Source organism: Thermogemmatispora argillosa (assembly GCF_059696725.1).
This window is the reverse complement of record NZ_AP019377.1, coordinates 5,357,672-5,473,014: the sequence shown is the minus strand read 5'-3', so window position 1 is coordinate 5,473,014 and position 115,343 is coordinate 5,357,672. Positions and strand designations below refer to the sequence as shown.

Annotated in this window: 76 protein-coding genes (2 of these 76 running past the window's edge); 26 read left to right on the top strand and 50 right to left on the bottom strand. The window is 62.8% G+C overall.

Going from position 1 to position 115,343, the window contains the following annotated elements; translation table 11 throughout:
• A protein-coding gene (gene ftsH, locus AC6H1L_RS21255) for an ATP-dependent zinc metalloprotease FtsH (RefSeq protein WP_497599452.1) crosses the window boundary here: on the bottom strand, positions 1-410 show its start. Its footprint begins 1,678 nt before the window's first position; 410 of the gene's 2,088 nt are visible here — the first part of the coding sequence; it begins with the start codon at positions 408-410; the stop codon falls past the left edge of the window.
• A 685-nt stretch (positions 411-1,095) separates the two neighbouring features.
• Between ftsH and AC6H1L_RS21250 the strand changes: the two genes are divergently transcribed.
• A complete protein-coding gene (locus tag AC6H1L_RS21250) occupies positions 1,096-3,054 on the top strand; it encodes a DUF505 domain-containing protein (RefSeq protein ID WP_497599451.1) in 1,959 nt (652 codons plus the stop codon).
• Positions 3,055-3,265: 211 nt separating this feature from the next.
• On the opposite strand, the gene AC6H1L_RS21245 is transcribed toward AC6H1L_RS21250, so the two are convergent.
• The 8 genes from AC6H1L_RS21245 to AC6H1L_RS21210 all read right to left on the bottom strand — a co-directional run bounded on the left by AC6H1L_RS21245 (position 3,266) and on the right by AC6H1L_RS21210 (position 14,968).
• Entirely contained in the window at positions 3,266-4,729 is a 1,464-nt protein-coding gene (locus AC6H1L_RS21245; RefSeq protein ID WP_497599450.1) for an RtcB family protein, read from the bottom strand.
• A 435-nt stretch (positions 4,730-5,164) separates the two neighbouring features.
• Entirely contained in the window at positions 5,165-5,593 is a 429-nt protein-coding gene (locus AC6H1L_RS21240) for an archease (protein ID WP_497599449.1), read from the bottom strand.
• 339 nt (positions 5,594-5,932) lie between these two features.
• Positions 5,933-7,321 (bottom strand): cystathionine beta-synthase, encoded by a 1,389-nt coding sequence (locus AC6H1L_RS21235; RefSeq protein ID WP_497601582.1) that lies wholly within the window; start codon positions 7,319-7,321, stop codon positions 5,933-5,935.
• A gap of 286 nt (positions 7,322-7,607) precedes the next feature.
• On the bottom strand, positions 7,608-8,837 hold the full coding sequence (locus AC6H1L_RS21230) for a nitrate/nitrite transporter (RefSeq protein WP_497599448.1): 1,230 nt from the start codon (positions 8,835-8,837) through the stop codon (positions 7,608-7,610).
• A gap of 149 nt (positions 8,838-8,986) precedes the next feature.
• Positions 8,987-9,829, bottom strand: coding sequence for a uroporphyrinogen-III synthase (locus tag AC6H1L_RS21225; RefSeq protein ID WP_497599447.1), 843 nt, complete (start codon positions 9,827-9,829; stop codon positions 8,987-8,989).
• Positions 9,830-9,930: 101 nt separating this feature from the next.
• A complete protein-coding gene (locus AC6H1L_RS21220) occupies positions 9,931-10,272 on the bottom strand; it encodes a Rieske (2Fe-2S) protein (RefSeq protein WP_497599446.1) in 342 nt (113 codons plus the stop codon).
• A 39-nt stretch (positions 10,273-10,311) separates the two neighbouring features.
• Positions 10,312-12,789 carry a nitrite reductase large subunit NirB gene (gene nirB, locus AC6H1L_RS21215; protein WP_497599445.1) on the bottom strand — a complete coding sequence of 826 codons (2,478 nt, stop codon included), beginning with the start codon at positions 12,787-12,789 and terminating at the stop codon, positions 10,312-10,314.
• Positions 12,790-12,814: 25 nt separating this feature from the next.
• Complete coding sequence (locus AC6H1L_RS21210) at positions 12,815-14,968, bottom strand: molybdopterin oxidoreductase family protein (protein ID WP_497599444.1); 2,154 nt, start codon at positions 14,966-14,968, stop codon at positions 12,815-12,817.
• 594 nt (positions 14,969-15,562) lie between these two features.
• Here AC6H1L_RS21210 and AC6H1L_RS21205 point away from each other — a divergent pair.
• Positions 15,563-15,976, top strand: coding sequence for a YkvA family protein (locus AC6H1L_RS21205; RefSeq protein ID WP_497599443.1), 414 nt, complete (start codon positions 15,563-15,565; stop codon positions 15,974-15,976).
• A gap of 424 nt (positions 15,977-16,400) precedes the next feature.
• Here AC6H1L_RS21205 and AC6H1L_RS21200 read toward each other — a convergent pair whose 3' ends face one another.
• Together AC6H1L_RS21200 and AC6H1L_RS21195 are read right to left on the bottom strand one after the other, a co-directional pair.
• The gene (locus AC6H1L_RS21200; protein WP_297160929.1) at positions 16,401-16,601 is read right to left on the bottom strand and encodes a helix-turn-helix domain-containing protein; all 201 of its coding nucleotides are present in this window, start codon (positions 16,599-16,601) and stop codon (positions 16,401-16,403) included.
• A gap of 322 nt (positions 16,602-16,923) precedes the next feature.
• Complete coding sequence (locus AC6H1L_RS21195) at positions 16,924-17,346, bottom strand: OsmC family protein (protein ID WP_497599442.1); 423 nt, start codon at positions 17,344-17,346, stop codon at positions 16,924-16,926.
• A 406-nt stretch (positions 17,347-17,752) separates the two neighbouring features.
• Between AC6H1L_RS21195 and AC6H1L_RS21190 the strand changes: the two genes are divergently transcribed.
• Together AC6H1L_RS21190 and AC6H1L_RS21185 are read left to right on the top strand one after the other, a co-directional pair.
• Positions 17,753-19,183, top strand: a complete 1,431-nt coding sequence (locus AC6H1L_RS21190) for a cellulose binding domain-containing protein (RefSeq protein WP_497599441.1) — start codon at positions 17,753-17,755, stop codon at positions 19,181-19,183.
• Positions 19,184-19,388: 205 nt separating this feature from the next.
• Positions 19,389-19,910 (top strand): OsmC family protein, encoded by a 522-nt coding sequence (locus tag AC6H1L_RS21185; protein ID WP_497599440.1) that lies wholly within the window; start codon positions 19,389-19,391, stop codon positions 19,908-19,910.
• 28 nt (positions 19,911-19,938) lie between these two features.
• Here the strand turns inward: AC6H1L_RS21185 and AC6H1L_RS21180 are convergent, their stop codons facing one another.
• Positions 19,939-22,173, bottom strand: a complete 2,235-nt coding sequence (locus tag AC6H1L_RS21180; protein ID WP_497599439.1) for an RNB domain-containing ribonuclease — start codon at positions 22,171-22,173, stop codon at positions 19,939-19,941.
• A 387-nt stretch (positions 22,174-22,560) separates the two neighbouring features.
• On the opposite strand from AC6H1L_RS21180, the gene AC6H1L_RS21175 reads away from it, so the two are divergent.
• The 4 genes from AC6H1L_RS21175 to AC6H1L_RS21160 all read left to right on the top strand — a co-directional run bounded on the left by AC6H1L_RS21175 (position 22,561) and on the right by AC6H1L_RS21160 (position 26,835).
• Positions 22,561-22,821, top strand: coding sequence for a glutaredoxin family protein (locus AC6H1L_RS21175; RefSeq protein WP_497599438.1), 261 nt, complete (start codon positions 22,561-22,563; stop codon positions 22,819-22,821).
• A 57-nt stretch (positions 22,822-22,878) separates the two neighbouring features.
• Positions 22,879-23,631: a DUF2085 domain-containing protein gene (locus AC6H1L_RS21170; RefSeq protein WP_497599437.1), complete on the top strand. Its 753-nt coding sequence runs from the start codon at positions 22,879-22,881 to the stop codon at positions 23,629-23,631.
• A gap of 507 nt (positions 23,632-24,138) precedes the next feature.
• Complete coding sequence (mtaB, locus tag AC6H1L_RS21165) at positions 24,139-25,608, top strand: tRNA (N(6)-L-threonylcarbamoyladenosine(37)-C(2))-methylthiotransferase MtaB (RefSeq protein WP_497599436.1); 1,470 nt, start codon at positions 24,139-24,141, stop codon at positions 25,606-25,608.
• A gap of 207 nt (positions 25,609-25,815) precedes the next feature.
• Entirely contained in the window at positions 25,816-26,835 is a 1,020-nt protein-coding gene (locus AC6H1L_RS21160; protein ID WP_497599435.1) for a Vgb family protein, read from the top strand.
• 312 nt (positions 26,836-27,147) lie between these two features.
• On the opposite strand, the gene AC6H1L_RS21155 is transcribed toward AC6H1L_RS21160, so the two are convergent.
• From AC6H1L_RS21155 to AC6H1L_RS21135, 5 genes are all read right to left on the bottom strand, one after another.
• Positions 27,148-27,660, bottom strand: coding sequence for a CHAP domain-containing protein (locus AC6H1L_RS21155; RefSeq protein WP_497599434.1), 513 nt, complete (start codon positions 27,658-27,660; stop codon positions 27,148-27,150).
• An 850-nt stretch (positions 27,661-28,510) separates the two neighbouring features.
• Complete coding sequence (locus AC6H1L_RS21150; protein WP_497599433.1) at positions 28,511-30,625, bottom strand: S9 family peptidase; 2,115 nt, start codon at positions 30,623-30,625, stop codon at positions 28,511-28,513.
• Between the two features lie 358 nt (positions 30,626-30,983).
• Entirely contained in the window at positions 30,984-31,184 is a 201-nt protein-coding gene (locus tag AC6H1L_RS21145; protein ID WP_497599432.1) for a hypothetical protein, read from the bottom strand.
• On the bottom strand, positions 31,181-32,068 hold the full coding sequence (locus AC6H1L_RS21140; RefSeq protein WP_497599431.1) for a class I SAM-dependent methyltransferase: 888 nt from the start codon (positions 32,066-32,068) through the stop codon (positions 31,181-31,183). The genes AC6H1L_RS21145 and AC6H1L_RS21140 overlap by 4 nt, the downstream gene beginning before the upstream one ends.
• 561 nt (positions 32,069-32,629) lie before the next feature.
• Positions 32,630-33,553: a hypothetical protein gene (locus AC6H1L_RS21135; protein WP_497599430.1), complete on the bottom strand. Its 924-nt coding sequence runs from the start codon at positions 33,551-33,553 to the stop codon at positions 32,630-32,632.
• Between the two features lie 656 nt (positions 33,554-34,209).
• On the opposite strand from AC6H1L_RS21135, the gene AC6H1L_RS21130 reads away from it, so the two are divergent.
• The 3 genes from AC6H1L_RS21130 (at position 34,210) to AC6H1L_RS21120 (ending at position 38,322) form a co-directional block, all read left to right on the top strand.
• On the top strand, positions 34,210-37,017 hold the full coding sequence (locus AC6H1L_RS21130; protein ID WP_497599429.1) for an ATP-binding protein: 2,808 nt from the start codon (positions 34,210-34,212) through the stop codon (positions 37,015-37,017).
• Positions 37,004-37,780: a response regulator gene (locus AC6H1L_RS21125; RefSeq protein WP_497601581.1), complete on the top strand. Its 777-nt coding sequence runs from the start codon at positions 37,004-37,006 to the stop codon at positions 37,778-37,780. The genes AC6H1L_RS21130 and AC6H1L_RS21125 overlap by 14 nt, the downstream gene beginning before the upstream one ends.
• A gap of 260 nt (positions 37,781-38,040) precedes the next feature.
• On the top strand, positions 38,041-38,322 hold the full coding sequence (locus AC6H1L_RS21120; RefSeq protein WP_497599428.1) for a hypothetical protein: 282 nt from the start codon (positions 38,041-38,043) through the stop codon (positions 38,320-38,322).
• A 318-nt stretch (positions 38,323-38,640) separates the two neighbouring features.
• On the opposite strand, the gene AC6H1L_RS21115 is transcribed toward AC6H1L_RS21120, so the two are convergent.
• The 5 genes from AC6H1L_RS21115 to AC6H1L_RS21095 all read right to left on the bottom strand — a co-directional run bounded on the left by AC6H1L_RS21115 (position 38,641) and on the right by AC6H1L_RS21095 (position 43,687).
• A complete protein-coding gene (locus tag AC6H1L_RS21115) occupies positions 38,641-38,928 on the bottom strand; it encodes a hypothetical protein (protein ID WP_497599427.1) in 288 nt (95 codons plus the stop codon).
• A 156-nt stretch (positions 38,929-39,084) separates the two neighbouring features.
• A complete protein-coding gene (locus tag AC6H1L_RS21110) occupies positions 39,085-39,699 on the bottom strand; it encodes an RNA polymerase sigma factor (protein WP_497599426.1) in 615 nt (204 codons plus the stop codon).
• Between the two features lie 215 nt (positions 39,700-39,914).
• The gene (locus AC6H1L_RS21105) at positions 39,915-40,685 is read right to left on the bottom strand and encodes an SDR family NAD(P)-dependent oxidoreductase (protein ID WP_497599425.1); all 771 of its coding nucleotides are present in this window, start codon (positions 40,683-40,685) and stop codon (positions 39,915-39,917) included.
• Positions 40,686-41,001: 316 nt separating this feature from the next.
• Entirely contained in the window at positions 41,002-43,008 is a 2,007-nt protein-coding gene (locus AC6H1L_RS21100) for a GNAT family N-acetyltransferase (RefSeq protein WP_497599424.1), read from the bottom strand.
• Positions 42,995-43,687 carry a CBS domain-containing protein gene (locus AC6H1L_RS21095; protein ID WP_497599423.1) on the bottom strand — a complete coding sequence of 231 codons (693 nt, stop codon included), beginning with the start codon at positions 43,685-43,687 and terminating at the stop codon, positions 42,995-42,997. The genes AC6H1L_RS21100 and AC6H1L_RS21095 overlap by 14 nt, the downstream gene beginning before the upstream one ends.
• A gap of 331 nt (positions 43,688-44,018) precedes the next feature.
• Between AC6H1L_RS21095 and AC6H1L_RS21090 the strand changes: the two genes are divergently transcribed.
• The 5 genes from AC6H1L_RS21090 (at position 44,019) to AC6H1L_RS21070 (ending at position 51,760) form a co-directional block, all read left to right on the top strand.
• Positions 44,019-45,143, top strand: a complete 1,125-nt coding sequence (locus AC6H1L_RS21090) for a hypothetical protein (RefSeq protein WP_497599422.1) — start codon at positions 44,019-44,021, stop codon at positions 45,141-45,143.
• Between the two features lie 426 nt (positions 45,144-45,569).
• On the top strand, positions 45,570-46,136 hold the full coding sequence (locus tag AC6H1L_RS21085) for a COG4315 family predicted lipoprotein (RefSeq protein WP_497599421.1): 567 nt from the start codon (positions 45,570-45,572) through the stop codon (positions 46,134-46,136).
• Between the two features lie 131 nt (positions 46,137-46,267).
• Positions 46,268-47,089 carry a crotonase/enoyl-CoA hydratase family protein gene (locus AC6H1L_RS21080; protein WP_497599420.1) on the top strand — a complete coding sequence of 274 codons (822 nt, stop codon included), beginning with the start codon at positions 46,268-46,270 and terminating at the stop codon, positions 47,087-47,089.
• A 343-nt stretch (positions 47,090-47,432) separates the two neighbouring features.
• On the top strand, positions 47,433-49,331 hold the full coding sequence (locus AC6H1L_RS21075; RefSeq protein ID WP_497599419.1) for a glycoside hydrolase family 6 protein: 1,899 nt from the start codon (positions 47,433-47,435) through the stop codon (positions 49,329-49,331).
• Between the two features lie 263 nt (positions 49,332-49,594).
• Positions 49,595-51,760, top strand: coding sequence for a protein kinase domain-containing protein (locus AC6H1L_RS21070; protein WP_497599418.1), 2,166 nt, complete (start codon positions 49,595-49,597; stop codon positions 51,758-51,760).
• Positions 51,761-51,840: 80 nt separating this feature from the next.
• Here the strand turns inward: AC6H1L_RS21070 and AC6H1L_RS21065 are convergent, their stop codons facing one another.
• The 10 genes from AC6H1L_RS21065 to AC6H1L_RS21020 form a co-directional block, all read right to left on the bottom strand.
• The gene (locus AC6H1L_RS21065) at positions 51,841-52,878 is read right to left on the bottom strand and encodes a hypothetical protein (protein WP_497599417.1); all 1,038 of its coding nucleotides are present in this window, start codon (positions 52,876-52,878) and stop codon (positions 51,841-51,843) included.
• Positions 52,875-59,543, bottom strand: a complete 6,669-nt coding sequence (locus tag AC6H1L_RS21060; protein WP_497599416.1) for a protein kinase domain-containing protein — start codon at positions 59,541-59,543, stop codon at positions 52,875-52,877. The genes AC6H1L_RS21065 and AC6H1L_RS21060 overlap by 4 nt, the downstream gene beginning before the upstream one ends.
• Positions 59,544-60,071: 528 nt before the next feature.
• A complete protein-coding gene (gene metE / locus AC6H1L_RS21055) occupies positions 60,072-62,393 on the bottom strand; it encodes a 5-methyltetrahydropteroyltriglutamate--homocysteine S-methyltransferase (protein WP_497599415.1) in 2,322 nt (773 codons plus the stop codon).
• Between the two features lie 78 nt (positions 62,394-62,471).
• The gene (locus AC6H1L_RS21050; RefSeq protein WP_497599414.1) at positions 62,472-63,503 is read right to left on the bottom strand and encodes a ribonucleotide-diphosphate reductase subunit beta; all 1,032 of its coding nucleotides are present in this window, start codon (positions 63,501-63,503) and stop codon (positions 62,472-62,474) included.
• Between the two features lie 262 nt (positions 63,504-63,765).
• Positions 63,766-66,333 (bottom strand): ribonucleoside-diphosphate reductase subunit alpha, encoded by a 2,568-nt coding sequence (locus tag AC6H1L_RS21045; protein WP_497599413.1) that lies wholly within the window; start codon positions 66,331-66,333, stop codon positions 63,766-63,768.
• Positions 66,334-66,885: 552 nt separating this feature from the next.
• Positions 66,886-67,674 carry an ABC transporter permease gene (locus tag AC6H1L_RS21040; protein WP_497599412.1) on the bottom strand — a complete coding sequence of 263 codons (789 nt, stop codon included), beginning with the start codon at positions 67,672-67,674 and terminating at the stop codon, positions 66,886-66,888.
• A gap of 6 nt (positions 67,675-67,680) precedes the next feature.
• A complete protein-coding gene (locus tag AC6H1L_RS21035) occupies positions 67,681-68,484 on the bottom strand; it encodes an ABC transporter permease (protein ID WP_497599411.1) in 804 nt (267 codons plus the stop codon).
• 4 nt (positions 68,485-68,488) lie between these two features.
• On the bottom strand, positions 68,489-69,472 hold the full coding sequence (locus tag AC6H1L_RS21030) for an ABC transporter ATP-binding protein (protein WP_497599410.1): 984 nt from the start codon (positions 69,470-69,472) through the stop codon (positions 68,489-68,491).
• 104 nt (positions 69,473-69,576) lie between these two features.
• A complete protein-coding gene (locus AC6H1L_RS21025) occupies positions 69,577-71,100 on the bottom strand; it encodes a pyridoxal phosphate-dependent decarboxylase family protein (protein WP_497599409.1) in 1,524 nt (507 codons plus the stop codon).
• A 131-nt stretch (positions 71,101-71,231) separates the two neighbouring features.
• The gene (locus AC6H1L_RS21020) at positions 71,232-72,596 is read right to left on the bottom strand and encodes an MFS transporter (protein ID WP_497599408.1); all 1,365 of its coding nucleotides are present in this window, start codon (positions 72,594-72,596) and stop codon (positions 71,232-71,234) included.
• Positions 72,597-73,046: 450 nt separating this feature from the next.
• On the opposite strand from AC6H1L_RS21020, the gene AC6H1L_RS21015 reads away from it, so the two are divergent.
• Together AC6H1L_RS21015 and AC6H1L_RS21010 are read left to right on the top strand one after the other, a co-directional pair.
• A complete protein-coding gene (locus tag AC6H1L_RS21015; RefSeq protein ID WP_497599407.1) occupies positions 73,047-74,087 on the top strand; it encodes a DNA methyltransferase in 1,041 nt (346 codons plus the stop codon).
• Positions 74,088-74,262: 175 nt separating this feature from the next.
• Complete coding sequence (locus AC6H1L_RS21010) at positions 74,263-74,763, top strand: hypothetical protein (protein ID WP_497599406.1); 501 nt, start codon at positions 74,263-74,265, stop codon at positions 74,761-74,763.
• Positions 74,764-74,787: 24 nt separating this feature from the next.
• Here the strand turns inward: AC6H1L_RS21010 and AC6H1L_RS21005 are convergent, their stop codons facing one another.
• The 7 genes from AC6H1L_RS21005 to AC6H1L_RS20975 form a co-directional block, all read right to left on the bottom strand.
• Positions 74,788-75,216, bottom strand: a complete 429-nt coding sequence (locus AC6H1L_RS21005; protein WP_497599405.1) for a thiol-disulfide oxidoreductase DCC family protein — start codon at positions 75,214-75,216, stop codon at positions 74,788-74,790.
• 325 nt (positions 75,217-75,541) lie between these two features.
• Positions 75,542-76,453 carry a R2-like ligand-binding oxidase gene (locus tag AC6H1L_RS21000; RefSeq protein WP_497599404.1) on the bottom strand — a complete coding sequence of 304 codons (912 nt, stop codon included), beginning with the start codon at positions 76,451-76,453 and terminating at the stop codon, positions 75,542-75,544.
• Between the two features lie 181 nt (positions 76,454-76,634).
• Positions 76,635-79,103 carry a serine/threonine-protein kinase gene (locus tag AC6H1L_RS20995; RefSeq protein WP_497599403.1) on the bottom strand — a complete coding sequence of 823 codons (2,469 nt, stop codon included), beginning with the start codon at positions 79,101-79,103 and terminating at the stop codon, positions 76,635-76,637.
• 264 nt (positions 79,104-79,367) lie between these two features.
• Positions 79,368-81,902, bottom strand: a complete 2,535-nt coding sequence (locus tag AC6H1L_RS20990) for a serine/threonine-protein kinase (protein WP_497599402.1) — start codon at positions 81,900-81,902, stop codon at positions 79,368-79,370.
• A 183-nt stretch (positions 81,903-82,085) separates the two neighbouring features.
• On the bottom strand, positions 82,086-84,599 hold the full coding sequence (locus AC6H1L_RS20985; protein WP_497599401.1) for a baseplate J/gp47 family protein: 2,514 nt from the start codon (positions 84,597-84,599) through the stop codon (positions 82,086-82,088).
• Between the two features lie 206 nt (positions 84,600-84,805).
• Positions 84,806-85,372 (bottom strand): hypothetical protein, encoded by a 567-nt coding sequence (locus AC6H1L_RS20980; RefSeq protein WP_497599400.1) that lies wholly within the window; start codon positions 85,370-85,372, stop codon positions 84,806-84,808.
• 678 nt (positions 85,373-86,050) lie between these two features.
• Positions 86,051-86,773: a hypothetical protein gene (locus tag AC6H1L_RS20975; protein ID WP_497599399.1), complete on the bottom strand. Its 723-nt coding sequence runs from the start codon at positions 86,771-86,773 to the stop codon at positions 86,051-86,053.
• 138 nt (positions 86,774-86,911) lie between these two features.
• On the opposite strand from AC6H1L_RS20975, the gene AC6H1L_RS20970 reads away from it, so the two are divergent.
• The 5 genes from AC6H1L_RS20970 (at position 86,912) to AC6H1L_RS20950 (ending at position 89,382) form a co-directional block, all read left to right on the top strand.
• Positions 86,912-87,136 (top strand): helix-turn-helix domain-containing protein, encoded by a 225-nt coding sequence (locus AC6H1L_RS20970; RefSeq protein ID WP_497599398.1) that lies wholly within the window; start codon positions 86,912-86,914, stop codon positions 87,134-87,136.
• A gap of 279 nt (positions 87,137-87,415) precedes the next feature.
• Positions 87,416-87,661 (top strand): hypothetical protein, encoded by a 246-nt coding sequence (locus tag AC6H1L_RS20965; protein WP_497599397.1) that lies wholly within the window; start codon positions 87,416-87,418, stop codon positions 87,659-87,661.
• Positions 87,630-87,923, top strand: coding sequence for a helix-turn-helix domain-containing protein (locus AC6H1L_RS20960; protein WP_497599396.1), 294 nt, complete (start codon positions 87,630-87,632; stop codon positions 87,921-87,923). The genes AC6H1L_RS20965 and AC6H1L_RS20960 overlap by 32 nt, the downstream gene beginning before the upstream one ends.
• 433 nt (positions 87,924-88,356) lie before the next feature.
• Positions 88,357-88,647, top strand: coding sequence for a helix-turn-helix domain-containing protein (locus AC6H1L_RS20955; protein WP_497599395.1), 291 nt, complete (start codon positions 88,357-88,359; stop codon positions 88,645-88,647).
• Between the two features lie 189 nt (positions 88,648-88,836).
• Positions 88,837-89,382 (top strand): hypothetical protein, encoded by a 546-nt coding sequence (locus AC6H1L_RS20950; protein WP_497599394.1) that lies wholly within the window; start codon positions 88,837-88,839, stop codon positions 89,380-89,382.
• Between the two features lie 291 nt (positions 89,383-89,673).
• Here the strand turns inward: AC6H1L_RS20950 and AC6H1L_RS20945 are convergent, their stop codons facing one another.
• Positions 89,674-92,451 (bottom strand): serine/threonine-protein kinase, encoded by a 2,778-nt coding sequence (locus AC6H1L_RS20945; protein WP_497599393.1) that lies wholly within the window; start codon positions 92,449-92,451, stop codon positions 89,674-89,676.
• A gap of 904 nt (positions 92,452-93,355) precedes the next feature.
• On the opposite strand from AC6H1L_RS20945, the gene AC6H1L_RS20940 reads away from it, so the two are divergent.
• Complete coding sequence (locus AC6H1L_RS20940; protein WP_497599392.1) at positions 93,356-93,676, top strand: bifunctional DNA primase/polymerase; 321 nt, start codon at positions 93,356-93,358, stop codon at positions 93,674-93,676.
• A 433-nt stretch (positions 93,677-94,109) separates the two neighbouring features.
• Positions 94,110-96,029 (top strand): MutS-related protein, encoded by a 1,920-nt coding sequence (locus AC6H1L_RS20935; RefSeq protein WP_497599391.1) that lies wholly within the window; start codon positions 94,110-94,112, stop codon positions 96,027-96,029.
• Positions 96,030-96,157: 128 nt separating this feature from the next.
• Here AC6H1L_RS20935 and AC6H1L_RS20930 read toward each other — a convergent pair whose 3' ends face one another.
• The 10 genes from AC6H1L_RS20930 to AC6H1L_RS20885 all read right to left on the bottom strand — a co-directional run bounded on the left by AC6H1L_RS20930 (position 96,158) and on the right by AC6H1L_RS20885 (position 114,001).
• On the bottom strand, positions 96,158-98,617 hold the full coding sequence (locus AC6H1L_RS20930) for a tetratricopeptide repeat protein (protein ID WP_497599390.1): 2,460 nt from the start codon (positions 98,615-98,617) through the stop codon (positions 96,158-96,160).
• A gap of 111 nt (positions 98,618-98,728) precedes the next feature.
• Positions 98,729-99,544, bottom strand: a complete 816-nt coding sequence (locus tag AC6H1L_RS20925; protein WP_497599389.1) for an endonuclease III domain-containing protein — start codon at positions 99,542-99,544, stop codon at positions 98,729-98,731.
• A 196-nt stretch (positions 99,545-99,740) separates the two neighbouring features.
• Entirely contained in the window at positions 99,741-101,879 is a 2,139-nt protein-coding gene (locus AC6H1L_RS20920) for a UvrD-helicase domain-containing protein (RefSeq protein ID WP_497599388.1), read from the bottom strand.
• Positions 101,880-102,365: 486 nt separating this feature from the next.
• Positions 102,366-103,760, bottom strand: a complete 1,395-nt coding sequence (locus AC6H1L_RS20915) for a GH1 family beta-glucosidase (protein WP_497599387.1) — start codon at positions 103,758-103,760, stop codon at positions 102,366-102,368.
• An 83-nt stretch (positions 103,761-103,843) separates the two neighbouring features.
• Positions 103,844-104,926, bottom strand: coding sequence for an ABC transporter permease (locus AC6H1L_RS20910; protein WP_497599386.1), 1,083 nt, complete (start codon positions 104,924-104,926; stop codon positions 103,844-103,846).
• 88 nt (positions 104,927-105,014) lie between these two features.
• Positions 105,015-105,986, bottom strand: a complete 972-nt coding sequence (locus AC6H1L_RS20905; RefSeq protein WP_497599385.1) for an ABC transporter permease — start codon at positions 105,984-105,986, stop codon at positions 105,015-105,017.
• 473 nt (positions 105,987-106,459) lie between these two features.
• Complete coding sequence (locus AC6H1L_RS20900; protein ID WP_497599384.1) at positions 106,460-108,169, bottom strand: ABC transporter substrate-binding protein; 1,710 nt, start codon at positions 108,167-108,169, stop codon at positions 106,460-106,462.
• 344 nt (positions 108,170-108,513) lie between these two features.
• Positions 108,514-110,121 (bottom strand): glycoside hydrolase family 16 protein, encoded by a 1,608-nt coding sequence (locus AC6H1L_RS20895; RefSeq protein ID WP_497599383.1) that lies wholly within the window; start codon positions 110,119-110,121, stop codon positions 108,514-108,516.
• Between the two features lie 580 nt (positions 110,122-110,701).
• A complete protein-coding gene (locus AC6H1L_RS20890; protein WP_497599382.1) occupies positions 110,702-111,859 on the bottom strand; it encodes a LacI family DNA-binding transcriptional regulator in 1,158 nt (385 codons plus the stop codon).
• Positions 111,860-112,258: 399 nt separating this feature from the next.
• On the bottom strand, positions 112,259-114,001 hold the full coding sequence (locus AC6H1L_RS20885) for a cellulose binding domain-containing protein (RefSeq protein ID WP_497599381.1): 1,743 nt from the start codon (positions 113,999-114,001) through the stop codon (positions 112,259-112,261).
• Between the two features lie 347 nt (positions 114,002-114,348).
• On the opposite strand from AC6H1L_RS20885, the gene AC6H1L_RS20880 reads away from it, so the two are divergent.
• Positions 114,349-115,343: the 5' end (the start) of a xanthine dehydrogenase family protein molybdopterin-binding subunit gene (locus tag AC6H1L_RS20880; RefSeq protein WP_497599380.1), read on the top strand. The gene runs 1,339 nt beyond the window's last position; 995 of the gene's 2,334 nt are visible here — the first part of the coding sequence; its start codon is at positions 114,349-114,351; its stop codon lies off the right edge, out of view.

Genomic DNA, 115,343 nt, shown 5'->3' with positions numbered 1-115,343 from the left:
GTTGAGAAGTGGGTGGCCGAGACAGTCTGGCCCCCTGGCTGTCGCTGCTCGATAGGCGTCTTCAGGGTCCCGGTGACGCTGTTATCGCTCTTGATAGTTACGCTCGCGACGTTGCCCTGCTGGACCTGCTGGATGAAGGCGCTATAGGGCAGATCGATGGTCGTCGTCTGCCCCCAGCCCGTCAGATTGAAGAAGAAGGGGCCGTAGAAGACCAGGTTGATCAGCACCATGATCAGCAGCAGCCGTAGCCAAAAGCCCAGGCGCGGCTGTGGCTGGTTCTGCTGCTGGGGTGACTCGGATCGCTGCTCTCCACTGGGACCGGCGTTGCCTCTATTGCTCTGGCGGCTGCTTCCTGGGCGTTGCGCCGGCGTTTGCCTGTTGGTGGCAGCACTCTGCTGTTGCTCAAGCATCGTCGCCTCCTCTGGCAGGAACGCAGCCACCCCCGAGCGTAGAGATCTCGCACAGGGGACCTTGCCCCCCCTGTTCCTCGATTTGCCCGGCGCTAACCGCTGCAGCGGTCACGAGTAGCTGGCCTGCCCGACACACAAAAAACTCCTCTTCCCCTCCTCTGGCAAGTGAGAGAAGGTAGACTGACGAAACGAACACGCGGACGAACGAACGAGGAGCGGGGGCCGGCAGGACTAGGCCCGATGCTGGTGAAGAAGATGAACGCGCTTGACTGTAAACCTGGTCAGTCAGATCGCGACGGTTGTTGTCTCTCTCCAGAGAATCTATAGACAATCTGGCGCTCATTGTCAAGTACCTCAATTAGCTCATCGGATGAAAAAGTGTCGGTAAAAGGCCCGCCCTTCGGTTGTTGCTACACAATGAGATGAATTGCGACGTGCTAGATGATGCTGACCTTGACGGCAGGCAAGCGAGGCCTTACACTGGAAAGGCCCGTCTCACGCTGGCCTGCCTGGTCTAGGGGACCCACCTGAGAAGAGAGAGGGAGGGTGGGCAAGGCTCGCGTGGTGTGCGTGGTAGTCGGCGATGAAGCAGTTGGCAGATCTGTCTCTTGCCAATGAGGTGCGGTCTGGCTTTCTTGGTGTGGTCACGGAGAAACAACGGAAAGTCAAGAAGGAGGTTGGTTGTATGCTTTTGACTGGGGCCCATGTGACAGCCTTACGAGAGTTGGCAAGAAGTGAGGAGGCGGGTCAGGCTGCCTACGAGCTGGCGGAAGATGATCACCGTGCATTAACCTATCGCGCCTTAGAGTTGCAGGGGCTGGCGGTCTTGGAGCTACCGCGCTCCTATCGTCTGACCTATGCCGGACGAGAAGCGCTCCAACTGCTAGAGGAGATGCACCGTGACTGGCAGGCAGGTGCTCTTGAGCTGGATGAGCGTGGGCAGCGTTTATTGGCCGGGGAACCTGGACGTAAGGAACAGGACTGGCGCTTTCTGGGCTCAGATGTGCTAGCGGCGCTGCAGGCCGCTGAATACGCTGGTGGACGGATTGGACCAGTGACAGAGACGCTGTTACGGGCCCGTGGGTTGGCGGAGGAGGCCACTGATCCGTTGCATAAGACTACCGTACTGCGTCTGAATCGCCACGGCAGGGCCTGGCTTGATTTCGCACGGCGCTATCGGCCCCACCTGGAGATCGATGGCGAGCTGGCCAACGCTATCCAACGTATGATTCCAGGCTACAGCGGGCGCCCGGCCCCAGGGCTATCGGGAGACTTCATCGACCTCCTGGAGGCGATGGAGCTGATCACCTGGTCGCTGCCGGACGGGCAATACTATGCGCTGACAACATTGGGCGAGGCTGTCTATGAGGCCTTGCGCAAGGGAGGCTATGCGCTTGGGGCGGTGGTACTGGATGAAGCCATGCTGAAATTGCTTGCCCTTCTGGTTGATCGGGGCCGGGAGAGTCTGACGGCAGACCAGAGCGAGCAGCTGCAGGGCCTGGGTTTCATGGACCCGGATGGCCGTCTCACGCCAGCGGGCGAAGCGGCACTTCGAGCCTATGCCCTCCTGCAGAGCGAGCGCCCGGTTTCAGTACGTACCTTTGCCCTGACGGAGGCCGAAGTCGAAGTCCTGCTGGTTTTGCAACAGCTTGGGGCGGTGCGGCAGGAGACGGCTGGCTCCCCGCCTCCTGATTTGGAGCGTCTGCGTAGGGAGCTGGTCGAGCGGCTAGCCGAGCGTTACCGGGAGATTGTCGCGCGCTACGGTCGCCGGCTGGAAGAGCGCTCGGCCCTGAAACGGCGCGCTCTGGAGTTACTGGAGGAGCTGCGCAGTCGTGACGAGTGGTTTGATTCGCTGTGGAACCTTGAGGAGTTGGTAGCCAGTCTAGAGGCGCTGGCGCTGGTGCGGGCCGAGCGCGATGGGGAGCGAACGCTCTACCGGCTGACAGCCTATGGCCAACGTGTGGCTGAGGAGCAGCAAGGGCAAGTGCGGGCCATCTCCGCGACGGCAGTGAAAGCCGTGAGTATGGCGTTAACGCGCTGGACGGGGCTGGCGACATCCTGGGTAGAGCGAGCCCGCGAGGAAGGTCTTGTCGGCAGTGGGGGAGGAGTGACGCGGGCTGGACGGCTCTATGCCTGGCTAGCCGAGCACTGTCCGCGCCAGCCGATGCTGACGCGACAAGAGGCCGAGGTCCTGGTCAATCTCCCCGAGACTGAGCCAGGGCCGTTTGTCTCGGAGTATCAGGCCTCCCTGGAGACAGAGCGGCTGGCCTGGGCCCTGGATAAACTAGAGGCCCACGGGCTGATCGAGCGCCTGGCTGATGGGCAGATCGTGCGCACAGAGGCTGGTCGCTTGTTGGCGCGTGCCGTAGCGGGGGCCACGAAGCTGGCGCATCCGATTACGCCGCGCATCGTGCGCCTCCTGGAGGCCATGCGTCAGGTGGGGACGCTCTATGTCAAGGAACGTAAGGTTCGTCTGCAGCCAGAGCAGTGGAAGGAAGTAGAGCGCCTCACCGGCCTGGGGCCGCAGGAGTTTATCGAGACGCGCCATGTAGCACGCATGGGCCATTATATCGGCGAGGTAACCCTCAACGAGGCTGGGCTGGAGGTGCTGGAAGCAGCGGCTTTGCTCCAGCAGCGTTCATGAAGGGATGGGGGAAGTGGAGGCGGAGCGCCGTTTGCCCCCGCTTCTACCTGGTTCAGAGGATGGAGGGAGATGGGGGAATCCGGTAGCCTACCCGGGACGAGCGCAGGGAGGGCAACAGCACCGGTGCTGCTGCCCTCCCTGCTCTGTGGTCAGCCCACGAGCCGGGCGGGCCTGCTGTCTGGCCGAAGAAGAGTGGCGAAGTGGCCAGTAATCAGCCTTTCACCACGATGATCGGGCGTAGACGAACCACCAGTTTCGCCAGGCCGGCGTTATGGACGACACGTACCACCTGTTCGGCGTCCTTATAGGCTAGCGGGGCTTCTTCCGCCAGCAACCCTTTACTGTGCACACGCACCGTGATGCCTTTGGCCTCTAGCTGGGCCATCAACTCTTTGCTCCCAATGGCCTTCTTGGCGGCAGTACGGCTGCGCTGGCGCCCGGCGCCGTGGCAGGTCGTCCCAAAGCTCTGCTCCATCGAGCCGGGGGCGCCGACCAAGACAAACGAATAGCGTCCCATGTCGCCGGGGATCAGCACCGGCTGCCCCACCCCACGATACTTCTCGGGAACGGCGGGGTGTCCTGCTGGGAAAGCGCGTGTGGCCCCTTTGCGGTGAACACAGACGCGCTGCAGCTCACCGTCGATGCGGTACTCCTCGATCTTGGCAATGTTATGGCACACGTCGTAGACCAGCGGCATATCGGCTGGCCGGGCTGAACGCCCGAAGACGCGAGAGAAGGCCTGGCGCACGCCGTGCATCAGTAATTGGCGGTTGGCCCAAGCGAAATTGGCGCCGCAGGCCATCGCGCCCAAGTAGGCCTTGCCCTGTTCCGAGCGCAGTGGCAGGCAGGCTAACTGACGATCGACGAGCTTAAAGCCAAAGTCTTTCTGCCTGGCCTCAGCGATGCCGATATAGTCCTCAGCAATTTGGTGCCCAAATCCACGGGAGCCGCAATGGATGGTCGCGACGACCTGATCTCTCTGATAGAGGCCCAGGGCGTGCGCAGCCTCCTCATCGTAGATATGGTCTACGACCTGGACTTCGCAGAAGTGATTGCCAGCGCCCAGGCTTCCGAGCTGGTGAATCCCGCGTTGGATAGCCGTCGCCGAGACGGCGTCAGGGTTGGCGCCGGCCAGGCACCCGCCTTCCTCGGTGGTCTCTAGATCCTCCGGGAAACCATAGCCTTGCTCCACCGCCCAGGCCGCACCGCGTACCATGACCTCGCGCAGCTCGCTCTGGCTCAGGCTGCGCATGCCCTTGCCTCCCACGCCCGAGGGCAGATGCTGGAAGAGTTCATCGGCGAGACGGTCAGCTTTGCCTTTGACTTCCTGATAGCTGAGATCCGTGGCCAGTAGACGTACACCACAGTTAATGTCGAAGCCGATCCCTCCTGGTGAGATCACGCCATGCTCCAGGTGGGTGGCAGCAACGCCGCCCACTGGGAACCCATAGCCCCAGTGGATATCGGGCATGGCCAGCGAGTAGCCGACAATGCCCGGCAGGGTGGCGACGTTGGCTACTTGCTGCAGAGAATTGTCCTGGCGAATCTGCTCGATAAGAACGTCGTCAGCGTAGACAATCCCTGGGACGCGCATCTCCGGCTGGTAGCTTTGGGGAATGCGCCAGCGGTAGGCGTCGATGCGCTGTAAGGGAATCTTTTCCCCGATGTTGCTCATGCGAAAACCCCCTCCTCGCGCTTCTTGTTCCTTTCCTTCATCGGCTCGTTTCAGATCAGAAGATCAGGCCAGCTTGGGGACCTGAGTGCTCGGATTATTGTACATCACTTAGAGACGGACCAAGTGCAGCCGACAGAGCGGAGGCAGACAGACCCTTAGCCCGGTGGAAAGCCAGCCGGGTCGGATCTCTCAGAGTGTGGGCCTTGGGGGAAGCATCGTCTCCCTGCTGCTCTCCTGGTATCCGGCTCCCAGGGCCTGGCGGAGCCTGGCGGCCAGTGAGAGGGGAAGGCAGAGGGCGGACCGGGGTGCGGAAGCGCTTACGGACAGGTCCGTCTGGTCAGTCGGGTGGACGGTATGCGCTGCAGCAAGGCGCAGGAGTGCAGACGCCCTCTTCGCTGCAGTGGGTCCTCCTTGGCTTGGACGTTTCGATCCTGGCTAGATATCGAAGATGATGCGCGCCCGATAGCCGTCAGGTATGGGGACAACCTCAGCCTGGTGCCTGGTGACCGCCTTGATGGCACTGCTCAACTCGTGGCGCTGCTCGTCGTAGGGTTCGCCGCGGGCGCGGGCCCTCATCTTCAGCTGCGTCTCGGAGAATTCCTCGATCTCAAACTGACAAAAGAGCAGAAACTCAGTATCGAACAGGAAGATCAGACGGCTGAGCCAGGCAATCAGCAGCGAGACCAGGTCATCCCCCTCAACCGTGACCTCCCGACTGACTCTGGGCTCGACCTGCTCAAGAGGCACCATCAAGCTCTCCATCCCCTCTGCGGCGTGGATGAAGAGTTCCGGCAGTGTCCGCCCGTAGATCTGCAACCCAACATCTGCCGTGTGTTCGATGACCTCAAACGGCAGCTCGTCCATAGCTACGCCTGCTTCCCACCGATCGGGGGTCTAGGCCCTGCCTGCGCTCGAGCCGGGACTGACTCCTGTGCGGTGCGCTGCCGCCTTGGGGACACTCCACCGGTTTCATGTTTCATGGCTGCCTCCTTCCTGAATGCCGGCCAGTCCGCTGCCTGCAAGAGCATCACGCTTTCATGGTAGCAGCAGATTTGCGCTTTGTCAAGCTCAGAGAGCGGGATCGGGCCACCCCCTGGCATAGCACTCGCTCATCTGTTCCACGGTGTGGCGGTCGGGCAGGCCGGAGAGGCCCGGGAGGCCGGTGGGGGCTGAGGGGGTCTGGCTGGCCCGGCTGCCAAGCGGTTAACAGGCTCGCTCGCGGCTATCGCGGCTGTGGGCCCAGAACTCCAGCAAGTCGCTGCGGGTCACGATTCCTTCGAGCTGCGAACCATGCATCACAGCGACAGCCGATTGTCCGCTGCGGAAGAGGGTGTACGCCTCCTGGACGGGGGCCTCAGCAGGTAACTCGGGGAAGGGCGGTCCCTGGAGGGAGCCAACCGTCTTCTCACTCAGGGATTCGCCGCTGGCCAGGTGCTGGAGCAGCAGATCTTCCGTGAGGCTGCCCACCATGCGCCCGTTTTCCATCACTGGAGTCTGGCTGATCCCGTAGCGGCGCAACAACTCGACGGCATCGGCAATCGAGTCCTGGGGCGAAACGCTAACGACCAGTGGCATGCTGCCCTCGTGGGTACGCCGATAGGTGAGCACGTCCCGCAGGGTCGGCTCCGCACTCTCAGCCTGCATGAGCAGGTTATTCTCGCGCATCCAGGTATCATTAAATTGTTTGCTCAAGTAGCCGCGCCCCGTATCGGGGAAGAGCACGACGACCACGTCGTCGGGGGTCAGACGGCGGGCGTAGGTGAGGGCTGCCGCCAGGGCTGTCCCCGAGGAACCTCCGGCCAGGATGCCTTCTTCGCGGGCCAGACGCCTGGCCCAGTAGAAGGAGATGCGGTCTTCGACCCGGATGACCTCGTCGACCACAGAGGGATCGTAGTTCTTGGGGAAGACTTCCATGCCGATGCCTTCGACCTTATAGGGGCGCGGAGTATCGCCAGAATAGACGGACCCCGCCGGGTCGGCGCCGATCACCTTGATCGCCGGGTTCTGCTCCTTCAGATAGCGAGCAGTTCCAGTGATCGTGCCACCGGTGCCAATGCCCGCGACGAAGGCGGTGATGCGCCCCGCCGTGTCGCGCCAGATCTCGGGACCAGTTGTCGCATAGTGAGCCGCTGGATTGGCTGGATTCGAGTACTGATCTGGGCAGCAGGCTCCGGGGATCTCCCTGGCCAGGCGATGAGCCACGTTCTTGTAGTGTTCGGGCGAGTCAGGGGGGACGGTGCTAGGGCAGATGACGACCTCGGCCCCATAGGCCCGCAGCAGACTGCGCTTTTCCTCACTGACCTTGTCGGTCATGACAAAGATGCAGTGGTAGCCCTTGATGGCAGCGGCGATGGCGAGGCCGTGGCCGGTGTTGCCACTCGTGGGCTCGACGATGGTTCCCCCTGGGCGCAGCAGCCCCTGACGCTCGCAGTACTCGATCATGGCGGGCCCGATGCGGTCTTTGACGCTGCCGCCGGGATTGAGCATCTCGATCTTGGCCAGGATCAGGGGAGGAACGTCGGCGGCCACCTTCCGCAGGCGTACCAGCGGGGTATTGCCGATGGCCTCAAGGATGGAATCGTAGTAGCGCATCTCTCCTGGCGCGGCCTCAGCCGCATGTTTCTCCTGCATATCTCCACGCTTCCTCTCTGCAGCAGTTGCTAGCGTTCGTTGGTTGCTCGACGGGTACTGGCTTTGCTGATAGATGGTGAGGCCCAGCCCACCTTGTGGGCAGCGCTGCCGGTGGGCCGGGGGCCTCGCTCCCAGCAGCTTCCTCAGTATAGCATGGGCTGTTCAGGCTTGGCCAGGGCCAGAGGAGAGCAGCACACTGTAGAAAGGGCTGACAGCCGCTCGCGGCGCGGAGGGTGCTTCACTCTCGCTATGCTCCGCTGCGGCGTGAGTAGGCTGGAGACTGTCCTGCAGAGGTCGTCGGATGCGGCTCAGGCTGCCAGCTCTGGCGCAGGCTGACCGGCAGGTGCAGGCTGACCAAAGCCACAAGAGCCAGGAGAGCCAGCCCCACCAGGCCCAGAGTGTAGCCGCCGCTCAGCTGCTTTGTTCCTCCCAGGAGAGAGGGCAGGAGGAAGCCGCCAAGGCCGCCACAGGCGCCAACGAGGCCGGTAGCCAGTCCGATCGCTCGGGGGAAGCGCAGCGGTACAAGCTGGAAGACCGCGCCATTGCCCGTGCCCAGGGTAGCCAACAGGAAGAGAATCAGGCCGATGCTCAAGGCCAGTGGCGGGACACAGCCGAGCAGAGCATAGCTGGCGGCCACGAGGCTGAAGACAATCTTGAGCATGAAGGCTCCTCCCAGGCGGTCCGCAAGGTAGCCTCCCAACGGACGCGCCAGGCTGCCAGCCAGGCTGGCGAGCGCGGTGAGAAGGCCGGCGGTGACAGCGCTCAGGCCATATTGATTGTGCAGGAACAGAGGAAGGAAGGTGCTCAGGCCAACAAAGCCCCCGAAGGTGATACTGTAGAAGAAACACAGCCACCAGAGGTCCCCGCTCTTGAGAATGGCCCCGGATGGCTGGGCCTCCGTGCTGGCTGGCTCCTTCTCAGCTTCTCGGCTCAGTAGGATGAAGACTACCAGTACCAGAGCCAGCGGGATCATGGCCAGTCCCATGACCGCGTGCCAGCCGTAGTTGCGGGCGAGCGTGGGGGCGGCGAGGTTGGCGATGACGGTTCCCATGTTGCCAGCCGCGGTGATCCCCATGACCAGCCCCTGCCGCTCCGCTGGATAGCAGCGGCTGGCGAGCGGGAGCGCAACTGCGAAGGAGGAGCCGGCACAGCCCAGGAGCAGGCCGACGGCCAGCAGGGCCGGGAAATTGAGGGGGAGCAGCCACCCGGCCAGGAGCGGCAGGAAGAGGAAGAGGAGCAGCAGGGTGCCCATGCGCTTGTAGCCCAAGCGATCTCCCAGGATGCCCATCGGGAAGCGGGCCAGAGAGCCGCCTAGCGTGGGCACGGCGACGAGGAAGCCCTGTTCGGCAGGACTGAGCTTGAGGCTCTGAGCGATGAAGATGCCCAGGGCGCCTAGCAGTACCCAGAGTGCGAAGCAGGTGTCAAAGTGGAGAAAGGCCGCGATCAGCGTCGTGAGCGGCGTGCGGGAAATCCGCATTTTGTAATGACCTCCTTATGACAGGATGACGTGATGATCGTTGTTCGTAAGCCAGGCCTGATCTCCTGTGGCCTGAGCGTTCGAGACGGAGTGGGATCAGGCCATCCAGGCTGTGACCAGAGTTTGGGCCGCCGGTGGCACCTATTTAGCTAGCTGCTGGGCAGAGCCTGGCTCTGACGCTCCAGATAGGCCGAGAGCGCTTTGACGAGGTGTCCCATGCGGGGATGCTCAGGTACCACGTGCGGGGTGATGCCGTGCTGTTGGAGCGCCTCGCTGCAAGTGGGGCCGATCGAGGCCACGGTAACCCGCTCGCGGAGGGCCTCGGTTAGCTCTCGGGCCTGGCCTTCCTTTTCCGCTAGCTGGAAGAGATGGCGCACCTGCACCTGACTGGTCAGGACCAGGGCGTCGATCCGTCCGGCACAGAGATCGCGAATGAGCTGGCTCAGGGCGCTGGTGTCTTCCGGGAGCTGCCACTCGTAGAGGCAGAACTCGGCAACGCTGGCGCCGCGCTCTTGAAGGTAAGCGACCAGTCTGGTATTGCGCTCGCCGTAGTGTAGTAGTGCGACCCGTTGGTCACGCAGTTCAATCTGATCGAGGGCATCTAGCAGCTCTTCGGTGGTGTGCGGCTCGCGCGCGCTGATGTGGATTGGCAGGCCATATTTTTTGAGCACGGTAGCCGGCTTGGGGCCGCGGCAAATGATGGTCACTCGCTTGAGTTCGTCAAGGAGTTCTGGTAGCTGGCCCTGCTGCTCGATCTCTCGCAGCAGGGCGCTGGCTCCGACGCCCGTCGAGAAGATGACGGCATCGAGCTGCCCGGCGCGTAGCTCGCGCAGGAGCGTGAGGGCCTGTTGGGTAGCATCTGCTGGTGGTACTTCGCGTACGGCCGGGATGCAGCGCGCGTGCCCCCCATGACGCGCGATGAGGTTGGCCAGTTCCCCGCTCATGCGGGCTTCCAGCACGGCAATCGTTGCGTCTGCAAAGCGCTTGGTCATAGTCGATAATCCTCTTTTTGTCCCGCTTCCGCTCGCTTTGCTCCTGTTCCTTTCCCTCCCTTTCCGGCAGCGGGGGGAGGGAAGGGGTCTTCTGCTCTTCCCTATTCGTCTGCCACAGTGACGAGAATGTTGCCTTCGGCATCAAGGCTGACGGGGTAGGTGCGCAGGTTGGGGCAGGTGTTGCCAAGCGGTGCGCCCGTGCGCAAGTCGAATCTAAAGGCGTGTAGTGGGCAGATGACCTTGCCGTCGCCGATGATGCCGTCAGCCAATGGCCCTCCCCGGTGGGGGCAGTGGGCCTGTGTTGCGAACAGTTCTTCGTTGCGGCTGCGGAAGACGGCGATGAGCCGATCTTGCAGTCGGTAGGTGCGGCCTTCGCCGCGTGGAATGCGGCTGATATGCCCTAGATTATAGCACACGGCTCCGGGTGATAGCGGGGCTTTCATGGTACTTGCTCGTCTCCTCCTTTGCGCTCTGCTCCGTGATCAATTGCCCGTTCCCAGAGAGGCAGGGGTAGCTTCCAGGGTCTCGCTGAACTGCGTGGGGGTTACCGGCTGTTCGGCCTCGCGCTGCCAGGGGTCAACATAGGCATCGACGGCGGCCTGGATTTCGCGATCGAGCCGCGCGCAGATGCCCTCAGTGTCCTCGACCAAGACGCGCCGCAGATGCTCGATGCCAACGCGCTCTACAAAGTCGTAGCTGCGTTCCTGGTATTTAGCGTTCTCTCGGTAGTACTGCATGAAGCGTCCCATGTAGAGCAGGACCTCGTCATGTGTATTGACGGTACAGAGCAGGTCGCCTTTGCGGACGCGGGAGCCGGCGGCTCCGCCGACGTAGATTTCCCAGCGGCCTCCCTCGATAGCGACGGCGCCCAGATCTTTGGTGGTGGCCTCTGAGCAGTTGCGGGGGCAGCCGGCGGTAGCCAGCTTGACCTTATGGGGCATTTCGATGCCCTGATAGCGCTTCTCGATTTTGATGCCGAGGGCGGTGCTGTCGCCAAGGCCGTAGCGGCAGAAGTCGCTGCCCAGGCAGGTTTTGCAGGTGCGGAAAGCCTTGGTGTAGGCGTGACCGGAGGGCATGCCGAGATCCCTCCAGATCGCGGGTAGTTGCTCTTTCCGCACGCCGACCAGGTCGATGCGTTGGCCACCAGTGATCTTGACCAGGGGTACGTGGTACTTTTCGGCGACGTCTGCGATGCGTCGCAGCTGCTCGGGCGTGGTAACGCCGCCGTAGATGCGTGGCACCACGCTGAATGTGCCATCTTTCTGAATGTTGGCGTGCACGCGGTCATTAATAAAGCGTGCGTCGCGTTCGTCCTCGTAGTCTTTGCCCCAGATCGTCTTTAGCAGCGAGGCCAATCCGGCTTTACTCGTGGGGTCTTCTTTGCCGTTGGCCAGGGCCTGGAAGACGGCGGAGACGCTGCGCAGGCCGCGCTCTTTGATGACGCGTACCAGCTCGGGCTTGGTCAGCGGAATGGCCGGTACGTAGTAGTGCACCGAGGGATCTTCTACTACTTCGCCCTCGCAGGCTGCGACGAGCAGCTCCTGAACCTGGTTCTTGCAGGAGCCACAGCCGGTGGCGGCACGGGTAGCTTCGCAGAGGGCCTTGAGGCTGCGTTTGCCCGCGCGCACGGCGGCGAGAATGGTGCCTTTGGTGACGCCGTTACAGTTGCAGATCTGCGTGTCGTCGGGAAGGTCTGCCACCGACAGGGTTTGCTGCTTCCCCCCGCTGCATGGGAAGAGCAGTTCGGCGCGGTTAGCGGGGAGCGGGTCACCGCGATGGAAGAGTTGCACCAGGCGAGCGGCGGGGATGCTGCCGGGGAGGTCGCCCAGCAGGATGGCGCCTTGCAGACGCCCCTCGCGCACGATCAATTTCTTGTAGATGCCGCGGGTCGGTTCGGCGTAGGTAATCACTTCATCACGGTAGGTCGCCGGCTCCTTGTCTCCCATGACTGTCAGGTCAAGGCCGCTGACTTTGAGCCGTGTCGAGATGGCTGAGCCGGTGTACTGCTTGTGGCTGGCACTGTCGGTCAGGCGTTCGGCCAGGATACGGGCCTGCTCCCAGAGGGGGGCGACCAGGCCATAGGTCCGTCCGCGGTGTTCGGCACACTCGCCGAGGGCGAAGATGTCAGGGACGCTGCAGGCCAGGTCGTCATCGATGATGATGCCACGCTTGACGGCTAGACCGGCGGCGCGGGCCAGTTCGGTGTTAGGAGTGGTTCCGGTGGCGATGATGCAGAGGTCACAGGCCAGTTCGCTGCCGTCGCTGAAACGCAAGCCGGAGAGCTGATCCTCTCCGAGGATGGCAGTCGTTTCCTTGCCAAGGTGGAGCTGGACCCCTTGTTCGCTGACCAGCCGCGCCAGGATGGCGCTGCCTGCAGGGTCAAGTTGGAGGTTGAGCAGATGCGGGGAGCGATGAATGAGGTGTACTTCCAGGCCCCGTTTGAGGAGGCCGCTGGCGGCTTCTAATCCGAGGAGTCCGCCGCCTATGACGGCGGCGCGCCGGGCGTAGCGGCTGTGGGCCAGGATCGCCTGGCAGTCGTCCAGGCTGCGGAAGGTAAAGGCGCCTGCTATCAGTCGCCCATCTTCCTGGAGAAGGTTCTCCAGGGGTGGGAGAAAGGGACTGCTACCGGTAGCGATGACAAGGCGGTCGTAAGGCTCCCAGTCACCGTCGGCGGTCTGCACGCGGTGGTTCTGCCAGTCGATGCCTGTGGCGGCTCGGCCTGCATGTAGCCTGATCCCATGTTCTTGATACCAGGCTAGGGGGTGGAGAAAGATGTGTTCTGGGCTGTAGTGTCCGGCCAGGACTCCTGAGAGCAGGATGCGGTTGTAGTTACCATAGGGTTCGGCTCCCAGGATGGTGATCTCGTAGTGCTCTCCTCCTGGACGGCTGATCATCTCTTCGACAAGGCGTGCTCCTGCCATGCCGTTGCCAATGACCACTAGTCGCTGTTTCCGCGTCATCTCTCTTACTCCCTCCCTGGGTGGGCTATTCGCCTGGATTCGTGAGGCGCTCAATGCGCGCTGCGCAGACTTTAAACTCTGGCATGCGGCTGGTGGGGTCGAGCGCAGGATTCGTCAAGCGGTTGACTGCCTGGGTATCTCCCCAGTGAAATGGTACAAAGAGCGTGTCTTCGCGAATCATCTCATTGATTCTGATGCGGCCTTGCATGCTGGCCCGGCGCGTTGAGAGCAGAGCGAGGTCCCCTTCTTGAAGGCCGTATGAGCTGGCCGTTGTCGGATGGATCTCGATCAGCGGCTCTGGACTGAGCGCCAGCAGGTGGGCAATGCGCCTTGTTTGACTGCCAGACTGGTAGTGGGTCAGGATGCGCCCCGTGCTGAGGTAGAGGGGGTAGTCATGGTCTGGTTCTTCGCCGGGGCCCCGGTAGTGAGTGACATGGAAGCGGGCGCGTCCGTCAGCTGTGGGGAAGCCATCGCCAAAGAGGCGAGGAGTGCCCGGGTGCTCTTGAGATGGGCATGGCCAGAAGACCCCTTGTTGGGCATCTATCTTTTCGTAGGTGATACCGGCGTAGTCGGCCAGTCCCCCTGCGCTGGCGCGGCGCAGCTCCTCGAAGACCTCGCGTGCGCTGTTGAAGGGGAAGTATTGGCCTTTGCCCAGGCGCCGGGCAAGCTCGCAGAGTACGCTGATCTCGTCCCAGACACCGGAGGGCGGCTGAAAGGCGCGCCGTCGATGGATCACGCGTCCTTCCAGATTGGTGAGCGTGCCTTCCTCTTCGGCCCACTGGGTCACTGGGAGGACGATCGTGGCAAGCCGCGCTGTCTCGGAGAGGAAGAAGTCGCAGACAATGAGGCAGTCGAGGGCTGCCAGCCGTTCTTCGATGTGTAGGGCGTTGGGGGCAGAGACTGCCAGGTTGCTGCCCATGACGAAGAGGCAGCGCACCCCGTTGGGTGTGCCGAGGCTGGTCAGCATCTCGTAGGCGGAGCGACCCGGGCCGGGTAGTTCCTGTTCATCGATGCCCCAGACGCGGGCAATGTGGGCCCTGGCTGCCGGGTCATCGATGCGGCGATACCCCGGCAGCTGATTAGCTTTCTGGCCATGTTCGCGGCCGCCCTGGCCGTTGCCCTGGCCGGTCAGGCTTCCGAAGCCGCTTCCTGGCTTGCCAACCAGGCCGAGGGCCAGGGCCACGTTGATGTAGGCCAGGACGTTCATGACCCCCTGGCGTTGCTGCTCGACGCCGCGCCCGGTGAGAATGATGGCCGAGTCAGCCCGTGCCAGCCGGTGGGCGACCTCTGTCAGATCTCGCTCTGGTACGCCCGTCAGACGTTCAACCCGCTCCGGCCAGTAGGCTGCGGCCATTGCTCGTACTGCAGCAAAGTTGCTGGTGCGCTGGCTAATGTATGCTTCGTCGATGAGGCCATCGCGGATGAGAATGTGAAGCAAGCCGTTGGCCAGCGCCGCATCGCTGCCAGGGGTCAGCCGCAGATGGAGCTGGCCGAAGCGCGCCGTGATGCTGTGGCGAGGATCAATAGTGATGAGGAGGCCGCCCGCCCGCTGCTGCCGGTCCAGGTACTGCATCAGCGGCGGCATGGTCTCGGCGATGTTGCTCCCGGCCAGGACAATAACTTCGGCTTGGGCCAGGTCCTCCAGGGGGAATGGCAGACCTCGGTCGAGGCCGAAGGCGCGATTCATTGCCTCCGCCGCTGAAGACATGCAGAAGCGCCCGTTATAGTCAATTTGGGAGGTGTTCAGGGCAAGACGGGCAAATTTGCCGAGCAGATAGGCCTCCTCGTTCGTCAGGGCCCCGCTACCAAAGACGCCGACGGCGTCCTTTCCGTAGCGCTGCTGGGTCACCTGGACAGAGTGCACAATGCTCTCTAAAGCCTCATCCCAGGAGACTGGAAGCAGGCGCCCGTCAGGCTGGCGCTTGAGCGGTCTCTGCAGGCGTTCAGCGTGGGCCAGGGTCTCAGGAGAGGTCCAGCCCTTGAGGCACAGCCCTCCCCTGTTCACGGGGAAACGTCTATCTCCCTCGATCCAGGGCCGCTGTGGGCTGCCCCCCAGGACAATGCCACACTGAAAGGCGCAATATGGGCAGTGCGTTGCAGTATATCCTTCGCCGCTCTTCCGTGGTGCGGTCGCTTGTTGCGGCTGCGGTTCGGGTTGATAGGGTGACTGCTGCTGCACGGCTCTTTCTCCCTGGCTTGAGACGTGGGAGAGCCATCTCCCGTGGAGAGATGGCTTCGCTACGTTGGTCGGACAGGTGGATATGTCTGAAATAGCTCACTGTTCCTCGGTCTGGCTCGCATGGGCTGGGGAACGGGGAACAGGTGCAGCGGCAGTGCTGTCCGATTGACTCTGCGCGGTGGCCCGGTTGGCCAACCGACCTTCTACAAAACTGGCCCGTCGGCGATGCTGGGCTGCGACTTTGCATGCGTTGACTGGTTAATATGCACAGTTTTCTGTTGTGACTATACATTACCACGTGGTTTTTTGCCTTGCTATCAGCAGAATGTCAGGAGATTCCCACCGGTCTTTTGTGCGATTTATACAATTTCGCTGTCAGGCAGCCGGTATTAGAAATAGCGCCAGGCTATATGAATAATATCGCTTGCCTGTCTACCTGATGCTGTTCCCCTCCTCTAGCCGAGCGCACAGCTAGGGGCCCCGGCTGAGGCGAGCAGCCTGGCGAAAGCCGAGAGGAGGCGACCATTGGAAGGCGGCGTATACTAGCCAGAGGAAGATGACAGAGGGAAGAGAAAGGAGGAGAAAACTACAGCAGTGAAACGAGGACTGAGAGAGCGCTGGCAAACGTGGGCCCATCGGATGCGCCAGGACCTCTATGCCCTGATCCTAGCCTATCGCGACCCACGGCTTCCCTGGTACCATCGTCTACTGCTTCTTGGCTTGCTCAGTTATGCCTTCAGTCCCATTGACCTGATTCCTGACTGCCTTCCTGTCATTGGCTACCTTGACGATCTGGTTATTTTGCCGCTAGGCATTCTCTTAGCCATCAAGCTGCTGCCGCCAGCCATCCTTGAAGAAAGCCGGGCCCGAGCCTCGACCGCTCTGGCCCAGAAGGAGAGGCAACCCTTTCGAGGAGGCATGCTACTTGTCCTGGTCGTATGGGGGGGATTAGCCCTTCTTCTGGCGCTCTGGGTTCTCAACAAGCCTCACCTCTTTCCCAGCCATTAGACTCAGAGACCAGCGGGCCCGCCTCACAGAAGAGAAGCTACCCGGCGACATCGCCAGGTAGCATTGTCAAAAAACGTCTTGGCCCGAGAATAGCGAGAGCAATCAGAACAACAGCGGTATCGAGTCCAGGGCGTGTTCCCTGCTTCGCTTCACGACGGTCGCTCTTGCCTCCCTCTCATTCACTGGCAAAACGACTCGATGCCACAGCAATCAGGAGACACGCCCCCCAATCAGACAACCTGTTCCTCAACCGAGGAGAGAAATAAGAGACACAGACTACAGAGACCAGAGTCCCTCTGACCACGCCTGCAGGCCGCGCCTCAGTTGCCGAGGGGCAGCCACCACACCCACAGTGATCGCCAGCTATGTCCACAGCCAGCTCTCAGCTCAGCGGCCACCAGCCGATGAGCGATGCGACGCTACTTCACTTCTGCCCCTCTCCCAGGAGCCGTTCCAGAGTCGAGCGCTTAATGCGGTAACTCTGGCGTTGACTGGCCCGAGGCAGGCGTACCCCCTCTAGCAAACCCTCCTTGACCCAGCGCCTGACCGTGGTAGCATCGACTCGCAAGAGCTGTGCGACTTCGCTGATAGTGAGCAGTTCTTCCACATCCAGATGTCGATCCATAACCTTCTCTCCTTCGCAGACAACCGGTCCGACACAGCCGCTCTCAGGGGAAGAGAGGAAGAAAGAACATGGGGAACGAATCCCCAGAGCCGCCCCCGCCTGGTGCCCTCCCTTGGGCCTGTGCCGCGCTGTCACCAGCGCCTTGCCGGGTCGGCCCCTCTCCCGCCCCGGAACTGCCACGACGGTTTTCTGTGTCTGCAGCATTGGCATCGAGATGCGTCTATCATACCGTTTCCGAGAGCCTCTGACAAGCCTCTTTCCAGCCCCTTCTTGGCCCCCTGAACACGCTCGTCGCGCTGCTGCCTGGAGCACAGCGTCCGCTTCATAGGAGCGTGACGCTGTGAGTGATCGAGGCCGCAGCTCGCAGCATGGCACTGACAGGGCAATATTTGGTTTCGCTGAGTTCAATAGCGCGTTCAATCACCCCCCGGTCAAGCGCAATGCCGGCAATACGATGCTCCAGATGAAAGGCAGTAAAGACACGTGGGTGGTGCTCCGCCCGCTCACTTTGGACAACGACCTCATAAGCGGTAATTCGCAGGCGCTTTTTGCGTAGAATGGATAGCACGGTGATGCCCGTGCAGGCCGCCAAAGCCACAGGTAGCAACTCCATCGGGCGCAGCTCGCCCTCCCCTCCTCCCTGCTCGGCAGCCGCTGTCAGTTGCAGCAGTTTGCCACTGTTCGTCTCGGCGAGAAAAGTCATGTCCTCCTGCAGGCGCAGTCGCGCCGCCACAGCCAGTGTCATGGCATTACCTCCGCAGTTTTCTCTCCTTCTGCGATCGCTATGATGAGCCTGGCTTTCCCCAGGCGCAACCCCCTGGTCCCTCTGGTCAGGTCGGAGAGGGAGCGCGGGCTAGCCGCTGCTCTGGCTGGCCCACGTGTCTTGTATTGTACCATGCCCAGCCGTAGCGCCTGCCCCTCACGGAGCAGGCTGCTAGCCGATCCGATCTTGAGCAGCCGGGGCTACCTCCCCTCGCTGATCCCTTCACTGTCTTGCAGATGACTGCTACCTGCTCTGGCTGTGACGGCTCCCTTTCCTCTATACTGAGGCAGAAGCACTGGAGCCGGGTCGGCAGGTCGGCCTCCATCATACATAACCCTTCGCCCGCCAGCCTGGCTCACGACTGGCTCACTGTGCAAGGAGAAGCGGAATGAGGAGTATTGGACGCTCGCGCTTCCTATTGATCGGCCTGACCGTGGTGGTGATCTGTGCCCTGGTAGCCGGTCTGCTCGGCCGGGCCCGGGTCAGTTACGCCGCCTCCTATTGTCAGGTCACCTATACCATTACCAGCCAGTGGCCTGGTGGCTTCGGAGCCAACATCGTGATTCAGAATACGAGTGGCTCCGCCTGGAGCAGTTGGACGCTGACCTTTACTTTCCCAGCAAGTGGGCAGAGCGTCACTCAGGGCTGGAATGGCGTGTTCAGCCAATCGGGGCAGAATGTCACCGTCACGAATGCGAGCTGGAACGGCAATGTTCCGGCGAACGGCACTGTTAATCCTGGCTTCAATGGCACCTGGACTACGAGCAACCCGGTGCCGACCAACTTTGCGGTGAATGGCAATGCCTGCAACAGCGGCAGCAGCGCTACAGCTACGCCAGGTACGACGCCGACGCCAACTGTCGCCGCGACCCCCTCGCCTACCCCGACGCCTACTCCAGCGCTGACGCCAACAGCGACGGCTAGCGCTACATCGACCCCCACGCCAGGCATCCCTGTGGTTGCCAGTACGACCTTGCCGCTGGATGGCGTCCACACAGGTAACGCTACCTGGTTCTCCGGTGTGGGAGGGCCTTACGGCGGCTGCGGTGTTCCCGAGGGTTATATCGATTCGCCCTACTATGTGGCCCTGAATGTACAGAATACGCCGGGCGACTACAGCACCTATCTGCCGCGTCCCATCCCAGCTCAGGAGGCCAATCTGATCGGCGCCTTTGACAATGGTCTCAATTGCGGGCGCTGGGTGCGCGTGACCATCGGGGCCTATTGTACTGGCATTAACGACGGGGCCCCGAACCAGCCCTTCTGCCGCAATGGGACCTGGGTCAATGATCAGTATACTGGCGCTACGCTCGATCTGGTGGTGGCCGATAGCTGCCAGGATGGCAATGCCTGGTGCCGCGATGATCCCTATCATCTGGATATCGTCCAGCGCGCGCTGAACCAGTTCCAGATCAATGGTCAGCCGGTGGGCAATATGTACCCCAACGCCTGGAACAATCGCCAGATTAGCTGGCAGTTCATTCCGGCGCCGAACTATACGGGCGATATCCGCATTGCTTTCCTGCAAGGGGCGAATCCCTACTGGTCGGCCATCTCGATCACGCATCTGCCTAACGGCATCCACGGGGTCGACTACTATCAAAATGGCACCTGGGTCCATGCTCAGATGGATGCCGATATGGGCAATGACTACGTGATTCTGCCCACTACGCCAGGAGGCAATCAGTACGCGATCCGCGTCTATGATGTTAATAACCAGCTCATCAACAATGGCCGCATCTACTACTTTAGCTATCCCAGTAGCTGCGGTTCCTCCTGCCCGAACGCCTATACACCTGTGACTTATACAACGAGCTAGCTGTCTCGCCTGGCCTTGCTTGGCCAGAAAGCCGCTGGCTTGCTGCTCGCAGCCCGCTTCCCCACCGCACGTTCACGAGTGCAGTGGGGAAGCTCCTTTTTCCTCGCCCTTGCTCCCGCTTCCCTCTTGACAGCCAGCCCTCCTTGCCGTATACTTACCCAAAAGTTGATTTTCTTGATCTAGTTAGTCAATTTTGGAGGATCAAGTGAGCACACCTGCGACGGTGAACGGCGTCGATACCGCGGCCATCGCGGCCTTGCGTACGAAGCTGCAGGACGAGCCGGCGGCTGGTGACACGCTCTGGAAGGCCGAGGTGACTTGGCGAGGTGGCTTTTTGAATGAGATTCGTATCCGCGATCTCCCTCCCAGCTATGCGGACGAGCCCAAGGCGCTTGGGGGCAGCGATACCGCGCCTAATCCGGTGGAGCAGCTGCTTGGCGCGCTGGGAAGCTGCCTGGCCATCGGCTACACCGCCAATGCTGCTCTGCGCGGTATTCAGATTCAGGAGCTGCGCGTTGAGCTAGAGGGCCATATCGACTTGCCCGTATTTCTTGGTTTGCGAGAGGGACACGCCGGCTACTCTGGCATCGACGTGCGCGTGCATCTGAAAGCCGATGCCCCACAGGAGGTACTTGAGGAACTCCATCAGCACGTGCTGCGTACTTCGCCCGTGGGGCAGACAATCGAGAAAGCTATTCCCTTACACGCCACGCTTCTCTCCGACTGAGTCTCTGTGCCCTGCTCTCTCGACACGCTCAGTGGTTCTCAAAGCCTTGCTCATCCGCCAGGGTGCGCAAGGCTTTGAGCATTTCCAGAGCTGCTGCTCTGGCGGCGGCCCGTTTGGTTCTGCCCTGAGCGCTCGTGTTGACCAGGCGCCCGGAGCGCAGGGTCACGATGCAGGTGGCGGTGAATGCGGGTTCTTGGGGTGTTCCACTCTGTGTATAGGCATACTCGACGCGCTCAATGCGCTGCCTTTGAAGCATTTCATTTAGCAGACGCATAGCAGAACATTCAGCGATGCTCGGCAGATCCTGGCGTTGCTCGGACGGCAGAGGCAGGTGTAGCAGGAGATTGCGGGCGGCCTCTTGTTCAGCCCGGACCCTGCTCGAGCCCTGACCGCTGGCCCGGTAGCACTGCCCGGCGATGATCAGCTCGCATTCTGCGGTAAAGTGGGGCGCGTGGGCCGGTCCACTGCGGGCGAGCAGGCGATAGCGCGGTGTGCCCCAGCGCTGCTGATGGGCCAGCTCCTGCAGTGTTCCCTTGTAGTTGCTGATCTCATCAGCCACCGGCTCTGGACCGCCCGCTCTTTCCGGTTGCTCCTGTACTCCCCAGGCGGCACTTGCCTCCTGATCAGACCCGCGCACTAAGGCGTTCAGACAGTGCTGGCTGGGAGGAACCTGAAGGAGAGCAGAGATCTCTTCCTCTTTCAGTTCAAGGCCGCTGATTCTGACGAGCAGATCGGCACAGGCAAGCTGCCGCGCCCGATCTTTGCGTTGGGCCCGATAGGCTGCTGAGCGGTAGCGCTGGCCCTCCAGGCACAAGCTGGCACAGGCGGTAAACGTGGGCGGCTCTCCCTTCTCAGAGAGGGTTTCTTCTTCATAGGTGGGGGCCTCCCAGCTCAGTATTTGCTGTCCCATCGCTAGCAGGCTAACGGCGTGCTGCGGCTGACGACACAGGGAATGGAGGGCCGCCCGTTTAATCCGCTCCCAGGTCTGGCCTGCCGTGGGGAAGCGAAAGAGGAGCGTGAAAAGGTCATGCGGACCGAGAGCGTCGGCTTGCAGCCGGGCGAGAATCTCCTCTTCGATGATCGGTGGCAGGAGCTGCGACTGCGCCGCGATCCGTATCAGGCTATGAAAGCGACGCGCGTCCAGTCCGGCCAGAGGGCGGGGGCTGTCTCCCTGTTGAGCAAGTGCCTCCTCGACTTGCCGCTGAAGCTGTTGTTCGTAAAGAGATAGAAAGTAGGCCGGTTTCTCCGCCTTGAGGCTGCGCTCAACTTCGTTGAGATGGCTGGCGATCTTCTCCAGCTCCTCGCGCTCGGGAAGCGCACAGGCATCCTGCCCTTGCAGTAGGGAGAGCAGAATGCGCTGATTGACAAGGTCGGCATAGCGCCGGAGCGGCGAGGTCAGATGCAGGTAGGCCGGTAGCTGGAGCCCAAAGTGTCCGCGCAGGGTTGGCGCATAGGTAGCGCGCTCGACAACGAGCTGAATCGTAGCGCTGACCTGCTCCGCTCGTACTTGATCAGGTCGCAGCACAGCTGTCTCCAGCATCTCGCGTAGCACTTCCCCGGTGGGAGCGATCGGTTTGGAACAGTGATTGCGGTAGAGGGCCGGTAGACCGCGCTGGGCCAGAAGCTGTGCGCAGATTTGATTGGCCAGAATCATGCACTCCTGGATCAGGAGATAAGAGCGGTGCCGCTGCTCGCTACTGAGAGGGAGGAGAAAGCCCTCTTCGCTGGTGGCCCAGCCGCGATGCAGGTCATAGAGAGCCAGCGAGCCACGCGCACGCCGTAGCTGGAAGAGTTGCTCAGCAAGACGGTATAAGGCGCGCACCATGCCCGCCAGCGGGTCCTCTGGTTCACTCAGCAAGGCATCAGCTTCGGCGTATGAGAGGCGTCTCACGCTTGTGCAACAGGTCAGAGCGAGGCGCGGCTCACCCGGCTGCCACTCAGCATCAAACGGAAGAGTGAGCGTCAGGGCGGGACGCGGCTGGCCTTCGAGTAGGCTCAGGTGTCCCTCACTCAGGAGTCGTGGCAGAAGCGGCGCCGTATGCTTGGCGTAGTAGCGCGTAAAGGCCCGCTGCCGTGCTTCGCGCTCCAGGGCTGGGGTCAGCTGCGGGGTGACGATGGAGGCTACATCGGCGATACTGATCTGCAGCAGGGCCCCACCCGCAGGCAACGGCTCCAGCCAGAGAGCATCATCGAGATCGCGCGAGGCAGGACCGTCAATGGTGATCCCTCTTACCTGCGGTCGCCCCTCCAGTACAGCGGCCACTCTGCCGACGGCTTCCCTCGCTTCAGCTCGGGCCGCTTCCGAAAAGCGCTTGCTGCTTCTCTCTCTCTCAGCTGCGTCAGTTGCCATCCTACTTCCTCACATTTCACGTTACTCGGCAGGAGAAGATCCCATGAATATATTGTATTGTATCACTAATCAAGATCTATAGACAAAGCCAAAGGCCGTATATAGGGATACAGTCTATCTTGCAGCATATCCACGGCACTTTGTCCAGACGCGCCCATTTCCCGCTTGTCGCCAACCTGGGAGGCGTGGTATCATTTCCGCTGAGAGATGGAAGCTCGCTGGTTAGCCTTGGCCTGGGGGCATCCATCCCCTGCCCTTCGTGAGAAGACTGGCAGGCCCTACGAGGATGGAGTGAAGAGCGTGAGTCGGCACAAGCAGCAGTCTCCGCCACAGGTGACGTTCTATACGAAAGCAGGCTGCCACCTGTGCGATGAGGCCCGCGAGATGCTGGAAGATCTCGCCAGCCAGGTGGACTTCGACCTGACGGAGATCGATATTCGCGGCAACCCAGAACTGTTCGAGCTGTATCGCTATCGTATTCCGGTCATTATCGTCAATGGGCAGATGCTGGAAGGGCGCATTGAGTATGGCGATCTGCTAAAAGCCTTCCAGTTGCCTTGATTCATCAATAGAGGTTGTGTCTCCATCTGTTCAGTTGAGAAGAGGAGGATCAGGCTCATGGCCCTCGATCAGGGAGTCTCTTCACTCCCTCAGCCGCTGGTTCGCCCTACGCCTGCGCCTCGCCGGCGTCGTTCCGCTCGCTTGAACGCGCTTGCTGAAGGCCTGGGCACGCTGTTGCTGCGTTATTGGGCTCATGGAGTAACCGCTCTGCTGGGGAGCATTGTGCTGCTGGCGGTGAGCGTTCCTTTCTTGTTCTACTTCGGGCTAGATTCGGTTGCTCGCCCAATCTACTTTGCCCTTCATCTCATCTGCGCTCAAATACCTTCCCACTCCTTCTACATCTTTGGTCATCCCCTTGGGATGTGCGAGCGCAATTTTTCGATCTATGCGTCGATGTTCGTGGGCTCCCTGGCCTTCGTGTTGAGTAAACGTCGCCTGCCTGGTATCCCCTGGTGGCTATGGGCCGTGACGCTGCTCCCGATCGCCCTGGATGGCTTTACACAGATGTTCGGCTGGCGTGAGAGTACGCCCCTGCTGCGCGTTTTGACAGGCACGATCTTCGGGCTGGGCAACGTGCTTTTTGTGCTGCCCCTGATCGAGCGCAATCTCGTCGTGACCCCCCAGATGACCGCTGCTGTGCAGCTCCGCCAGGCGCTGGCCTCCCAGTCCTGGGCCGCACCGGCCCCCGCTGCCCTGGGCCTCGACAGCGCTCCTTCTCCTGTCAATGCCTCTGCTGCGCCTCCGAGCGGGATGGCCAGCACGGAGGTTTCCAGGCCCACTGTGCCACTGAGCCAGCCAGATGCCCAGTGAGGGAAGCGGCCCGCCTTGCCGGGTTTGTCAGGTTTTTTCCGGCTCTTCGGCTGGCAGGAAAGCGAGACCGGGGCGCTGATAGCCCCCCAGAGCTCCGCCCGGGGAGATGGAGACACTTCCATAGGGATTGGCTGGTGCGACGGAGCTTACGCCGACCAGGAGCGCCACTCTCGCCGCTTGACAGTGGAAGGCTCTCTGTTAGATACTCACTCTGCATGCGGAGGGAAATGCCCTATAGCCTTCCATAGCCTGGCTATCTCCCTCTCCCCTCGCTCGCTTGTGTTCACTCAGAAGAAGGCAGGCGGTAGAGAGCGAGGACACGGGGAAGGTTGCGGGGGAAGGAACAGTCAGTCCTCCAGGGAGGGAGATTCTCCTCCTGAGCAGGAAGAGGCGCGAGAGAGAGCAGGGGGCAAGGGGCCAAGCGGAGGTCAGTTGAGCAGCTCCAGGTGAGCCGACTGGATTGTTCAGCCTGGATGGAGCGAGCTTTTGGAGAGAGTTGGGGATCGTATGAGCCTTTCAGAACGGGCACCGGCCACATTTGCTATTGCTACGTTGGGTTGCAAGGTCAATCAGGCCGATAGCGAAGCAATTAGCGAGCAGATGCATGCTGCCGGCTTCGTGCAACAGGATTTTAACGAGCCGGCGGATGTCTATATTGTCAATACGTGTACCGTTACCCATCTGGGTGACCGCAGCTCGCGCGCGCTGATCCACCAGGTGCATCGCCGCCATCCCCAGGCTCTGCTGGTGGTGACGGGCTGTTATGCAGAGGCCAATCCGCAAGCGGTGGCCTCTCTGCCTGGCGTTGATCTGGTGGTCGGCAACAGCGGCAAAACTTCCCTGGTCGAGGCCATCCGCCAGCGGCTCCAACAAGGGAAGCAGAGTGCCGAGGGCAAGGCCACGACCGTCGTGCCCGGCTATCGGCAGCAGGGACGGGGCTCAGGGCGAGCTTTGCCTATGCTGCCGCTCGATAGCTACCACATTGGCAGCGATGTCCCATTCGATGAGGAGCCCGTCCCCGATAATGCCGATAGTCTCTCGTCTCTGACGCTGCCTGATAACTGGCGCCCTCCTTTCTCACGGACGCGTGCTCAGATCAAGGTTCAGGATGGCTGCGACAATCGCTGCACGTATTGCATTGTCCCGTATGTGCGCGGCGGCTCACGCAGCCGCAGCATCGCCTCCGTTGTAGAGCACGTCAGACGCAAAGCACGTGCGGGCTATAAGGAGGTAGTGCTGACCGGCGTTCATCTGGGCGACTACCACCCTCCCGAGAATCCCCAGCAAGACCTTGGGGATCTGTTGGCCGCTTTGCTTCGCGAGACGTCGATTGCCCGTATCCGGGTCTCTTCACTCGAGCCGGAGGACTTTCGTTTGGAATGGCTGGAGCTGTGGGAAAATTCGCGCCTCTGTCGCCATCTGCATTTGCCTTTGCAAAGCGGCTCGGATGCTATTCTGCGCCGCATGGGACGGCGCTATACGACTGAGCGCTATCGGACGATCGTCACAACGGCCCGCCGTCTGATTCCAGATATCGCCATTAGCACTGATATTATTACGGGCTTCCCAGGCGAGAGCGAGGAGGATTTTGCCCAAACGTACGCGCTGGCGGCAGAGCTAGGCTTTGCTCGCTGCCACGTCTTCCGTTTCTCCCCCCGTCAGGGCACGCCGGCAGCCCGCATGTCCTCTCAGGTCAAGGAGGAGGTCAAGAGGGCCCGCAGCGAACGCATGCTGGCCCTGGCCTCAGAGCTGTCGCGCCAGTTCCGCAGCCGTTTCTTGGGACAGACCGTTCAGGTTCTGCTGGAACAGCGCAAGCAAGGCTATTGGGAGGGACTGACCGACAACTACGTGCGCGTGGAGGTAGAACGGTTACCGGAGGCCGAGACGCGCAATTGGCAAAACACCTTTGTGCTGGTCCGCCTGGAGCACCTGACCGAGGAGGGGGCACGCGGTATCTTTCTGGGGGAGGTCGCATAGCCTCGGACGAGGGTGGAACGCATGCCCGGTAGTATTACCCGCTTGCCTGAGCTGAAACCAGCGCGAGACCGGCACGTGTCGCGTGCGCGCTCGTGGGGCTGTTGTCGCCTCTTCTCACTGCTGCTCCCTCTCCTTCTGGCTCTGACGGCTTGCAGCGGCGCTCAGTCAGCAACTGGCCAGCAACCGGCTCCGAGGAGTGCCACAAGCGTGCCAACTCTGATTAGCCGGCCAGGGACCTTGCCGGCTCTGGTGCAAGCGGCGAGCTTCCGTGAGTATCCGCTGACGCGCCATGCTGAGGGCGATATGCTCATGCGGCCAGTGGTTGATCAGCAGGGCCGGGTTTGGTTCGGGGTCATGGCCAGCAATCTCATCGCGATGTTCGATCCGCAAAGTGCTCGCTGGCATACCGTGGTCCCGCCGCACGGGCGCGGTGGTTTAATGGGAATGGCAGTGGCCTCTGATGGCACGCTCTGGTTCGCAGAGCAGTATGCCAACTATATCGGCCACTACGACCCGCGCGTGGGTCGCTTCCGCCTCTATCCTCTGCCTACGGTGACCGCTCCTGACCCGGCTCATAAGGGGAAGCAGCTGACTCTGCCGGTTGCCCCAAACGAGCTGCTCCTTGATCGGCAGGGCCAGGTCTGGTTTACTGAGATGAATGCCGATGCCCTTGGGTGTCTGAATCCCGCGACCGGCGAGCTGCGTCAGTATCCTCTCTCATCCCGTCATACGGTTCAGCAGCTGAATCCCTACGGCCTGGCCAGCGATGCCCAGGGCAATCTCTGGTTCACGGAGTCCAGCCAGAACCGTATCGGCTATCTCGATCCTCATACAGGGCAGCTCACGACCTTTGTGACGCCCGATGCAGGAGCGATGCCGATGGAGATCGCCGTCGATCGGCAGGGCCAGGTCTGGATCACGACCTTTGCTCATAATCTATTGCTGCGTTTCGATCCTCTCAATCACCAGTTTACGCGCTACTATGCTCCGACACCCGATGGCTCAACGGGCGGCCTCTATGGCCTCTCCCTGGATGCGAATAGTGTCTGGGTAACGGTGGCGGCGGCTAACGCTATCGCTCGCCTGGTGCCAGAACAGCAGCGTTTTCTTTACTACCTGATACCTACTGCGAGCAGCTTTCCTTTCGGGGTGGCCGCTGTCAGTCAGCAGCGAGTCTGGTTCACCGAAGCAGGGGCCAATCAGCTTGGCCTGCTGACGTTGACTTGATCTGGCCGGATCTGCCGACCGTTCCTCTCCCAGGAGCGGTTTGCAGAGCGGTGGTTTTCTTCTCGCTGCTCCGCCAGGGCGTCGTATGGGCTGCTGGGCCAGCAGGATGGATGTCCGTACGTATGGATGGGCAAGCTTCATTCCAACCGGTCATCCTGCTGGCCTGGCCAGAGATCACGGATGGAGAGCGCCAGACGTCCAGGCCGACGGCTGAAGCGGCGGAGCCGCGCAGCCCTATGGCCTGGCATGGCCTGCAATCACCACTCTTCACTGCGTTCGTTAGTCCGGCTCTTGCCTGGTCCTGGCTGGCAACTAGCTGCTGTAGATAAAGGCGACGCCAGGACCAGCGCTGTACACAACGTACTGGACTTTCCAGGGCGTGGCCCCCCAGTTCATGGTGCTGGCCAAGACGCGCCCCTGACCCAGTACCTTTTCCACCACCGCCACGTGTCCCAAGGCATAGGCTCCTTCGACCCCCGGCTGCAGCACAATGATGGCTCCCGGCACAGGATCACGCGAGACGTGCCAGTGAAACTCATAGGCCCGGGCCACCCACTGCCAGGCATCGGCCTGGGTGCGCCAGGGGACGTAGGTCCCGTGCAGTTGGAAATACCGTTGATTGGCCCACCAGGTACATTGCCCGTATGGGAAGACGTTGCCGCTAACGCCTGCCTGACCGCCGCCTTCTGCCGGGCCTGGACTTGGCTCCGGAGCAGCGGTCTGGGACACTGGGGGCGTCGGCGTCGGCGTGGCAACGGGCAGAGGCGACAAGCTTGCCGCCTCCGAGGAGGCATCAGAGATGGCTAACCCAGACTGAGGCTGCATCGAAACCTGAGCCGGCGTCCATTGGCTCTGTCGACGGGGCTGACGGGCTGACGCCGGTTTCTGCGCAGGCCGGGGAGAACGATGCCTATGCGCTCCCCCTGGCTGCGGCTCTTTGCTGGGGAAAAGATGCTGGGATCGTTGCTGCTGCTTACCAGCTTCTACACCGCTCAGGGCAGGCGCCCAGGCCGAGCAGGTCTGGACCGCCCCGCGGGTCAAGGCCGGCTTGAGATGCCAGCAGTCAACCTGAGTTTCTAGCGGCACCTGCGCTGCGCTGGCTGCTGTTCCCGAGAGGAGCAACACCAGGGCCGCCAGGGCCCGCCTGTTCCTCAGAAACTCAGCTCGCTGCTTTTGATGCAGGTAATGCCAGATTCGTTGGTGTACTCGCAATGTCTCGTCCCTTCGCAAGTTGCAACTATCACTAGCCAGTCAGGGCGTGCTCACCCCGCCCGGCTAACATGACTTACCGTCGCAATTGCAGGCCGATGGTGATTCGACATCCGCGATCTGTTACGGTTTTAATATAAAAGTGCTCACCAAATTGATTAGATCAATTTTATAATGTATTTGATTGTTTACTGATCAGTCGCCTACAGAACCGGGCCATCCCAGCCGGCCCAGAGGCCAGCGAGCAGCCCAAGGACGCCCTGCAGGCAGAGGCTTGTAAGGCCCGGGAGGACCAATGGGCCTGTGTAACAGGCATCAGGAGCAGAGAGCGGCGGGGTCCAGTTTCGCCGGGGCTGGTAGAGGGGCCTCGCCCTGCCAGATAAGTGGCAGGGCGAGGAGGCTTCTCTCCTGGTTTCCCTCTCGTGGCTATCAACCTGTGCCCGGGCTGCGGAGAGGAAGAGGGAGGCTAGTTCGACTGCGGCTTTGGCTCGCGCAAGTGGCGCTCAAACCAGTCGACGATGAAGCGGAGGCGCTGCAGACGCAGGTAAGGATGCCCCCCGCGAGAGAGGCCGTGACTCTGACCCTCGAAGCGCACGTAGCGCACCTCACGGCCCAGATACTTGAGAGCAGCGAAGAGCTGGTCGGCCTGCTCGATATTGCAGCGGAGGTCTTGCTCACTGTGCAGGATCAGGAGCGGTGTTTTCATCTGCTGCACGTAGGCCAGAGGGGACATACGCCAGTAGCGTTCCAGATCCTCCCAGGGAGTCGTATCCAGTTCATCATCGGCAAACAGCCAACCAAAATCACTGCTGCCGAAGTCGGAAATCAGATTCGTTACGCTGCGGTCGGCCACGGCAGCGCGGAAGCGATCGCTATGGCCGATCAGCCAGGCGGTCATAAAGCCGCCGTAACTGCCACCGATGACGCCGATGCGCTGCTCATCGATGCCGCCTTGCTGCAGAGCGGCATCAACGCCGGCCAGAATATCTAACGAATCCTTCTCACCCCAGGCTCCACGCACGGCCAGAGCGAATTCACGCCCATAGCCACAACTTCCACGCGGGTTGGTATAGAGCACGACGTAGCCGGCGGCGGCGAGCACCTGCATTTCGTGGAAGAAGCCATAGCCATACTGTGTATTGGGGCCGCCGTGAATCTCAACAATGAGCGGATAGCGCTGGGCGGGATCATACTGTGGAGGGCGCAGCAGCCAGCCATCCATAGGCCAATCATCGCAGCCACGGTAAGGGAGATATTCCGGCGCCGCCAGCTCCAGTTCTTGCAACAGCTCATCATTGCAATGAGAGACCTGGCTGAGCGCTGGCGCGTCAGGACCGGGCACCGCCGGCGCCCCACCGGCCTCACGGGGTCGGGCCAGCGAACAACGATAGACCTCCGGCGGCTGGACAGGGCTGCCCATGAGCAAGGCGACGTTCTGACCTGCCTGATCAAAGGAGAAATCGCGGACGTGCACCTCGCCAGGCGTGAGCGTTGGTGGCTCCTGGCCAGCCCCAGTGCGAGGAATCGCGTAGAGCCTGGTTGCTCCGCGGCGCGAGGCGAGTACATAGAGCGTTTGGCCGTCGGCGGACCAGCCCGGCGGAGGCATCAGGTGCTCATCACCCAGATCGCTATTGGTCCAATCAACACAGCTTCCCTCAAAATCGGTCGTTAGACAAACGGGCTGAACCTGGCCGGGCAAGGCACCGTCGAGTGAGAGCAGATAGAGATCGACGTGGTTCGCCGAGCGATACTTTGGCATGGCCAGGAAAGCGAGATGGCGGCCATCAGGCGACCAAGAAGGCGAAGAGCAGGACAAGGTCCCATCGGTCCAGCGACGCAACTCGCCCGGCTGTCCCGCGACGATCGAGAGGGTATACAGATCAGGACAAGGCATGCGCCAGCGATCTTCTTCACGGCTGGAGACAAAAGCGATCTGCTGGCCATCGGGAGACCAGGCTGCATCACTATCATCCCAGTCGCCATCGGTTAACTGAACAGGCTGACCTCCCTCGACGGGGATCAGAAAGAGGTGGTGTCGCCGCTCGTGGATAAAACCGACGCCGTCGAGCCGATACCAGAGGCGATCGATCACCCGCGCTTTCGGCAGAGGCTTGCCAGCCGGCGTTTTGGCCTCGCTTGGCCCCACCTGCGCCGAGAAGAGCAGGTAGCGCCCGTCAGGCGACCAGACAGGGCGCTCAGCGCCGTGCTCCATCCAGGTCAACTGGCGAGCCTCGCCGCCATCCGCCGGCAGCAGCCAGATCTGCGCTGGCCGCTGACCGTCCTGGGCCGCAGCAGACCCTGCCGTACCAGACGGAGGTGACTCCTCGCTCTCGCGATCAGAGACGAAGGCCAGCCAGCGCCCATCAGGCGACCAGGCAGGACTGTGGGCCCTGCCCCGCCCACTGGTGAACCGCCGGATCTCGCCCCCGGGCAGAGCCACCCAGATCGCCGAGCGATACTCATGTTCCCGCTCATCAATAGTGGTGACCACAAAGGCGATGCGAGAACCATCGGGCGAAAGACGCGGCTGACTGACAAAGCGCAGTCGATAGAGATCTTCGATCGTTATCGTTCTAGTCATAGACAGCTGCTTCTTCTTGTTGACAGGACCGGAAGGAACAGACCAGGCCTGTAAGGCGGCGAGCCGCTCCAACCGGTCGACCTGCACGCACAATGAGGCCCTTCACCATTCGCCATGCCCCGATCCTCTTGAGGCAATCGCTTGCTCATGATCAAGAAAACGGCCAGGGCTTAGCGACTGGCCGAAGCAGGACCATGCATGAGTACACACCGCACACAAGCGCAAGCGGGGGAAGGAAGGATCAGGCCGCTCAGCAGGACCGTAGAGGGTATTCCCCGTCTACGAGCGAACTGGGGCAAGCTTTTGCGCCATGCCCCCATCAAACGCTGCCCTTTTGCTTGATAGATCTCCTATTGAGTTAAGAAGGATGATCGGCGATCTCTGCCAGCCCGCCCCGCAGGCTCGCCTGGGGCTGATAGAGGCATGATACAGCGGCATCTTTCTCACTGTCAAGCAAGCCTCCTGCAATGCTGGCCACCTTGCCAGTGGCGAGGCCAATCAAGGTCAGCGCCAGGCGAACCAGAGCAAGGCTCAGGTTAGTGACGGTCCTACCCCTCACAACAGAGGATTGACTGCCCAGGTCAGCAAATGGAACCATAGGCCGCAGAAATCATCAAGCAGCAACTCGGCCATTGCCTGCTGATAGAGGCGTTCAAAGGTTGCGGGGGAAACATCCGCACACGCGCAGACGAAATCCTGCACCAGCTTCCAAAACACCATAAAGTGCTGATAACCCTCGGTTTGGGCCGGCGAGCCGGTGGAGAAATCGATCACAAACGGGCGATAGCCGACATCGCGCCAGCCCGCCGAGCGCAGAAGCCGGCCCAGGACAGTCGTGATGCCCAGCGTGCGTCCATCGGGAGAGAAGCTATATCCCCTGCGCCAGAAGGCACTGGCCAACCAGGCAGAGAGCTGCTCGAAGGCGGGACTGGTAGTCAGACACAGTTCGGCCTCGACCAGTCGGATGCTCCCCCCTGGACGAGTGACGCGGCGACACTCGCGTAACAGCGGTAGCCAGGCTGAGACAGGCATCATGCCCATCAGGAAGCGGGCATTGACGAGATCAAAAGTATCGTCGGGGAAGTCAAGGGGCTGCAGAGCATCCATCACCACAAACTCAGCATTGGCCAGGCCGCGCGACCAGGCCTGTGCCTGAGCATACTCCACCACCGTCGGGCAGCTATCGATGCCAATCACCGTCACATGCGGATAGGCATAAGCCACAGCCAGCGCCCAGCCACCTGGGCCACAGGCAATATCAAGGATCGTCTGCACCTCGCTCAGATCGCCATCGCGCTCCGGGAAGAGGCCCCCCATGTGCCGCGTCACCAGTTGCTCTAGCTGCATGGCCCGCGCCAGTTCAGCAGCATCGTCGGCCTCAATCACATAGGTTCCTCGCTCCCAGCAAGGTCTTAGCCCATACCTCACACGCTCATCCATCATGCAGGTCAAGCTCCCTTCACAATCACAGCAGCAAACACACACGCAGGCAAGCCAGCAGCGAGGACCGCTCGCCGCTCCTGCCACAATGCCCTGGCTCACAAGACTCATGTGCCAGACAGAACACAGGGGCAGAGGAGAACCTGCCGCCCAACCGCTTTGCCATCCACGTCGCGCCTGTTGCCCAAGGCGAGTGATTGCCACCACTCGGGCCGACGTCAACAGGCCTTATGCCAGTCAGCCTGCTTGCGCGCGCTGAGCAGGCCCGGCTCCATTGTAGCAGATCAGCTTTGCGCTGACCACCGGCAGGGCGACGTTTTTGGCGAGCCTGGCCAAAGGTTGAGCGGATTCGCGTGATTGACCCCAAACCGGCAGGATCTTCCTCACAGGAAAGTCAGACGAAGGACAGGGAGAGAGCCCTCACCACATAGCCGCCCAGTCGAGTTGTATCGGTGAACGAGGAGCAGCAGGGGGAGCCAACAGCACCAGCAGGGAGCAGCGGCCAGCTAGCCGAGACCTTGAGCATCGCCGCTGGGGAGTAGGAGTCTGGGAACTCCCCTGAGCTTAGCGGCGCCGGCGATTACGCCGACCACGCTCGGAGGCCAGATGAGAAGAGCTACGCCGTCGGCCTCTTGCCTCGCGCTGGAGTGCAAGATCAAGCGTCTCATGCAGGCGTTCGAAATCGTCGACGTCAAGCTGTAACTCTACCGCAGGCGAATCATCGGCGCGGGCGCGTCCCTCCTCAAAGAGCTGAAGAACCATGACCAGCTCTACCTCAAACTCCATGACCTCTTCTTCGCCCGCCTCCTCAGCGAGCAGCCCGGCCTCTGACTCGTCCTCTTCCTCAGCCATACTCTCCTCCTCTTCCTCGGGGACGTCGCTCTCATCGGGGAGATCAGCCTGAGTAAAGATCAGGTTGGTGCGCGCACAGCGGAACCGTCCAGTGAGCTTCAGCGCGTCAGTGGCCATCTCTTCAGCCAGCTCCCGCACCACATCCATCATCTGCGTAAAAGCATCCTGCAATTGTTCTAGCGCACCCTCTTCCTCGGCACTCAGCTCGCCCTCCTCGGCTAGCAACTCACTGCGCTCCGCAGCACTAGAGGAGGGATTGGCCTCAGGTAAGCGCTGCCGCGCCAGTTCGTTCAGGCGATCCAGAGCCTGGGCGAGGGAGGGAGAGAAGGTACTTGCGCTGCTCTCTCGCTCTGTTGCATCCTCAAAGTGTTTTTCATCGATTGAACGATTGCTATGCTCCTTTTCAAAATGATCATCATCATCTTCAAATTCGACATTCAGGCCAACAGCCGCCTCCACCGCAAGGATCTGCTGATGCAACTGTTCAGCGACCTCGCGACTCATATACGCCTGGATACGGGCCTGCCGGGAGGCAGCCACCAATTGGAAAGGGGGCCAATCGCGGTAGCGCTCCCGGCCACGCAGATAGCGCACCTCGACCACCCCGAGGGTATCCAGCCGTAGCGAAAGCTCCATGAATCCCTCCTCGCAGAACGAACCGGCTGCGACACCACGCCGCCTTGACGCCGCTGGCAGCCTTCTCAGCCAACAGCACGGAGTGCAGCCGTCATGTGATCCACGGTCCCGCGCCGCCGTTCCAACGGCCACGTCCGCCTTGCACGCCGGCGCCAGAGGAGGAGCGCACAGGCAAGCAGACGAGCAAACGGGCGCATACCGTTGCCTCATGCGGACAAAAGGACCCGGAAGGTCAGACGTTTCAGGGTTGCAGTACTCTCTCGGGAGTTGACATCATCATACCACAAACCTTCTCCTTTGACACCGCGCTCTGTTAATCTCTACTGTGGGAATAGGAGACCTGGTTTACCGTTGCCCTTCCCCCTGTGCGCCTCTATCTGGCCCCCCCTGAGCCTCTCGCCAGACCTGGAAGTGAACAAGGACCTGCTCGCGCCTCTAGTCATGGCGCTCGGCCATGCTGAGCTTGCCCCTGGTGGCTCACACCCGCCGGCTGCAGGCGATATAATATTGTGTAGTAGGGAGGGAGGAAGGAGAAGAGCAAGGGCAAGAACGCCGCCCCTGGCGGTGGGCGCTGCGTGGGGCGTATTCTTTCCAGTCCAGGTCAGGTAGAGACCCGGCGTGGCTAGAAACCCAGACCTATGGAGCCAGAGCCATCTGTGCAGCTTGAACAAATTCTGGGACACATCGCGGTCGGAGCCGCAGTCCTGGATGCTACTGATTGGCGTGTTCTCTATGTGAACCAGTACCTGGCCGCGTTGCTGAGCGAGCCATGGCGCTCGCAAGGAGTGGTTGGTCATCGTCTAGCCGAGATCCTTTCCCCAGAGATCGTCTCCCTAGCCGTGCCTTATTTGCAACAGGCCAGCACCACGCGTCAGCGTCTGGTCTTTCAGGACGTTCCCTACGAAGGCTTGCTGGCCAGTCGCGGGCGTACCTACTGGCGCATCTCGCTGACCCCCGTGACCTGGGAGGGTCAGCGAGAAGAGCGAGAGGAGAGAGGGCAGCGGGAGGCGCTCCTGATTACCGTGGAAGATGTGACCAGCCAGGTGCGTTCACGCCTACTCTTGAAGGCGATGCAGCACATTTCGGCGGCGATCGCCGGGCCGTTTGCCCTTCCCGAGGTACTGGATCGCATTCTACAGGCTGTTCAGGAGATGGTCGGCTCGACCCGCTGTGCTATTCTGCTGCTGGAGCCGGTTACCGAGGTTGAGGCCGTGCTTCCCGATATCGCACAACCGCGTCGGCCCGTGCGTCAGGAAGCCGCTGGTGAGCCTGAGCCGCTGGTGACCCTGGCCGCCCAAAAAGGTTTGCATCCCAGCGCCCAGCAGTGGCGTCCTCGCTTGACTGAGCGCCTGCTGCTCAGTCGGGCCTTGCGCGAACAGCGAGCGCTGATCATCGAGGACACACGCAACTGCCCAGAGTTGGAGCTGCCGCTTCTTGACGACGATGGCCTGCCACGCCGTCCCGGTTCCGTTCTCTGCGTGCCGATCTTCGATCCCCATCCAGAGCCGATGAGGCCGCTCGAAGGGCCTGGAACCCAGAGTCAGGGTTTGAGCGAACGCCCGCCGGTAGTGGGGACCATCGAGGTCTATCATCGGCGGGCGCGCGGCTTCCCCGCCGAGGAGGTTGAGCTGCTAGAGCAGTTTGCCCGTCAAGCCGGCCTGGCTATCCATAATGCGCGCCTCTTTTTCAGCATCAATAGCCTGGCCCGTACGGCGAGCCGCAATGTGCGCCAGCGTGAGAATATCATGCAGGCCATTCCCGACGGTGTGGTGATCTACGACGCCCGTTGGCGCGTGGCAGACATGAATCACGCAGTGCGCCGCCTGCTGGGCTGGAGCGATGAGGTCCTGGGTCTGCCGATCTGGGAGGCCCTGGCCCGCAGTCAAGCCCGCTTTGAGGAGGCGCTACCCCGCGGGCCGGAAGATATTCCAGCCCTGGAACGCCGGGCCCTGGAGCATAGCGTCGACGAACTTAAGGTCATTGGCGCCGATGGCCGCCCCTACGTCATCCGCCGCTCCTATGCGCCCATTCACGATACGATCGGCGATATCTTCGCCTTTCTCGTCATCTACCACGATGTGACTGAGCAGGCCGCCGCCCGCGAGCGCATTGAGGCCGAGGTTGTGGCCCGGACACTTGAGCTGGCCCAACGCAACCAGGCTCTTCAGGAGGCCAAGGCCGCGCTCGAGGAAGAGAGCGCCCGCATGCAGACCCTCCTTGAACGGCTGCCCTCGGGCGTGCTCTTGATCTCAAAGGAGGCCCGCGAGCGTCCACGCATCAGCATCATCAACCGCCAGGCCGCCCGGCTGCTACGCCGGATGGGGGTGCCAGAGGCGCAAATCGATGACCCCGAAGAGATCATTCGCCGCCTGGCTGGCCGCCCCAGTGAGGAGATCATCGACCGCATTCATGTCTACGGCCCTACTGGGGAGCTGATGCCTGTTGAAGAGCGACCGCTGGCCCGGGCCCTTTTCCGCGGCGAGGCCAGTGAGAGCGAGCTCCATTTGAACCAGCCCGATGGGACAACGCTGTTCTTGCTCGCCAGTGCGGCGCCGCTGCGGGCCAGCGATGGCACGATCAGCGGGGCGATTCTGGTCTGGCACGATATCACGCGCATGAAGGAGCTAGAGCGCGAGCGTGAGGATTTCTTTACCACGATGGCCCACGAACTGAAAACGCCCCTGGCCAATATCCGCGCCCACCTGAGTGCCCTGCAGGCCGATGACCTGCGCTGGTCGGTGGAAGAACAGCGCGACTTTCTGCGCACCGCGGATGAGCAGGTGGAGCGGCTGGTCAGCATGGTCAACCAATTCCTGGATGCCGCGCGTGTCGAGGCCGGCGCCCTGCGGCTAGAGCTAGAGCCGGTCCTGCTCTCCGAGCTGGTTGAAGACCTACAGGAGCGGCTGGAGGCCCTGATCGCCAGCTCACACCGCCGGCTGGAGGTGCGCGTCCCGTCCCAACTGCCAACGGTGCTGGCGGACTACGAGATGATCATTCGGGTGCTGACCAACCTGCTCAGCAATGCGTTTTACCACGCTCCAGAAGGGGATACCGTCCTCTTGGAGGCAGAGCAGGTGAGTTCACGCGAGGTGGAGATCCGTGTGACCGACCACGGTCCAGGGCTGACCCCAGAACAGCAGGAAGAGCTGTTCACGCGCTTTAGTACCTTCGCTGCAAGCCGCCGTCCGGCGGCGGATCGACCCGGTCAGCCGGCCCGTGACCGACGCCGCGATAGCGCGCGCTGGAGCCCCGGCACAGGTCTGGGCCTCTACATCAGTCGCGGCATTATCGAGGCGCATCAGAGCACGTTAACGCTCCATAGCAGCCCCGGCCAGGGGACCACCTTCGCCTTTCGCCTCAGCATTGCAGGAGAACCAACGACCGCCCAGCCCCTGTTGCCCGCCTCGGCTCCGCGCGGCAATACGACCGGCTCCAGGGAGGGTACCCATGATGTCGGCTTCTGAGCGAGAGAAAAAACCGTGCATTCTTTGTGTGGAAGATGACCCCCAGATGAGCGCCTTCCTGCGCGCTCAATTGAAAGCGCGTGGCTTCCAGGTGCAGACGGCCCGCGATGGGGCCCAGGGTATTGAGCTGGCCGCCTTGGTGCAGCCCCAGCTAGTCTTGCTCGATTTATCGCTGCCGACACTGGATGGTCTGGCGTTCCTGCGCCGCCTGCGCGAGTGGAGCAACGCCCCTGTGATCGTGCTCTCAGCCCACGATGAGGAGCCAGTCAAGATTAAGGCGCTCGACCAGGGGGCCGATGATTACCTGACCAAGCCCTTTAGCATTAACGAGCTGCTAGCGCGCGTGCGTGTCGCCCTGCGCCGGGCCGCCGAGACGGAGCGGCTGCTGAGCAGCCTGGGACAGGGAACTACCAGCCCCAGTACGCCAACGTACCGCTGCGGCGGGCCTGACGGGCTGGAGGTCGATTTTGCCCGTCGCAAGGTGCGCTCCGGCGGCAAGGAGGTCCATTTGACCCCCACCGAATATGATTTGCTCTATGAGTTGACGCGCAATGCCGGTAAGGTGCTCACGCACCGCGAGCTGCTACAGCGCGTCTGGGGAGCTGACTATGTAGGAGAGAATACCTATCTGCGTACCTTTATCCGCCACTTGCGCCGCAAGCTGGAACCCGACCCTGCCCACCCGCGTTTCTTGCGCAATGAGCCAGGCGTCGGCTACTTTGTTCCGCCTCCCGATGCTCCGCTGCTAGGTGATTTGTCGTAGGCAAGAGCATCTCTTTCCGGCAATTCGCTCGCAAAGGTCAACCTTCACAGGATTTTCACAGTTCTCCCCGCTGTGTTCACACCGTTGTCACTCGCCATAGTGTATACTCTCTAACAGAGAAGCTGACCACGATTGCTTGCTCGCTTCGAGAGGCGGAAAGGAGATCATGCGCGAGCGCCCACACGTTGCTGCAAGGACTGGCGTGAGGCGCTCAACGCCCGAATGAAGGAGATCAGTGTCAGTGGCCTAAGCCTTATGCAATGCAGGCTCTTCAGAGACGGGTCGCACGCCTGGTGATCCCGCTGGCGGATAAACTACCCGCCCGCTTGCCAGTGAAGAAGGAGGACCACATGCAGGACCGCAAAGATGATCGTGAGATACTGCGCCGCGGCGGTTTTGATGAGGTTGAGATGCGCCGCCTGGCCAGGCTCCGCGAAGAGTATGCCGAGAGGGAACAACAGCAGGCTCTTGCCGAACACCGCCGCCTGGAGTTTGTCCGCTGGCTTGTCGCAACGGGGAAGTTGAGCGATCAGATTGCGTGAGGCAAGGCGGCACCGATCACCCTGTTCGGAACGCTGCTCTGGCTAGCTCGCCCAAGAATAGGCATAGCATACTATCCATCCTCTTCGGTGCCATGGACCTTACAGCTGAGGGTAGCGCCGACCTCGCCCTATGCTACCGTATAGGGCAGGCGCGGATGCTGCCCTCTTTGTGCTTCTGGGTGACCTGTGAGCCGAGCAGGTGACCAGCCCTTGCGGCGCCTTCTTTGAGGGTTCTGCCTCCACCGGAAGGGCTTACCCTTTGCCAGCCGTAGACCTGCGGCGGACAAGAAGCGGCTGCCGTCCCATCCCGTAGGCTTCTCACTTCTCTTGGCGTTCCATTCCTCGCCTATCCGCCCGATGGCGCTCGTCCCCCTCGCTTTTGCCACTCTGCCGGCTCTGGTGCTGCGAGGCTTCAGGGACTGGACGCTGTGAGACAGCAACCTGACGCGTAATCGTGAGGATACGCTCAATGACCTCTGGTGGGGGGTCAAGACGCGGCAAATGCTCTATGAACAGGCGGTCCAGTTCATCAAACTCTTCTTGCAGCTCTTCCCCTTCCTGCGCTGCTGTGGCAGGGTGGATTGATCGCTCGCGCTGCTCCCGCATAAACAATTTCCCCTGGATGTTGTTCCTTGGCTCGCTCGTGCTCTGCTATGTACAACGAACAACATCCAGGGGAAGTTTCACACGGTAGGGCTTGCTTCGGCCCTTGCCCTGCTGTAGCTCAGCCCGAGTGAGCCACAGCAGGAGCGCTGGCCAGACTTACGCCAGAGCCGCAGTGATCCTGCCTGTATATTCGCGCAGGGCGGCGCGCAGGAGCGGCTTGGCGCGCTGAAAGTACGTCTTGGCGGTGGCCTCCGGCATCTGGAGCGCCTGGCCGATTTCAGCGAAACTGAGCTGGGCCAGGTAGCGCAGGAGCACAACGGCCCGGAAGCGCGGCGGGAGCGTCTGAATGGCTTCCTGCAGCACACGCTGGAGATCGTGACGCTCAGCCAGCTCCTCTGGCAGCGGTCCGCTATCAGGCATGGCATCGAGCGGAGAAGGCTCATCCTCGTCAGTGCTGCCTTCCAGCTCAGAGAAATGCACGGCACGCTTGCGCCGCAGTTCGTCCAGACAGCGATTGCGAGCCACCTGGAACAGCCAGGCTTTCAGCGGCTCGCCGGTGCGAAGGTTTGGAAGCGAGATGTAGAGTTGCAAGCAGACCTGCTGCAGAATATCACACGCCTGGTCATAGTCACCGAGAAAGTGGTAGATAAAGCTAAACAGAGCCGTTTGATAGCGCTTTAAGAGCATTTCAAAGGCCCGCTCATCACCAGCCAACGCTTTTTGGGCCAGAATACCATCTATATTTACTGCAGGGCGTTCTTGCTTTGCCATCGTTTCGTTTCCTCGTCGCTCTTCGTCTCTCTTTGTCGCTAGACAGAAGAGTACCGTTTTTCCCAGCGGATTACAAGGCATTCTGGCCCAGATAAGCTCTGCAGTAACAGGCTCTAAGCAGAAACTAAACCATGCGGCCGCTTTCTTAGGACTTTTTAAGCTTTGCTTTTGAGGCTCAGCCTGGGGAGTGGCCGCCAGCCTGCTCTAGCCGAGCGCTAGATGTTCGAACGCGATTGGGCGCCATCGACAGGGATGCAGGCCCCACTGACCAAGGAGGCAGCAGAGGAGGCCAGGAAGACAACCACCGCCGCCACTTCCTCGGGCGTTCCAAAGCGGCCTAACGGGAGCTCGCTTTTGACGAAGGCCTCGATGCTCTCGGGGTCCGCCTGGCGTCGGCGATCCCAGGAGCTGCCTGGGAAGAGCAAGGAGCCAGGGGCCACGCTGTTCACCAGGATATTATTAGGGGCGAATTGGCGAGCGAGCGACTTGGTGAGGCTGATGGAGGCCGCTTTGAGGGCGTTGTACGCAGGCCTTCCTCCCGATTCGCGCCCGAAGATCGAAGAGATGGCGATGATCCGCCCGCCTCCCTGGCGGCTCATGATGGGGGCCACCAGGCGCGCGAAATGACTGAGCGCCAGGACATTGAGGGCCAGCGCGTCGTGCCAGTCCTCATCACTGGTGTCGAAAATCGTCTGGCCACGGGCCCCTCCTGCATTATGGACCAGGATGTCGATGCGCCCATAGCGCTCCATGACTTCCTGAACAATGCGTTCAATGTTCTGGGGCACCATGAGATCAGCGGCAATGGTCATGACGTCGATGCCAGCGCTGTGTAGCTCCTCGGCTGTTTCTTCCAGGGCCTTGCGCCCCCGAGCGATGATGGCCAGCCGACAACCTTCAGCGCCCAGCGCACGGGCAATGGCCTTGCCTACCCCGCGGCTGGCGCCCGTGACAATGGCGATTTTGCCTTCCAATCCCAGATCCATAGTCAAGCCTCCACAAAACGCTGAGAGAGCGAATGAGTCGTGGTCACCCTTTGTTGAAAAGGCGACCAGCAGGCAAGCGCTTGATCAGATCGCAAAGCGTCCCGGTCTGCGCGCGCGATGCCGGCGCGGAGCGGAGCATCCGTCACGACAGAGCTGGACGCTTTGAGCAGCACGCAAGGCCAGGAGCCAGGACGCCCCAGCCCCACCATTGGCCGGCAGTATCAGCCTGGCAATAGCCAGGCCAATAGCCTGGCCCTAGCCGGCGGCGAGCCAGCAGGACGGAAAGAGGGACCAGGCTGCCAACCTCAGCAGCCGGTCAGAAACGGGGCAGTTGGGGCGAGCTGAGAACCCGGCTGAAGAACTGGCTGACGATGCGCTGATCAGCCCGACTGCCAACGCGCACGAGCAAGACATTGGCCGGGTCCATAGCGATATTTGGCTCGTTGGTGGGATATTCCTTAAAGCCTTGTGAGCCAAAGAGCTTGATGAGCATCTCGCGATAGCGATAGATCGACAGGCCAGTCCCCTCAGTATCCCAGTGCCAGGAGAGGCCGACAGCGAAGAAGATCAGGTCCTCACGCGCCTCTAGATCGAGAGCAAAAGCCAGGAGATTGCGCGCGATGCCCAGGCCGCGCCAATCCCGGCTCACCTCGATGGCCACCTCATAGACCTGCTCCAAGCCCTCCCACCAGGCATCGCCCGGCGCCAGCGTGACCTCACCAACGATTTCACCCCCCGGCGTATGGGCAAGAGCCAAAGCGCAGTCTGCGCGCCGTGCGATCTCCAAGAGCAGACGATGCTCACGCTCCGGCAGGCGCGTGAAGGAACAGAGGCCAGGCGAGGGCCGCAGGCGCTCAACCAGCGAGGGCGGACAGAAATCGCGCATGAGCACAGGCCCGCGCGCTGTCTGGAAAGTCTGACTACGCGAAGGAGTATCAGCCCCCCGGAGATGAAGCAGGTCGAAGAGGCCAGCAAGAGGCGAGCGCTGGCGCAGCGGCGGGAAGGCTGGTCGTACCGCCGGAGGGACGGCCAGATGGCGTACGAGAGAGGCCGTATGGCGATTGGCTCGGGTGATCTCCTGGAGGCGTGGCACAGGAGGAAATTGCTCAGGCTGATCATCAAAAGTCGTAGGAAAGCCACTCTCCTGGAGAGGTTTCCCCATCACCTCCCACGTCTCGCGCTCCCGCTCGCGCATGGCTTCCCAGGCCGGACGCCAGCGCTCGATCCAGCTCGTCGGAAGCTGAGACGGCAGGGGCTGACCGGACATCTCTGCCCAGACCAGGGCCCAGGCCCGAGGCACAACGCGATAGGGATCATAGCCTCCACCGCCAACGGCAACCCAACGCCCGCCACAATAGCGGTGGGCCAACTCGTGTACCAGCCGCACCTGAGCCCGTAAGGCGCGCATGCTGAGCGCCAGATGGGTCAGCGGGTCCCAGGCATGCGTGTCGCAGCCGTGATTGCTGATAATGACGTCTGGAGCGAAAGAGAGCGCCAGAGGTGGCAGCAGGTTCTCAATGACCTCGATATAGGAATCATCCTGTGTAAACGGCTCTAATGGCACATTGACAGAATAGCCGCGACCAAGTCCATTCCCCAACTCCAGGACGTCGCCGGTGCCGGGGAAGAGATAGCGCCCCGTCTCATGAAGGGAGACGGTCAACACGCGCGGCTCGTCGTAGAAAGCGCGCTGGACCCCATCGCCATGATGAGCATCGAAATCGATATAGAGGACTTTGGCCTCACTGGCGCGCAGCACGTGGGCAATAGCGACCGCGGCATCATTATAGACGCAGAAGCCCGAAGCCCGATTAGCCCAGGCATGATGCAGACCACCGCCAGGATGGAAGACATGGACAGGCCGCTCAGCGGGCGAGGCGAACTGTCCCCCCTCCGGGAGGCCCAAGACAGCACAGAGAGCCACCAGGGTGCCCCCAGCAATCATGGCCGAGACCTCATGCATCTCCGGCATGATGGGCGTGTCGCCATCGCCGAAGCCGTAGCGGAAGGCCTGTTGCTCCAGTTCCTGCCGTTGCTGCAAGGGAAGGGTTGCGAGCTGAGGAGCGGCGGCCCCCAGGCGCTGGACCGCCGCCACGTAGTCATCGGTATGGATCAGCCGCAGCTCGTCGAGGGAGGCGGGACGAATAGGAAGATGCTGCCAGGGGTCGCCCTGGTGCCAGAGCTGGCATGTCTCCAACAGATCGAGCAAGGCCCGCATGCGATCGGCCTGCAGGGGATGGTTAGCCCCAAAATCGTAGTGGAGCTCCAACGGATCGAAAGCCAGGCAAACGCGCGGATGGGAAGCGAGGTCAGGCTTTGTCATGGCTGCTCTCCTCCAGGGCTAGATCGGGAAATGCATACTCGATGCCCTCATCCTGCAGGCGCATCAGCAGCGGGGCAGGATTAATAGTGCCCAGGCGCACAGTGGCAGCGCGCGGCTGACCGTTGCGCGGTGGCACGACGACCAGGCTGCGAACCTGAACGCGCAGTTCAGCGGCCAGGAGCAGGAGGCGGGCCAGCGGGGTTGGGTTGCCGGCCGTGAAGGGGATCAGCAACTGCATGCCCGGCTCAAAGGCCCCCAGGGCCCGCGCCAGGGCGATCAAGAGATCGCTGCGCGTCAAAAGGCCCACCAGCAGGGCACGCGTGCGCTGCTCTTGCTGCTCGTACTCGACAACCGGCAGGCCATTCAGCCCGCGCTCGACTAGCAACTGCGCCGCGGCGGCGACGCTGGTCGTAGGAGTCACGCAGACCGGGCTGCGGTCCATGACCTCCTGGACATGCCGCTCCTGCCAGGGCTGTTGCCCCGCGGCGGCGACGGCCAGGTCAATATCCTGAGAAGTGAGCAGCCCCTCCAGATAGAGCGGCTTGACGGCACCGGTGAAGCCGAAGAGAGCAGGCTCTCCCTGGACAACCGGCAGATGATGGAACTGGAACTGACGGAGCAGCGTCGCAGCGTGCCCCAAGGTATCATCAGGGGTCACCGTAATCAGCTTTCTGGTCATGACATCTCTGACAAGCATGAAGGGCCCACCTCCTTCTCTTGCAAGCCGGCCTAGCGGCGGGCGGTCCACCGGTAGTGAACAGAACGATCTTCAGCCGTCTTTATGATAGCATATGGCTGCACGGAGAGAGACCGGCCTCTCTGTAGCGTCTTCGCTCCTCCCGGCGCTCAAGCCGCCGGCACTAGCCCATCCGGGGGAGAGAGAGGCGCGCTCAACTGCTCCTTCGTTTCCACCTATGGCATTCTGTTCTGAAGGAGGCACATTGCTCCATAGGTAGCGCTGTTAACCGTTTTTTGGGAGAGTAGGGTTTTTGAGGAGGACCTGGACCGTCATGATGACTCCGACACGACGCTCCAGCCGGGGAGAGGCGCTCAGCCGGATTCCTACCAGGCCCCTGGGGACTGCCACCAGCGCAGGCACAGCGGGAGGCCGCAGGCGCTCCGCTGTCCTGGTGACCTTCTTCTTTGGGCTGGTCCTGATACCAGCCCTGGTGGCAGGTACTGCGCTGGCCTGGCAACTGGTGATTCGGGCGCAACGGCCCCCGGCACTTCTCAATGAAGAGCGCCTGGGAGAGCGAGCCGAGCCTATCAAGCCGTTCGACCCGAATCAGGGGGCGATTCTTCCGCGCTACCGCGTCGTAGCGTTCTACGGCATCCCCGGCGCTCCAGCTACAGGCCCGGCATATCAGCTGAGCTCCCAGATGTTGGCCCGGCTGCAGGCTCAAGGGGAGGCCTACGCGCAACTCGACCCCTCCCACCCGGTCAAGCTGGCGATCGATCTGGTGGCCAGTGTGCCCGACCGCTACCCCGGTCCCACGGGAACCTACAGCCATCGCCTGTCAGCGGCGACGATCGATGAATATATTCGCTTCTGCCAGGAACATGGCCTGCTGCTGTTTCTAGACCTGAGCTTCGGCCAGGCTTCCGTAATGCAGGAGTTGAACTTCTTTCTTCCTTACCTGGAGCGCTACAGCTTTGTAGAGCTGGCCATCGACCCTGAGTGGATGTTCCCTCGGCGCAACGGCATCCCAGGCGTGAATCTCAGTAATGTACGTGCCTCCGACCTGAACCCGGTTATCGAGACGTTAGCTGCTCTGCCAATGCAGTACCATGTACCGCGCAAGATTCTGGTGATTCATCAGTACCGCGGCGATGGAGATGGTCTGAAGAATCCTTATGACGCCTCGATGGCCGAGTTCGCCGATAAGCGTAATCTCGTCTACGACCCGCGCGTTGATGTGGTGATCCATGTGGATAGCGTCGGCGGCTATCGCGGCGATCAGCAGGATAAGATTCACCAATATACGATGTGGGTACAGCAGGATATGCAGAAGTATCATAATTTTCGCTATGGCGGCTTTAAGCTCTTCTATCATATCGAGGCCCACACGCTCATGACGCCCGCCCAGGTGCTGGCGCTGCAGCCGCCCCCAATGGTGATCTCCTATGGCAATTAAAGGAGCGGGGAGCTGCAGGCCTGCCATGCCGGTGTGGCGCATTGGTCAGGTTTGTCTCTCCCCGCCGGCTGCCTCCTCCTTCTCTGGCTCCTTCCAGGCAGTCTGTCGCCGGGTCTTTCAGCCTTCCGGCGGTCTGAGCCGGCTGGCAGCGCCGCTGAGGCCAGGACGCCCGTTTCTGTTGCTCCGCCAGTAGCTGTGACTCCCTGAGTGAGGCATATAAGCCAGGCAATTTCCCCCACTGAGCCGTTGCCCGCCCAACCCGACCGCTCTTCCGCGAGCCATCCCAGTTCATCCCCAGCCAGGCGCCAGGCTGCCGGGGCGACCTCTGTAACCTGGAAGCGTAAGACTTAAGCGGATACCGCGGTACTCAGGGGCAGCTTGCTCGCTGCCTGCGACTTTGCTGATCTCTGTGTTGGAGGGCTTAGCATGCCACGGATTCTTGTGACGCAGTTCAGGCTTGGGCTTGCGGTGCTCGCCGTCGCGATCATCCTGGCCTCATGTGGCGGGAGCACTACTCCAGCGGCGGGCGGAAGCACGACGACGCCGACGGTGGAGGCGAGCACTATGAATACGACGCCGACAACAGCCCCAATGTCAGGGGCGGTGGTGGTCAAGACTGCCACGGTGAAACTCAACGGGCAGTCAACCACGATCCTGACGGATACGCGTGGCAGGACGCTCTACTACTTCACGTCGGATACACCGACGCAGTCTGCCTGCACAGGCGGCTGTGCCAGCACCTGGCCCCCGCTGCTCTTCCAGGGCAGTGGCACGCCGCAGAGCGCTTCCCCGCTGCCTGGTAAGCTGAGCGTTGTCAAGGATGCTCATGGGCAACAGGTCGCCTACAATGGGCATTTGCTCTATACGTATACTGGCGACACCGCTCCCGGGGAGACGTCTGGCAATGGGGTCGGCGGACGCTGGTTTGTGGCCACCCCTTCGCTGTCGGTCCTGGCAACGCCAACGCCTGGCGGCAGCCAATATAAGTACTAGACTAGGCTGGACAAGCGGCGGCTCTAGAGGATAGAGTGAATAGGATGGGGCGTGCTGCGTCCAGTCCAGCACGCCCTATACGCCTGGGTGATCAAGGATGCCCATGCGGCAAGGAAGGAGAAGAATCACCGATGTCTGAGCATGCGGCGGAGAGCGCCGCGCTAGAGAGGCCGGGCGAAGCCAGGCCGCTGTTGGTAGAACAACAAGGCGCGATTCTGATCGTGACGCTGAATCGTCCAGAGAGACGCAATGCTATCTCGCGGGAGCTGGCTGCGGCTTTGCTGGAGACCTTCGGCAGCTTTGAGGCTGATCCAGGGCTGGCCGTGGCAGTATTGACGGGGGCTGGAGGCTGCTTTTGCTCCGGCTTCGATCTGAAGGAGCTGGCCACAGGCCAGGTGCCCAGTCCTGACGACAATGGTCACGGTCCACTGGGGCCAACGCGTCTGCTGCTGCAGAAACCCGTAATCGCAGCGATTGAGGGCTATGCTGTCGCCGGTGGCTTGGAGCTGGCTCTCTGGTGCGATCTGCGCGTGGCCGCTGAGGATGCCGTTTTCGGTGTCTACAACCGCCGTTGGGGTATACCGTTGATAGATGGGGGAACCGTGCGCCTACCGCGGTTGATTGGCCAGAGCCAGGCACTCGATCTGATTTTGACTGGACGCAGCGTCTCGGGTGAGGAAGCCTGGCGGATGGGCCTGGTCAATCGCTTGACGCCTCATGGCGAGGCTCTGCCCACTGCTCTGAAGCTGGCCCAGCAGCTTGCGCGTTTCCCTCAGCAGGGCCTGCGCTCTGATCGACTCTCCCTCTATGAACAGTGGTCCCTTCCCCTGCCAGAAGCCCTCCGCCTGGAGGCTCGCTATGGCGCCAGAACGCTCCAGACAGGTGAAGCCAGCAGCGGGGCCAGGCGCTTCGCGGAGGGACATGGCCGCCACGGTCGCTTTGACGATCAGTAAGGCCCCTCAAGGCCCGCCGCTTTCCTCTCCTCCTCTGCTCGTGTGAAGAGCAGAGGAGCAGGAGAGAGCCAGGGACGCTCTATGCCAGAGCGCCGCTGGTCCGCTCCTCTGCTTTTGCCGGAGGGCGATAGCTCTCCCCCGCTTTCTCCCCCTCTCTTGACAAAGTTCGTTCCTCACAGGTATATATTACTCGTAACCGTTTACGTAATCGTTTACGGTACCGCTTGCGGAGCGCAAGCGAGCGGGACGCCGCCCTCGTCACCCGTGGAATCAGGGACGGTTCCGCGGAACGGGAGCGCAGAAACCAGAGTAGTAGCGCAAGGAAAGGAAAGCAAGGAAAGCTATGGCATCACAGGTACCCAGGCGCGAGCGTCTGAGGGGACGCAAGCACCTGCTGGCGCTGCTGGCCCTGCCCGTGCTCCTGCTCACGGGCCTCTTTGGCAGTCAGGTGCGGGTCCATGCCGCCAGCTACTGCCAGGTCACCTACACCGTCGTCAGCCAGTGGCCTGGCGGCTTCAGCGTCAATCTCGTGCTCCAGAACACCGGTAGCAGCACCTGGAACGGCTGGACCCTCACCTTTACCTTCCCCGCCAGCGGCCAGGCGGTCACCCAGGGCTGGAACGGCAACTTTAGCCAATCCGGCCAGAACGTCACCGTCACCAACGCCAGTTGGAACGGCACCGTCGCCGTCAATAGCTCAGTCACCCTGGGCTTCAACGGCACCTGGACGACCAGCAACCCGACCCCGACCACCTTCGCGGTCAACGGCAACACCTGCGGCGGCAGCAGCAGCGGCAGTGGCACCCCCACGCCCACGCCTTCGCCCTCGCCGACCCCGGGCAGCACCCCGACACCCACGCCGACCCCCAGGCCGACGGTAACGCCGACGCCGACCCCGGGGACAACCCCGACGCCAACTCCCACGCCTGCCCCAACGAGCACGCCAACCCCAGGAGTGCACGTGGACAACCCGTACGCGGGTGCCCAGGGCTTCATCAACCCCTACTGGGCGGCGGAAGTGAAAGCGGGCGCTGCCAGCGTTGGTGGCACCCTGGGCCAGAAGGAAGCCCAGGTCGCCAACTACTCCACCGCGGTCTGGCTGGATAGCATCGCCGCCGTCACCGGTGGGACCGGCTACCCGACCAACCTGGCCGGCTATCTGGATGCCGCCGAGCAACAAGCTGCATCCAGCAGCCTGCCGATCGTGATCACCTTCGTGGTCTACGATCTGCCCAACCGCGACTGCGCGGCGCTGGCCTCCAACGGCGAGCTGAGCGTCTCCAACAACGGCCTGGCCATCTATAAGTCGCAGTTTATCGACCCGATTGCGGCCACCTTCAGCCAGGCCAAGTACAGCAACCTGCGCATTGTGACCATCATCGAGCCGGACTCGCTGCCCAACCTGGTGACCAACCTCAGCATTGCCAAGTGTGCTGAGGCCAACTCCAGCGGGGCCTATGTGCAGGGCATCCAGTACGCCATCAACAAGCTGCACGCCATCCCCAACGTCTACATCTACATCGACATTGCGCACAGCGGCTGGCTGGGCTGGAGCAGCAATTTCCAGCCGGCGGTGAACCTGATCAGCAACACGATCAAGGGGACCACAGCGGGCGTCAACAGCATTGATGGCTTCATCAGCAACACGGCCAACTACACCCCGACCACCGAGCCGTACATGACGGCCAACGAAATGATCGGTGGGCAGCCGGTGCGCTCGGCGAACTTCTACCAGTGGAACAACTACATTGACGAGATGCCCTATGACATTGACATGCGCAATGCCTTCATTGCGCAGGGCTTCCCGAGCACGATCGGCATGCTCATCGACACCTCGCGCAACGGCTGGGGTGGGCCGAACCGCCCGACGGGGCCGAGCAGCGCCACGGATGTCAACACGTTCGTGGATCAGACACGCATTGATCGGCGCTACAGCCGAGGGAACTGGTGCAACCAGCCGGGCGGCATTGGAGCGCGCCCGCAGGCCAATCCGGCCAGTGGTTTTGACGCCTTTGTGTGGATCAAGCCGCCTGGGGAGTCGGATGGCTCCAGCACGCTGATCCCGCAGGGGCCGGACAACCCGACGGGCAAGGGGTTCGATCGGATGTGCGACCCGACCTACGGGGGCAATTCGATGAACAACAACCAGCCGACGGGGGCGATGCCGAATGCGCCGGTGGCAGGGGCCTGGTTCCAGGCAGGCTTTGACACCCTGGTCCAGAACGCCTATCCGCCCTTCTAGGCCGGTTTGACCGACCAAGTCAAAAAGGACCTTTGCTCTGGCGGCAAAGCTCCATTACCTGCGCAGCAACCTGGTGCTGTGGCTGAGGGACCAGCCGCGGCACCAGGTTTGTTTTGCGAGTGGCAGCCACAGCCTGGTGTTCTGCCGCTCGCATATGGTATGCTTGGTAGTTGAGAATCAGCGAGCGCAAGAGCAGAGGGAACCCTTCGGGCAGCCCCTGTCTGAAGGGGTAGCATGCATCACTAGCAGGATAGCAACCAACGATGGCCCCCGGCGCATCAGGTACCTATACCGGGCAGCAGCTCGGGAACTACCGTATAGGGGAGCGACTGGCCAGCGGGAGCTTTGGAGAAGTCTACCTCGCTGAGCATTTGCTCCTGCCTCGCCGTGCAGCGATCAAGTTCCTCAGCAGTGCCCGCGGCGCCTCGTCGAAGGAGCGGCAAGCCTTTCTGCAAGAGGCGCGACTCTTAGAGGCCCTGCGTCACCCGCATATTTTGCCGCTCTATGATGCCGGCCTTGATCAACACTTTCCCCCCTATTTGATCGCCGCTTACGCTGCGGGCGGATCGCTGCGCGATCGTCTCCGTCAGCAGCCAGACGGTCTTCCTCTAGAGGAGGCTCTACAGATTGTAGAGCAAGTGGGGCAGGCTTTAGCACACGCCCATGCCCAGGAAAAACCAGTCATCCATCGTGATCTGAAGCCGGAAAATATTCTCTTTGACGCAGCAGGAAACGCCTTGCTCGCAGATTTCGGCATTGCGGTCATTCTGGATGCCGCCATAACGGAGCGTCTCTCGATCGCTGGTACACTGCCCTACATGGCTCCCGAACAGTTCGCAGGGCGAGTTTCTCCGGCCAGCGATCAGTATGCGCTTGGATGCCTGGCGTACGAGACGCTGACGGGGCAGAAGCCGGTGAAGGCCCCAGGTGGCGGCTGGTTGGCCTGGGCCCAGCAACATCATGAAGGGCTACCTCTACCACTGTCCTTTTTCCGGCCAGAGGTGCCCGCATACATTGAGCTGGCCATCCTGAAGGCACTGATGAAGGAGCCAGAGCGGCGCCATGCCTCGGTTGACGAATTTTTACAGGCGTTACGCACGGCCCCGCCTGATCCTGCGCAATATGAGGAACTGAAGGCCTGCTGGTTGCAGCGCGCCCGCGAGGAGGCCAGTCGCGGTCAGGCTGAGACGGCCTGGCTGCGCTACCAGTTGCTGGCACGGCTTGATCCAGGCGATCCCGTGCTGGTGCAAGAGAGCGCAGTCCTCAAGCAAGCCTATAAGCAGGAAGCTTCCCAGGGTTTCCCGGCGAGGCCTGGGCCTGCGCCACTGGGGCCGGCGGCTCCGCAAGCTGCCTCTTATCCCGAAGCGGCACAGGCTCAGCCTGCCCTCAGCCCCTCAGCTCCCTCTGCCCCTTCCGTCGGGCCTCAGCAGCCTTGCCTGCCGTCGTCGGCTCCACCTCCGTCAAGTGCAGGAACCGCGCGCCCCGACTCCTTAGCCGCCGCGCCTGGGCCTGCAGAGAGGCGAGAGAAAGCCCAGAGCCGCCGGGATCGCCAGGAGACTGCGGCGCGCGAGCAGGCTCAGGAGGCAGCTCTGACGCAAGCCCAGGCGCTGAAGGTGACCGGAGACCAGCTTGTCCGGCAAGGACAGTATGCGGAGGCGCTGCGGAGCTATCTCCAGGCGACAGCTTACGACCCGCGGCTGCCACTCGACTGGCGCGAACTTGGTGACACGTGCTGGCAGCTCGCCCATTTCCAGGAGGCACTGATTGCCTATGAGCAGGCCCTGCGTCAGAATCCGTGGGATAGCTATGCACAGAGCGGGAGGGCGGCGACGCTGCAGCGACTTGGCAGGGAGACAGAAGCGCTGCGGGCCTACGAACTGGCGCTGGAGGCTGACCCGAGCAATGTCGCCGCCCACTACGGTCGTGGTTTGCTGCTCCTGGCCCGCGAGCAGTATGGGAAAGCGCTGACCGCCTTTGAGCGAGCTGTACAGCTTCTGCCAACCTTTGCCGCGGCGCATTGCGCCAAAGGCGACGCGCTCTATCAGCAGCGTGCTTACCGGGCGGCGCTGGCAGCCTATGAGGAGGCCCTGCGCTGTGATCCCGGGCTGGTTGATGCCCACTATGGCCGGGCCGATACTCTGCTGAAGCTGAAGCGAGAGTGGGAAGCACACGAGGCCTATCGGAGAGCGCTGGAGAGCGAGGAGAGGGCTAGCCGGGGAGGGGGAGAGCCTTCGCTGCGGCGAGCCGATGCGCTCTTGCTGCTTGGGCGCACCAGTGAGGCGCTTATCCTCTATGAGCAACTGCTCCAGAAGGAGCCTGGCGATCCAGACCTGCACGAGCGTCGCGGCCATGCCCTCAAGCGGCTTGGGAGAGAAAGAGAGGCCCAGATGGCCTACCGGGAGGCGGATCGACTGCGAGGATATGTTTGACCATTGTCTGAAGCCGATCCGCCTTCGCCGGCAGGAGAGCGGAGGTCGAAGGCAGGGCCTCCCCTTTGTCTTCCCACTTCTCAGGACTGAAGCGGTGAGCGCCGCAGGGTTAAAAAGACGGCGCCCCCCAGCAGAGCCAGGCCAGCCAGGCCGAGCGCGGGCCAGATCAGCAGGGCCTGCGCGTTGTGGCCAAAGGTATACATGACGGCTCTGATGGCCCCGCCGACCACCAGGGCTGCGCCCCCGAGGATGAAGAAGCGCACGCGCACAGCGATGCCGAAGAGAAAGAGGCTCAGCGATTCGGCCAGGACCAGGAAGAGCGCAACTAGCTGTTCCCCTTCCTGGTTGAGAATGCTCGCCATGAAGGACGGCACAAGAAACAGGCAGGCTCCGAGCACCATCACGAGGCGCCCGACCTGTTGGCTGCCTGTGGTCAAGCGATCGCGCAGGAGGAAGGGGCTGAGGACCACCAGGTAGCTGGCCAGGGGTAAGCAGAGCAGATCAAAGGTAGGCTGCCACCACCGCTGGATCTCCCAGGTCAGGGCCAGGACCAGGAGCAGGCCGGCGCTGTAGCCTGTCCAGCGGCGCGGCGCGCGCCTGGTCTGGAGCAGGGCCTGCCAGACCAGGAGCAAGCCCAGGATGGTCAGAGCCAGAGGGCCAATCTGGCTCCTCAAGCTCCCCAGGTCTGGCCCGCCATTCAGCGTAGTTGCCGCACAGAGAGCGACGATGGTCACCTGACCGCCGAGGCCCAGGAGCTGCGCTGGCCAAGCCGGCGGCAGCCAGAGCGGCTCTGGTCTGATGATGTGCCAGATGAATTGCGAGATGAAGAGCAGGACACAGACAAGGCAGGCCAGCAGCAGCACAGTTTCCGACGTCCACCCCAGCATTTGCGGCAAGAGACTCAGCAGCCAGGCCAGCAGGGCCGCTGGCAGAAGCAGAGCCTCGGGGAGGCGTTCGCGAAGCATGACGAGCGTAGCGAGTAGAGCAAAGATGATCAGGCCCGCGAGCCTCCAGAGGTCAGGGAGCAGGCCGACCAGGATAGCGGCCAGGGCGGCGAGCAGGTACCAGGGCCAATTCCAGAGCAGGCGATTGAGCAGGGGCAAGGGATGTTCTCTCATCGCGCCTCCTCCTCGCGTTTGGTAGGCTGTCCAACAGCGGCCCGGCGCCGTTCGGTAGAAGCGCTTGCCGGGCGCGAGCGGTGCAGGCCGAGCAGGCCCAGCAGCGCGGCAGCGGTCCCTATGCTGATCAAAGCAGCACCTTGGTTCGGGACCTTCTCCAACAGGGCCGCTCCCCACACCGTCCACAGTCCAGTGAGCAGGGTCAGGAATGGCCGATTCAGGTAGAGGGCCAGGAGCCAGATGAAGAGGCCATAGCCGAGCAGGAGGGCCGTGGCCAGCAGCGTGCGCTCCAGATCCTGGGAGTTGGCGCCAGCGCCAGCAATGCCCACGGCCAGGACGCCGGCGCAATTGGCGGCCAAGAGCGGGAGGAGGTAGGGACGCACAGGCCAGCGGCGCAGCAGAGCCGCCCCCCCTACCAGGCCAACGGTGCACAAGAGGCAGAAGAGGGTCAAGCCGCCCAGATCTGGCGGCTGCTGACCCCCAGGCCACCCAGGCCAGCCGAGCTGCCCAATGGTCCAGAGAGCCAGCGGCAGGCTCAGCCAGCAGACGCCCATCTGACGGAGCAGGCTCCCTGAGATGTAAATGAGCAGGGCCGCCAGAGCCGCACCCCAAGCCGCCGGAGCAGGGAGCTGGGAGAGCGGATCAGGATGAAGCAGGCCCAAGGAGGCCCAGGTGAGCGCCACCAGCGGGACCCAGGCCAGGGACCAGGAAGGCCGGATGATCGATCCCAATCCCCCTGGCCAGTTGCTGACCGCGGGCCGCCAGAGCAGATCAGCCAGGAGAGCCACGGTCAACGCCCCGATCCCCAGCGGCAGGAGCAGAGGCCGTGCCCCCTGATCCAGCGCCACCGTGGCCAATCCCCAGAGGCTGAAGAGGACAGTCGCCAGCGAGGCCAGGGGCCAGCCTTCCTGCAGAGCGACCCAGAAGGCCAGAAGGGCATAGAGCAGAAGCAGCAGGAGCAGGGTCACGGTCCGCGTTGTCCCTGCCCAGACAAAGGGAGTTGCGCAGGCCGCCAGGGCCGCAGTGGCATACCAGGGAGCCACGAGGCGCAGGTGCCACCGCGACCCCTCGCCGGTCGCCAGTCTGGCCAGGTGTCCTTGACGGACCTTGCCGCCTGCCAGGGGGATGAGAGTGGTGAGCACGACAAGGGCGGGCAGGAGCGGGGCCTGTTCCTTCTCGAACCCAGCGATCGCCGCGAGCGCCAGCCCGGTGAGCAACGGGATAAGCCAGAGCACTTCTGGGAGTCCTTCAGCCAGGGCCACTGGCACGCTGAGGGCAGCATCCCCCAGCATCAGGTAGGGACGCAGCCACCCCAGTGACTGCAGTGGTGGTATAAAGAGGGCGAAGCTGGCGGCTCCGAGCGCGATGAGCGCCGCCGTATAGCATGGCCCGGCATGCAGCAGACGCTGCTGGCGAGACTGGTCAGTCAGGCGGCTGAGCGTCAGCCCCAGCAGGACACAGGCCGGGGCCAGTCCCAGCAACAGCCCTGTTCTCTCCCAGAAGGGATCTTTGAAGAAGCCCCCCAGCAACAGGGAACAGACCTCCGTCACGAGCACGGGGATGAGCCAGAGCAGGGCTGGCTGCTGTTCGAGCAAGCCCACCGCGGTCGCAATGGCCGCAAAGCCCAGCAGCAAGAAGGGACCCGCCTGAGCCAGTGCGGGCAGCGACGAGGCCCACCGCCCCGTCCAGAGAGCCAGACTGGTGGTAGCCACCCCGACCAGAGCGCCAGCATACCAGGGCGCGGCCCAGCGCCAGCGCTGCCCTCGGCCAGGAGCGGCCTGCCGCTGCCGCCAGCGGCTTAAGCCCACCCCCACCAGCGCGCCTAGCGGGACCAGGCAAGGGATCAGCAGCACATCAGGGAAGGAGTTGTGCTGCCAGGCTACAACACAGGCTTCCAGCAGCAGAGGGGGCACCAGCCAGAGTGTCTCGGGCAGCCCCTCCAGCCAGCCAACGACTGTCACCAGCCCGGCGTAGCCCACCGGCAGCAAGAGATTGCCCTGCCAGGGCAGGGGCTGCCCCCCAGGGAAGAGCGTCGCGCTGACAGTGCCCAGCGCCAGCAAGGCAGCCGCATACCACGGCCCTGCAGAGCGCAGCCGCTGCTGACGAGCCTGGTTCCCCAGACGGCTGAGAGCCAGCCCCAGCAGAGCGCAAGCGGGCACCAGGGCAGGCACTAGAACGCTTTCCCCCGGAGGCTGGGTGGCATAGCCCGCCAGCAGGTTCTTCAGGACCAGGGCACAGGCCTCCAGCACGAGAGCCGGCACCAGCCAGAGGTAGGCCGGCTGCTGCTCCAGCAATCCGACCACAACTGCGAGGCCGACGAAGCCTAACAGCACGTAGGGGCCCGCCAGCCAGAGAGTCTGCAAGGGCGGCGCTTCCCGGGCTTCCCAGGGTCCGCCGAAGAAGACCAGGCTGGTCGCCCCCAGACCCACCAGAGCGCCAGCATACCAGGGCGCGGCCCAGCGCCAGCGCTGCCCTCGGCCAGGAGCGGCCTGCCGCTGCCGCCAGCGGCTTAAGCCCACCCCCACCAGCGCGCCTAGCGGGACCAGGCAAGGGACCAGCAGCACATCAGGCAATGAGAAGTGCTCGTACTGCAAGGCTAGAACACAGGCTTCCAGCAGCAGAGGGGGCACCAACCAGAGGGCCTCTGGCTGGCCCTCCACCAGGCCAACCGCCGTGACGACGCCCGTCAACCCCAGCAACACAGCGAGCACAGCGCTACCCTCTCCCTCCTGCGGTGGAGGCAGCGCATGCCCCATGACCAGGAACAGGCTGAACAGCCCGGCTATATACCAGGGGATGGCCCAGCGCGGGCCTCTCAAACGACTGACCACCATCCCGACGACCGCGGCCCCGACCACCACAGCGGTCAGGGTCCAGAAGTGGTCTTGGGCCAGCCAGAGCGCCACCAGGGCGCAGAGGGCCGCCGGAACCAGCCAGATGCGAGCTTTCGACCACAGCCCGGCCAGGTAGGCAACGAGTCCCATCGCCAGCGCCTCGGAGACAGCCAGCCAGCCCGACCGCTCCAGGCCAGCCAGCCAGGGCCAGTTTGCCGCCCCAGCAAGCACAGCTCTGGCCCAGTCTTGGGAGTGGGAGGAAAGGAGCAGGCCCAGTAACCAAAGCGCAGCCCCCAGGGCCAGCACCGTCAGAGGCCCATCCCACTCCCAGGCAGTGAAGAAGCGTTCAGCCTCCCAATCCTGGGCCGTCAAGCGCGGATACCAGGCAGTTCCTGCTGGGAGAAAGCGGCGCAGGCCAGCCGCCAGCGGCGGCAGGAGAACCGCGCAGACCAACAGCAGCCCGGCCCAACCATCCGGCCCACCGCCAGCCGAGGTGATCCACAGCCCAAGCTGGCCCAATCCGATCAGCAGGAGCAGGCCAGGGAGCGGCAGCCAGAGCGAGCGGCGCTGCACCAGGAGCATGACGTAGCTCAGCAGGGCCAGCAGCAGCGGCACCAGAGCCTTACCACTGAACCACTCGGGACCCAGGCCGAGGCTCAGCGGAACAACGATCAGCAGCGCGACAGCCAGCGTCAGCACCTCCCAGGGAGCGGCCAGGACCCGGCTGGCCAGGCGACGAATGCTCCAGGAGAGCACCAGCAGACCCGCACAGAGAACGCCAAGCCACCATACAGGCCCAACGCCTGCCCAAGCCATCGCCTGCCCGAGCGCGGCATAGCCCCAGACCAGGAGGCTCCCGGGCAAGAGCAGCATCCAGGGGGAGAAACTGGAAGTCACGCGCCGATCCTCCTCAAGGGCGGCCTCCGGCACTGGCAACAGCGTCAGCAACAGGAGCAGAGCGGCCCCAACGAGCGCGATCATGGAGCCGGGCAGCAGGTCAGCTTGCAGGTTTGACACCTGCGACGGGAGTACCGTCAGGAAGGGGATCAGCAGCAGCAGGCAGAAGCGCAGGACCGTCAGCCCGCGCTCGGGACGCAAGTAGCGCCAGAGGGATGGGGGAACCAGGCGCGCATAGCCATCGAAGCAGGCCGCTAGCAGAAGCAGACTGAAGCCGCTAGCCAGCCGTGCCCCTGCAGGAACCATCAAGCTACCGGCCAGAGGAGGAATGAGTGTCAGCAGGGCACAAAGCGCATACCCTCCCGCCCTGTGACGTGTCCGGGCGCCCAGCCTGAGCAACCAGGCGCAGGCCAGCAGCAGCGTGACCAGGACTGCAGGCCTATCGAGCCAGAGCCAGCCAGGATCTGACAATGACGGCTGAGCGACCCAGAGGGCCAGCAGCAAGATGAAGCTTAGCAGGCTGGCGAGGCTGGTGACCGTAGAACCGATGGTCAGCGAGGAGAAGGCCAACGGCCTGCGCAGCACATCCCAGGAGGTATGGAGCAAGCGCCCCAGAGGGGAGCGGCTTGCCGCCGCCTGACCGCCCAGAGCCTCTGTTTCAGCCAGGGCCAGGCCAAGCAAGCCCGCCGGACTCCACCACAACCAGTGGTCGCCAAGCACGGCCCAGACCAGCGAGACAGCAGCCACCGTCAAAGCGACCGCACACAGGATGGCGAAAGGACTGAAGCGCTGCGAGACGGCCAGCACCCCATAGGTCACAGCGCCGTAGAGCGCCGTCAAAGCCAGGAGCCAGGGCTGATATTGCTCGAAGAAGACCCCCAGGTCTGGGAAGAGCAGGGGGACCGTGAGGGCGAAGAAGAGGGCGTAGATGCCCTGGAACTCGCGGAAGTGCCTGGAACGGCCAGTGATGACCACCATCGCTGCGAAGAAGAGCTGAGCGGCGATGGTCACAGGTAGGGCATATTGCTGGTTAGCGATGTGGAAGACGAGCAGAGCCGCCAGCAAGAGAAAAGTGCCCAAGGCTACCATAAGAGCCGCAGGCGACTCGATCAGGGGGCGCAAGGTCCTGATCGGGCTGGGACGTGGTGGGCGCGGTGGACGCGCCGGGATGGGCGGACGCGACGGAGCAGTCAACGACGGCGCTGGTCGAGGCGGACTCCCCAGCGGCGAGCGCGGCGCCTGCCCTGGCCAACCGGTCACACTCACCGCCGGCGCCGCCGGAGCAGCAGGAGTCAGATCGAGAGCTGCCTGATGTTCCGGAGGGGCCTCGTCTTGCTGGGCCCGTAGCGGCGCAGCCGAGGCAGCGGATACAGCAGGCGCACTGCTTTGGGCCGCCGCGGGCGCTGGTTGCTGTCGTTCTTGCTGGGGAGCCGCCGGCGCCTGCGCTGGTGGCGTGGCCGGAGACTCAGCCTGAGCTGGCGACGCTGGCCCCTCCACTGCAGTCTGCCGATGCGGTGTCAAAGCCTTTCTGATGAGCGTATCATCCAGCATCTCAGGCCTGGCCTCTTGAGCGGCGGGCTGAGGCACTGCGCCGGCGGACGGAGCCGCTGGCTCGGGCTGGCCCTGCTGCTGGAGAACAGAGGCGGCCTCGCGCGCTGAGCGCTCCCTCTCGACGGCCAGCAGCGAGCGCACTTCCATCAGACGCCGCCAGTAGCGATCAACGGCTTGCCACAGGGACCAGGAGGCGGCGCCAAAGTGCACCTCGCGTCTGAGTCCTAGCAAGGAGGGGATAGAGAGCGTTGCCAACTCGCCTACGGGGAGCGAGGCCGCCCCAGCCTGGGCCAGGCGACTCAGCTCTCCAATCAGCCGCTCCAGAAAGCGCTCTTCCTCGCGCAGATCCGTCGGGTAGCCGCAGGCAGGGCAGGCCAGCAGGGCACCGCCGGCGGGCAGGGGACGCTGACAGAGGCGGCAGACAGGGAACCGAGTCATCTTCTCTGCCTTTGCTACCGCCCCCGTTTCCTGCTGGTGGAGCACCAGCTCCGAGGGAGCAGGTGAAGGAGGCGACGCCGGCGGTTGAGGCGTCGAAGAGAGGTGAGCGGAGGAAGGCGGGGAGAGCACAGGCTGACTGGCCGAGCTGCGCATGGCCTGCAGCGAGGCCTCGACGAAAGCAGAGATCGAGGGGAAGCGCTTACCAGGATCCTTCTCCAGGGCCCGCCGGAGCACCGTTTCCATCTCTGCCGGCACTGGAGCCTTTAACGGCGGCGGAGAAGCATGCAGATGCTGGGTCCGAACCTCGCGGGCGGAACCGACAAAGGGAGGTTGCCCGCTCAGCCATTCATAGATCAGGCAGGCCAGAGCATATTGATCGCTGGCCGCCACAGGCAAGCCCAAGATTTGCTCTGGCGCCAGATAAGCTGCGCTCTCACGCTCGGAAGACAGGCGGTCCTGCGCCAGGGCAGGCACGCTCAGCAGCCCGGCATCGCTGAGCATCAGGCCCCCATCCTGCCTGATGAGCATATTCTCCGGCTTCAGATCGAGATGAAAGGCCCCCTGGCGGTGTAGATGCTGCAAGGCCGCCCCAAGCTGCGAGACAGTCGGCAGCAGGATATCAGAGCGCAGGCGCATGCCTGGAGGATAGCGCTGGCGCAGCGAACCGGAGGCCGCATACTCCGTCACCACAAAGGGGGCCGTGCCGCGCAGACCGACCTCCACGACCCGCACCAGGCCGGGGTGAAGAATGCGCGCATAGGCACGCATAGTCTCCACAACCTGCAGGCGATCACGCTCCGAGAGAGAGACCGTCAGCAGCTTGAAGACGATCGGCATGCCACTGGCGCGCTCTTCGCCGAGATAGGCTTCGGCCAGACCTGTTCTCCCCAGCAGCCGCCTCAGACTATACCTGCCCGGCACCTCTTCTGCATATGAAGACATCATAAGGCCACCTCACAAGACGAGAGCAGAGGCCAAACGACCAGAGAGGTACGCAATGGAGCATGGCCGGCTGCTCACTATGTATACAGAGCTTCTACCGGAACAGTTCCAACACATGGACAGACGAGACGATGATGACCACGGCAACCTGAGCGCGGAGCTGCACCCTGGGCGGCCTTTCAGGAACAGAGAGCAACAAGCCTTGCCTGGCCGACCCACCGTCTGCCTATTCAGTTCTGCAAGGCAAGATAGTCCGGGCGGGATCGCCCCGACCAGGAGCTAGCTCACAGCTCCCCTGTGATCTCCTTCACAAACCGCTGGCAGAAGGAAAAGCGCCGGCCCAGCCTTCCCGAAGAGAGGGGATCACAGACACAGACAAAGGAGGCAACACAGAGAAGACAAGACGGCAAACAAGAAAGCGAGTCAGGCGCTGGACAGGGAATCACCAGCCAGCCAACCAACTACCGGCGCCAACCCTCCCCTCTCCAGCGCCGTCACCGAGAGCAAAAGCCTTCCCTCAAGCCTTCAGATTCAAGCCATGTTCGCTTCGCTCGCCAGGCGAGCACGCAGCGCCTGGACGGCCTGCGTCAAGTGAGCCAGGGCAGGCCTGACCTCCTCCCACCGGCGCGTCTTGAGGCCACAATCGGGATTGACCCAGACCTGTTCTGCGGGCAGCACCTCCAGAATACGCAGCAAGCGCTGCTCATACTCACTCACCGAAGGGACATGCGGCGAATGCACATCATAGACGCCGGGCCCGATCTCATTCGGATAGCGATAGCGAACAAAGACATTGAGCAGCTCCAGGCGCGAGCGCGAAGCCTCGATCGAGAGCACATCGGCGTCCATCGCCGCAATAGCCTCAATGATATCCCCGAACTCGGCGTAGCACATGTGCGTATGGATCTGCGTCTCATCGCGTACCGAAGCCGAGACCAAGCGGAAGCAGTCGACAGCCCAATCGAGATAGCTGGCCCACTCCGAACGGCGCAGCGGCAAGCCCTCACGCAAGGCAGGCTCATCGATCTGGATGACGCGGATGCCCGCCGCCTCCAAGTCCTGAACCTCATCATGCAGCGCCAGAGCTAACTGATAACACGTCTCTGCGCGTGGCTGATCGTCGCGCACAAACGACCACTGCATCATCGTCACCGGCCCGGTGAGCATGCCCTTCACGGGGCGCGTTGTCAGCGACTGAGCGAAGGTCGACCACCGCACCGTCATCGGGCCACGGCGACGCACATCGCCATAGATGACCGGAGGGCGCACACAGCGAGAGCCATAGCTCTGGACCCAGCCATTGCGAGTAAAGAGGAAGCCGTCGAGCTGCTCAGCGAAATACTCGACCATGTCGCTCCGCTCGAACTCGCCGTGCACCAGGACATCAAGGCCGATCTCCTCCTGGAAGCGAATGGTACGTTCGATCTCGCCCCGAATGAAAGCCTCATAGCCAGCAGCATCAAGGCGGCCATTCTTGAAGGCCGCGCGTGCGGCCCGCACCTCCTCGGTCTGCGGGAAAGAGCCAATGGTCGTCGTTGGCAAGAGCGGAAGCTGCAACTGTGCCCGCTGCCGCTGGCGCCGCAACGCATAGGGACTCTGCCGCTGCGCGCGCTGAGCCCGCGCCTGGCGCACGCGCTGGGCCACCTCCTCATCATGGATGCGAGGTGAAGTACGCCGACGCTGCAAGGCCTGGCGATTGCGCTCCAGCTCCTCAGCAATGGCCTGCCGCCCCTCGTTGGCAGCGCGCGTCAACAGAACAACCTCCTGCAACTTCTGATTCGCGAAAGCCAGCCACTGCTTGAGTTCCGCATCCAGCTCACTTTCGAGATCAAGATCGACCGGCACATGCAAGAGCGAGCACGAGGGAGCCAGAAGAACCCGCTGAGGACCAAGGCGCTCGACAGCGCGTTCGATGAGTGACAGCGCCTGCTCGAAATCAGTGCGCCAGACGTTGCGCCCATCGACGATGCCGAGCGAGAGCGAGAGAGTCTGCGGCGCCTCGGCCAAGGCCGGCTCAAGCTGATGAGGAGCGCGCACCAGATCAAGATGCACGGCAGCCACAGGCAGATGCAGAACCATAGGCAAGGCAGGGCCGAGGTCCCCGAAGTAGGTCGCCAGCAGCAGGCGCAACTGCGGGGCCGCCTGAGAGAGGCGAGCATAGCTCTGCTCAATGGCCCGCAGAGCCTCCGGCTCAAGGTCCAGCACCAGACACGGCTCATCAAGCTGAACCCAGTCGGCGCCCTCCGCCGCCAAGCGCTGAAGCAACTCCTCATAGACCGGCAGCAGCCGCTCAAGGAGAGTCAGCGGCGAGAGGCCTTCACGGTGCATCTTGCCGAGCAGCAAAAAGGAGACAGGCCCCAGCAGGACCGGGCGGGCCGGAACGCCCAGGGCCCTGGCCTCCTGGAACTCGTCCAGCGGCTTGGTCGAGGCCAGCCTGAAAACGAGCTGCTCTTCAAACTCCGGCACAATATAGTGATAATTAGTATCAAACCACTTGGTCATCTCCATCGGCGGGATCGCCTCACCAGCCGGACCAGCCTCCACGCCGCGAGCCATAGCAAAATAGGTCGAGAGATCGGGCGCTCCCTCATCGCCGCCGCGCAGATAGCGCCGCGGTACCGCCCCCACCACCATCGCCATATCCAGAACGTGATCATAAAGCGAAAAGTCATTGGCCGGGACCTGGTCCAGCCCCAGACCTTGCTGGAGCTGCCAGTGTGCCCGGCGCAGAGTAGCGGCCTGCTCGCGCAGCCCCGCCTCATCCAGCTTCCCCGCCCAGAACTGCTCAAGGGCCCGCTTCAGTTCGCGTCTCGCGCCAATGCGCGGGTAGCCAAGATTGGTAGCCAGCACCATAATCCTGCCTCTTCCTTTCCTCGCATCTGCGCCAGTCCCACTCAGCAGCGGTCAGCGCGGCACACCCACACGCAGGACTCAATCCCACTCGAGCGTCGCCGCCGACCGATACTCAGTGACCCGCGTCTCAAAGAAATTCTTTTCCTTGCTCAGGTCGATGGTCTCGCTCAGCCAGGGGAACGGATGCGGCTCGTGGTAGACCGCAGGCAGGCCGATGCGCTCCAGGCGCCGATCAGCAATGTGGCGCACATAGCGAGCAAAGGCCGGCGCATGCAGGCCCGCAATCCCCTCCGGCAGGCAGTCATAGGCATAGGCAATCTCCAACTCCACCGCCTCCTCAATCAATTCCATAATATGCCGCTCAAACTCTGGTGTCCAGAGGCCAGGATTTTCGGCCTTGATCCCGTTGATCAGGTCAATACCAAAGTTGAGATGAATCGTTTCATCACGCAGAATATACTGGAACTGCTGGCCAATGCCCGTCATGAGATTGCGCCGATGGAAGGAGAGGATCATGGCGAAACCGCTGTAGAAGAAGATGCCTTCCATGATCACATAGTAGCCGATGAGGTTATCCAGAAACTGCTGGGCCTGCTCCGGCTCGGCGGTCGAGAACTGAGGATCAAGGAGGGCAGAGGTCAGCTTCATCTCAAAGGCATCCTTGCGCTGGATGGCCGGGATGCGATGGTACATCGTGAACACTTCACGCTCGTCCAGGCCCAGACTCTCGACAATGTAGAGGAAAGCGTGGGTATGGACCGCCTCCTCAAAGGCCTGCCGCAGGAGGTACTGGCGACACTCGGCATTGGTAATGTGCTTGAAGATGGCCAGAACAAGATTGTTCCCAACCAGGCTTTCGGCGGTGGCGAAAAAGCCGAGATTGCGCAGAATGACCAGGCGCTCTGCCTCGGAGAGGCGATTGCTGCGCCAGAGTTCGATGTCGCTGGCCATAGGGACCTCATTGGGCATCCAATGGTTAGCGCAGCCATTGAGATAGTGCTCCCAAGCCCAGCGATATTTGAGCGGCATGAGCTGATTGACACTCACAGCCGGTCCGTTGATCAGGCGCTTCTCTTCAAGAATGTCTTTTCCATTGATGGCATTTGCCATTGCTATTCACTTCTCCCTCTAGCAAGGGTTCTGGCACCAGACAATGTAGCTACAAGCATTACGGTGTAGCGCCCGTCGCGCCCACGCTCCTGCCCTGGCCAGCAGCCCAGGCGACGACAGGCGGCGACACCAGCGTAGGACAGTCATGCAGTTTGAGAGCCAACAGAGAGAGGCGCGGGCCGCCAGTGAGCGCGCTGAGCAGCGCCGCAGAGCACCGGCAGGCTCCGCCCTGCTTTCCATGGCTGAACCTGTGCTGCCCGGCTTACTGACAGGCTTCGCACTCGTCGTCCAGCGAGCAGGCAGCACCTGGCTGAGTCAGGGGAGGAGCCGCAGAGGCCGACATGCTTGTCTGCTCGCCGCCTTGGTCTATCTGTTGGCGAGCGGGCGAGGAAGAAAGAGGAGCGGCGGGCCCAGCTGAGCCAGCCTCCTTGAAGGCGCCGCGCTTGATCTGAATGGCACTCGACGGGCTGACGCTCTTCATCCACCGCGGCTGAATTCCCCACCGATTAATATCCACTGTAGACTTCTCGACCTGCGTGGCGGCCAGCGTGCGCAGGTAGTAGGTGGTCTTGAGGCCCTTTTTCCAGGCGCGCAGATAGATCTCGTGGAGCTGTTTGCCGCTGGGTGAAGCCAGATAGAGATTGAGCGACTGCCCCATATCGATCCACTTCTGGCGACGGCTGGCGCACTCGATCAGCCAGCGCGGATCGATCTCGAAGGCGGTCAAGTAGCGCTGCTTCAGCTCCTCCGGCACCATTGGCAGCTCCTGCAAGGAGCCATCATAATACTTGAGGGCCTCCAGCATGTCGGCATTCCAGAGGCCAGCGGCCTTCAGGTCGTTGACCAAGAAGGTGTTCACCGTCGTAAACTCGCCCGATAGCGTGCTCTTCACATAGAGGTTCTTGTAGATCGGCTCGATCGAGGGACTGACGCCGACGATCAGGGAGATTGTGGCGGTGGGGGCGATGGCCAGGACGTTGCTATTACGCATGCCATGCTGACGAATGTGGGCCCGGACGAGCTCCCAGTCCATAGTAGTGCTGCGATCCATCTCCAGGGCCTCGCCGCGCTCCTGCTCCAGCAAGGCGATCGTATCGATAGGCAGCAGCCCACGATCCCACTTGGAGCCGCGGTAGCTGGGGTAGGGTCCCCGCTCAGCGGCCAGCTCGCTGGAAGCCAGGATCGCGTAGTATGAGATGGCCTCCATACTGCGATCAGCAAACTCGACGGCTTCCTGCGAGGCATAACTGATGCCTAGCTGGAACAAGGCATCCTGGAAGCCCATCACGCCCAGCCCGACAGGGCGATGGCGCAAGTTGGCCGTGCGCGCCTCTGGCGTTGGATAGTAGTTGATATCAATGACATTGTCGAGCATGCGCATGGCCGTTTGAATGGTTGACCGTAACTTTGCATGGTCAAGCTGACCATTGACCAGGTGGGCTACCAGGTTCAGCGAGCCGAGATTACAGACCGCCGTCTCCTCTTCCGAGGTATTGAGCAAGATCTCCGTGCAGAGATTGCTACTGTGGATGACGCCGGCGTGGTCCTGGGGAGAGCGCACATTGGCCGGATCTTTCCAGGTCAGCCAGGGATGGCCGGTCTCGAAGAGGCGAGTGAGCATCTTGCGCCACAGCTCGACCGCCGGCATGCGCTTCCAGAGACGGATCTTGCCCTCATCAGCCAGCCGCTCGTACTCGCGATAGCGCTCGGCGAAGGCGCGTCCATACAGCTCATGCAGATCAGGGACCTCATCGGGACTGAAGAGGGTCCACTGCTCGCCGCGCTCAACGCGGCGCATAAACTCGTCAGAGATCCAGCAGGCCGTATGCAGATCGTGGGTGCGCCGGCGCTCATCGCCAGTGTTGCGCCGCAAGTCAAGGAAGTCCTCGATGTCCAGATGCCAGTTTTCCAGATAGGCACAGACGGCCCCCTTACGCTTGCCGCCCTGGTTCACGGCGACCGCGGTGTCGTTGACGACCTTGAGGAAAGGGATCACTCCTTGACTGCGGCCATTGGTGCCACGGATATAGGCCCCTAGAGCGCGGACGCGTGTCCAATCGTTCCCCAGACCACCGGCCCACTTCGAGAGCAAGGCATTGTCCTGAATGCACTTAAAGATGTGCCAGAGATCGTCTTTGACCGTTGTCAGGTAGCATGATGAGAGCTGCGGATGGCTGGTGCCGGCGTTGAAGAGCGTCGGAGTGGCCGGCGTGAAATAGAACTGCGAGAGCACCTCGTAGAATTCCGCGACACGCTGCTCTTTCTGCTCCTCATTGAGAGCCAGGCCCATCGCCACGCGCAACCACAGCAACTGCGGCAACTCGAAACGCTGCCCTTCATATTGCAGCAAGTAGCGATCATAGAGCGTTTGCAGTCCAGGGTAGGTAAAGAGCAGGTCGCGCTCAGGGCGAATCAGGGTCGCGATGCGCTCGAGATCGAAGGCCGCCAGGCGGGAATCGAGGAGGCCAGTTTCGATGCCCCGTTGGATATAGCGCGGCAGATAGCGGCGATAAGCGCTCTCCATCTCGGCAAAGGTGCACGGGAGCTGCTCATCAGGTCGGAGCGCCTCGCGATAGAGCGAGAGGAGCAAGATGCGGGCCGTGATGTAGCTGAAGGCCGGCTCTTGCTCAATATGGGCACGCGCCACCAGGAGCAGGGCCTGCCAGAGCTCCGCCTCAGAGAGGCCGGCGCAGAGCGTGGCCTGAACCTCCTCCAGGAGCTGGGCCCGATCGGCACGATCCTCGAAGCCGCGACAGACCTCGGCGAGCACATGCTCGGGGTCAATGGTGACAGGCGTCTCCGAGCGCGTCTGGTTCGCTGAGAAAGCCATGCCGTTTTCCCTCCTTGAGATGAAAAAAGCCTGTTCCCCCGACGGAAACAGGCTGACACGCACAGACAGCCGGGTAGCTGGGCTGTCCGCTGGTCTACCCTTTCACGCGAAGGGATCGAGCCAGATCCCACAGGTGGGCATTCGGGCTTAGCTTCTCCGTCCGTTGCGTTGTCTCAGGTCTTGCTGCTGCCGGTTCATGCAGAGCATGACCGGTTTCCTTTGGTGCGTACGCCGAGCCGTTCTGAAGGCCGCCGCAGGTCTGCCTAGAGCGCCCGTCGACGACGGGCAGGCGGGGCGAGCGACGGTACGGCCACAGTGGAAACCAGGACGGGAAGCTTACCGCTGCGCGACAGCGCCGGATTCTCACCGGACTTCCCCCATGTTTCAGCGATGCCACGACAGCATCGCCCTGTGGGTTTCTTTCTCTCTTTGGTTGCCAAAGAGCAAGCACAAGATATAGGCAGGTACGGGCGGTAAGATACCATATGTTGTGTCGGAAGTCAAGCAGGAAAGGTTGGTTCTTCCCCAGTACTTCTTTCCTGTTTTTCCGACTCAAGCCGAGGCCCCGCTATAGGAGCGAATGGCGAAGCGCCAGAAGAGGCGCGCCACCAGGAAGCTCAGGGCAGCGAGGGTTAGGGTACCCAGCAAGGCCAGCCAGGTCAGGCGAGCGGTCAGGGCCTCAGCGGGAATGGTGACAGCGAAAGCGACGGGCACAATGAACGTGAGGGTAGCTCGGAGCCAGCCGGGATAGAGATCGACCGGCCAGCGCCCGGCCTCGTACATGCTCTCGAAGATGACAAGGATGTTTTCGACGCGCACGTACCAGAAGGAGAGGGTAGCCAGGAAGAGCACAAAGCTATAGACCACGACGGCTCCGGCCAGCAGCGTCAGCGCAAAGGCCAGCAACTGCAGCGGCCCCGGCAAGCCGCCATACCAGAGCGTGGCGGCCACCAGCAGAGCCAGCCCCAAGAGGATGTCCAACAGCTTCCAGACGTCGAGGCGCTGGATACTCACCAGGAGCTGGGCCTCCTCCGGTTTCATGAGCAGGTAGTCCAGGGTGCCCAGGCGTACCTGCTCGATGAGGCGACTCATGCCGGGCGTAATCACCATATTGATGGCGCCGCCGATCAGAAAATAGGTGCCGATGAGCATGAGGAGTTCGGGGGCGTGCCAGCCATTGAGGGTCTGGGTATAGGTAAAGACCACCCTGACGAGAGCCAGAGCAGTGCCTAACTCAATGAGCGACTCCGCCATCTGGAGCCAGAAGTTGGCGCGATAGGCCAGCTCCCCCAAGAGGTTGACGCGGAAGAAGGTAGCCACGAGGCGCAGATAGTGACGCATAACACTTCATCCTCCTACTGCCGTATAGCGTCTGATACCGCGCTGCCAGGTGAAGGCCAGGAGGGCGAGGGCGACCAGCAGCCAGGCCAGCTGAGCGAGCAGGCCGGTAACGATCGCCGACGGAGCCAGGCGATTGACCAGCAGCTCCGCCGGGAAGGCGACCATCCATTGGAACGGTAGCCAGGCAGAGGCCGTCTGCACAGGCGCAGGCAGGAAGGACAAAGGGACGAGCTGCCCCGAGAGGAAGAGCACAACGACCACATAGAGCTGATTGATCACGTTGACCTGGGTCAGCCAGAAGGCCAGCAGGGCCAGGGTCCATTCCAGGATGAAGCGCAGGGCGAAGGCCAGAGCGAGGGCGGGCAGGAAGGCCAGCAGGCTGCCCAGGCTCAGCGTGATCCGGGCGTGGAAGGTGAAGAAGAGGATCAGCGCGACGAGGGCAATGACAGGCAGCATCAGGATCTTGTAGGCCAGGTTGTCGGCCAGGTCGGCGTGAATCGGGTGGATGGGCCGCAAGAGCAGCGGCGAGAACTCGCCTTCGCGCACGCGGCGGCTGAATTCCCAAAATACCCAGGTCTGGGTAGCGTAGTTGACCAGCATGGTAGCGAGAAAATAGGCCGCGAAGCTCGCCGAGTTGTAGCCATTGACTTCTCCTCCTTCGCTGCGGGCCACGGTTGACCAGACGCTGACGGAGACCGCCGGCCCCAGGGCCACCTCAATGAGCCAGATGATGAGGGCGGCCCGGTATTGAAGCTGTTCGGCCAGACATGTTTTGAGTTGCTGGCGGTAGACGGCCAGAAGATGGCGCATGGCTTCAGACTACCTCCTCTTGGGTAAAGATGTGCTCGATGACGGCCTCGATGGGAGGATCCTCGACGCTGAGGTCGATCACCGGCAACTCGCTCAAGAGGCGGGCAGTCACGCGGGCGACCTCGCCTTTGGGAACACGCAGGGTGATCTGGTCCTCGCTCTGACCAATAATTTCGCCGTAGGGGTGCAGATCGGCCGGCTCGTCCAAGCGCAGCACGATCGTCTTGTAAGGCGAGAAGCGCTCGATCAGGCGGCTGAGATCGCCGTCAAAGAGCATCTTCCCGTGATGGATCAGGATCACTCGCCGACAGAGAGCCTCGACATCGGCCATATAATGGCTGGTCAGCAGAACGGTGGCCCCAGTGCGACGATTGTACTCGCGCACAAAATCGCGAATGCGGCGCTGCATAACAACATCGAGGCCGATGGTTGGCTCGTCAAGAAAGAGCACACGCGGGCGATGCAGAAGGCAGGCCGCAATCTCGCATTTCATGCGCTCTCCCAACGAAAGGTTGCGTACAGGCTTCTGCAGCAGCGGCGCGAGTTCGAGCAAATCCGTTAATTCATCGAGCGTCTGGCGATACTGGGCTGACGGAAGACGGTAGATAGCGCGGTTCAGCTCGAAGGAATCACTGACCGGGATATCCCAGATCAATTGCTGGCGCTGTCCCATGACGAGAGCAATCTGACGCAGAAACGAGCGCTCACGGCGCCAGGGAACGTAGCCCAGGACATGGAGCGTGCCAGCGCTGGGATAGAGCAGGCCTGCGAGCATCTTGAGGGTTGTGGTCTTGCCGGCCCCATTGGGGCCGAGAAAGCCGACGATCTCGCCCGGCTCGATGGTAAAGGTCAGGTCATCGACGCCGATCACCTCTTGCACTTGCCGTTGGATGAGACCGCGCAAGGCGGCGCGCAGGCCGGCCTCACGCTCGTAGACGCGGTAGACTTTGCGCAGATGCTCAACGCTGATCGCAGCAGAGCTTGTCATAGTCTGGCTGACTCCTTGGTCAGGGAAGCTGTCCGGTATCCCTGATAGTCGCATTGGTCGCTTGTCTCAGTATAGCGGACAGCGACCACGGGACGTCAATGCGGTCAGGGAGCCGGCGCGGCGCCGTGACGCTGACGCTCCTGCTCCAGGAGGCGAGCCAACCTGGTAGCCAGCCGTTCGATGAGGTGCTCATCGGTGTAGGGATTCAGCAGCACGGCGCGCAGCCAGCGCTTACCCTGGTAGAGCGGGAGCGAAAGGAAGATGCGCTCTTGCTCCAGCAGCGCCGCTTGCAGGCGGGCATTGAGTTCATCGTGGGCGGCGGGGGGCAACCAAGGCGGCTCGGCGCGGAAACAAAGCAGGTTCGTTTCTGGGGGGTGGGCGAAGCGCAGCGCAGGCAGAGAGCGCAGGCGCGCATAAGCCAGCGTAGCGAGCTGACAGGTCTGCTCCACGAGGCGGGCGTAGCCACGCCGACCCAGGTGCTGGAGAGAGAGCCAGAGCTTGAGAATATCACTGTGGCGCGTCCCTTGCAGGCCGATCTCTCCGAGGTTGGGCGGCGAGTTGTCGCTTTCGTCGGTCTGGGGCTCGCGCATGTAGGGAACGGGAATGCGAAAGGCTCGTGTGAACAGTGCTGTGTCGCGCAGGAGCAGCATGGCGCAGGTCTTCGCCACATAGAGCCATTTCTGAGGATTGAAGGTCAGGGAATCGGCCTGCTCGATGCCGGCCAGGCGCTGGCGGAGGTGCTCCGAGAAAATGAGGGCCCCGCCGTAGGCTGCATCGACGTGGAACCAGAGGCCATAGCGGTGGGCCACCGTGGCAATGGCCTCCAACGGATCGATCAGGCCCGCGACGGTGGTGCCGGCGGTCGCGACCACACAGAACGGGCGTTCGCCGCGCGCCTGCGCCTGCTCGATCAGCGTGGGGAGCCTTTGGACATCGAGATGGCCGCCCGCGTCGAGGGGGACGGAAATGACGGCCTGACTGCCAAGCCCAAGGAGCATGGCGGCCTTTTGCAGCGAGGTATGGGCCGCGGCGGAAGCGAAGAGGACCGGACGCGCGTCGAGCGAGCTGAGCGCGCCATCGCTCAGTCCTAGCATATGGTTGCGCGCGATGGCCAGGGCTTCCAGATTGGCCAGGCTGCCGCCGCTCAGGAGGAGGCCGCCGGAGCGCGGCCCCAGGCCGAAGAGCTGCGCCAGCTCGCGCAGCGTCTGCCATTCCAGGCGCGAAAAGAGCGGTGACAGCTCGAAGCTGAGCATATTGTTATTGAGCGCTGCACTCAGCAGGTCCCCCACCAGCGACATGGTCGTCGGCAGTGAGTCCATGTGGCCAATATAGCCGGGGTGAGCTGGATGCAGGGAGGCGGCGATGAGATGGCGCAAGGCGGTTAGCAGCTGTTCCTCTGACAGGCCCTGCAGTGGCAGAGCGGTTGCGGGCAAGTCAGGCTGCGCATCTGGCAAAGGAGGAAGCTCGCCGGCATGAGCAGCGTAGTCAAGGGTAAGACTGAGGGCCTGCTCCAGCAGGGAGGCGACGGCCTGGCGATTACTGCCGTCCGGGGCGATAAAGGCCGAGAGCGGAAGGTCGCTGAGATCCAGCATAGCAGTGATCTGCACTCCTCTCGTATCGTAGGGCATCTGAAAGACAGCGAAGGCTGAGAGGGCCTTCGTCTCTCAGCCTTCTATTCTCCTCCCGGCTTGCCCGGCTGACAAGGCCTGTTCAGCTCAGGAGGCGTGCGTGTGCCGAGCCGCGCGGTGAACGCGGGAGGCTAGCGGGCGATAATTTCGAGCGTGCGCCCGGTGCTGCGGGGGCCGAGCAGGGCCACATCCAGGCAGAGGAGGCCCAGCAGGATAGCCTCACCGGCGAAGACGGCGACTGCTCCCAGCGAGTGGAGGACAGGCAAGGCGACAAAAGGCAGGATCGCGCTCACGAGGCGGCTCAGGCTATAGGCGATGCCGACGGCAGTACCGCGCATGCGCGTCGGGAAAATTTCGGCCTGGTAGATATGGAAAGCGTTGGAGAAGATATTGCTGACGGTGGTGAGCAGGAAGCCGGAGATGACCAGGACGATGGCCGAGGTGGCAAAGCCAAAGCTGAGGCCAAAGAGGGCGATCAGTAAGGCTGAGATGACGATCAGCCATTTGCGCTCGACCCGCTCAACGAGGAAGATGGAGATGAAGGAGCCGAGGGGGTAGCCGAGGAAGCTGAGGGCGACGTAGCTCAGGGAGTTGACGACGCTGAAGCCCTTGGCGGTGAGGACGACCGGGGCCAGGGAGCCGAAGCCGTAGTAGCCGACGGTCTGCAGGATCTGGAAAATCCAGAGCATGATGGTGCGTTTGGCATAGATGCCGCTGAAGATTTCGGCAATGGTGGCCCGCGTCTGGGGTTCGACGACCACTGGCTGCGGCTCGGGTAGCTCCTTCAGGCCGTGTTCGCGCATGACCTGCTCTTCAATGGTGACGAGAGCTGCGTTGGCAGCGGCTTCGTCCTGGCGAATTTCGTACCAGCGCGGCGACTCAGGCAGGTTGCGGCGCAGGAGCCAGACGATGACGGCACCCAGGGAGCCCACGATGAGCAGCCAGCGCCAGCCGTCCAGCCCCAGGAAGCTGCCTTTGACGACGAAGCGCCCGACAAAGCCGGCCAGGGGGACGCCGAAGAAGCCGAGGGTATAGGACCAGGCTGTGTAGCGCCCACGGGCGTGGCGTGGGATCATTTCGCCCATGTAGATGTCGGTGAGGGGCGGCTCCGCTCCCAGGCCGATGCCCGCCAGGAAGCGAAAGATGACTACCCAGATGAAGTTTGGGGCGAAGGCGGCGATGAGAGAGAAGAGAGAGTAGATCAGCAGGTCGATCATGTACATGCTGCGCCGCCCGATGTAGTCCGAAATGATGCCGAGGGCAATGGCGCCGACGAACATGCCGAAGAAGCCTGAGCCGATGACCAGGGCCGTTTCGAGGGTGGAGAGGTGAAAGAGGGGAGCCAGAACGGCGCCTAGCAGACCACCCAGGAAAATATCGTAGAGGTCGAAAAAGGTGCCGATGCCAAGTACAAAGCTGAGCCTGCGGTGGAGCGAGGAAAGGGGCAGGCGATCAATGCGTGAGGCGACCGTGATGCGGGTTTCTGCTGCTTCCATTGGGCGTTTTGCCTCCGTTGCAATGATGATAAGGGTGCGCGTGCTCAGCGCGCTGCGGGCTACTCACCAGGGAGCAGCCCAGGTCGCCCGGCGGTGGGCGCCAGTAGGGGTGCGTTGTCTGACGGGTGTTGTAGGGAGCTGGGCTTGAGTCTCTTTCACCTCCCTCTGTCTTGCGGTTGTCGCTCCCGCCCTTCCTCATGTTCCCACTAGTATTGATTGTACTCTCTGTGGGCTTCATATGTCTATATGGAGATAGGGGTGGGAAGCCAAGGGCAAAGGTGGCTCTTCTCGGCAGAGCTACCCTGTGCTATAGTAATGGATTGTGCTCGTCGCCCTGTCCGGGGCGAGGGCCATAGGCAGACAGGCGGGGCGAGGCGGCGGTGCTGGCGCACCTGTCCCGCAGTCTCCGCTGTTAGGAGTCCCGCACGGGAAGGAAGCAGCTCAGGAGCCGTGGCAGAACTGATCTGGCAGCAGAAGCATAATCCTTACGCGCAAGGGGTTCCTTCCAGGCTGCGTGTGGAGACCTGTGAGCGCTTTCCTGGCGAGGGAGAGCCTGCGGAGGGGGGATCGGAGGGGAGTCTTGTGAGCGGGGGTGTTGACCTCTGGGAGAATCGTTTGATTTATGGTGATAAGGGCCAGGTGCTGGCAGCTCTGCTGGCTGAGTTCGCCGGGGCGGTTGATCTGATCTATATTGATCCGCCCTTTATGACGGAACGCACTTATCGCGGCAGGCGGGGCCTGGCCTACGATGATCGCTGGCAGCATAATCTTGATGCGTATTTGCAGTGGCTCTATGAGACGTTCTTGTTGCTCTACCGGCTGCTGGCTCCTCATGGCAGCCTCTATGTGCATCTAGACTGGCGCACTGTGCATTTCGCGCGGCTGCTGCTCGATGAGGTTTTTCGCGCGGCTGCCGCTGACGGCGGTGGCTTCCAGAATGAGATCATCTGGCATTATCATTCGGGCGGACGGCCCCGACGCTCGCGGGGGTTTGCTCGTAAACATGATACGCTGCTGCTCTACACGCGCTCGCGCCAGTATTGCTTTCACGGCGAGCGGGTGGGTCCGCTGCGGGGGAGCGAGCGGCGCAATCATATGCGGCGCCAGGTGGAGGCCGATGGGCGCGTCTGCTGGACGATCCGTTCGGGGGGTCGTCTCTATCGCTACTATGCCGATGAACCGATGACGCCCGCCGATGTGTGGTGTGATATCAGCCATCTGCACCAGCGTGATCCTGAGCGCAACGGCTACGCCACTCAGAAGCCGGCGGCGCTGTTGGAGCGCATTGTGCTGGCCTCCAGCGAGGTGAATGATCTGGTGCTGGATTGTTTCTGCGGGAGTGGGGTGACGCCGGCGGTGGCCGAGCGTCTGGGCCGGCGCTGGATCGCCTGCGATGGGAGTCCGCTGGCCATCGAGGTGACGCGTGAGCGCCTGCTGCAGATCAGGCCGCGCCGTGCTTTCTGCCTGCAGCGCGTGGTTGCTCTCGAGTGAGGGGCGGCGGTACGCCCTATTGGGCCAGTCCTGGTGACTTGTTCTGGGTCCGCTCGTGTGCTATCCTCTAGAGAGAGCTCCTGCAAGGAAGTATCTTTTCTTCTCGGAAAGGTGTCTTTCTCTGGTATTTTTGTGTTTGTGTGGATGAGGAAAGGTGGAAAGAGGTGTGCTGCGTATGAAGAAGCTGGTGATTCCCCATACCCCCCGCTATGAGAAGAGCGCTGTTGGTCGTCCTCTGCGCTTGCCGACGCATAACTATGGCTGGACAGGGACGTATTTGGTGACTATTCAGGCCGAGCCGTATGCTCCCAGCTTTGAGGACCCGGCCTTGCGGCGCATTCTGGAAGAGACCTGGCAGGCGCTGCCGCGGCCTTTTCCTGGGCTGATCCTGGATACATTTGTGATCGGGCCGCAGCAGGTGCAATTTATCATTTCCTTTGAGGGCAATACGAACAAGGCGATGACGCTCGGGCGGGTGGTGGAGGCGTTTAAGTCGTTGGTGGCTGTGGCCTGGCTGGCGCATCTGGAGCAGGTGCGGGCGCCGAGTCCGACGCCTCCGTTGCGCATCTGGCAGCGCTCCTATAGTGAGCGCTTTCTCCACGATGCGCAGGAGGTGGAGCGCATGCGCCAGGCGCTGCGCAGCGGAGGTCTGGCGACGGAGCCGCTGGCCGAGTAAGGTCCTCACCGTGGGGCCGTCCCGTCACGAGGGTGGACGTGAGGCCGGGCCGCAGGGGGCTCCGGGGCGCTGGCAGAAGGGTTTGACGCCCGGGAGATACTGGCGGTGGGTGGCCACCCAGCGATAGAGGCGCTCTGCAAGGGCGGCCAGTGGAGGAAGGCGATAGAGGCTCTGGAAGAGGGGGAGGCCGAGCAGGAGGTCGAGGATCAGGCTGATGGCCTGGGCCCCGCGGTAGCGGCGTCCGTCGGGGAGGATGGTCCAGACGCTCTCTTCGCACTGGCTGACGCTGAGGCCGTAGCGCTCCGGCAGGCCCTCGATTTGGAATGGGAGACAGGTGAGCCTCCGGCGCCAATCCAGGCGCTGGATGAGTTCGGCGGTCGCGGTGCAGAAGTCGCAGCTACCGTCGAAGATGACAAGTGGCTTGCTGGGATGGCGACTTGGCTGATCCGGCATGGTGTTGTCCTCCGGGCGGTGAGTGGTTCTTCTGCAGCAGCCAGGTAGCCAGGTCCCTGCTCGGCCCGGGCTGGCGGGCGTGGGGCCGGGTTTGGTCTTCCGGCTGAGCTGGTCGTGGGTCCTGGGCCGGTCTTCTTCTTTGTCTTTCTCTGATGAGTGTAGCACAATCTTTCCTTCGCTCGCTGGCGTGGGGGCAGGTTCGCTGGTTGTGGTCAGCGGGCGGGGAGGCGTTGGCCCTCTGAGTCTGGGCCATGTGGGGCAGACTCAGAGGGCCTTGTAGAGCGGTGACCATACATAGCGTGGGAGGGAGACGCTGCAAAGAAGGCTAGGCCGGCTCGTCTGGATCGCTTGAGCGGTAGATTTCTTCCAGGGTTTGTTGTCGGGCGCGCCCGATGCGGTCAAGGCGTTTCTGGAACTGCGCCGTTGCGTAGGTGAGGTATTCGTCAAGTTGCAGTTCGAAGGGTGGGTTTTCTTGTGAGGCGCGCGCTTCGAAGAGTTCGTTGATGACGCCCAGGGCGTAGGTGAGGAGTTCGCTCATGTAGGTCTGGATGACGTCCCAGAGGCGCGGCTCTTGGGCGACCAGGCGTGAGAGGAGGAAGACGCCGTAGGCCAGGTGGCGGGATTCGTCTCGTTTGAGATAGCCGACGCCCTGGCGCAGGCCAGGCAGGATGTTGAGGCGCTCTAGCATGTTGAAGTAGGCATGATAGCCGGTCTCGGCCAGGACGCCTTCGACGATCATGTTGTAGACGACGCTGGCGCGGGCCTGGGCTTCGGGCGAGGGGTCGCTGAGGAGGGCATGCATGCGCTGGGGCAGCTCTTCGTAGAAGATCTTGCGGTAGCTGGGGGTATGGTAGCGATGGAGGTCGCTGTGTTCGTGGGCGACTTCGTCGAGGAAGCGGCGGAAGAATTCGGTGTGTTTGGCCTCTTCCCAGAGGAAGGTGGTCAGGTACATCTCTTCTTCAAGCCGCCCCTCGCGGGCAATGGTGAGGATGAGCGGGAGCAGGTCCAGGGTGACGCTCTCTTCGCCAGCCTGGAAGAGGGAGCTGAGGTAGAGCAGGGTTTCGCGCTCTCCCTCGGTGAGGCGCTGCCAGTCCTGGATGTCTTGGGAGAAGTCGATGGCGCGCGGGTCCCAGATGCCGAGTTTTTTGGCTTTGTGGTAGAGGCGCATCGGCAGGATGTCGTGGCGTAGCCCGCGCTCGCTGGTGGTGATGAATGCGGCGTGTGTGGTCTGTGTCATGGTGGCTTTGCCTGCTTTCGTGAGCAGCCCGGCTGGCCTGGCCGCCGGCCAGGGCTTATTGACTGACTACCAGTCAGTTATCTTTTTCAATGATACCTGCCGCGCCGGGGGGCTGTCAAGGGGCGCGGCGGGCTGCGCAAGGTGGGGAAGGGAGCGAGTGGGAGGCTGCGGGGGTGGGTGGCTAGTGGTCGTTGATGGCGATCTGGATCTGGTCGGCGCGCTGGGGCAGGGTCTGGCTGCCGGGGGGCAGGCGGATCTGCACCGCGGCAACGCCGGGCTGGGCGCGCAGGTAGGCGAGGGCGACGGCGCTGCTGGTGCCGCGCAGGTCCTGCTGCCAGCGGGCAATCGTTTGGGGACTGATCTGGTAGCTCCAGATGCCGCGGACGCTGACGCTCAGGTAGACAAGGCCGTGGTTATCCCGCTGGACGACGACGGGCGCTGAGGCGCTGAGGCTGCGCGGTCGCAGGCGGTAGGTGCTCCCCAGGCTACGCTGGGCCTGGCGGCTGAGAAGGTCGCTGGCGAGTTGGCGCGCCTGGGCCGGGTTGTAGGCGGTGGCGCTGGCGCTGACGCGTACTTGGACGCGCACTTGGGTGGCCTGGTTGCCGGGCGCCGGGTCGGCCTGGATGCTGGTCTGGTAGGTGGGGGCGCCAGCCAGGGTTTCGCCGGCTTTGAGGGCGGCCTGGAGTTGGTCGCTCAGTTGGCGCTCAAGCTGGGGGAGCAGGTTCTGACGGACGCGGTCAAGGTCGGCCTGGGCGACGATGTGAACGACCTGGCTGTCGCTGCCCCCGCTGAAGGGGCTGGGGTTGGTCACCTGGACCTGGCTCGGGCGCCCGCAGCAGGGCTGGCTGATGTCGCCGGCGGGAATGTTGCCCTGGGCGCCGGCGCTGAGGGCCTGGGCGGGCGCGCTGGCTGTGCCGTCCTGGTCGTTCTGGCGCGGTGGGACGACGACGGTGGTCAGAAGGCGCACGCTGATGCCCGAGGTGCCGGTGAAGGTGCTGCCTGCTGGGACGGTGACCGGCTGCAGGCTGTGATTGGTGAAGAGCAGGAGGCCTCGGGCGTTGCTGGCCGGTATGGTGCGGGTGCCGCTGGTGGCCACGGTTTGCGTGAGGCTACGGTTGGCGTTGAGGAGCCGCGCCGGGATGATGCGTGTGTCAGGGTTGGTGGCCTGGACCTGGGGCGAGGCCGTGAGGAGGTAGGTGTCCTGAAGGGTGCGGCTTTGGACGCTGATGGTGATGACGGTGCCGGGGTCGGCTCCCAGTAGGGGGAGGCCGGAGGGGAGCAGGCCGAGGTTGAGGGCGCGCGCTGCCAGGAGGAGGAGCAGGATGGCTACGATGATCAGGATGATGGCGATGAAGAGGGACAGCGGGCGTTGGCCGCTGCGCATGGCTGGTTGCCGGCGCAGTGGGGGCTGTGGTTCTTCGGTGATGCGTTGGATGGCCGGGTGCGCCTGGATCGGCGGGCGGGCCCGGCGCGGGATGGTGAGCGGTTCGGGCATGGACAGGGCGACGGGGCGCGGCTCCTGGCGCGAGCGGGCCTCTGTGCGGGGCCGCGAGAGGGCTTCCGCTGTGATGTCGGGTAGGGTGGTAGCGGCGGCGATGTCTTCTTCGGGCGGCAGTTCTTCGATCTGTGGCTCTTCGGCGCCGCCGCTGTAGGCGTAGTCCAGCGGGGGGAGCGGGCGCGAGTGGTGCCGTGCGCGCGGTAGTTCGCCTGCCAGCTCGGGCCAGTCTTCTGGCGCTTCGGGGGCGATGAGTTGCTCTGGTTCTGGCTGCTCGCCTTCGAGGGCCAGGAGGACGGCCTCGCGCAGGGCGGCTACGCTCTGGAAGCGCTCGTCGTCCCGTTTGGCCATGGCTTTGCGGACAACGCGGTCGAAGGCCGTTGGGATGCGCGGGTTGCGGCGCGAGGGCCGTGGGATGGGGGCGCGCAGGTGCATTTGGATGACTTTGATGTCGTCGGGGTCGTCGTAGGGCAGTTCGCCGGTGAGCATTTGGAAGAGGAGGACGCCAAGGGCGTAGATGTCGGTGAGGGTGGTGACGATGCCCCGCGTTTGTTCGGGGGCCATGTACTGGGGGGTGCCGGGCACCTGGTCGAGGGGGATGGGACGGCCGATCTGGCTCTCGGCCTGGCGCGCCGGTCTGACAAGGCCAAAGTCGGCCAGGTAGACGTGAGGGACGCCGCTGCGCTGCAGCTCCAGGAGGACGTTGGAGGTTTTGATGTCGCGGTGGACCAGGCCTTCGTCGTGGGCGTATTCGACGGCGTCGAGGAGCTGCAGGTACATGTCGATGAGTTCGTGCAGGTTGAAGGGGATGGGGTCGCGCCCGGTGACGTGGGGCCGGTAGATGCGGCGCAGGTAGCTGGTCAGGGTGCCGCCGTCGATGAAGGGCATGACGAGGTAGAGTAGCCCTTGCTCTTCTCCAAATTCGATGAGGGGTAGGATGTGCGGGTGGTGCAGGCGGGCGATGGTGCGCGCTTCGCGGGCGAAGCGCCGGCGCATGTCGGGGTCGCTGGCGTAGTCGCCCAGGATGACTTTGATGGCGACGCGCCTGCCAAAGGCGGTCCTCTGGCGCCCTTCGTAGACGGCGCCCATGCCTCCGACGCGAATGCGCCGGATGACGTCGTAGTTACCAAGCTGCCTGCCTTCCAACGCGAGCATGCCTGCGTCTCTATCCTTTCATCTGTGGCGATTCGGTGCGTTTCGGTTCGGTTCCGACGACGAGGGTGGGGCGGTCTTCTCTCCGGCACGGCGAGGCCGGCCGCTTCCTCTGCCCTGTCGGTCGGCTTGCTTTGCTGCTCTGGCTGTCGTTTTATTGTACCACAGTCGTCGGCTGTTGACCTACCTGTACGGACGTTTTGCTCAGCGGTGGTTTTTCCCGCCTGTTGACTTCTGCCAATGTCGCCGATGGTGCTCCTTCAGTCGCTAGGAGCTGTTTTCGATGATGACGGCGATCAGGGCCGGGTTGTCGGGGAGCTGATCGTTGTTGCTGCGGACGATGTTGATGTCCGCCTGGCTGACGCCGGGTTGCCGCTGGAGAAGTTGCAGGGCCTGGCTGCGGCTTTTGCCGGCGAGGACTTGAATCAGGTGCTGTTGTGCTCCCTCATTGAATCGATACGTCCAGCGCCCTTGCGCTTTCACGGTGATGATGAGGCGCCCGCTCTGGGGGTCGGCGAGGCTGGCGTCGATGATGGTGCTGCTGATCTGGCCTGCGAGGGCGTAGGCCGGCCCCGGGTCGCGGGCGGCTTCTTGTTGGAGAAGGGTTGTCGCCATGTCGAGGGCGGCTTGTTGGTTATAGGCTTCGGCGCTGCAAGTGGCTGAGACGGTGATGGTGGCGCTGCTGGCGTGGTCGCCGACCTGGTGGTTGCTGTTGATGGCGGTGCTGCAGTCGGGGCCAACCAGGCGCTCGCCGCTGCGCGCTTGCTGCTGAATCTGCCCCTGGGCCTGCTGCAAGAGGCTCGCTTTGAGCGGGTTGGCGACGTTGTCGATGTCGCTGCGCTGGATGTAGGTGTAGGGCTGCGGGTCTTGCCCTCCGGTGAAGGCGCTGCTTCTGGCCCAGATATCCAGCTCACTAGAGCAACACCAGTTATCAATTGCACGAGCAGGTAAATTCCCTGCTGCACCAGGTTGGATGACATGCGCCTTGGCTGTGGCAGATGGGGGATTGTTCAAATCTTGTACAGGCGCTATTGTCACTGTCTCGTCTGTGACAACGCTGAGGTTAGCTTTTGCAATGTTGAAAAGTGTCCCCTGGGGGACCGTCTGAGAAACACCTGCTTCATTAAAAAACGTAATCGTCCCATGCGCCTGCGTAGCTGGCGTCATGCCGTGGCCGGTGGCCTGCACCGTCTTGGCCGGCGAGCGCAGCGTGGCGCTCAGGCGGCGGGCCTGGATCTGGCGCAGGGCCGCGCTGGGTGTTTGCAGTACAGCCGTGATCAGGTACTGGCGCGTCAGCAGCACGCTGGCCGGCGTGATCCGCACCGTCGCCAGCGGGGAGCCGATCGGCAGGGCCGCCCCAAGCGGGCCAAGGGCTAGCGGATCGGCATAGGCTACGACCAGGCCTGTCAGCAGGGCCAGCACTACTGCAGCGCTGCTGACCAGCAGGAGCCCGCGTCGGCGCTGGACCGTTGTATGCTTCTTCCCTTGAGGCCTTCCGAGGGACCTCGTGGACGGCGCTGCTCCCTCGAACGGGTGAACAACGCTTTTGAGGCCCTTCCTGGATGGCTCTGGCAAGGCCGGGCGGATGGCGCTTTGGTCCCGGAGGGCTGGGGGCATGGACAGCCCCGGCTCCTGGCCGCCCTCGCCGGTTCCGGGCAGCTCTCGCCTGGCCTGCAGGCGGCGCAGGTGTGGGAAGCGCCACCAGGTCTCGCGCTGGCTGACCTGGCGCCGCGTCTCGCCTTCCGCCTGCCGCTCGCGTTGGACCGCGGCGCGCCGCGGCAGGTTGGCCAGCCCCAGCCACTCTGGCTTGTGCTCTGCTTCCGACTCGTCGGGGAGCATCTGCGTGGCCCCGCCAGCACCGGGGACAGCCTGGGCTGCGGGCTCGCCCCAAATGGCGCCCTTCCATGCCGGCGCGGCTTGCGGCTGCGGTGGGACCAGGGCGCCGGCGCCAGCGAGCAGGGCCGCTACAAAGTCGCCAACGGAGGGATAGCGCGCCTCGCGCTCTTTGGCCAGTCCGCGCAGGATGGCTGCTTCGACCGCCGGCGGCAGGTGGGGGTTGAAGCGCCGCGGCGGTTCGGGGTCTTCTTCGACGTGGCAGCGCATCAGGGCCAGCGGCTCCTGTTCGTCAAAGACGCGTCGCCCCGTGCTCAGCTCGTAGGCGATGCAGGCGAGTGCGTATTGATCGCTGGCTCGCCCGACCTGCCCGCGAAATTGTTCGGGGGCCATGTAGGCCGGCGTGCCGCTCAGGCTGACGGCTTCCAGGCTGCGCGAGGAGAGCAGGAGGGCCATGCCGAAGTCGGCCAGCAGGGCCTGGCCGTCGGCGTCGAAGAGAATGTTCTCAGGTTTGAGGTCGCGGTGGATGACGCCACGTCCGTGGGCATACTGCAGGGCGGCGCCGATCTGGCTGATGATTTGGACCAGCTCTTCTATGGGGAGGGGGTGCCCTCCTGCCCGGCGCAGGCGCTGGCGCAGCGAGCCACCCGCAGCGTAGGGCGTGACCAGATAGGGGAATTCATCTTGATCGATGCCAGCGTCCAGCAGGGGCAGGATGTGCGGATGGCTGAGCTGCTCTAGCAGGCGGGTTTCGGCACTGAACTGCTCCCGGGCTTCTGGGGAGTCTAGCGGCGTGTGCAGGTGCTTGAGCGCGACGCGCGACCAGCGGCTAAGGATGCGATGCCGTGCCAGGTAGACGGTGCTGAAGCCGCCACGTCCCAGTCGGCGGATGAGTTCGTAGTCGCCGATGATGCGCTGGTCATCTCCCCGGCGCTCTCCCGATTCCCTGGTTTCTTTGCTCTGTCCCATAGACGAAGCCCTCCCCGGTTCGTCTGGCGGGCCGCTTCCTACTTCACTTTTGAGGCTTTGCCAGAGAAATTGTATTCAGAATAGGACACGTTTTCATTGCCAGATTTTGACCAAAACAATGGCTCGCCTCTCAGGCGAGGCTCAGAGCGCGCCGGTAGCTCAGGCGGTCGCTCGCTTTGCCGCTTAGCCTTTGCCTGCCGGTCCCGGACTACCCGGAACGGGCGTCGTGGGGGCTGTGGCGGGCGGGCTGCCTGACCCGCTGCTGGCGCTGGGGACCGGTGTCAGCCCGCTCACGCTGTTGATGGTAATGGTGATTTGGTTGGCATCGCTGGGCAGGCGATCGCTGCCGTGGGCGATGGCGATGTCGGCTGCCTGGATGCCGGTTTGCCGCTGCAGGAGCTGCAGGGCTTCGTTCCTGGTTTTGCCGGCGATGAGATGCGCCAGGCTCTCTTTGCGCGCGCTGTCGAATTGGTAGGCCCAGCGTCCTTCGGCGGCGACGGTGATGGAGATGGTGCCCTGGCCGCCGCTGATGGGGGCGGCGCCGTTAATGGTGGTGACGATCTGGCCGACTGGCGCATAGCCCGGGCCGAGGCTCTTACTGGCTTCCTGGCTGAGCAGGCTGGCGCCCAGGCGCAGGGCAGTCTGTTTGTCGAAGGCTTCGCCGCTGCAACTGGCCGAGACGGTGACGGTGACGCTGCTGGCGTGGTCGCCGGCCCGGTGGTCGCTTTTGACGTTGGTGCTGCAGTTCGGCTGACCGATGAGTTGCTCGCCCGCGCGGATTTGGCGCTGAAATTGTTGCTGGGCCTGCTGGGCCAGGCTGGCTTTGAGCGGGTTGGCGGCGCTGTCGATGTCGCTCTGCTGCACGTAGGTAAAGCTCTGCGGGTCTTGCCCGCCGGTGAAGGCGCTGCTGACGGCAAGGATCTCTAGGCGGGGACCACAGCAATATTGATTGACTGCTCCAGCAGGCAGGTTGCCAGCCGACCCCGCTGGCTCAACATGGGCGGGAACGCTTGTCGAGCTGTTGCCGGCAGGCAGGTAAGCAGTGGCATCGGTGACAACCTTCATGCCACGTACATAGAAGAAGGTGCCTTGTAAGACAGATTCATCCTGCCCTGCATTGTGGCTAAACGTAATCGTTCCCTTCGCCTGCACGCCGGGCGTCTGGCCGTGGCCCGTCGCCTGGACCGTCTTCGTCTGCGCCGCCGGGGCCGCCGTCAACAAGCGCGCCTGTACCTGGCGCTGGGCGGCGTCGGGCCTCCCCGTCACCCCCGTGATCACATACTGATTCTTCAAGTCGCGGCTGGTCGGCGTAATCGTCACCGTCGCCCCCGGCGACCCAAAAGGCATCATCGCTGCCACCGTGCCAAACAGGGCCGGTCTGGCCGCCGCCAGTGCTCCACAGCCGATCAGCAACAATAACAGCAGAATGGCCGCCAGCAGCAGCCATAACCCGCCGCGCCGGCGTTGCCCCGAACCGCGCTGGCGCAAGGGCGTCAACGGTGGCGGCAAGGTCGAGACCCCGCTTGGCGGAGCCGCCGTCGCTCCACCGGCTCCAGCGCTGCCACCCCCAGCGGCGCCGCTGCTGCCAGCCGCCGCGAAGGCCGCGCCCGCCGCGGCCCCTGCCAGGGCCCCGGCTGCCGCTCCCGCTGCCGGACCTCCTCCGCGCTGCGCTGCCTCTCCCTCCGGCGCGTAGGCACTGCTCGCCGCCGGTAACTTGGCCGTGATGCGGCGCGAGTGGGGGAAGCGGATAATGCCCGGCTCGACCTGTGAAGAGGGCACACGCGGCGGTGGGCTGCCAGCCTTGACCGCCTCCTGTTCCTGCTCTTCCTCCAGGGCCCTCGCCGCCGGCGCGCCCGCCTCTGGCAGTGAGATGGGCGGGGCTTCTGGCTCCTCTGCCGGTCCTGGCCCCTGCGGCACCACGGGGGCCGAGGCCGCAGCCGACTTCCGGGCCGCCGCCGGAGGAACGGCACCTTCTACCGGCGGCAGGTCTTCCTCAAAAGCGCCTGCTTCCGCAAGAGGCTGGTCCGCCGCCGCTTCCGTCGCTCCGCCTTGCTCACGCTCACGCTCGCGTTCGCGTTCGCGCCGCAGGGCGCTCCAGCCCATGCCCGCCGCGGCACCCGCCGCCGCTCCGGCCGCTCCGGCTGCCGCGACGCCGCCCGGCGAGATTCCCCTAAAGGCCGGTCGCGATGGTTCAGGGGGGACTGCGCTGGCCTCGGTTCCCGGCTTCTGTCGGCTCGCCCCGGCTGTGCGGCCAGCGCTCGCCGCTTCGCCTTCTTCACCGCGGAGCCGCAGCAGACGACGCAGCCGCTGCGGCCAGGCTTGCCCTCGCTGATCCCTGGCTTCTTCCTTTTCCCATGTGTCTTGCAGTGAGCGGACAAAGTTGTCCAGGGAAGAATAGACCGGGAAGCGCCGCTGACGCGCGTACTCCGCTGGCTCCGAGCGCGGCGGCGCAATAAAAACGAGCCGCGCCTGCGGATTGCGCCGCATCTTCAGGACTTCAAAGTCTACACGGCGCTGAAATGCCCGATTTTGCTCCGGCAAGACAATGGCAATCTGCTTGCGCCCAAGCTTCTCTTGTGTCAGAATCGCTACCAGTACGTCTTTTCTTTCGTCGGTAGGCGCAACGTAGATAACGCCGATCTCCTCTGCACGCGGGTCGCCTGCACCGAGCAGCTCTGAGCCATCTGCCTGTCTCATCAGCCTTACCCTCGCATGTCCCAAGAAATAGCCTTTTCGCCTGAACCGGTTACATTGTACACTACCTTCGCGCTGTGCGCAATCGCCGACGCCCACGTTTTGCAAAGCAGACGCCCTGGTTTCGGCTGAACTGGAACAGGCACGCGCATGCCCCTCCTTCCGCCTCCGGTGGCCGGCGGCTCGCTCCCTCGCTGGTCAGCCGCAGACTAGGCCCCAGCTCCGTCGAGAATGGCCAGTAGCTCGCTGCGCCATAGTTCCCACTCTAGCAGCCCCCCGGCGACTAGCTCGCCTCCTCGCCCTTTGAGGTCGTCTTCCGCCGCTTTGCGGTTGAGCACGGCTCTCCCTATGGCCGTCTCGACCAGGATGTAGCGCTGTCTCTCCCATTCCCAGTCAGGGTCGATGATGCGCCCGGCTACGGGATGGTGCTGCAGGATGACACGCTCTCCTGAGACGCCTCGCGCGTCTCGCGCGATCTGCCGCAGGGCCAGGGCGACCAGTCCCAGTCTGCCGCTCGTCCCGCTGCTCTCTCCGTCGCTGCGGTATTTGAGCTGGCGCGGACGGATCAGCAGCAGCAGGTGATAGTTTCTCCCGACTTGCAGTTGGACCCCCGGCTTGCCGTGCGATCCGACAATTCGGGAGGCGCTGCTGAATACCGGTAGCAGGATGTTGTTGCGCAGTAGAAAGGTGAGATGATAGAAGGCGTCATAGTCGCATTGCTTCTCGATGAGGAGCCCTTGAATGAAGGCGCCTGCCTGTCGCTCTCGTTGGCTCACTGTCGCTCTCTCCTGTTGTCTGTTCCAGACAACTCTGTTGAACTCTACTCGACTCGCTCTCTGGGTGAAAGGTCGGATGGATGGTTGGCCGCACCTGGTGCGGTGCGGCCTGGCCTGTTCTTCCAGGTTGGCTTTGGCGACGACAGTGGCACCACGCTCGGGGTCCGTGCTCCCCCGGGGAACGTTCCCCCGCTTCTCACTCAGGCACACTGCTCGGGGTGAGAGTGCTTTCGGCACGAGGCTCGTTTAGAGGTATATATACCCCATCCTGACCGCCTACGGCAATGGCTGGGTTGGGCCAGGTCTCTTTTAGGGCGCTGCTCGGGCTGGTTGGCTGGCCGGCCGGCTCGCTGGCTTGGGGGCTGGCTCGCTTCGCTTCGCTTTGCTTCGATCGGGCCGGTCGGGTCGGCCGGGCGGGTGTGCAGGTGGGTGTGTATCTTATGGCTATAAGAATGAACGACGCGGGGGCCGGCCCCGCAGGCGCCGGGCACGGCCACTGGCACTGGCCCCTACCCGGCGCTGCGGGCGCCCTCCTCCCCCGCGGCTGGCACTCACGAGAGACAGACAAAAGGCAAGCGGACCTCGGTGTAGAGAAGAGAGAGGTATCTGCTACGGTCGGTCAGGCGGGTCGCTCGCGCCTTTGTCCAGCAGAGCTGGCAGACAGACAGGCTGGCCGGCTCAGTCCTGTTTCAAGGTCCGCGCCGTCAGATAGTCGCCTTCGACGATGCTCCCGTCGGGACGGACGTGGATGCGGCCACGGTAGCGCCCATAGGGGACGCCAAAGCCTCCCGGCAGTTTGCGCAACATGAGGAGACTGCAATGCCGCCCACCTTGCTCTATTTTGAGGTCGGCTATGATCCTGGCTTCTTCGTCGCTGATGGCGTAGAAGAGATAGAGCAGGTCGGCCTCTTCTTCGCTGTGCCGATAGGCCAGTAGCCAGAGGGTCTTTTCGATGGGGCGCTCCTCTTCGTCGTCTTCAGCTTCAGGGTCACGCTCCGGCTGGGGCTTGCAGGCAGCCCCCGCCGGGACCCCGTTTCCATTGCTGCCCGCTACCAGCGTCCCTGCCCCCATGTCCGCCTCCACGTGCATCGGCCCCCGCTCTCCTCCCTCGCCCCCCGTGCTTTCCCCGCCTCGCCCAAGCGCGCCATCTTCTTCCGCGGCTGGCCGCGCCGCCCGCTCCTGGTCGCGTACGTCGTCTATGATCTCGCAGACAATGGCCGCCGCTCGCTCTACCCCTACCAGCTCCGCCAGCCGGCTCTGATACTCTTCCATGTTGCGTAGACGGCGCTGAATGTATTCGTGCTTGGCCCAGCCACTGGCCAGGCCGTATAAGGCCCATCGCCCGGCCAGGTATTCCGCTTCTAGCTGACGGCGCAGGCGCGCTATCTCACTTCCACTCATAAGTGTTCCTCCAGGACTGCTATCCTAATGATAGTACTGAATAAACATCTATCGAGATGATACTATCACAATCGTAGTTTTGTCAAGCTGGCTGGACTGGTAGAATTAGGGCACTAGTAGAACAGGGATACCAGTACAATGGTGCGGCTCAAAGTCAAAGAGGTTGCTGAAGCTCGGGGCTTCAATATGTCCTCGCTTTCTCGGGCAGCCGATGTCAACTTCCGCACAATCAAGAGCATCTTTCGCAATCCGTACAAAGAGGTCAATATCTCTACCCTCGCGAAAATCGCGCGGGCGCTCGGCGTTTCCACCTCCGAGCTGATCGAAGATGTGCCTGACGAGGCGGACCCGCCCGAGTCTTAGTCAGCCAACCGGAACAAGAACCAGGAAAAATCATCTAATTCGTGCTTGAATTTTTCCCAGGACCATCGTCCTTAAAGATAGGAGAGCGCACGCCCTCCCGCCGCCTGCGCCGGAGCCGCACAGGCATGCAATCCGCGTTTGAGATGGGAGGCTCGACGCAGGGCGCCAGTGAGCAACTGTCGACGCTCTGAGCGCGTTTTGCCACGGCCTGCGACGCACCGTGCAGCCGACGGCTGCTTTGTTTGACTGTCTTGTTTTGTGTGAAAGGAGCTAGTTGAGGTGTCGCGGATGATCGGAGGGAGAAAAATCCGCTTCCTGATTCTGAAAATCCTCTTTAAGCCTGCCGACGATATTCTTAGAATGGCACAGCTCGACGTGTCGATGGTGCGCCCGCGCAAGACGCGCTTTCGCGTTGGTCAGCCGCGTCCGCACCCTTATCGGTGTCCGTCCCGGAGCAACGACCCGGCTCTTGTGTCCCAGGAAGGAGCTGATCGTGTTCAGGCTGCGCGTAAAGGAAATCGCTGAGGCCAAGGGCTTTACGCCCTCGACCCTCTGCAAGGCTGCCAATCTCACTGATCGCACGGTGCGCCGGATCTTTCGTGATCCGTATGCGCAGGTGAATCTGCGGACGCTGGTCAAGATCGCGATCGCGCTGGGGGTTCAGGCCCATACGCTGATCGAGTACTTGCCCGATGAGGAGCTGCCTCCCGGGGCTCCCCCTCGGCGCGCTCGCCCGCCACGTCGCTATCAGCCGCGAAGCAGATTTTCTTTCCCACCTACTAACTGATTTGTTCCTCCCTTCATCTGGAGGGCCTGACCGCCACTCAGCGCCCCGTTCTGCTTCCCCTGCGGGGAACGGGGCGGCGGCAGGCCCTTTCTTCTCGCTCTGTCCTCCTTCCTCGCTCCTCTCTCTTGACCCCTCTCGCTCGCTGCCTCTCCCTCCTACCTCACCCGCTCTCGCTCTCTCCTCGCCTCAGTTCACCTCCTCTCGCCTCACTGCTCTCCGCTCTCCTTCCGCCAGTTCCCTCCTCCTGGCCGACTGCGCCCTCTCCCCTCCTTTCTCCGTTCCCATATTCGCCATTCCAAAGTCGCCATTTTGATGTCGACGTAAGAATAGTACCATCCCAAACACTCTACTGTCAAGGCCAGGAATAGGTTATTCTCATGCCATGAAAGTCCGGCTGCGCGTCAAAGAAGTAGCAAAAGCAAAGGGTTTCTCGATGACCAGACTTCACACGAAGTCTGAGGTAGCGTATAACACCATTCGGCGCATATTTCATGATCCCTACGTAGAGGTCACCACCACGACCCTTGCACGGCTTGCCGAGGCCCTTAATGTGCGCGTTGAGGATCTCATCGAGACTGTGGACGAGGACGAGGCAGGGCCATCAGGCCCACCAGAGGAAGCGGTGAAAAGCCAGGGAAGACGAAAGCGGGGTCGGCAGCCAGCGACCGGGATAGGGAGCAAGGCGCAGAGCGAGCAACCGGAAGGAGGGTATGTCGCTCCATAATGGACTTTTGGGTAGGGGCAGCAAAAAGGGGGAGAGAAGAGCGTGGTTGAGAGTGGTTAGCACTGGCAGGCGGTAGCTGCCGGTGGGCGAAGAGGGTGCCCGCCGGTGAGCTGGCTGGCTTTCTGGTTTGCGCGACCGACGCGACGTCTCTACGATACGAAAGGAAGGAAGTAAGGAGTGTGCGCTACGATGCGTGGTAGACGGTTCCCCTTTCAGCCTCCCCTGGCCCTGACGTGGTCTGGGCCGCTGCTCCTGCTCATGCTTTTGCTGGTTGCCTGTGGCCCTGGCAAGCAAGTGGCAACGACGACGACGGCCTGTTCGCTGGTGACGACGGATGAGGCGCGGCAGGTACTGGGGGCGGCGGTGCGAGCGCAGCCGCAGCAGGTTGTGAGCAAGCCCAAGAACGCGACCGTGAGCGAGTGTCTCTACACCTCGGCCTCGGACAGCCATGTCGCGCGGGCCTCGTTAGCGCTGACGATCGCCGCCGATGCGGCCAGCGCTCAGCAGCTTTACAATCAGGCCAAGAGCGCGGCCCTCGACCTGAGCCGGCAGACGGCGACGGTGAATCTGGGCGACGGGGCTTTTCAGACGCAGCGCGGTTCGTCCCTGGGGCAAGAGACGCTGCTGACGGTGCTCAAGGATAACACGGTATTGGTCGTTGAGGCGCTCAGTCCGGGCCATCGTCAGCTTGATCTTGAACAGGGCCTGGCGCAGATCGCTCTGAACCGCCTCTAGGGCGCGAGCGGCGCGGGCCTGGAGAGGGCAGGATAGGATCGGATAGGCTTAGCAACGTGAGCCGGGCCGCATAGCGACGGCGTGGCGGCGCGGGTCTTTTTCGCCTGCCTTGGGCGAGAAGGGACCTGGCGCCGTTTTTGTGTTTGTTGGGCCGGTGCGCGCCCGGTGGCAGGCGGTGAGCGGGCGCGCCGGGGGATAGCGGGGATGGATGGGGCGGGTGGGTATCTGGTGGGGGCCAGGCGGCTGCCGACTGCGGGGGCGAGGCGTTTGCTGGGGATGTGGTGATTGGTTTCAGGCCGGGGTTTTGATAGTGATGCGGGCCGGATCGGTGGGCAGGCTGCGCTGACCCAGTCCCAGGCTCAGGATGACGTCGGCGATGCCGGGCTGGCGGCGCAGGATGGCGCGGGCGCTGTCGGCTTCGCGGCCCGCGATGAGCTGTTTGAGGGCGTTGAGGCGGGCGGCGCTGAAGCGGTAGGACCAGGTGCCGCCGGCGCGCACAGTGAGGATGGCGGTGGTCTGGCTGACGGCGCGGGCGCTGATCTGGGCCGCGATGGGCGGGTGTGCCAGGCTGTAGCCGCTGCCGTAGCTGCGCGCGATCTCGGCGTTGAGCAGGGCGGTGACCAGGGTGATGACGCTGTTGCGGTCGTAGACGAGGCCGCTGCAGCTCACGGTGACGGTCACGGTGACGCTGCTGGCGCGGTCGCCGGCGCGGTGATCGCTGGTGACCTGGGGCGAGCACTGCGGGTCGCCAACGCTCTCCTCACTGCTGGTTTTGAGGCCGGCGAAGGCGGTGCGGGCGCTCTGGATCAGGGCCGGCTGCAGAGCCTCCGCGGCGCCGTCGATGTCGCTCTGCTGGACAAAGGTGTAGCTCTGCGGATCTTGCCCGCCGGTGAACCCAACAAGATTTTTGACAAATATAGTCTTGTCCGCACTACAACAAGTTGTATTGATATCATTAGCAGGAATATTGCCAGCATGCCCCGGCAGAACAGCATGAGCTTTTACAGAAACACTCCCAAGCTGGGGCGGATTACCTGGGGGAATCACCGCATTAGTCTCTGTAACAAATTGAATCCCTTGATCATCCTGAATTACTGTATTAGCAGGAACTGTCTGACTTACCAGTTTTCCATTATAGAACGTCAGCACGCCCTGGGCGCGCGTACCGGGAGTAGAGGCGTGGCCGGAGGCGGTGACCGAGCGCGACTGGGCCTGTGGCGGCGTGGAGAGCAGGCGGGCGGGGACGAGCAAGCGGGCCGGATCGGCCTGAGCGCCGACGCGCGCGCTCAGCGTATAGGTCCGTTGCAGCGCATGGCTGGCCGGCACGATCGTCACCGTAGCCGACGGCGAGAGCAGCCCGAGCGTCAGCGGCGTCAGAGCCAGCAGCAGGGCAGCCGCCAGCAGCAGAGCCAGGGCGGTCAGGCCTGGGCGTGCCAAGGCGCGCGAAGCCAGGCGTGGCAGCCGGGCCTTTGAACGCGGACCCGGAGCGGCGCCGGCGCGAGCGTGCGGGGGAGCTGCCTGCAGCGGAGCCGAGGCGGCCAGCGAAGCGGTAGCGACGCCGGGCGCGGGCTGCGAGCCAGCATATGGGGAGCGTCGGCCCTGAGTCGTCCCGGGCGCGAGCCGGCGCGAGCGTGTGGCGGACGCCGCACGCGACGGGCGAGGCAGCTCAATAATCGAAGGGCCATCAGCCGCAGCGGGCGACGAGACGAGCGCAGGACCGGACTGCTGTTCAAGTATGCCCTTACCGGGAGCGACGCGAGACCGGGCCGGCCCATAGCCTGGGGCGAGAGGAGTCCAATGCTCCCCAGCCGCCGGCGCGTGGTCATACCGGGCCTCTCCCAGCCCACTGGGATCGGCCTCAAGCGCCCTTTCTGCCGGCGCGGCGCCAGCCGACAGAGGCGTGGCCCACTCCCAATCGGTCCCCAGCGAGCGCGTTGCCAGCGTCTCGCCCTCACCGCTCTCGACCGTAGCCGTCTGCGGCGGAAGCTCCTCGTAGTGGGCGGCAGGCTCCAGAGGGGTCCGGCCCTGATCCTGGTGGCTGCCGGCGCGCCAGAGCGTTGCCTCCTCCGGCGCCGCGTCCCACAGAGGAGCATCGTAGCCCGTATCGTCCTCCAGATCCGCGGCGGGGCCGTCCTCTGGGGAGAGCGGCGCCTCCTCATCGGCCCCGGCCATCAGCGCGGTGGCCCCCAGATCCGGGCTGGGGCCGCCGAAGGGGCGGAAAGCGTGCAAAGCCCGCACAAAGCTCAGCACATCGGGATAGCGTGCCGAGCGCTCCTTTGCCAGCCCGCGCAAGATCGCCGCCTCCACTGGCGGTGGCAAATGCGCATTATAGACCCGAGGCGGGCGAGGCTCCTCCTGCGTATGGCGATACATCAACACCAGCGCATCCTGATCCTCAAAGACGCGATGGCCCGTACACAGCTCATACATCAGGCAAGCCAGGGCATACTGATCGCTCTGGCGGGAGACCTGGCCGCGGAACTGCTCGGGGGCCATATAGGCGGGCGTGCCGCTCACGCTTGCCCTTTCCAGGCTACGCGAGCCGAGCAAGACAGCGATGCCGAAATCGGCTAACAGGGCCTCGCCGTGATCGGTGAAGAGCACATTTTCGGGCTTCAGATCGCGGTGGACCACCCCGCGCTCATGGGCGTACTGGAGGGCCTTCCCGACCTGGGCCACGATCGCGAGGGCCTCCTCCAGGGGGAGCGGGCGCCCGCTGGCGCGGCGCAAGCGGTCGCGCAGCGAGCCGCCGGCGGCGTAAAGCGTGACCAGATAAGGGAAGCCCTCATCATCGATGCCGGCATCGATCAGCGGCAGAATATGGGGATGGCGGAGTTCCTCCAGCAAGCGGGCCTCTTCGAGAAAGAGGGAGCGCGCCCGTGGAGAATCGAGCGGAGTCAGGAGGCGTTTGAGGGCCACGGGGGGGCGAGACTGCAGAATCAGATGGCGAGCCAGATAGACCGTACTGAAGCCGCCGCGACCGAGGCGGCGCAGCAAGCGATAATTGCCAATGCGACCGCCGGCCAGCTCGCGCCGGCCATCCTCGCCAGGCTTCTGATCGTGTGTCATAGACGAAAGCCCTCCCCGGCCTCGTATACGGACACAGGCAGGCAGGCGTGAATGCCTGGTCCTGTCGGCAGATCAGTCAAGCGGTGCAATGTAGCTTACAGTATCCTCTCCTTTCAGTATCCTCTCGCGGATCGTCCCCTCTGCAACTGCGCACAGTTGCTCTAACTTGTACTTACACGCAATCCCCAATTTTGGCCTCTGAGAGGCTCGTTTTTCGCGCTCCCCCTCTCTCAAAAATATATCGTTCCCCAACCTTTCTCGAAACTCGTTTTCTGCAAGCCGCAAGGGGCGAGTTTCGAAGAGGCACAACTACGTTTTTGAGTATACCACAGGCAAAAGAGCCTTGTCTACCGCCCAAAACGGCCAGCATTCCACCGTTTTGCCCGAGGGCAGCCGCCGAGTTTCGAATCAGCCCCTCAGAGAGGCCTTCCCGGCGCGAGATTTCCTCAGCGCCACCCCCTTCGCAGCCCCCGCTCATCGCACATCCGCCCCTTCCGGCCCGCCACTCACCACCGTCACCAGCGGCAGCCACCCACCAGCCCGGCCCCACTGCCAGCAACGGCCATAGATCGACAAACATATATTTGGTGCACCTCGTACAATATAAGTAATCCTTCTGGTTACCGGAAGGCTGCACCCACCGGCTCCGGCGGAGTGGGGGCTCCGCCGGAGGGGCCGGTGTGGTCGAGGCGACGAGCCAGGCGAGACCCGCGCCACAAAACCTGCACAGCGGGATCTCCAGAGCTGCTTATGGCATCCCCTGCCAGGCCTCCCAGCAGCCAAAGGAACCGGCAGGAAGATCGATCGGGGCCTGGCTAGCCCTGGCTCGGGTCCAGGCTTCACGCTCAATCTGGTCGTCTGTCTCTCTGCGTTTCCGCCGCACTAGCGCAAAGGAGCTGCTCTGATGGCGACCTGCCTCGAACGCCATATCGCACTTGACAAGAGCCGCTTGCTAGAGTACGCGCTCTCCTACGCCCGGCACGGCTGGCGCGTCGTACCGCTCTACGAGCGCCAGCCCGACGGCAACTGTGCCTGCGCGCAGCCTGGCTGCGTCGCAGTCCCTCACCCGCGTGTCCCTGCGCTCACCTGCGCCACCACCGATGAAGAGCAGATCCGCCGCTGGTGGCGCCTGGCTCCCCGGGCCGGCATCGGCGTTGTGATCACCGGCCGCGACGGTAGCGAGACAATCATTCCCATTCCCGGCACAGTGGATCACATGCCCTGACGCCGCCGGAGCCACAGCGGAGGGCCTGCCACAGTCTAGCCGGCGTCCCAGCACGTTCCTGGCTGAGCGGCCACCTCCCAAGCCTCCTCTCTTCGTTGCGGAAGTCCTCGCCCCCTCCCAGGGCGGGGACTTCTTTTTCGCCACCCTCTTGCCAGGCGCGCTATCATCTGATCGAAGAGCAGACACGGCGCGCACCGCGCCCGCGCCTGCCACTCTGCCGCTGCCACACCTTCCGCCTGGCCTCCAGCCAGCGCGCACCCGGCTGCCACATCCTCTGCTGACCTGAGCAGAGCTGGCCCGGCCTGACCTGACCCGGCCAACCCGCGCCAGCTCCCCCAGCCCGGTCAGCGCGGCGGCCCGCTCTCCAGACGGAGCAAGCCGCTCAGGCAGCGACTACACTACATCCAGACAGCGATTCGGAGGAGCAGCCCTCATGCACCCAGCTAAAGCCGCGCGCCTCAAGGCCCTGCAACGCCACGACGCGCGCCTCCAGCGCCACATCGCCCGCCTCGACGCGCGCAGTAACCGCTATTCCTGGCTGCGAGTCGCCATCTTCGCCGCCGGCCTGGCCCTGGGCCTCGCCCTCGGCCTGGCCCTCCACTGGTGGCTCGGCCTGCTCAGCTTCAGCCTGGCCCTCCTTCTCTTCGGCGGCGTCGCCGCCCGCCACCGGCGCCTCGAAAGCCACCTCAGCCGCCTGCGCCTCCTCTCGCACCTGCTCCGCGACCAGCAAGCGCGGCTGCGCCTCGACTGGTCCGCCATCGCCCCCCTGCCGCCCGAGCCGGAGGGCAGCGAACGCCAGCCAGACCACCCCTTCGATCTCGACCTGGACATCAGCGGCCCGCGCTCGCTTCACCGCCTGCTCAACACGGCCAGCACACGCCAGGGCAGCCACCTGCTCAAGCGCTGGCTGCTCGTCGAAGATCCCGACCTGAGCAGCATCCTGCGCCGACAAGCCCTTGTCGCCGAACTGGCTCCCCTGCGCCTCTTCCGCAACCGCCTGCAGATCGAAACCCGCCTGGCCGCCGCTCAGCGCAGCGTCCTGCGCAGCGAGCAGCTTCTACGTCGCCTGCAACAAGAGCCGCCCAACCCGCGCCTGATCCAGAGCCTGGCTATCATGAGCACCCTTAACCTTGCCACCCTGCTCCTGTTGGCCGGTCAGCTCTGGCTGCACCTGCCGCCCTGGTGGCCCATCGGGGCCGCGCTCAGCCTCCTCTTCTTCCTGTGGCGGCGCCGCGATGCCGGCGACCTCTTCGACGAAGCCTTCGAACTGCAAAGCACCTGCGCCCAGCTCCGCGCCACCTTCGCCTACCTCGAACGGCGGCGCTTCCCCAGGCAGCCGCACCTGCAGCAGCTCTGCCAGCCCTTTACCGCCGGCCAGCTCAGCCCGGCGCGCGCCCTGCGCCACCTCGCGCTCCTGCTCAGCCTGGCCTCCCTTGGACAAAACCGCCTGCTGCTGCTCCTCCTTCACCTCTGGTCTCCCTGGGAATTTCTCATCGCCCTGCGCCTCAACGCCTGGAAAGCCCGCCTGGCCCAGCAGATGCCGCGCTGGCTGGAGACCTGGTTTGAGCTAGAGGCACTCTGCTCGCTCGCCACCTTTGCCGACCTCAACCCCGACTACCACTTCCCCGAATTCATCACGCCCGGCCCGCCTGGCCCCTCGCCCAGCGGCCAGGTGCCTTCCCTCCTCTACGAAGGCCAGGGCCTCGGCCATCCCCTGTTACCACCGGACCGCAAGGTCGTCAACGACTTCGCCCTCCAGCAGGGCGGGGCCATCGCCATTATCACAGGCTCTAATATGGCCGGCAAAAGCACCTTTCTCCGCACCGTCGGCATCAACCTGGTCCTGGCCAACGCCGGCGCGCCAGTCAACGCCCGGCGTCTGCGCCTGACACCGCTCCGCCTCTTCGCCTGCATGCGCATCAACGACGCCCTGACCGAAGGCGCCTCCTACTTCTATGCCGAAGTGCGGCGCCTGCGCGCCCTGCTCGACGCCGTCGAACGGCCCGCCGCCGCGCCCCTGCTCTTCCTCATCGACGAGATCTTCCGCGGCACCAACAACCGCGAGCGGCGCATTGGCAGCCGCGCCTACCTGCGGGCCCTGGCCGCCGCCGCACCGCGCTGCGCCGGCCTGCTGGCCACCCACGACCTCGACTTAACACGGCTCGCCGACGCCATCCCGGGGATCAGCAACTACCACTTTCGCGAGGAGATCCGCGACGGAGCAATGGTCTTCGACTACCGCCTGCGGCCCGGCCCCTGCCCGACCACCAACGCCCTCACCATCATGCGCCTCTTCGGGCTACCGGTCCCCGAGGTCGCCGCAGAGCCAGAGAGCGAGGCCGACCCCGGCTGAGCGCCGGACCCGCAGGCCCCCAACCGGAAGGAAGAGCGAAGAAGAGAAGAGGCAAAAGACAGAAGACAGGGCAACCCGGCAGGCCAAAGCAAGCTGCCAGATAGGAGGGGCTCAGAGAACACGGCTCCTCAGCGCTGCGGTGGCTCCTCCAGGGGAGGCGCCGCCGAAGCCGGCCCGCCCTCGCGCCGCTGCGTCTCGCTCTCCTCCAGCGGGAGCGGCAGCGTGGGCGTCGTCGACAGCCCCGGCCTGGAGATGTCCAGCGGCTCCATCGTGGGACCACCCGGCTCGCTCGCCTCCTCCCAGACCGCAGCCCCTTCCTCAGAGGCCAGCAGCGCCGTGCGAACGGAGGCCGCCAACTCCAGCGCCGGATCAAGAGACAAGGCCCGTTCCAGATCCGCCAGAGCCTCCTGACGGCGGCCCAGCGCCGCATAGACCTGCCCGCGACAGGCGATCGCCCAGGCATAGTCTGGTCGCAGGCTCAGCGCCTGCTCCAGGCACCCCAGCGCCTCCCCGTAGCGGCCCAACAGCCGATAGACCTCGCCGTACTCGCCCAAGGCCCGCACCTCCTGCGGATTCAGCGCTAAAGCGCGCTCAAGATCGGCTAGCGCCTGTTCATAGTGGCCCCGCAGGCGATGGACCTCCGCCCGATGCACCAAAGCCCAAACATAGCCTTCGTCCAGCGCTAAAGCGCGCTCATAATCCTGCAGCGCCTCCTCATAGCGGCCCAGCCGCGTATAAACCTGGCCACGGCTGGCCCAGGAACGCGCATCGAACGGATTCAGCTCCAACACCCGCGACAGATCCTCTAGCGCCTCAGAGTAGCGTCGCAACCGTCGCAGCACGCGCGAGCGCTCCACAAAGGCCCAGACATTAGAGGCATCCAGAGCGATCGCCTGGCTGTGATCGGCCAGGGCCTCGGTATAGGCCTGGCGGTAGCGCTGGACCCGTCCGCGAAAAAAGTAGGCCGCCGCCCGCGCCCGCGGCGACAAAGCCTGATCCTGACAGAGCCGATCGAAGAGGCGCAGGCCTGTCGCCCAATCGCCTTCTTCCATTGCCCGCAGCCCGGCCTGCATCAACTCCAACAGCTCGCGCTGGGTCCGCTCCAGATCGCGCCGCACCTCCTCCAGGGTCGCCATCTCCACCAGGCGCGTCGCAAAGCGTCGCTCCTGATAGAGCGCCAGCGTAAAGCACTCCAACAACTCCCCCCAGTACTTGCCGGCATCGGCGATCAACCCATGATAAAGCGCGTTCAGCGTCCCCTCCTGCCAGCGGGCCGCCTGCCAATACTCGCGCCCCGGCTCATAGAGGGCATCGCGCTGCTGGCGGTAGAAGGTCGCCAGGCAGGCATGCAGCTCGCGATACTCGGCAGGGCTGCGACGGCGCAGATACTCCAGCATCATGCGCCGCACCACCGAATGATAGCGCCAGCCCTCGCCGCGCTCGCTCACGAACGGTAGCCCGACCAGCCAGCTAAAGATTCGCTCCACATGCGGCGCCTGCGCTCCCAGCGCACAGCGCAGCAGGTAAGCCAGCACATCGCGATTGAGCATCCGCGGCAGCGCCCCCAGCAGAGCCGCCTCACGCAGCGCCGGATCATTGACCCAGCGCAAGAAGCGCTCTACCATATCGCTGGCCGGCAGCACCGGGTAGGCCGCCCCTGTCTCGCGCGGCGCCGCCAGCCAGCTCATCAGCACCGGTAGCCGGCCAGAGACCTCGATAATTTCCTGGCGCCGCAGCGGATCGCGCACATGATAGAGGTCAAGGAAAGCCTCGGCCTCCTCCTCCGTAAAGACGTCCAGGCGAATGACTCGCGTCACAGGGCGCAGAATGCCCCATTCTCTGTCAAGCGGCTCGCGTCCGGCCAGCACCAGGCGAATGCGTCCCGAGGGCCGGTACTCGGGCAGCCGCAGCAGCCAGTCGAACAGCGCCGGGCGCGTCGCCTCCAGATTATCGAGACAGAGCAGCACCGGCCAGCGCTCGGCCACCCGATTGAGATCGGCAAAAAAGAGCTGGCTGAGCACCGACTCAGGATCGCGCAACAGCTCGATCTCCTCTCGATTGCCCAACTTGCGCAACAGATAGCGCCCCCACTCGCTGGCCAGCTCCTCGACCTCCTCCAGCGACAGATAAGAGATAGCCGGACCGACCACCGGCAACAGCTCGCCCGCCAGAAAAGCCATGCGCAGCAACGTGCGCACCGGCAGTCCCCCCTGCCCGCGCGGCGCCTGGGGATCAGACTCAATCTCATGCAAGCGCTGATAGTAGAGCCGATGGCGCTCCTCAAATGCCTTCAGATGCAGGCCGCGCATCTCGAACTGAGCCGCCAGATGCCCCAGCACCGCCAGAACATCGCGCTGCCGCTCATCGCACTCGGCGACCAGAAAGCCCTGTTCACGGGCCAGCGCCTGATAGCGGCGCAGGAGGGTCGTCTTACCAACGCCAGCCTGACCGGTCAGATAAAAGATCAGCGTGCGTGGCGGCTCACGGAGCAGTTCCTGCAAAAACAGCGCCAGCTCCTGCTGACGGCCCACAAAGCGCTCACTCTCGCTTTGGTGAATAATCTGGCTCCAATCCTGACTTGAGGCCATCGACCACTCCTTCTCGGTCAGCAATCCGCACGCAGCCTCGCGCCGTCCCCTGAGCCCCGCCCCGCCTGGCCTGGGGCTGAGCAGCGCGCCAGGGAAAGGAGGACAACCGGCTCAACCGCGTTCGGCCAGCGACTCATCATCGGTGGGGAGGCCGCCGGCGACAGAGGCGCTGGCCAGCTCCTCAGCGGCCAGCCTGCTGCCAGCATAGCGGCACTCGTCCAGCAAAGGACAGCCGGGACAACGCGGGCGCTGGGCCAGGCAGACGCGTCGTCCGTGGCGGATCAGATTGACATGCAGCGCATAGACCCAGGCCGGCGGCGTCATCTCCCCTAGCAAGACATGCGCCTGCTCCGCGCTCACCTTTGGCCCGATCAGACCGAGCCGACGCGCCACGCGATGAACATGCGTATCCACCGGCATCACCGGCCAGCCCAAGGCGAACAGCAGCACACAGGCCGCCGTCTTCGGACCAACGCCGGGCAGGCGACGCAAATACTGCCAGGCTTCCAGCGGACTTCGACGCCGCAGCTCGGCTGTCAAAAAGGCCTCCAGATCCAAGGCGGCCACCGCGGCCCTCTCAGCCGCGATCTCGGCCTGCTGACGCCGTAACTCATTGAGGACCTCCTGAATGCGCTGCGCCTTCAGATTGGCCAGGCCGCCACAGCGAATCGTCGCCGCCACCTGCTCGGTCGGCGCCTGACGCAGGGCCTCCCAGGATGGGAAGGCCGCCCGTAGTTGGGCATAAGCCCGCTCCGAATTGACATCCGAAGTATGCTGCGACAGAATCGTCCCGACCAGTTCGCCCAGGGGATCACCAGAAGGCCGCCACTCCGGCTCACCATAGACCGCCAGTAGCCGCCAGTAGATCCGGGCCAGGTGCGCCGAAGGAGCGGCGGCGCCTGACTCCCCTCCCCCGGAAGAGGGCACCGACGAGAGCCCAGAATGCTCCTCTTTCATAGCAGAAACCAGCCCATCAAAGCAGCGCTGCAGGCAGGAACCGGCTTATCACAGCGCGCTCCTGCCCTTGTTAGCTGTATTGTAGTACACCGCGCACCGTGCGACAACCGCCAACGAAAGACCAGCTTTCAGCCGCCTCGCTGGGAACAGGCGTTCTCACTCCCGCTCAGGCCACATTCCAATAGGCGCTATCGAAGCCTTCGAGTAGGGGCGAATTAGACGCCTGGGGCATCACTACCAGCAGCGCCCGCATGGCGCGCGTCATTCCCACAAAGAGCGTGCGCCGGTCGATAGCCAGCAGCTCATCGCGCTCCTCCTCGCTCGGCGCCGCCAGCGCCCGCTGATGCCAGCCGCCCTCGGTAAAGCCAGCCAGGGCCACCACAGGAAACTCAAGCCCTTTCGCCGACTGCAGCGTCAGGACCTTCACCCCCGCCGCCTGCAGATCCAGCTCCTGGCCCCGCATGAAGCGCGCCGGCACGCCCTGGGCCCTCAGCTCCTCAGCCAGCACTTGACCGGCCCGCACCGTCGGCGTCAGGACCGCACAGGCCCCGATCCCTAGCCGCAGCTCATGGGCCGCCGCCGGCAGAAAGCGCCGTAACAGATCGACCTCCTCGGTTCGCGAGGCCACGCGCCGCAGGGCCGGCACCGGCCCGCTATGTTCATAGCGCCGCTCGTACGACTCCCTCTCCCCATCCAGCTCGCCAGCCGCCTGGGCCCGTAGATAGGCCCGCGCCGCCTCGCCAATCTCGCGCGTCGAGCGATAATTGACCGTGAGTACGCTCGTCCGCCCGCGGAAGCGCAGCCACTCGTGAACATCCGTCCAGGAGAAGCCATTGCCATAAATCGATTGATTGGCATCCGCTGTAATAAAGAGCAGCCGCGGATCGCGACAGAGCGACACCAGCAGGCGCAGAGCCGCCGGATCGAGGTCCTGGGCCTCGTCGACAATGACCGCATCGTAGCAGGGCGGCAGCAGCCCAGCAGCGGCCCAGGCTGCAGCGCGAGCCCGCACCTGCTGCCAGGTCTCCCTACCGTACTGGCCCAGCAGCGCCACGAAAGCCTCATAGAGCGCCCAAACCGCGCGGCGCTGCTGAGGCGAGAGCGCCACGCGCCGGCCCGGGCGCGGAGCCTGCAAGTACTCCTCCAATGAGCCAATCTGGCGCGCCATAATGACCTGCGTCAGCTCGCGCCGGAGATATTCCGGTCCCAGGCGCTCCAACAGTTGGCCTAGCGGCTGTCGCTCGCTCGCCGATCCCGCCAGGCGCACCCGTTCCAGGGCCTCCCCAAAGAGCTGCTGCTCCTCGGGGGCGGTCAGGGGTCTGGGCGGCTCTCCCAGCCCATCGAGCAATTGATAAATCAAGCGATCCGCCGTTTGCACCTCCACGCAGCGCATATCCACCCCAGGAAGCTGGCGCAGCAATTGCTCACACGAGCGCACCAGAGCATTTGTATAGGTTGTCAACAACAAGCGCATCTCAGCACGTCCCTGGCGGCGCAGCTCCTCCTGCAGAGCGCGTACACGGTAGAGCGCGATCGTGCTCTTGCCCGTGCCCGGCCCGCCTTTCAGCAGGGTTGGACCGCCTGAGCGCAGGCCGCGCGTCACATAGCTTTCCTGCTCGGGCGAGAGGCGCAACAAAAACCCGGCCAGCTCCCCCTCGCGATAGCGCAGCAGATCCTCAACATCGCTGAGCAGATAGTCCGGCTGCTGAAGCACCGCAACCAGCGGGCGCTCAAACATATGTTGATCGATCAGCAGCAGATACTCATCGGGGACGCCCGGGCAGTCCAGTAACTCCTCCTGCGTCTTAATTGGTAGCAGACGCGCATGAAATTCCGGCGGGATACTGAGCAGCCTCAGCAATTCTGGCGTAATTGGCTCGGGCAGCGGGCGACTGGGCGGAGGCTGAGGAGCAAGCCAGCGCTCCCAATAGGCGGAGGGCGCCGTCTCCGCCTGGGGGACGACTGCCTCAGCCGCCGCATTAGCCACCAGAGGCGGGACAGCAGCGCCGTCCGGCAGAGCGGCATCCAGCTCTCCGCTGTAGGTGTCCTGATCACGGCGCCGCAACGCCAGCACACAGATGTACGGGCGCTCGAAACGATAAAAAATACGGTAGGCGCCGCAGCGCAGGCGATAGAGCGGTACCCCCATATGGCGCACATGACAGCGCGTGTGGCCATCGGGAGAAGGGTCCTGCAGCAGCAGATTCAGTTTCTCAATGACAAGACGAACCTCCTTCGGCGCGAGAGTTTGCAAGGCACGCACAAATTCCGGCTTTTGCAACAGATACCAATCACCAGCGGCCATAAAACAAGTCCCTCCAAGCCTCACAAGGCAGCATAGCTAGTCCAGTAGTGAGCAACTCCCTTTTTATGAGTGATATTACTCTATAATCGGCATCAAATAAAAACGCGTGGGAGCGCCAGCTTTAGCAGATGCCTCTGATAAGGCCAGGCGGGACAGCTCACAGCGTGAGAGCACTGGCCCAACGTAGGGGAGAGAGAAGGCGGGAGAGTAAGCAGGCAAGCGGCAAAGGCATCGTAGTCAGTAGCAGCAAAGAAAGGCGCCTGAGCGAGAGAGGACAGTCTCCCACCGGCGCCTTTCAAGCCTGGGCCTTCGCCTGCCTGCGAGGACCCAGGCTTCTGGGGAGGGAAAGCAAGCACAGGGACAACATGGGACAATCTGCTCTTCTCTGGCGGCCCGCTCACTCAGTCCGGCCTCAGCAGCGGCAAGCCGGCAGGGCGGAGCGCCAGCTACCGTCGGCAGCCGCCCAAGCGCAGGCCGGCGCCAGTCCTAGCGACAGCGCGACCGGAACGCTTGCAGGAGCGCTGCATACCAGTGGCCGCTTTCCTTAATCACCCGCCGCTGCGACGCATAGTCCACATAGACGATACCGAAGCGCTTGCGGTAGCCCTCGGCCCACTCGAAATTATCGAGCAGGGACCAGACAAAATAGCCACAGAGCGGCGCTCCTTGCTCAAGGGCCTCGGCGCAGGCGCTAATATATGACGCCAGGTAGGCCACGCGGCGCGGATCATGAACCGTCTCGCCGCCATCCCACTCGTCGGGGAAGGCCGCCCCATTCTCCGTCACATAGAGCCGCTGCACCGGATAATCGCGGCTCACATCGAGCAACAGATCGCGCAGGCCCTGGGGGAAGATCTCCCAGGCCATATCAGTATAGCAGGCATTAGGAACCGGCGAGACCGTGCGACACTGATCAGCCAGCGGCGGCTCAGGAGAACCACGCACCAGCATGCGCGAATAATTATTGACCCCCAGAAAATCCAGAGGAGCCGCGATCAGCTCTAGATCGCCCTCCTCAATCGGAGGCGGATTCAGGCCCAGAGCCGCAAACAGGCCCTCGGGATAGCACCCGCGGTAGAGAGGGTCAAGGAACCAGCGATTTGAGAACGCATGGGCCAGGGCCACATCGCGCTGCGTCTCTGGGCGCTCATCGGCCCCATAGACCTTCACCAGCACCTGAGCAGTCCCAATCTGAGCCTGCGCGGGCAAGACAGCCCGCATGCGAGGCAGGGCCAGCCCGTGGGCCAGCAAGAGATGATGAGCGGCGTCGACCGCCGCCTGCCGATCGCGCAGGCCGGGCGCATGCACACCCACCCCATACCCCAGATAGGCGCTACACCACGGCTCATTGAGCGTCATCCAATGTAAGACACGATCACCGAGCCGGCGCGTCACCACCTCAGCATAGTCGGCAAAAGCATAAGCCGTCGAGCGCACACGCCAGCCCCCCTCACGCTCCAGCACCGAAGGCAGATCCCAGTGATAGAGCGTCACAAACGGCTGGATGCCGGCTTCCAGCAGCGCATCGACCAGGCGATCATAGAAATCCAGGCCCGCCTGATTGACCGTGCCACGTCCCTCGGGCAGCACGCGCGGCCAGGCAATAGAAAAGCGATAGGCATTCAAGCCCAGGCGCGCCATCAGCGCCACATCCTCGCGATAGCGATGGTAATGATCCGCCGCGAGTGCGCCGCTCTGACCATCGGCGACCTTGCCCGGCGTGGCCGAAAAGTCATCCCAGATCGAGGGACCGCGGCCATCCTCAGCGACCGCCCCCTCCACCTGATACGAAGATGTCGCCGCTCCCCAGAAGAAGCCCGCGGGGAAGCGCGCAGCCAGGTCCTCTACCGCCTGGAACGAGACAGTGGGGATACTCGTCATGCGTTCTCCTGTTCTCTATCCTCTCGGGAATATTAGATCTCTCAGATAAGAGAGAGTGGGTGGCCAGTCGGCGCGGCGCCGGCCTAGCCAAGGCTACGAGAGGCACCGAGAGGAGCCGCTCCCGTCCCAGCGCCAGCGCCGACAGAGCGCGCCAGCATCTGGCGCAGCAGGCGCTTACTGGGTCGCGCCTCGCTGCGCAAACGGGGATTGGCCACCTCATCGATGCCGAAGTTGATCAAGGCCAGCCCGGCCCCCAGCAGAGCGATACACAGGCCCGGGGCCGCAAACCACCACCAGGCCCCCAGGAGCAAGGCATCGTTATTCTGGGCCCAGTAGAACATCGTGCCCCAGTCGACGACTGTCACATCGCCCAGCCCCAGGAACTCCAGGCCGGCAGCCGCCAGAATCACGTAGATCGCCGTGCCCACAAAACCAGCGGCCACGATCGCGATCTCGTTCGGGAAAATCTCAAAGAAGATAATGCGCCAGGTTGATTCGCCGCTGGAGCGGGCCGCCTCTACAAAATCGCGCCGGCGCAGCGACAGCGTCTGCGCACGCAGCACACGGGCCTGATAGGCCCAGCTTGTCAGGGCAATCACCACGGCCACAGTCAGCGGCCCCTTGAAGGGCACATAGGCGGCCAGCAGCACCGCCAGCGGGAAACTCGGCAGCACCAGGAAGACATTGATCAGCAGCGAGAGCACCTCATCGATGACCCCGCCCAGGTAGCCGGCGCACAGCCCCACCAACACCGAAATGGCCGTCACCACCAGGCCTGTGGCCATCCCCCAGAGAATCGAAACGCGCGTGCCCACCACCAACTGACTGAAAATGTCCTGACCGGTCTGAGTCGTTCCCAGCCAGTGCTTGGGCGAGGGCGGCATCAGCACATCGTTCGATAGTGCGCTCGGGTCGGTATGGATAAAGAACGGCCCGAAGATCGCCACCAGGAAAAAGAACCCCACAATGCACATCCCTACCATCGCCTTGCGATTCAGCGTGAAGATACGCCAAAGCGTCATCCAGGGACGCTCTGCAGCGAAAGCAGCCGGCAGGCCTCCCGGAGCTGGCGGCGCGGCCCCCTCTGCTGCGGCTGTGCTGCCTGGTTCCTGTGGCTGGCCCGTCGGTGCCGCCACCGGCTCTGGAGATTGCGGTAGCATGGCCATGCTCAATCACTCCTTCTCTCTCGTGTCACGGCTCTCATTCGTCCATTCCGTTCTATTGTTTTTTCAGCCGCGCTTGCCCTCCACGCCGCTAGCGCACGCGTGGATCAAGCACCAGATAGACCAGGTCCGCCAGGAAATTGGCGCCCAGTACCGCCAGCGCGATCAGCAGGAAAATGCCCTGAAGTAGCGGGTAATCCGAATTTTGAGCAGCCTGCAGCAAGGCGAAGCCCACTCCTGGGTAGGAGAAGACCACCTCTGTCAGCAGCGAACCAGCCACCACAAAGCCCAGCGAGAGAGCAAAGCCAGTGACGTTCGGCAGGATCGCATTGCGGGCCGCATAGGAGAACATCACGCGACGCTCGTTAAGCCCCTTGGCCTCGGCCAGCAATACGTAGTCCTCGGTCAGCGTTGTAATCATGGCGTTGCGCATCCCAAGCATCCAGCCCGCGATCGAGGCCAGAACAATCGTGAAGCCTGGCAGCAGGGCATGCTGCAGCGCGCTCAACAAGAAATCGGGGGTCAGCGCGACCGTCAAGGACGTATCATAGCCGCCGTGCAACGGGAACCAGTTCAGGGTGTAGGCCAGCACATAGAGCGCAATCAGGGCCAGCCAGAAGTAGGGAATAGCCGAGAAAAAGGTTAAGAAAGGCGGCAGCACATTATCAAGAAACGAGCCGCGTCTCCAGGCGATCAAGACGCCGAGCAACGACCCCAGGAGAAAGCTGATCAGCACGGAGGTCCCGACGAGGGCCAGTGTCCAGGGCAGCTCTTGAGCCAGGACCGTTGCCACTGGCGTAGGGAAGTAGGTAAAAGAGGTTCCAAGATCGCCGTGAAGCAGACTTCCCAGGTACTGGAAATACTGCACCCAGAGTGGATCATGCGTGATACCAAATTGCAGCTCCAGAGCATGGATCGCCTGGGGCGTCATACGTCCCTGGAAGCGTGCCATCAAGGCCCCTGCCGGATCACCTGGGATCAGGCGCGGGATGATAAAATTCAGCGTAATCGAGGCCCACAGGGCCACCAAGTAGAAGCCGAGGCGGCGCAGTAAATGCCTCATCTGGGTCCCCTTTCCTCCCAGCCGAGAGAGGCGGCGCCGCACGCAGCAACGACGGTGAGGGAACGGCTCACCAGCCGCCGAGAGCGTTGGCGCACGCTGCCGGGTGTTGGCCAAAGTTATTCCTTATTATTACTAAGGTAAACCCGATTGCCTGTCCGTTACCTCTGTATGCCCGTACATCTCGTCTAGTCTGACTGCAGCGGAGAGGCCGGTCTGCCCTCCTGTTCGTCTGTGGTCCTCCCGCTTTGCTCTCCTCTTACCTGTTTTATTGTTTATTATTCTATGTGACTGTTCCGTATTTAGCCGCTGTTGACTGATGGAGCGGAAGCGGCGAGCGAGCCTGACGGCCTGGCCGATTGTCCTCCCTGGAGGAGAAGGGGCGACAGCAGGAAGCCAGGCGAGCCAGGCCGATGCGGAGGGAGGTGAGAGGACCGCACCCGATCGGCCCCCTCACCTCGCCTACGCACGGGGTTTCAGGCAACGGGCTTCAGATTCAAGGCCACCACTTCGGCATCGGGGAAGTCGAAGGGAGCCGGTGAAGCGTAGGCGTTGTTCTTATCCGGCCAGCCCGTGAAATTGCGGCTGCTGTACTCATACCACGTCGCGCCATAGACCAGCGGGATGCTCGGGAGCTGCTCGACCATGATCTGCTGCAGACCATAGAGAGCCTCCTGCTGCTTGGTCTGATCTGTGGTCGTCGCATACTGAGCCAGCAACTTATCGGTCGTCGGGTCCATCCAGCGCTCCCAGTTGGAAGGAGCTGGCTTTCCCAGCGGCGCGCTATTGGTACTATTCAGCAGCGAATTGTAGAGGTAGAAGGGCGTCGGTCCCGGGTTCGTCCAGGAGATCGCCATATCGTAGTTGCCCATCTGCAGGGCGCTGTAGTAAGCGTTGAACGAAATCGAATTCACTTTGGCATCGATGCCGATCGCCTTCAGATTGTTGGCAATGATCTGGACCGCCGTCACCCAGTCGGTCCAGCCAGTCACAACGTTGATCTGGAACGACATCTTCTTGCCACTGCTATCGACATAGATGCCATCCGCCCCCTTATGGAAACCGGCGCTCTCAAGTAGCTGCTGCGACTTGTTGGGGTCCTTCGCAAAGGAGACATTGGCGTACTTCGGATTCAGGAAGCTCTGGTTCTCGGGCAGCACCAGGCCGGTCGGGCTGGCTACCGGCTCGTAGCCGCTCTCAGCCACCTTATAGATCTGCTCGCGGTCGATGGCCGCGCTGATGGCCTGCCGCACCGCCAACTGATTGAACGGCGCCTTCGCCGTATTCAAATACAGCATCACAATGTTGCGGTTGGGGAACCAATAGTGATTATGAGCGGGGTCCTTCGCAACATAGGTCTGCTCGATATTGGGCGTATAGAGGCCCGTCCAATCGACATCACCGCGGCTGAGCAGCAGCTCAGCGCTCGTGTTGGAATCGAAGGCCGGATAACGGATCTCGTCGACTGCCGGCTTACCAGGCTGCCAATAATTGGGGTTCTTCTTGAGCGTGATCAACTGCGGCGAGAAGGACTTGAGCATAAAGGGGCCAGTGCCGACCGGATTAGCATCAACGAACTTGGTTGGGTCGCCGGCGCTGGCATACTCATGCTTCGAGACAATCCAGGTCTGGCCGGCCAAATACCACAGGATCGGCGTATAAGGCTCCTTCAAAGTCACCGTGACCGTCTGGTCGTCGGGAGCCTGGACGCTCTGAATATATTGCCAGAGACCATTTCCATCCGCTGCTGGATACTGCTTGAGCATCTGCAGCGTAAAGACGACATCCGCCGAGGTGAAGGGCTGACCATCAGACCACTTCACATTAGGACGCAGATGGAAAGTCAGCGTTTTGGCGTCGCTGGAGAAGTCGTAGCTTTGTGCCAGCCAGGGCGTGATCTGGCTATTCATACGGTTAAAGAAGAGCAGCGTCTCATAGATCATGCCCTGTGAACCATAGTTCGCGTTCGCCGAATAGGGGCTAAAGCCGTTGGTAAAGTCGCCTTTCGGGCTGGGCACAACCGTCAGAACATGGGTCTTATTAGATGAGCTGCTAGAGCCGCCCTGGCCACAGGCCGCCAGCAACACCAGCAAGCTCAGCGCCAGCAGGGAGAGTGCGGCGCGTCCCCAGCCGAGCAGCGAAAGAGGCCGTGGTGAAGAGCGAGAGAGGTCGGACTTGTCGCACATAAGCGTACCTCCTTGCAAAGCGAATCGGACGTCGATTGAGCGCACAAAGCATCGTCTCATCGTGGTCGGCGCTGAACCAGTCAGCCCCACTGAACTAACCCGATCCTGATCCGAAGCCATATCTAAACCCAGCCCGAACGGACCGCGCTGAGCGGCTCGCCTTGCCCCCCATCCAACCGAACCGAACCGAACCGGGCCGAGCGTAGCAGTTTCCCCCGTCCCGGTGCTGTCCCTCTGCCAACAACCCGCTGACTGTCTGCAGCCCTGGCCGGCCAGAGAGCAGCACCGGACGAGGAAGAAGCTATCTCACCTCAGCCGAGCAGGTGAGAAGGAGAGGAGAGCACTCAGGGATGGGTCCAGGTATAAGTGCCCGTATCGTACTGCAACCCGTTCTTCTGATAGGTGAACGAGTAGGTGATCGTCTGCCCTGAACTCATCCCGCCAGCCGTGTATTGCCACTGGCCGGCGCTGCTGTTGTAGCTCATCTGCACGTTCTGCTGAACCTGTCCCGGAATCGTGTAGTGCAGGATCACATAGCCCGCCGTCCACCCGCTCGGCTGGAACCAGAAGAGCGCTTGAGTAGCACTCACGCTGTTCACCCCCTGGCTGAAGCCACTACCACCGGAGGGGGTGGGCGTCGGCGTGGGGGTGGCAGCCGAGGAGCCTACCGTATAGGTATAGGTGCCCGTATCGTACTGCAGCCCGTTCTTCTGGTAGGTGAACGAGTAGGTAATCGTCTGCCCTGAGCTGACGCCGCTAACCGTATACTGCCACTGGCCGGCGCTGCTGTTGTAGCTCATCTGCACGTTCTGCTGAGCCTGCCCCGGAACCGTATAGTGCAGGATCACATAGCCCGCCGTCCACCCGCTCGGCTGAAACCAGAACTGGACCTGGTTGCTGCTGATGGTCGTGGCGCCCTGAGTAAAGCCGCTACCGCTGCTAGCCGTCGGCGTTGGGCTGGGGGTAGGAGTAGCCGTCGGCGTGACCGCTGAACCGTTGGCGGTATAGACACGCACGTAGTCCACCAGCATAGGCACACCGGGCTGAGTAGCCGAAGTGGGGCCACCACCGAAGGCCGCCGGGAAGCCACCACCAATAGCTAGATCGAAGATGATGAAGAAGGCATGATCAACCGCATTGGCCCAGGTTGTGGCATCCACCTGGTTGGCGCTCACCGTAAAGTAGTTGTTGCCATCCAGGTACCAGCGGATCTGCTCCGGCGAGACGCTGCGATCGACAATCACCGTATAGGTATGGAAGCCAGTCTGGCAGCCGGGACAAGGCTTCTGGCCGCTGCCAATTCCATTCGGCTCATTGCACGGCCCACCGGGATAGGTTCCACAGTGGAAGGTCCCGAAGACCGAGCTGAGGCCATTGACATCCTCCATGATGTCGATCTCGCCATCCTTCGGCCAGTTATGGTCGGAGCGATAGGGCGTTCCCAGCATCCAGAAAGCGGGCCAATAGCCCAGGGCCGCATTGCCGGAGACATTGGGCTGCTGCAGCGAGGCAGTCACCTCCAGCTCACCGCCGGGAGGAGCGGCAAAGCTATCGTTGACCGTCTCAATGCGGCCAGAGGTCCAATTGCCATTGGCATCGCGCAGCGGCGTAATCGCCAGATGTCCATTGCCATCCAGCGACACGTTGGCCGTGCTATTGGTCGTCGTCTCGATCTCGCCGGTACCGTAGCCAGTACCGATATCGTAGATCCACTGTGAGGTATCCAGCGGGGAGCCTGCTGGTCCGTTAAACTCATCGCCCCACACCTGCGTCCAGGTGGCGGCATGGGCCTGCGGAGCAGTACGAGCCACAAAGACCAGGCCAGCCGAGAGACTGACCAGCAAGGCACAGATGGCGAAGAGGAGCCACTTGAAGGGTAACCGGCGGAAACCGGCACCAGAACGAGCAGACTCATCAACATCCCTGTGAACTCTACGCTGAGGTATCCGCATCCAGTACTCCTTTCTCTTGCGGAAGAGTAGTTCAGCTGCAACGCAGCTGAGCTGGCAGCACGCTCCTGATCGAGAGAGCATGAGACCAGCGCTGCCGGGGGCGCCCTGGTAGGCACCCGGCAAGCAGACGCAGCCGGGAGCGGTGCTGCAGTGCCGGCATCAGCCGCCATGCCGGCGATCGCGGCCAGTAGCCGCGGTGCTCTGGCCAGCCTTTCACCCCCTCACGCCCAGGTGGTACGCTGGCAAGCACTCAGTCACACCCTCCGTCCCAAGTCAGCCACCCATCCACCGAAATGGCCATTCCGCCTGTCGAGCAGCGGCAGAGAGGGCCGTAGATCACGATCGAAGCCGTAGCGCTGGCAGCCAGGCCGGCTTGGCTCCGGCTTGCAGTCAGCAGGCCCAGCTCAGAGGCCCTCTCGTGAAAGTAGGACAACAGTATGACAATACATACTGTTCTCCGGCAAAGCGACGCTTCCATGCGACGCCAACAGATCACACTGGCAGAGCAAACAAGCGTTAGCTGGGTAAAGCGCTCCACACGCTCAGCGCCGTCCCACGCGCAGGAGCGAGCGAGCTAGCGTCAGGCGGGTACACTTGACGCTCGTACCACCAGGCTTGTTTCGAGTTGTATATGAACGGTCCCGCCCGGGCGATAAGGAGCGGCGGACTCACGTAGCTGATGGTCGGAGCCATCGCTAGCAGCAGAGGGAGTCACAGCCTCGGGGTTCATCCCTGCCCCGGCGTGACACTCGCCCTCGCTGGCCCGTACGCGTGGCAGCAGATGATCGGGATCGACCATCTTCAACAGCAATTCGATCGCCTTCGCCCCCATCTGGGAGAACGGCTGACGCACGGTCGTCAGCGGGGGGCGAACATGGGACGAGACCAGATTATCATCGAAGCCGACCAGGGCAATATCCTGGGGGATCTGAATGCCCTGCTCCTCGGCTACCTCCAGGAAGCCATAGGCCATTTGATCATTGGCCACAAAGATCGCCTCGGGCCAGCGTGCCCGCTCGCGGGCAAACAACTCGCGGGCGCAGCGGCGGCCACTCGCGGGATCAAACTCGCCCTGTAGCAGCAGCTCGGGGTCAGGCTCCAGCCCGGCCTCGCGCAGCGCCTGACAATAGCCCTCGTAGCGCTCCTGGGCGCAGTAGTAGCGCTTTGGTCCCATCACATGGGCAATGCGCCGATAGCCCAAATCGAGCAGATGGCGGGTCGCCTGATAGCCGCCAGTGCGATTATCAACGCCCACCCAAGGGCAGGGGAAGCGCTCCGGCGGCTCCTGATCATTGATCATGACCATCGGCAGCCCGCGCTCAAAATGCTTGAGCAGATGAGGGGTTAAGTCACAGGGCAAAATGGCCAGCAGACCCGAGACCATGCGCAGAGACAAAATGCGATCGACGACGTCCGTATGGGTAGGATTTTCAAAATTGACGCTATAGAGGACCATCTCATAGGAGGTTCGCTCAATATACTCCGCCACCCCACGTAGCATCTCTGGAACCGCAGGCCAGGTCAGCGGCGGGGTCAAGACACCGACCAGGCGCGTCTTGCCTCCGGCCAGTCCTCTCGCTGTTACATTCGGGACAAAGTTATATTCACGCACCACCCGCATCACCCGCTCACGTAATTCCTGGCTGATGGCCGGATAATTGTTGAGGACACGCGAGACGCTCGATTTTGAGACCCCGGCAAGGCGGGCAATATCCTGGATGGTGAGTTTCTCATCCATTGCCGATCTCCTTGACAGCTAAGGCTCTTGACCTGGTTCCTGCGCGGGTGGTGCCGGCTTCTGGAACCGGTTTCTGGCGAAACTATAACATTGAAACCGGTTTCCGTCAAGACTTCCGGGACTTTTTTTTCGCAACATTTTCGAGACAGGGATTTATGAGAGCCGGGGTCGAGTGAGAGAGCTCCTGCGTGGGCGGGAAAAGAGGAGGAGAGATATGGGGAAGAGATGCCCCCTCTTGAGGAGAGGGCATCTCTGCTGCCCCGATTCCAGTGCGCTCACTCCGACAGATAGAGAGATGTGGATCTGCTGTAGACTGGTCTGGACCAGGGGCGGGTCGAGCAGGCAGCTTGCCCGTTCGACCCGCTAGACCTGATTGGTCCAATTGCCAGCTCCTGTGGCTTATGGGGTGCTGCAGGTTACGCCGTTCAGCGTGAAGCTCGTCGGCGGTGAGTTGGTGCCGTTCCAGGTGCCATTGAAGCCTGGGGCGCTGCCCAGCGTGGCCCCCGCGGGTATGGTGCCGTTGTAGGAGAGATTGGTAATGGTGACGGTGCTGCCTTGTTGGCTAAAGTTACCGTTCCAGCCTTGAGTAATCGTCTGCCCATTGGGGAAGGTAAATTTGAGCGTCCAGCCATTGATTGCGGTACTGCCGGTATTGGTAATTGAGATCATAGCCCCGAAGCCACCAGGCCATTGCGCGGTGATGACATACTGTACACGGCAGCTCAGTCCGCTGCCAGGTGTCGCTGTTGGCGTCGGGGTGACGGCTGTGGTTGGTGTCGGCGTCGGGGTGGCGGTCACGGTTGGCCGTGGTGTGGGTGTCGGCGTCGCCGTCGGTGTCGGGCTGGCCGTCACGGTAGCGGTGGGTGTCGTTCCGGGTGTTGGGGTGCTGCCTGTCCCCGGGCTGCCGCCGGACTTTTGCTGCTGATGCTGTGAGTGTTGCATGAAGATAGCCAGTTCGGGGGCGCCGTGGGTCACGCCGTAGATGCTGTCTGGGTTGCGTGCGACATACATCCAGAAGTTGTCTCCATCGGCGTCGTCTTGCTCCAGGGTGCTATAAAACATGGTCCACCAGCCTGTCCGGTTGCCAACGTCCGAACGGCTGTTGAATTCGCCGAGGATGAAAGGTTTGCCAACGACGTTATGGGAGTCGCTGACCCACTTGTTAATCACCTGCTGGGCCTGGCTCATGCTTAGGTTGGCCCAGCTCTCAGTCGGGTAGAAGTGGGCAGAAGTGAAATCGATATATGGAGATTGATGGATATATACGAAAGGATTCCCTGAGTTGCCGCCGTAGCCGTAGGCTGTTCCCTGGCCTTCCAGGCCTGTACCCAGCATGTGATTAGGGTCGATGCTCTTGATGAAGGCCCCCATTGTATCGACCCAGGCGCGCAGGGTGGTGCCGGTCGTACTCTCATCAGGGGTTGCGTTCTCGTAGCGAGGCTCGTTCATCAGCTCCCAGGCGAAGATTGTCGGTTCATCCTTGTAGGCGATGCCTGAGTAATGATTGACGTGGTTGAGGGCGTAGGATACGTAGTTCTTGTACTGTGTGAAGCAGCCAGGGCACTGCTGCTGGTTGAAGAAGCGCCAGCGGTTGGACTGACCGGTTGGCAAGCCCTCCCACTGCAGGCGTGTATCGATGCCGCCGTAGGCTTCCCAGTAGTTTTCGAAGACGGCGATCAGGCGAATGTTGTGCGCTTTGGCTGACTGAATGATGTAGTCAAATTCGTCGAATTCGGCGACGTTGTAGACTCCCTTAGCCGGCTCGAAGCCATGCCAGGTCTCGTGGTCGAACATCCAGGTGCGCACAACAGTAATGCCATCGCTCTGGGCATTACTAAAGTAGGCATCGATCGCTGCCTTATCCATGTACTTGTTTTCGATGTCGTCCTGGGTGCTGCTGCTGCTTCCGTCGCCGAAGGTAAAGATGTCGTAGCTATTGGCTCCGGCGTAGTAGAAGAGCTGGCCGTTGAGGCAGAAGTGGATGCCGCAGCGGGTGACGAAGCCGGAAGCCGCTTGAGCCGGATGGCGTGGGCTACTGATCAGCAGAATGCCGCTGATGGCGGCAAGAACGGTAATGGCTGCGCAGCTAAGCAGCGAGGGGAGGAGTCGGTGTACGAGCTTCTTGCTGCCGTTGGAAAACATGCTGCGTCCTTTCTTAGGGATGGTCCCCTATGGCATTCCTTGCTAGGGGAGAGCATAGAGCCGAGGGGATGAAAAAGCCAGAGCAGGTAGCGGACATTTGGCAGTCAGAGCCTTGACAGTCTGTCACTGCTGGTGGCCGCTATTGATCCTGGTGGCAGCAGTATCATCTGCCATTTGGGGCCTTGACGGCATGGCTAGCGATATCGTTCAATGGAGAACAGTGTCATCGCCTCTTTGCGAGCCGCAAGGGGCAGGCGCGCTGACCTCGACTCTCCTGAGCCAGGCGCTTGCGATGCTGGTGCAGGCCTACTGCTCTGAATGCAGGAAGCGAAAGGAGGAAGTTGCACATGTTGCATGAAGCAAACAGACGGGCGTCATCTGTGCTGATTGGTACGACTCTCCCGCGCCAGGACGGCGAGGCCAAGGTAAGCGGGCGTGCTCGCTACGCTGGGGACCGCTTGCCGGCTGGACTCCTCTCTGCTCGCCTGGTAACGAGTCCCTACGCCCATGCCTCTATTCGGCGCATCGATCCGTCGGCGGCCTTGTCTCTGCCAGGAGTAGTAGCTGTCTTTACTGCTGCCAATCTGGGTTTGCGGCCCTCAGATGGAAGTGTGCGTTCGCTAGAGCCATTGGCACGGACTGAGGTGTGCTGGTGTGGTCATCCTGTGGCGCTAGTCGTTGCTGAGACGGAGGCGCTGGCTGAGGATGGGGCTGCAGCGGTCGAGGTCGATTATGAGCCTTTGCCGGCGGTGCTTGATCCCGAGGTCGCTTGTCGTCCAGAGGCGCCACGTGCCTGCCTGGAGCGCGATTTCCGTGCGATAGTGCAACAGAGTCACACCCTCTTTCTTCCGCCGGGAGCTTCGCTAGCGGAGGAGGGTCTTTCTTCCAATGCTGCCGCCCTTCCACCGCTACGCATGGGCGAGATTGAGGAAGGGCTGCGGCAGGCGGACATCATTGTCGAGGGACATTACACGACTTCGCCGGTGCATCAATCCTATTTGGAGCCACAGACGGTCCTGGCTATCCCTGATCCACTCACGAAGCACTTGACGATCTACTCCAGCACGCAGGGGCTGCTCAATGTACGACAGGCGGTGGCTTTGGCCCTTGGACTGCCTGATCGGCAGATTCATGTGGAGCCGGTGCCGGTTGGAGGTGGCTTTGGCGGTAAAGAGGTGCTGCTTGAGCCCCTGGTAGCAGCGGCAGCTCTGCAACTACAGCGTCCGGTGCGCCTGGTCTACACGCGTCAGGAGGAGTTATTAGCCGGCAACCCGGCGCCGCAGACGGCGATCACTGTGAAGGTGGGGGCGCGCCGAGACGGCACGCTGACGGCCATCCAGGT

Coding starts and splice junctions, on each gene's coding strand:
- AC6H1L_RS21250 (WP_497599451.1), top strand. CDS start 1,096: ATGCTTTTGACTGGGGCCCATGTGACAGCCTTACGAGAGTTGGCAAGA.
- AC6H1L_RS21245 (WP_497599450.1), bottom strand. CDS start 4,729: ATGAGCAACATCGGGGAAAAGATTCCCTTACAGCGCATCGACGCCTAC.
- AC6H1L_RS21240 (WP_497599449.1), bottom strand. CDS start 5,593: ATGGACGAGCTGCCGTTTGAGGTCATCGAACACACGGCAGATGTTGGG.
- AC6H1L_RS21235 (WP_497601582.1), bottom strand. CDS start 7,321: ATGCGCTACTACGATTCCATCCTTGAGGCCATCGGCAATACCCCGCTG.
- AC6H1L_RS21230 (WP_497599448.1), bottom strand. CDS start 8,837: ATGCGGATTTCCCGCACGCCGCTCACGACGCTGATCGCGGCCTTTCTC.
- AC6H1L_RS21225 (WP_497599447.1), bottom strand. CDS start 9,829: ATGACCAAGCGCTTTGCAGACGCAACGATTGCCGTGCTGGAAGCCCGC.
- AC6H1L_RS21220 (WP_497599446.1), bottom strand. CDS start 10,272: ATGAAAGCCCCGCTATCACCCGGAGCCGTGTGCTATAATCTAGGGCAT.
- nirB (WP_497599445.1), bottom strand. CDS start 12,789: ATGACGCGGAAACAGCGACTAGTGGTCATTGGCAACGGCATGGCAGGA.
- AC6H1L_RS21200 (WP_297160929.1), bottom strand. CDS start 16,601: ATGGATCGACATCTGGATGTGGAAGAACTGCTCACTATCAGCGAAGTC.
- AC6H1L_RS21195 (WP_497599442.1), bottom strand. CDS start 17,346: ATGACACTGGCTGTGGCGGCGCGACTGCGCCTGCAGGAGGACATGACT.
- AC6H1L_RS21190 (WP_497599441.1), top strand. CDS start 17,753: ATGAGGAGTATTGGACGCTCGCGCTTCCTATTGATCGGCCTGACCGTG.
- AC6H1L_RS21170 (WP_497599437.1), top strand. CDS start 22,879: ATGGCCCTCGATCAGGGAGTCTCTTCACTCCCTCAGCCGCTGGTTCGC.
- mtaB (WP_497599436.1), top strand. CDS start 24,139: ATGAGCCTTTCAGAACGGGCACCGGCCACATTTGCTATTGCTACGTTG.
- AC6H1L_RS21155 (WP_497599434.1), bottom strand. CDS start 27,660: ATGCAGCCTCAGTCTGGGTTAGCCATCTCTGATGCCTCCTCGGAGGCG.
- AC6H1L_RS21150 (WP_497599433.1), bottom strand. CDS start 30,625: ATGACTAGAACGATAACGATCGAAGATCTCTATCGACTGCGCTTTGTC.
- AC6H1L_RS21140 (WP_497599431.1), bottom strand. CDS start 32,068: ATGATGGATGAGCGTGTGAGGTATGGGCTAAGACCTTGCTGGGAGCGA.
- AC6H1L_RS21135 (WP_497599430.1), bottom strand. CDS start 33,553: ATGGAGCTTTCGCTACGGCTGGATACCCTCGGGGTGGTCGAGGTGCGC.
- AC6H1L_RS21125 (WP_497601581.1), top strand. CDS start 37,004: ATGTCGGCTTCTGAGCGAGAGAAAAAACCGTGCATTCTTTGTGTGGAA.
- AC6H1L_RS21120 (WP_497599428.1), top strand. CDS start 38,041: ATGCAGGCTCTTCAGAGACGGGTCGCACGCCTGGTGATCCCGCTGGCG.
- AC6H1L_RS21115 (WP_497599427.1), bottom strand. CDS start 38,928: ATGCGGGAGCAGCGCGAGCGATCAATCCACCCTGCCACAGCAGCGCAG.
- AC6H1L_RS21110 (WP_497599426.1), bottom strand. CDS start 39,699: ATGGCAAAGCAAGAACGCCCTGCAGTAAATATAGATGGTATTCTGGCC.
- AC6H1L_RS21105 (WP_497599425.1), bottom strand. CDS start 40,685: ATGGATCTGGGATTGGAAGGCAAAATCGCCATTGTCACGGGCGCCAGC.
- AC6H1L_RS21100 (WP_497599424.1), bottom strand. CDS start 43,008: ATGACAAAGCCTGACCTCGCTTCCCATCCGCGCGTTTGCCTGGCTTTC.
- AC6H1L_RS21095 (WP_497599423.1), bottom strand. CDS start 43,687: ATGACCAGAAAGCTGATTACGGTGACCCCTGATGATACCTTGGGGCAC.
- AC6H1L_RS21090 (WP_497599422.1), top strand. CDS start 44,019: ATGATGACTCCGACACGACGCTCCAGCCGGGGAGAGGCGCTCAGCCGG.
- AC6H1L_RS21085 (WP_497599421.1), top strand. CDS start 45,570: ATGCCACGGATTCTTGTGACGCAGTTCAGGCTTGGGCTTGCGGTGCTC.
- AC6H1L_RS21080 (WP_497599420.1), top strand. CDS start 46,268: ATGTCTGAGCATGCGGCGGAGAGCGCCGCGCTAGAGAGGCCGGGCGAA.
- AC6H1L_RS21075 (WP_497599419.1), top strand. CDS start 47,433: ATGGCATCACAGGTACCCAGGCGCGAGCGTCTGAGGGGACGCAAGCAC.
- AC6H1L_RS21070 (WP_497599418.1), top strand. CDS start 49,595: ATGGCCCCCGGCGCATCAGGTACCTATACCGGGCAGCAGCTCGGGAAC.
- AC6H1L_RS21065 (WP_497599417.1), bottom strand. CDS start 52,878: ATGAGAGAACATCCCTTGCCCCTGCTCAATCGCCTGCTCTGGAATTGG.
- AC6H1L_RS21060 (WP_497599416.1), bottom strand. CDS start 59,543: ATGATGTCTTCATATGCAGAAGAGGTGCCGGGCAGGTATAGTCTGAGG.
- metE (WP_497599415.1), bottom strand. CDS start 62,393: ATGGTGCTGGCTACCAATCTTGGCTACCCGCGCATTGGCGCGAGACGC.
- AC6H1L_RS21050 (WP_497599414.1), bottom strand. CDS start 63,503: ATGGCAAATGCCATCAATGGAAAAGACATTCTTGAAGAGAAGCGCCTG.
- AC6H1L_RS21045 (WP_497599413.1), bottom strand. CDS start 66,333: ATGGCTTTCTCAGCGAACCAGACGCGCTCGGAGACGCCTGTCACCATT.
- AC6H1L_RS21040 (WP_497599412.1), bottom strand. CDS start 67,674: ATGCGTCACTATCTGCGCCTCGTGGCTACCTTCTTCCGCGTCAACCTC.
- AC6H1L_RS21035 (WP_497599411.1), bottom strand. CDS start 68,484: ATGCGCCATCTTCTGGCCGTCTACCGCCAGCAACTCAAAACATGTCTG.
- AC6H1L_RS21030 (WP_497599410.1), bottom strand. CDS start 69,472: ATGACAAGCTCTGCTGCGATCAGCGTTGAGCATCTGCGCAAAGTCTAC.
- AC6H1L_RS21025 (WP_497599409.1), bottom strand. CDS start 71,100: ATGCCCTACGATACGAGAGGAGTGCAGATCACTGCTATGCTGGATCTC.
- AC6H1L_RS21020 (WP_497599408.1), bottom strand. CDS start 72,596: ATGGAAGCAGCAGAAACCCGCATCACGGTCGCCTCACGCATTGATCGC.
- AC6H1L_RS21010 (WP_497599406.1), top strand. CDS start 74,263: ATGAAGAAGCTGGTGATTCCCCATACCCCCCGCTATGAGAAGAGCGCT.
- AC6H1L_RS21005 (WP_497599405.1), bottom strand. CDS start 75,216: ATGCCGGATCAGCCAAGTCGCCATCCCAGCAAGCCACTTGTCATCTTC.
- AC6H1L_RS21000 (WP_497599404.1), bottom strand. CDS start 76,453: ATGACACAGACCACACACGCCGCATTCATCACCACCAGCGAGCGCGGG.
- AC6H1L_RS20995 (WP_497599403.1), bottom strand. CDS start 79,103: ATGCTCGCGTTGGAAGGCAGGCAGCTTGGTAACTACGACGTCATCCGG.
- AC6H1L_RS20990 (WP_497599402.1), bottom strand. CDS start 81,902: ATGGGACAGAGCAAAGAAACCAGGGAATCGGGAGAGCGCCGGGGAGAT.
- AC6H1L_RS20985 (WP_497599401.1), bottom strand. CDS start 84,599: ATGAGACAGGCAGATGGCTCAGAGCTGCTCGGTGCAGGCGACCCGCGT.
- AC6H1L_RS20975 (WP_497599399.1), bottom strand. CDS start 86,773: ATGAGTGGAAGTGAGATAGCGCGCCTGCGCCGTCAGCTAGAAGCGGAA.
- AC6H1L_RS20970 (WP_497599398.1), top strand. CDS start 86,912: ATGGTGCGGCTCAAAGTCAAAGAGGTTGCTGAAGCTCGGGGCTTCAAT.
- AC6H1L_RS20955 (WP_497599395.1), top strand. CDS start 88,357: ATGACCAGACTTCACACGAAGTCTGAGGTAGCGTATAACACCATTCGG.
- AC6H1L_RS20950 (WP_497599394.1), top strand. CDS start 88,837: ATGCGTGGTAGACGGTTCCCCTTTCAGCCTCCCCTGGCCCTGACGTGG.
- AC6H1L_RS20945 (WP_497599393.1), bottom strand. CDS start 92,451: ATGACACACGATCAGAAGCCTGGCGAGGATGGCCGGCGCGAGCTGGCC.
- AC6H1L_RS20940 (WP_497599392.1), top strand. CDS start 93,356: ATGGCGACCTGCCTCGAACGCCATATCGCACTTGACAAGAGCCGCTTG.
- AC6H1L_RS20935 (WP_497599391.1), top strand. CDS start 94,110: ATGCACCCAGCTAAAGCCGCGCGCCTCAAGGCCCTGCAACGCCACGAC.
- AC6H1L_RS20930 (WP_497599390.1), bottom strand. CDS start 98,617: ATGGCCTCAAGTCAGGATTGGAGCCAGATTATTCACCAAAGCGAGAGT.
- AC6H1L_RS20920 (WP_497599388.1), bottom strand. CDS start 101,879: ATGGCCGCTGGTGATTGGTATCTGTTGCAAAAGCCGGAATTTGTGCGT.
- AC6H1L_RS20915 (WP_497599387.1), bottom strand. CDS start 103,760: ATGACGAGTATCCCCACTGTCTCGTTCCAGGCGGTAGAGGACCTGGCT.
- AC6H1L_RS20910 (WP_497599386.1), bottom strand. CDS start 104,926: ATGGCCATGCTACCGCAATCTCCAGAGCCGGTGGCGGCACCGACGGGC.
- AC6H1L_RS20905 (WP_497599385.1), bottom strand. CDS start 105,986: ATGAGGCATTTACTGCGCCGCCTCGGCTTCTACTTGGTGGCCCTGTGG.
- AC6H1L_RS20900 (WP_497599384.1), bottom strand. CDS start 108,169: ATGTGCGACAAGTCCGACCTCTCTCGCTCTTCACCACGGCCTCTTTCG.
- AC6H1L_RS20895 (WP_497599383.1), bottom strand. CDS start 110,121: ATGCGGATACCTCAGCGTAGAGTTCACAGGGATGTTGATGAGTCTGCT.
- AC6H1L_RS20890 (WP_497599382.1), bottom strand. CDS start 111,859: ATGGATGAGAAACTCACCATCCAGGATATTGCCCGCCTTGCCGGGGTC.
- AC6H1L_RS20885 (WP_497599381.1), bottom strand. CDS start 114,001: ATGTTTTCCAACGGCAGCAAGAAGCTCGTACACCGACTCCTCCCCTCG.